Below are 108,715 nucleotides of genomic sequence, written 5' to 3' on the forward strand. Positions count from 1 at the left end.
TGGCGCTCGGTCGCTGCTCGACCACCTCGGCAACCCGCTGGCGCTCGGTCGCTGCTCGACCACCTGAGCAGCCCCCGCGGGCGGTCAGCCGCCGCTCGGCCCCTCGTCGACAGGCTCGGGGCGCCGCCTCAGGTGCTCCGCGAAGCGGGCGCCCATCTCGGCGTGCGTCTCGGGGCCGGGGTGGACGCCGTCGGGCAGCGGGTGGCGCTCGGCGTCCGCCTCGCCGTACAGGGTGAGGCCGTCGACGAGCCGGAGGTGGGGGTCGGTCGCCCGACGCTGCGCGACGACCCGGGCCAGCTCGTCGCGCACCACGCGAAGGGTGAGCGCGCCGCGGGCGACCTCGGCGGGGTCGCCGGTGGCGACCCAGGCGATCCGGCCGGCGGCCATCGCCTCCAGGTCGGGGCCGAGCGGGCCCGGGGTGTCCTCGTGCAGCGGGCACAGCACCGGGGTCACCACGAGCAGCGGCACCGTCGGGTTGCCCTCGCGGACGGTGTCCAGGAAGCCGTGGACGGCGGGCGCGAACGCCCGGCGGCGCAGCAGGTCGGCGTTCACGACGTTGATGCCGAGCGCGACGCTGAGGACGTCGTCCGGTCCGAGGTCGGCGGCGAGGCCGCGCAGGGTCCGGGCGGTCGCCGGGTCGAGCAGCGCCCCGCCGCCGAAGCCGAGGTTCACCAGCTCCACGCCGGCCGCGCGGGCGGCGACCGACGGCCACGTGCCCGTCGGGGTCGCCGCGTTCGAGCCCTGGCTGATCGAGCTGCCGTGGTGCACCCACGTACGCCGTCCCTCGGCCGGGGCGGGCGCCACCGGGGCGTCGGCCCGCAGCCCCACGAGGACCGTCGTCTCGTCGTGCGGGAGCCAGACCTCGACCGTCTTGTCACCCGCGGGCAGCCCGTCGAGCCGCAGGGTGCCCGCGGGCCCGGCGACCGTCTCGTGGGTGCCGCGGGTCATGTCGATGCGGACGACGTCCCCGCCGCCCACGTGACCGCGGGCGGCGGGCTCGCCGTCCACGAGGACGTCGTAGGTGCCGTCCGGCCGGGGCGGGGCGCCGACGTACTCGCGCTTCGTCGGGACGGTGTCGAGCTCGAGCGTCGTCGCCGCTGTCCGCAGCACCAGGCGCACGCCCGAGGGTTGCGACGCGCTGAACGACAGCTGCGGGTCGCCGACCTGCTCGCGTGCCCATCGCGGCAGGCGCCACGGGAGCAGCCCGCGGTCGGTGCGCTCGACCTCGACCGCTCCGCGCAGCAGGTCGTCGGTGAGGAGGACGTCGGTCAGGGCGGTCACGGGGTTCCTCCGGGTCGGGTCAAGGTGCGGTCGAGGGCGTCGAGGACCCACTCCCAGGACGCCGCCGCCCCGGGCTCGCTGTGCGCGAAGCCGCCCGCGGCCTCGAGCGTGACGAAGCCGTGCACCGTCGCGCCGAGCAGCCGGACGGCGTGCGTCGCGTCGGGCTCGGCCAGGCCGTAGCCCCGCAGGACGGCACGCATCAGGGCCGCCATTCGGGGGCCGGCGCTGGCGGCGGCCGTGGCGTCGTCTAGCGGGTGGCGCGCGGCGTCCCAGCGGCCGGGGTGGGCACGGGCGTAGTCGCGGTGCGCGCCCGCGACGGCCGCGAGGGCGTCGCGGCCGGCCAGACCGGCGGCGGCGTCCGTCGCGGCCTCGGTCAGCTCGCCGAGGGCGAGCACGGCGACGCGGGCGCGGAGGTCGTCCGCGCCCGCGAGGTGGGCGTACAGGCTGGGTGGCCGGACGCCGACCCGCCGCGCGAGCGCCGAGGGCGTGAGGTGGGCGAAACCCACCTCGTCCGCCAGCTCGGCGCCGGCGCGGACGAGGGCGTCCGGGGTGAGGCCTGGTCGGGGGGTCACCTCGACAGTGAACTACAGACAGTAGGTAACAGCCTAATAGCCGTAGGTCAGAAGGTCAGGACGAGGGTTCCCTCGACGTCGTCCCAGTCGGAGGCGGTGTTCCACTCGTCGGTCCAGGACTCGACCTCGTAGGTCCGCGACGTCGCGGTGCGGGCGACCTCGACAAGGTCGAGGCTGGTCAGGTTGGAGGCGCCGCGGGTGGTCGTCTCGTCCCACGCGCAACCCTCCCGACCGCCGGAGACGTCGCGGGCTGTCGCGGTGTAACCGGTGCGCATGCCGAGCGACATCTCCGTGGCGTCGACGTGCCCGATGCCGCCCCAGATGTCGTCGTCGTCGACGTCGCCCGTCCAGCCGATCCTGCCGCCGCCGGCCCGGGTCTCGTCGTACGTGTGGACGCACGGAGGGTTCACGTCCCGCTCGTGCACGCTCCCGCTGTAGTCCCACGTGCTGGCGCTGGAGACGATCTCGGCGGAGGTGAAGTCCTCGCCGGCCATCGCGAGGTCGACGTGGACGGCCTGGGTGTGGTTCCACGTGTGGGTGTGGTCGCTGCCCTCGGAGTCGTCGCCGGTGTCGGTGAAGGTGAGGTCGCCGGTCAGCGTCGCGTCGAGGTCCTCGACGGGCGGAGCGAGGCGCAGCGTGCCGCCCGCCTTGCAGGCCTTGGCCGTGCAGACCAGCAGCGTGTACTTCCCGGTGAGCCCGTCGGGGACCGACGCCGTGAGCTTCGAAGTGCCCCGGGCGCCCCGGCGCAGGGCCGGGGCGACGGCCGAGCCCAGGACCGTGTCGTCCGCCGAGGGCTTGGCGTCCCGCGACAGCCGCGCGACGAGGTTCGTCGGGCGGGAGGTGGTCCTGCTCGGGTTCGTCATCGCGACCCTGAGGGTGAAGGAGTCACCCGGCTCGGCGCCCGCGGGCAGGCCCTTCACCGAGGCGATCACGGCCTGGCGCGCTGCCGCCGCGTCGGCGGGGGTCGCCGACGCGCCCAGGGCGAGGGTGCCGGCGACCGTCGCGGCCAGCGCCGCGGTGGCGGCGACGACGGAGCGTGCGGAGGTGGTGCGGTGGTGCGTCATGTCGGTCCTTCGGGCTGAGGGGCGGTGCGCCGCCGGTCGGCGACGTGACGCACTCTGCGAGCCCGGTGTGGCTGATCGCTGGCGACTGCCTTGCAGAGGCTGGCAGGCGTTGCCAGGCCTCCCGCCGGGGGCGGCATGATGGGCGGGTCATGACCACACCGATGCTCGCCACCGCCACGAAGGCCGTGCCCTCGGGCGAGGAGTGGCTGCACGAGGTGAAGTGGGACGGCGTCCGCGTGCTGCTCGACGTCCGCGCCGGCGCCGGCGGCACCGGCCGCCTGACCAGCCGGAACGGCAACGTCACCACGGCGGCCTGGCCGGAGCTGGCGGCCTCGCCGCTCGGGGACCGCGACCTCCTGCTGGACGGCGAGATCATCGCGCTCAACGACCGGGGCGTCCCGGACTTCCGGGTGCTCCAGCACCGGATGCACGTGCGCAAGGCGTCCGAGGTGGCCCGGTTGGTCGACCGGGTCCCGGTCACGCTGATGGTGTTCGACCTGCTGCGGCTCGACGGCGAGGACCTCACCGCCCTGCCGCTCGAGGAACGCCGTGCCCGGCTGGCCGGCCTCTGCCTGGAGCAGACCCGCTGGCAGGTCCCGGACTCCTACGACGACGGCGCGATGCTGCTGGAGGCCACCCGGGCCCAGGGCCTCGAGGGCGTGGTGAGCAAGCGCCGCCGCTCGCCGTACCGGCCCGGGGTGCGGAGCCCGGACTGGCTCAAGCTGGCCCACCGCCACCGCGGGTCGTACGTCGTGGGCGGCTGGCGCCCCCAGGTCGGCACCGACGACCGGCTCGCCGCCGTCCTGGTCGGCGAGCCCACCTCCGACGGCCTGCTCTACCGGGGCCGGGTCGGCAGCGGCATCTCCGGCGCCACCGCCCGCCGGCTCCAGGCCCTCCTCGAGCCGCTCGCCGCGGCCAGGAGCCCCTTCACCGACGACGTCCCCCGCGTCGACGCCGCCGGCACCCGCTGGGTCGACCCGGTGGTCGTGGTCGACGTCGACACCCACGGCGCCGGCTACGACCGGCTGCGCCAGCCCTCCTTCCAGGGCGTCCGCAGCGACGTGTCCGCCGAGGACCTGGCGGCCGGACGGTGAGCGAGGTCCGCGTCGAGGTCGACGGGCGCACCCTGACGATCAGCAACCTCGACAAGGTCCTCTACCCGCGCACGGGCACGACGAAGGGCGAGGTCCTCGACTACTACGCCCGCATCTCGCCCGTGCTCCTGCCGCACCTGGCCGGCCGCGCCGTCACCCGCATCCGCTGGCCCCACGGCGTCGGCGACAGCAGCTTCTTCGAGAAGAACGCGCCGCGCGGCACGCCGTCCTGGGTGCGGACCGTCGAGGTCCCCACCTCCGGGTCGCGCGGCGAGTCACGGCACGGGGACACCCTCGTCTTCCCGGTCTGCGACGACCTCGCGACCCTGACGTGGATGGCCAACCTCGCGGCCCTCGAGCTGCACGTGCACCAGTGGTCGGTCACCCGCGCCGGACGCGTGCGGGGCGCCGACCGGCTCGTCGTCGACCTCGACCCCGGCGAGGGCGCCGGGCTGGGGGAGTGCAGCACCGTCGCGCTCCTGGCGCGTGACGCCCTGGCCGAGCGGGACCTGTCGTGCCGGCCCGTGCTCAGCGGGTCCAAGGGCCTCCACCTGTACGCCGACCTCCCGCGCCGACTCGACCCCGACGACTCCACGGCGCTGGCCAAGGAGGTCGCCGAGGAGCTGACCGCGGCGCACCCGAAGCTCGTCACCGCCACCATGACCAAGGCGCGGCGCACCGGCAAGGTGTTCTTCGACTGGTCGCAGAACGCCGGGTCGAAGACCACCGTCTCGCCGTACTCGCTGCGCGGTCGCGAGACCCCGACGGTCGCGGCCCCGCTGACCTGGGACGAGGTCGCCGAGGGCGCCGACGACCCGCTGGCGCTGGAGCAGCTGCGGTTCGACGAGGTGCTCGACAGGGTGGCCGAGCAGGGGGACCTCTTCGCCGTCTAGCCGGCGGTCTAGACCAGGTGGCGTCAGTGCACGACCGTTGCGCATCATCGCGGGGTCGGCGCCTCATGGGGTGGTGCCGAGACCCGGGAGGCCACATGCGTCGCACGACCGCCGGCGTCCTGACCGCCCTGCTGGCGGGCCCGGCGCTCGCCCTCGGCGCGGTCCCCGCTCACGCGGAGTCGGTGACCGTCGACGACCCCACCGGCGACGTGTCCGACAACCGCTGGGAGGCGTCCTCGGAGCACGACACCGTCGACGTCGTCCACACCACCCTCGACCACCAGGCCGCGCGGATCGTCTTCAGGATCGACGTGGTCGCGCTCGCCGGGCCCCGAGGCGACCCCTTGTCCGCCGAGGGCCGGCTCCGCCTCCCCGACGGCACGGACCGCTGGCTCACCCTCGCCCTCGACGGCCGCGGCGGAAAGACGATGGAGCTGGAGGACGACGCCGACGAGCCCGTGGCCTGCGAGGGCATGAAGGGCGCGTTCCGCCGCGACACCGACCGCGTCGTGATGTCGCTGCCGCGCTCGTGCGTCGGCGATCCCGAGTGGGTCCGGTTCACCGCCGGCATGCGGTTGTCGTGGGGCCTGGTGAGCGCCCGCGACGACGCGCGCCGCCCCACCAGCATGGACCTGCCGCAGCAGTACCTGCGTCGCCTCGGCCCCGAGGAGGTCCGCCCGGGCGAGGTGCGCTGACACCGAGCCACCTGCGGTCTAGACCAGGTGGCGCCGGGCCGGCCCCCGGGCTTCTGATGGTGTCGCCGGGTGGCGCACCGCACCGCCCACGATCGCCAGGAGATCCCCGTGCGCCGCGCCACCGCCACCGCCCTGACCGCCCTCACCGTCCTCGGCACGGTCGCCGCGGGCACGTCCCCCGCCTCGGCGGACAGCGGGGGGCTCGACGACCCGTGGGACGACGTCGCTCAGTTCAGCGACTCCGGTGCCGCAGCCCGCGGCCTCGGCCGCGCCCCGGCCGACATCACCCAGACCTGGGTCGACCACCGCCGGAACTGGGTCGTCTCGTCGATCGACATCCAGGACCTCGAGCGCGTGCCGGAGACCATCCGGATCGAGCTGGCGCTCGTGACCCCCGACGCACGGTACGCCGCCGTCGCGACCTACAGCGACGAGTTCGTCGCCTTCTCGTTCGAGCGGAACGGGGAGCAGGCGGCGTGCGAGGGCATGCGGCGCTCACTCTCGCCCGACGGCGACTACGTGATCTTCCTGGTCCCGCGCTCGTGCCTCGGCGAGCCGCACACCGTGCGCTTCGGCTCCCGCACCACCCGCGAGCTCGAGGGTGGCAGCCAGGTCGACGACGGCCGTCGCAAGGAGCCGGTGAGCCGGGTGGACGAGCCGATCCGGATCGGCAAGCGCAAGCTCACGCGCGGCTGAGCCCGCCCGCACCGACGAGGGCCACCACGTGCGACGTGGTGGCCGTCGTCGTCCGGGCGACATGATGGAGCCATGACCGACCGGCGACCGATCGAGACCTGGCTGACCGACATGGACGGCGTCCTCGTGCACGAGGAGGCCCCGATCCCCGGCGCTCCCGAGTTCGTCGAGGCGCTCAAGGAGTCCGGGCGCCGGTTCATGCTGCTGACGAACAACTCGATCTACACACCGCGGGACCTGCGGGCGCGCTTGCTCAAGAGCGGGATCGACGTCCCCGAGGAGGCCATCTGGACCTCGGCGCTGGCCACCGCGCAGTTCCTGCTCGACCAGCGGCCCCGGGGCACGGCCTACGTCGTGGGGGAGTCGGGGCTCACGACGGCGCTGCACGAGATCGGCTACGTCATGACCGACCGCGACCCCGACTACGTCGTGCTCGGGGAGACCAGGACCTACTCGTTCGAGGCGATCACGCGCGCCATCCGTCTCATCGAGGCCGGTGCGCGGTTCATCGCGACCAACCCCGACGCCAGCGGCCCCAGCCAGCAGGGCACCCTGCCCGCCACGGGCTCCGTCGCCGCGCTCATCACGACGGCGACGGGGCGGTCGCCGTACTACGTCGGCAAGCCGAACCCGTTGATGATGCGCAGCGCGCTCAACCGTCTGGAGGCCCACTCCGAGACGACCGTGATGATCGGCGACCGCATGGACACCGACGTGGTCAGCGGGCTCGAGGCGGGGCTGCGCACCGTGCTCGTGCTGACCGGCTCGACCCGTCCCGACCAGGTCGAGACCTTCCCGTACCGCCCGACCCGGGTCGTCGACTCGATCGCGGAGCTGGTCGACCTCGTCGCCGAGCGCAGCCCGCAGGTGACCACCGAGGGCGACGCCGAGGACTGAGGCGAGCCGCCACACCGGCCTCATCCGCCCCGCAGTGAACAGTGTTCACCCTCGTCTTGGCGAGCACCGTGGGGGGCCGTACCGTTGGGCGGTGGCCACTGCGGGAATCTCGGGGCCCGGGGGGACGCCGACCTTCCTGGGTCACTCCCGCCTCCCCGGACCGCCGACCCGTTCCGGCAGGGTGCGGGGCGACAGCCCGTTGGCCCCCGCGGCCGAGGAGCTGCTGGAGACGCTGGTCCGGCTCGAGCCGGGCGCGCGCGTCGTCCGGTCCGTGGACGCCGTCGCGCCCGGGCCCGGGCGCCACCGCGTGATGGTGCCCGACCGCACCAGCCCGATCGCCCTCTCGGTCGACCACCCGCGGGCGCTCGCGGCGGCCGCGGCGAGCGGCACCGACGCGACGACCACGCCTGCCGAGTCGTTGCGGCGGCTGGGCTCGCGGGCCTGGCTCGGCCTGACCGGGGGCGGTCTGGCCCCCGACCGCGTCGCGGTGGTGGGCGGTCGCGGGACGCTGGTCGACCACCTCGCCGAGGTGCTCGGCCAGGACGTCACCTACACGTTGAAGGTCGAGGAGACCGCGACGTGCCGGCGGCCCGTGCTGCAGCTGTTCGACGAGCAGCGGCGCTTCTTCGCCCTCGCCGTCCTGGGGCTCGGCCCCGCCTCGCGCGCCGGTCTCGAGGCCACGGCGTCGGCCCTCGGCGTCGTCGGCGAGCGGGAGTGGGAGCACCTCGAGGTGCCGTCGATCCTCGCCCGGACGTCCTGGGGCGACATCGACGTCCTGGTGACCGGCGTGCTGCACCCGTCGTGGTGGCAGGGCGGCGAGCGCCGACGGCTCGAGGCGCCCGTCGAGGCGATGGGCGAGCTCAGCCGCGCCTGGGCGGAGGACGCCGTCCGCGTCGACGAGATGGCCTGGATGCGCCGCCAGCAGGAGACGGCGGCGGCGCTCGCGGACCGTGACGCCCGGCGGCGCCTGGGCTCCGTGCTCGAGCGGGTGCTGCGCGACGCGCGGCGCACCACCTGGCCGGTCGGCGCGTGGCACGGCGACTGGACCGCACGACACATGGCCCGTCGCGGCGGGCGCGTCCAGCTGTGGGGCTGGTCCCGGTTCGAGGTCGGCGTGCCGATGGGCCTCGACCCCGTCCACTTCGCGGTCGACGCCGCGACGCGCCGTCACGGCTTCTCCGCGGACTCCGTCCGCTCCGGACTCCGGGAGGCGCTGAAGCGGCAGCCCGGCCCCGGCGCCTCGATGACCGGCGGCCTCTACCTGCTCGCCGTGGCCACCCGGGAGCTCGCGCTCGCCGAGGGCCCCGGCGGCCACCGCGTGACCGAGCGCGCCCAGGTCCTCCTGAGCGCGCTCGAGGGTTGGGTGGACGCCCGGCCCTGACGCCCGAGCGCACCGGGCCGGGCGGTCGGGCCGTCTCAGTGGTCGTCGGTCGCGCGGGAGCCCGTCAGCGACAGCGCGCCGTACGTCGCGATCGCGCCGACGACCACGGCGAGGACGAGGAACGTCGTCCGCTCGCCACCGAAGTACGACGCCACGAGGGCGGTGCTCCAGGTGCCCGCGGGCAGCGTGGTGGTGACCAGGGTGGCGATGGCGGTGCCGACCACCGCGGTGCCGAGGCTGGTGCCGACCTCCTGGGCGGTGTCGTTGAGGGCCGCGCCGATGGAGGTGCGGTCGTGCGGCATGGCGGTGACCAGGGCGACCGCGCAGATCGTCATGACGATCCGCAGGCCCACGGTGAGGACCACCAGCGAGACCGCGATCGCGACGTACCCGTGCTCGACCGAGAGGGCCATGCCGGCCAGGGCCAGGGCGAGCAGGGCGGCGCCGACGAGGCAGGCCACGCGGTGGCCCCACCGGAGGGCGAGCCGCTCGGCGACCGGGGTGGCGGCGAGCATGGTGAGGATGAGGGGCAGGTTGGCGAGGCCGGCGCGGACCGGGCCCCAGCCGTAGGCGTACTGGAAGTGCAGCACGAGGGCGAACAGCACGCTCGCCATGGCGATGGACGACGCCACCTGGGTGATCGCGGCGCCGCGGACGGGTCCGCTGGCGAACAGGCCCAGGTCGAGCATGGGGTGCGCCGTCCGGCGCTCCCGGCGGACGAACCCGACGGCGGCGAGGACCGCACCGAGGGCGCAGGCGACGGTGGGCCACGACGTCCAGCCGTGCTCGACGCCGCTGGTCAGCGTGTAGCAGCCGAGGCCCATGGCGGCGACCGTCCAGGCGGCGCCGGGCAGGTCGAGCGGGTCGCGGGTGAGGCCGTCCGGGTGGTCGGCGGGCACGCCGTACCGGACGCCGAGCCAGGCGATCGCCGCGATGGGCGCGTTGACCAGCAGCAGCCACTGCCAGGACACGTGGGCCAGGGCGGTGCCGCCGAGCAGGGGACCGAGCACGAAGCCCGACATGCCGACGATCATGACGACGGTGATGGCGCGCATGCGCAGCTTCTCGTCGTCGAAGAGCCGGAAGACCAGCGACATCGTCACCGGCGCCATCGCCGCGGCGGCCAGGCCGAGGGCGGCGCGCAGGGCGATGAGCTCGCCCGAGCTCGAGACGAGGACGACGGCCGCGCTGATGGCGCCGAACGCGGCGAGGCCGACGAGCAGGACGCGGCGGCGTCCCAGGCGGTCCGCGGCGGCGCCGGCGGTCAGCAGGAGCCCGCCGAAGGTCAGCGAGTAGGCGCCGGTGACCCACTGCAGCGCGGTGGTGCCGCTGCCGAGGTCGCGGCCGATGGTCGGCAGGGCGATCGAGAGCAGCGTGTTGTCGACCATCTCGACGAAGAACGCCAGGCACAGCGCGAGGAGCGGGAGGGCGGCGGCGCGGAGCGACGGGTAGGTCGGCGCCGCCGCGGTCGGGGTGGTGCCGGCGAAGGAGTCGGTGGAGCTCATGGGTGCCTCCAGGAATATCGAACGCCGTTCGACTACCGAACGACGTTCGAAGACTAGAACGGCGTTCGATAGAGTGCAACCCATGCCGCCCCGTCGTCGTGCCTCGCACTCGCTGGAGTCCGTCCTGGGCGAGGCGGTGGCCCTGCTGGACGAGGCGGGGGAGCAGGCCCTGACGTTCCGCGCGCTCGCCGCCCGGCTGGGCGGGGGCGTGGCCAGCATCTACTGGTACGTCGCCAACCGGGAGGAGCTGCTCGACCGGGCGACGGACGTGGTGATGGCCGAGGTGCTCGAGCGGGTCGAGGCGATCGACGCCGGGCAGGACCCGGTGGCGGTGCTGCGCGCGATGTCGCTGACGCTCTTCGACGAGATGGTGCGCCGGCCCTGGTTCGCGACGTACATGCTGCGCAACACCGGCCTGCAGCCGCACGCGATGCGGATGTTCGACCTGATCGGCCAGCAGGTGATGCGTCTCGGCCTGACGCCGCGCGAGGAGTTCCACGCCGTGTCGTCGCTGCTCAGCTACGTGGTCGGGGTGGCGGTGGACATGGCGCAGCCCCCGCCGCAGGAGTTCCTCGACTCCGACATGGAGCCGGCCGAGTTCCTGGCGATGTACGCCGACCGCTGGCGGGCGCTCGACCCCGCCACGCACCCGTTCGCGCACCGGATCGCCGACGTGTTCGCCGTCCACGACGACGCGGAGGTGTTCCGCGCGGGCCTGGACATGTTCCTGGCCGGCCTCCGCGAGCGCGCGGTGGCCGGCCAGGAGTTGTGACGGTGGGGCCTACTGCTTCGGCTCGAGCAGGAAGAGCGGGATGAGCCGGTCGGTCTTCGACTGGTACTCGGCGTACGTCGACCACGACTCGACCGCGTGCTGCCACCAGTCGTCGCGCTCGGGGCCGTCGGGCAGTTCGCGGACCGTGTAGGTCTTCTTGTCCGCGCCGTCCTGGAGGTCGACCTCGGGGTGGGCGCGGAAGTTGTCCGCCCACGTCGGGTCGTCCGGGGCGCCGCCCTTGGAGGCGACCGCGAGGTACTTCCCGTCGCGCTCCACCTTCATCACGGGGTTCTTGCGCAGGTTGCCGGACTTCTTGCCGAGCGAGGTGATGACGACGATCGGCGTCGGGTCGTCACGGCCCGGGAGCGTGGTGGCGCGCTGACCGTTCGAGGCCTCGTACTCCTCGACCTGGTCGCGGACCCACTTCTGTGCGCTGGGGACGTAGGTGCCGGTGAGTGCCATGTCACGCACAACGGCCCGGCCCGCGGCGGGATTCCCGCCGCGGACCGGGCCGTACGTCGCGTCGCTGGGCCCGTCGGGGTCAGCCGCGCGCGGCCGCCGTACGACGCAGGCGGGTGTTGACGAACTCGCCCATGCCCCAGCGGCCGAGCTCGCGGCCGAAGCCGGAGCGCTTCACGCCACCGAACGGCAGGCCGGGCAGCGTGGTGCCGTGCTCGTTGACGTAGGCCATGCCGACGTCGAGGCGGTCGGCGACCTCCTGCGCGCGGTCGACGTCCTGGCTCCACACCGAGCCCGACAGTCCGAACGCCGAGTCGTTGGCGAGCTCCACGGCCTCGTCGACGGAGTCGACGCCGTACACGACGGCGACGGGGCCGAAGATCTCCTCGTGGTAGGCGTCCATGTCCTTGGTGACGCCGGTGAGCACGGTGGGCTGCATGAAGGCGCCGTCGCCCTCGATCGCCTCGCCACCGGTGTGCAGGGTCGCGCCCTGCTCGACGGCCTTCTTCACCTGCGCCACCACGCCGTCGCGCGCGGTGACCGACGACAGCGGGCCGACGGCGGTGTCGGGGTCGGTCGGGTCGCCGACCTTCGCGCCCTCGAAGACGGCCACGACGGTCCGGGTGAACTCGTCGAGCTTGTCGTTGGGGACGATCATCCGCTTCGGGGAGTTGCACGCCTGGCCGCAGTTGCCGAGGCGGGCCTTCGCCGCACCCTTGGCGATGCCGGCGACGTCGTCGTCCAGGACGATGAATGGGTCCGAGCCGCCCAGCTCGAGCACGGCCTTCTTGAGGTTGCGCCCGGCGACCTCGGCGACGGCCGCGCCGGCCCGCTCGCTGCCGGTCAGGGAGATGCCCTGCACCCGCGGGTCGGCGATCATCGTCGCGACCTGGTCGTTGGTGGCGTAGACGTTGATGTAGGCGTCGGTCGGGACGCCGGCGGCGTGGAAGATCTCCTCCATCAGCGCCGCGGACGCCGCGCAGATCGGGGCGTGCTTGAGCACGATCGTGTTGCCCACCATCAGGTTCGGGGCGACGAAGCGGGCGACCTGGTAGTAGGGGAAGTTCCACGGCATGACGCCGACGATGGAGCCGACGGGCACGGTCTCGACGATCGACTCCTGCGCGCCCTGCGGGTCGAGGACCTCCTCGGCGAGCAGGTCGGGCCCGTGCTGGGCGTACCACTTGTAGATCATCCCGCAGAGCTTGATCTCGCCCACGGCCTGCGCGACGGGCTTGCCCATCTCGCGGGCGATGGTCTCGGCGAGCTCCTGGGAGCGCTCCTTGTAGGCCTCGGCGATCTTGACCAGGATCGCCGCGCGGTCCGCGACGTCGGTGGAGCGCCAGTCGGTGAAGGCGGCGTGCGAGCGGGCGAGGACACCCTCGACCTCGGCGTCGGTGAGCTCCGGGAACTCCTTCTCGACGGTGCCGGTGGAGGGGTTGGCGGTGACGTAGGTGGTCATGTGAGCGACGCTACAGCCGTCCCGGGACGGTGGGCCCTGACGCCGGCTGGAGCGTGGCGGTTGGGACGTCTGCCCACTGCTGTGACGCCTGAGCCGGAGGTTGTCCACAGGCGCGGGATTTCCCCCTAACGCCGGACGGCAAAGCCACGTTGACTGTGCGCAGGACACGTCGATCACGTTCATGGGGGACAGACGATGACCACCGCGCCCACCCACCGCGCGCCCGGCCCGGCCACCGGGGCGGGAGCCGACCGGCCGCCGGTCGACCCGGTGCTGCTGGACCGCCTCGACGGCCGGGTCCGCGACGTCGTCCGCCGCGAGGGGATCGACCCCCAGCGCGACGGCCGCGTGGTCCGCCGCATCGCCGAGGACGTCGTCCGCGCCCACGACGAGCTCTCCCTGACCGGGCAGGTGGTCCCGCTCGCGGACCCCGTCGGCGTGGTGGGCGAGCTGGTGGCCCGCGTCGCGGGCTTCGGCGCGCTGCAGGTCTACCTCGACGACCCGGAGATCGAGGAGGTCTGGATCAACGACCCCTCCCGCGTCTTCGTCGCCCGCAACGGCCGCCACGAGCTGACGAACCTGATGCTCACCCGCGCGCAGGTCACCGAGCTGGTCGAGCGGATGCTGAAGTCGAGCGGACGCCGCATCGACGTCTCGCGGCCGTTCGTCGACGCCATGCTCCCGGAGGGCCACCGCCTCCACGTGGTGCTGGAGGGCATCAGCCGCGGGTTCTCCGCGGTCAACATCCGCAAGTTCGTGCTGCGCGCCGCGAAGCTCGACGACATGGTCGAGCTCGGCTCGCTCTCGGCCCAGGCCGCCCGTTTCCTCGAGGCGTCGATCCGGGCCGGGCTGAACGTGCTGGTCGCCGGCGGCACCCAGGCGGGCAAGACCACGATGCTGAACTGCCTCGCCGCGGCCATCCCCGGCGGCGACCGGGTGATCAGCGCCGAGGAGGTCTTCGAGCTCCGCTTCCCCCATCCCGACTGGGTGCAGCTCCAGACCCGCCAGGCCGGCCTCGAGGGCACCGGTGAGATCCGGCTGCGCGAGCTCGTCAAGGAGGCGCTGCGGATGCGGCCCAGCCGCGTGATCGTCGGGGAGGTCCGCGCCGAGGAGTGCCTCGACCTGTCGAGGCGCACAAGTTTTAACGGATACAATCGAGCTACATGGAGACGACGGCGAAGCGGGCCGCCATCTATACCCGCATCAGTAGCGACCCTGAGGGCAAGCGTGCCGGGGTGCGCCGCCAACGGGAAGACTGCGAACGGTTCGCGGCGGAACACGGGTTCGAGATCGCGGAGCATCACTTCTACGAGGACAACGACAAGTCTGCGTCGACCAAGTCCAAGAAGCCCAGACCGCGCTACTCGGCGATGCTGCGCGGGGCCAGGGACCAGGAGTTCGACGCGATCATCGTCTGGTCCTCGTCGCGGCTGACTCGTCGGCCACGCGAACTGGAAGACGTCATCGACCTCAGCCTGGCGACCGGCATCGCGATCTACTCGTGCAAGACGGGTGACTACAACCTCAACAACGCCCGGGGGCGTAGCCGTGCACGCGACGATGCGCGGCGCGACGCCGAAGAAGCCGAGGAAACCGGTGAGCGCGTTGCCCGAGCCGCCGAGCAGCGGGCCAAGGCAGGGGAGTGGCACGGGGGCCACCTGCCCCACGGCTACCGAGTCGAGGGTGGGCGGCTGGTCGTCGACCCGACGACAGCTCCGCTCATGCAGGAGGCAGCTCAGCGGCTGCTGACGGGGGAGTCGCTGTACGCCGTCGCCAACGACTTCAACGAACGCGGGTTGCTGACGTCGCGGGGCTCGCATTGGCGCAGCCAGACCATCCGTAAGGCGATGCTGTCGCCTTCGATTGTCGGCAAGCGCGAACACGGCGGCGTTCTCTACGACGGCCAGTGGGAGCCGCTGATCAGCGAGACGGCATGGACCAAACTCCGCGAGCTGCTAACCGACACCTCGCGCAAGTTCGGGGCGGCGGACGGTTCCTACTCGGGCAAGCGCCCGTTGGGCGGCGGGCTCACGGTCTGCGCGGACTGCGGCAAGCCGCTGGTGTCGGCCCGCTACCGAGACGCGATCCGGCTCGTCTGCCACAAGCAGGCCACGGGCGGTTGCGGGGGAGTGACCATCACTTACGACCAATACGAGCACTGGCTCGTCGAGTTGGTCATGGCTCGCATTGACGGCGTGCGCTGGCGGGCTGAGAACGCCCGTACGGCGGCGAAAGTCGACACCCGGGCCGATCGATTGCGGACGGACCGAAAGATGCTCCAGGAGGAACGGCGGCGTGTTGTCCGGTCCTTCGAAGTCGGGGTGCGGTCCGAGTCCGAGATGGTTCGGAGGGTGGGCGAGATCGACGCCGAGGTGCGCAGCATTGATGGCCAGCTCTCTGCGCTTGTGACGGACGCGGTGCTCGATGAGGTCGCCACCGCTGACGACGCGCGCCGGCTCTGGCGCGAGGCCGACACCACCAAGCGCCGTCGGTTCCTCGCGGCCATGATCGAGACCGTTCACGTTCACAAGTGGCCAGAGGGCATGCCGACAAAGTTGACCCGCCGAACCAGCGAGCGAATGGCGGCACGACGCGGCGAGAAGATCGAGACAGAGGCGCAGTTCGCGAAGCGTCGAGACCAGCACGCCCGGGAGGCGCTGCGGCAGCGGGTCTGCATCCGCTGGCGTCGCTGAATGCTGTAGTCAACAGGTATCGACCAGGTGACTAGAATCGAACCGTTGATCGCCGCAGGGCACCCGCTCTCCCAGACCTGACGCCACCAGGCGCACTGGTGCAGCCGGACCCCGGCCAACACGAACCCTGAACGACTCGCTAGTCGCTTGCCCCGCCTCTGTCTCGGCGGAAGAAGGTAGCCCGCGAGCGAAGGAGACACCGCCTCCACGGGAGTCGTTGTGTCACGTCGTTATCAGCCAGCGCGTGAAGCCCTCTGGGCCGAGCGCTGGACCATCACGGCAGCTGCCGCCGAGATCGGGGTCAGCCCGGCCCACTTGCGCTGCTGCATCATGGCGAAGGCCTCGCCTTCGCCCGAGGTTCGTGAGCGTCTGCCGAAGTTGCTCGGCGTTCCGCTTGAGGATCTGTTCGATGCGGACCTTCTAGCCCGCACGTACGCCGGTCCCCGCAACCAGCTCGCGGCTCGGGGGTCGCGATGAGCCCCGAGGACCGGGAGTACCTCGAAGAGTCCTGCGCCGCCTCCGGTGTGGACCTGAAGATCAAGGACCGGGAGGCGCTGGCAGACCTCGCGCTGCTGCTGCGAGGGGGTGCAGAGCGTGGCTGACGGCGACAAGGGGAGGGCCCCGCACTCCACCGGGCCGGGGGAGCGCGAGGCCGCTGGGGCTGAATCTAGCTCGGCCCTGCCGGTTCACCACGCGCTGTCGTACGCGTTGCGTGGTCTTCACGTCATGCCTCTTGGCGTCGGCGAGAACCAGCCGCACAGCGATCTGCTCGGGTCGGGCTACGGGTACGCCTTTGACAGCGACGACAGGTGGTTCGTGGGAAGCCGCAATCCAGGGCTCATCAACTCGTGGTGGTCGTCGGCGCCGGCTGCGAACATCGGCGTCGTCACCGGCCGACCCAACCGATTGCTCGTGGTCGACATGGACGCCAGCGACGTGCGATCCGTTCGGCCTGGGGCGCAGTGGCTCACTGCCTGGGAGGCCGATCACGGGCTTCTCCCGGACGGGCCGCTGGCGCGTACGCCCTCGGGCGGGTGGCACCTGTGGTTGCGCTACGAGGGCGACGATTACTTCCCGACGCGGATCAACTGGCTGCCCAACGTCGATGTGAAGGTTGACGGCGGGTTCGTTGCGGTGCCGCCGTCGATGAGGATGCGGCAGTTCTTGAGCCCCGTGGGCGGCGTCGCTGCGGAGTTCACCACCTACGACTGGGTTCGACCCTTGCCGTCGAACCTGAATGCCGTGCCTGCGGCCCCTGAGTGGCTCCTGGCGGACGTATTGAGCCGCCCCCGGTCGATCTACCAGTTGGATGGTTCGTCATCCCCTGGTGGCTCTGGACCCCTCACGGTCGAGTCGTTCCTGTCTCGAGGTGGCTTCGGGTGGCGGACGGGTTCTCGGGACTGCGACTGCATGGCCTTCGCCCGCGTGTTGTTCAACGACTACGCGGGCGACTCCTCAGCGGTCACCGAGGCCGTACGACAGGTCTGGCAGATCACGCCGCAGGGCGACGACCCGTTCGCCTGGCGGCAGGCCGAGAAGTGCATCCGCAGCGCCCACACCTACTGGAAGGGCTCGCGGTCATGAGCGACGACTACAGAACCCCCGAGACTCCCACCCTCACCGAGCTGGAGGGCGAGGAAGAGGCGCACGTTTATCGGCAGGCCGTCGCGCAGCAGGCGCGGACCCTGAGGATCCGGCACGAGGCCAATCGCGTCGTCGCAATCGAGCGGGCAGGCTCGGAGTACCCGCACCCGACCGCCGAAGATGACGGGCTGCTGTCGGACCTGATGATCCGGCCGCGCCGTCACGAGCAGCCACGGATCGACGGTCTGATGGGGATGCCGCACAACGCGGTCATCGCGGCGCAGTTCAAGTCGGGCAAGACCACCCTCGGCAGCAACCTGCTGCGCTGTGCTGCGGACGGGTTGCCGTTCCTGGGTCGTGCCGTCCACATGGGCGGTGGTCGGGTTGCCTGGCTCAACGGTGAGATGGACCGCGACGACTTCAACGACTACCTCGCACCGATGGGCATCGGCCACCCCGAGCGCATCGCCGTTCGCAACATGCGTGGGCGGCGGTTGAACCTCATGAACGACTACATCGCTGACGAGTTCATCGCCTGGCTCAAGACGCACGAGGTCGAGTGGCTGTGGATCGACTCCTGGCGCGTCCTGTGTTCGTGGTGCGGCGTCAACGAGAACCGCAACGACGAAGTCGACCCGCTGACCGAGCGCATCGACTCGATCAAGCGGGAGGCCGGCGTTCAGACCTTCACGGCCCTTGCCCACACCGGCCGAGCCGCGAAGGACGAAGGCACGGAGCACGCCCGTGGCGCGACAGCGCTGGACGACTGGCAGGACTCGCGGTGGGTGCTCACGAAGATCGGTGGTGACCGGTTTCTGTACGTCGAGGGCAGAGGTGTCGAGTTGCCGGAGACGAGGCTCGTGTTCGACCCCGACACCAGGTTGCTGTCTCTGGGGGAGGGCAATCGACAGCAGCATCGGCAAACGGTCGGCGTTGATGTCGTGGTCGAGTTCGTGACGAGCAACCCGGGCTGCACGAACGGCGAGATCCGCCGCGCTCTGGAGCAGAACGGTATGACGCAGCGGACCAGCCAGGGGCAGCCAATCAGCGCGGCGGAGCGCAGCGGCGCAATCCACCACCTCAAGAGGGGCACATCAAAGCACTACTACCCGGGTCCTGATCCCGACGCTGACTGGCAGCAGGAATCGGCCCGAGCGCTCGCATTCGAAGGCGAGCAGGTCCGATGACGGCTCGTTCGTACCATCCGTACCAGCTCCGTACCGGTACACCCGGTACAGATCCGTACCACCCGTATATAGGTACGGATACCAATACAAACAAGCGCTCTCGATCTGGTGGTACGGATCGGGAGGACGTCGACCCCTATACGCGCGGACACGAGCGCGCGCGTGGAACCGAGGTTGGACCGGCGCCCGCCCGTTCCACCGCCCTACAAACTTTCGGGGCAAGACTCGCGACCGAGCAGGAGGACTGGGCGCTGGCTCGCTGCCTGTGGCCGGTGCTGGTCGACGTCGAGCAGGTCAAGCAGTGGGATCAGCGGCTCGACCTGCTGGTCGAGGCCGACCTGCCGGTGGTCATCTTCGACCTGGCCGTCGACGTGCTGCACCCACCGGCACAGGGCGAAGCGGCGATGAGGATGCCGTGGCGGCGCGCAGGTTTCGCCAACCGCGCTGCCGTTCAGGACGAGCTGCGCCGACTCGGCCACCAGGGGTCGCTGTCGTTGACAGCCGCGGACCTCTGGGCCGTGCTGGACGGGCTGAGACGAGGCCAGACGGTCTAGCGGATAGGGGTTGGACGGTTGGCCCGTCCGATTGGCTCGGCCCGTTAGATCGTCATCTAGAGGTTGGTCACCGCTTCTGTAGAAGCAGTGACCATGCAGGGGATTGCACCTGCCCGCTGACCTGGGCAAATGCAGGTCTTGGCATCCCTGCCCGAACCTGTCGACATCAGCATGGCCTCCTGCCGTAATCGACTCAGCAGGTACCCACCGGGGGTATCCGAGACGAACGGACAGACCATGACCGCGACCGCCAAGAAGGCCACCACCCGCAAGACCGCCAAGAAGGTTGAGCCGACCCCGGCCCCCGCGCCGGCCAAGCCCGCGACCCGCTCGGCCCTGCTCGACCGGCTCAAGGAGTTGGGCTACACCGGCCCCACCTCCTTCACGGCGTCCTTCCTGCGGGAGACGCTGGTGCCGTGGCTGGAGGCTGGTGCACCCAAGGGCGACGGGTCGATCCCCGACGGCTGCCGTTTCGACGTCTACCCGGACCTGCGCCCCGCACCCAAGGCGGGCAATGTCGAAGTTCGCACGACGCTGCGCGAACTGCGCCTCGCCGTTGCTGCCGTGCCGAAGGCCGACGACGCCGCTGAGGCGCTGAACGTGGTGGACGGTCTCAGCGCCCGCCTGCGCGAGCTGCTGGTCACCGCGTGACAACGACCCGCGACACCACGCGGCCCGTGCCCACCCAGGGTGCGGGCCGCCGTGCCGTTGTCTATCTCCGCGTCTCGACCGATGCCCAGGTCGAGGCGTGGGGCTTCGATGTGCAGGAGCAGGCTGTGCACGCCTACGCGGCCACTCACGACCTCGAGGTCACCGTGTCGCACCGCGACGAGGGCGTCTCCGGCGCCAAGCCAGCCGCCGACAGGCCGGGGCTGATGCGCGCCCTCTCCACCCTGCGGGATGGAGATGCCGACGTGCTGCTGGTTGCTCGGCTCGACCGGCTGGCACGTGACCTGACGGTGCAGGAGGCCGTGCTCGCTGAGGTCTGGTCCCTCGACGGCGAGGTGCATGCCTGCGACCTGGGCCCCGTGCTGCGTGACGACCCCAGTGACCCGATGCGGACCGCGATCCGGCAAGTGATGGGCACTTTCGCGCAGCTCGATCGCGCCCTGCTGGTCAAGCGGTTGCGCGACGGCCGCGAGGCCAAGCGTGCTGCTGGCGGCAAGCCCTCCGGGTCCTACCCGTTCGGCCAGACCCGCACCGGCGTCGACGACAGGGAGCAGCACGTCATCTCCGTCATCGCGACCCTGCACCGCGACGGCCACACGCTCGACGCGATCGCACGCCACCTCAACTCCCGGCCCGGCCACCAGCCCCGGCACGCGACCCGCTGGACCCGCCAGACGGTGGGCGGGGTGCTTCGCAACCGTGCAACCGCAGGGCGCGGGTAGCCTCGCTCATCCGCAGAGCAACAAGGGGGAGCGGTATGCCGACAGGACCCAAGCACCTCAAACTGACCCAGGACGAGAACGGCGACGAATGGGGCGAAGAGTGCCGCTGCATGATTGGGAGCGATCACGACGAAGACGGTGAAGACCCCGGGCAGTCGCTGAGTGTGTACGACGCCGCCATGATCTGGGGTCAGAGCGGGGACGACACCGACACCTTCGGGTACAGCACCGACGAGCTCAACGCAGCCCTCCACGACGACTAGGCACTAGCGCTTCACTTCACGCGCGGCGCATACTGCCGGGGCAGCAAACCTTCGGGCGCGGCGGGATAGGGGCTTGTGGTCAGCCGATCACGGGTCACCGGCGAGCCCCTGGAGGTCACCATGGTCGAACTCGCGTTCGCCCTGGTCGTCTTGCTCCTCATCCTCTTGGTGATGCGAAGCATGATCGGCTGACTGAAGGCCCGCCACAGCCAACGTGGCGGGCCTTCGTCATGCCTCTCCGTGCCGCTGTCCGGCTAGCGTCAGGCTTCCTGCGGGCAGCACAGGATACGCACGCGCCGACTAACCTGGTCGGTGCCGCGACATGTCCGTCCTGAGAAGCGGGCGGCACCGACCAGGTTAGTCGGCATGTCAAGACTTGACACTGCCCACTACGATCACTGGCATCAGCTGCGCTGACCTCCGGCCTTCGGTGCCAGTGATCGTAGTGGGCAGCACGGCGTGTCGTGGAGCGGTTTCTGGAAACCGAAGATGGATCGGCGCCAGAAGGGGCGCTATCTGGAAGTTTCAGCAACCGACGGCTACTGTAGTTGGCACCGGATCAAGGAGGCTCGTCATGGCACACGCCCTGAAGCAGAAGCAGTCCACCACTGCTGCTCAGCAGGTTGTCGCACGCCTCGACTCCTACAGCCAGGCTGAGCACGTCGCTCATCTGGAGGCCGCCCGGGTTCGCACCGAGGCTCGCAAGCAGGCTCGTCGTGAGCGTGCGCGGGCTGCCGCTGCTCGCCTGCGTAGCGCCTGACGCACGCCTGACTCTTGCCGTCACCGCATCTTCGGGTCACCCTGCGCTGCCTTCAAGACGACTTGGGCCAGTCAGCCCAAAATGCCTCGGCCAGGTCGGAAGAAGATGCGCGCCAGTACGAGCATCTGCACAGGGCGGTGAAGAAGTTCGTTGCCATGCGCGGACAGGCCCCCGACCAAGGTGAGCCAGTCCATGGTGGCTGGGGCTTCGGCGTGGTCTGTTCTCTGCACGTCGGAGAAGAGCGGGCCGTCACAACTTTCGTCGTTGAAGAAGACGTCTGCTGGCTTCTCGCATACAACGACTACCACCGCATTGGCGACCGCAAAGACGCCTACAACTACTTCATAGACCTTTATGCCAGCGGTGACCTCATGCCGTCGGATAAGGACTACGAGACGTTCTTTGAGAACAGCGACGTCGATGAAGAAGACATCGACGCCGTCATGTCTCTTGAATTGCTCGACGAGGTTGCGGTCATTAGCCGGGAACTTCTTGACGAAGCAAGGTCCGCGCCAGGTACAGAGGCGGTACGCACGTTTCGCGTGAACGGGAAACAGCTTATGTGCGTAGACGTGGTCCTTGAGCCGACCGCAAGGGCAGAAGAAGGCTGGCTGAGCCTCGTATTGCCTGAGGACGAGTATCTGTCCGACGACGACCTGTACGAGTTGGTGGCGTCACTATTGCCGCCTGGCGTCACGCCGCTATACAGCAATGATTTCCGAGGTCGCGCTCGGGTGGCAGGGGAGATTGTCTACCAGTGGGATTACTACGAGTAAGTGGGCCTCCCAACCCTTCACGGCGCGGGCTGATCGGGGCTGGCTGTCTTGGCCGCTCGAGCGGCCCTTCTCTTACTGAGCCGGGCCGGTGATTGGTAGACCTCGTCAAGGATCTCCTTCATCAACTCCACGATCTCTTCGGCTTCCTCCTGGGTGACCGGTTTAGTGAAGTCGCCGTGAGCCATGCCGTTGCCGAAGTGACGGACTTCGTGCGCTTGTTCTTTCGTATGCAGCCGTACATGCCCATCGGCGTGCAGCTGCTCTATGCGAGAGTAGAGGTCTTTTCCTTCGGCTCTTTTGTCCTTTGCGGTTGCCTCAATGACGGCACGCGCCAGCGAACCCACCGCGCGGTAGGCGCCCGCCGAGAAGCAGAGGGTTGCCTCGGTCGCCGCCCCCGCGATGTGATCGGGAACGTCTGGGAAGTCTTGCTGGACCGTTGTTGCGGGAAGCCACGTTAGGCGCGCACCGTTCGCCATCAACGCTGAGAGCGGGTCGGGTTGAGTGCTGATTCGCTCGGCGATACTTAGATGCTGACAGTTGTCGCAGTTGAAGACAGCCTGACTTCTGTAAGCCACTCTGCCGCCTATCAGTCCGCCCGTTGACTTTATCTGGGCGCTGCTCTCAACAACGGTCATGTGCGTAAAAACCTTACAAGACCAGCAGACGCGATTAGTCACGCCTCGATTCTACGATCGATCGCCGACAGCGCCCGTCAGCCTCGGCTAGACGGGTCGCAACCCGTCGGACGGGTAGTTGGCCCGCCGACCGGTCGCGACCCGTCAGGAGAGCATCTAGACACCCAGAGTGACGGCCACTCGTGACTGCTCCTCGACTTCGGCGTCACGGATGGTGACCCCGAGGCGCCGGGCAACCCGGTTGAGCATTCCTGGCCGCTCGGGGTCGCCTGCTCGGTAGATGTCGGACGCCGCGTTGCCCTTGGTGGTGTAGTCGATGACCAGCTTCAGCATGTTGCCCTGGTGACCCCAGGTGCGGACCTTCATGCCGGGCTCGGGCTCGTCGTCCAACTTGTAGCGATCGGCCCACAGGTGATCGCCCATGCTTACGGCGTCGGCCTCAGAGTCGAGCCACACTCGCACTCGGTAGATGCAGCGGACCGTGCCCTTGGGTCGGCCGCCGCCGGCCTTCGTGGTCCCGACGATTGCCGCGTGATTGGCGACAGCGCGCTGCCTCTTCTGCTCCTCCCACTCTGCGTGGGAGAGGCAGGCTTGATCGCGCCACCGCTGGGCTGTCTCATGCGCCTGCCGGAGTCGGTCCGCGTACTCGGCCGCAACCTCGGCCCGGATGCTGTCGGTCCGCTCTTCGATCACAGCGCGGAGGGTCAGGTCGAAGTCCTCCGCCATCTCGCGACGAGCTCGCGCCAGTCGCTGGAAGAACAGGGCCTCGATGGGGTCGTACGTCATGGGTCTGCTCCCTAGGCAAGCGTGTAGGAAGCAGCGCCACCGAGGATCGACATCAAAAGATGCGCGGACACTTTCACTGCGTCCGTTCATCATCGCAGAGGGCAGGCAGCAGAACTAGCAGTTACTCCCGGGCCGCTCTCGCATCAGCGCGCCGTAGCCGCTATCCCACGACTCGTCAGCGACACGGCGGGCGCGGTCGCTGTGCCACGGACAACGAGCGGGGTCACCCCGCCAGGGGCAACCCCGCTCGTCACAACGGGTAGTCATCGTCGCCGTGGGTGAAGGTCCAGGCCCTCGGCGATGTGCCGAGGGATCTTGGTGCTGGACGGCGGGGACATGCTGTGCGGCCCGACGGGTCCGTAGTCGTCCGGCTCGTGCCGGAGTGGCGTGACCTCGGCGTCCTCGACCCAGGACTCCGCCTGCCGGTCGAGCGCGTCCTGCGCGGGGTCCGGCTCCGGCGCGACCAACTCGCCGCGCACGACAAGGGGCGCCGCGGCGAGATTGTCGGGGTCAGACAGTAGGTCGCGAAACAGCGACTCGACCGGGTCGTCCTCCGCCACCACGAGGCGGTGCGTTTGGGCTGCGGCGAGGCCGCCGCGATCGAGCACGTCCTGCATGATCTTCACCCGCACGCCCCACGGGACCGAGGGGTTGTTCATCGCCGCCAGCAGGGACTCGGCGGCAGAGGCGGTCGAGTGCATGATTCGCTCTGCAGCGGCGCGCCGAACTTGGGGCGCGCCGCCGCCGTGCTGGTCGCAGATGTTCGTGCCGTCCTCAGCAACCCGCTTGCATCGGTCGCCGCTGCGCAGCGTGCCGACACAACGGACGACGTGTTCGGGCTGTGACGCCCAAGACTGCTCCGAGTGCGACCTGCTCCTGCCGGGCATCACGACCGCCAGGTGACCGGACCGAAGTGCTCGTTCAGGTGGTCGACGCAGACCAGGCAGAGTCCGAACTCGATCGCGGCCGGACCGGCAGGCACCCAGACCTTGCGACCGTTGCGGGTGTTGTGGTGCTGGTCGCAGCGGTCGCACATTGTCCAGACGCCGCATCGCTGCTCGGCGTCTGGCTCGGGCACACGGCGGGCACCGAACGACCGGTGTGCGGGGAGCACGCGTACGTGCCCGACCTCGACGGGACCGCCGCTGGTCTCGATGTCGTGGGCGAAGGTGTGCCGACTGTCGGCTGCCTTCTCCACGATGCGCCCGATGAGCGCGTCACCCAGCAGCAGCTCGTTGCCACCGCACAGTCGGTTGACCTCTGCCTCGGCGATCTCGCGGGCCTCGAAGAGCACCGCGCCGGTCAGCGTCATCAGAACGCCGCCGGAGCCGTGTAGGTCGTGCTGGTCGTGACCTGCATGATCGCGGCAGCCCCTCGGTGCCGGATGCCGGTGCCGAGCCCGTGGACGTAGTACGAGTCGATCAGCGGGTAGTCGGGCACGTTGCCGCGCACGATGATCAGGCCCTGCAGGGTCGCGGACGGGTGCTCGCGCAGGGCGATCGGGTTGCGCGACGAGTTGCTGCCGCTGGTCGCGAGGCACACGACGTAGCCGACGGGGATCAGCCGGTTCTCGACGATCAGGGCGCGGCCGTACTGGCCGAGGACCTTGAGGCCGTTGAACTGCTCGGGCGGCCGGCTGCCGACCAGCGTCTCCGTCGTCAGGTACGGCGGCGCCCCGGCGCTGGCGATGAAGTCGAACTTCGCCGCGTTGACCCCGACCCGGAAGCCGGCGATCCGCTCCGCGTCCAGGGGGTTCGCGAGGATCACGACCGTGCCGCCGTCGACCTCGCCGTAGCCGTGGTGGAGGACCGTGTTCTGCAGGTCCTCGACGTCACCGGGGTCGAGGCTGGTCGACTGGGTCGTGAGGTAGTGGCTGTGGCTCGTGTCGAAGCTCTGGCCGTCGTGGTCGGGCGGCGTCTGGCCGTCCGAGCCGTTCCACAGGCCGTAGACGGGCGTGCCGTCGTCGTTCGCGCCCTGCGCGGGGTTGAACAGTCGGTTCATGACGGTCTTGAACGTCAGCCGGTTGTCCGCCTCGAGGGCCGCGTTGTGCAGCGAGGCGACCTGCCCGGCCGAGGCGTCCGCCAGGAACTTCCAGGTGTAGCGGGTGGCGAGGTCGAACCAGCCGAAGGTGTACCCCATCGGGAGCAGCGCCTGCTCGGCGCGGATCGCCTGGGGGACGCCGTACTCGCTGGACCGCTCGAAGTCGGACGAGCCGGTGGGCGACTGCAGGACGGACTCGCCCTTGCGGGTGGTGCGGAAGGTGAAGAGGTCGACCAGCGCGGACCGGCGCTTGTTGGCGAGGTCGAGGGTCTGGGCGAACTCGGCCCAGATGGTGTTGAGGTCGGTGCCGTCGGCGAGGGCCTTGAGAATGCCGCCGTGGGCGGCGTAGCCCCGCGCCATCATCTCGAAGCCGCCGTACCTCAGGCGGTTGTAGGCCAGCAGGCCCTGGATGTCGCCGCTCTCCAGCAGCTGACGCTTGATCGCGTTCATGGAGTCTCCAGAAGGGTCGCGAAGATCGGTTGACGCTCGGACTCGCGATCTGGCTCACTAGCCCCGCTCGCGTGAGCGGGTGACGCGGATGCCCCTACTGGGGCTCCATCACGATCGAGGCCCCGGCTGGGGCTGAGCAGCGGTCGCCGTCGATATCGACAATAGCCGAGATCGACACCCTGCTATCGAACTCTTACAACTCGACCTGCTCCTCGCGCTCAACGCCGGACTGCCCGGCATGTGCACCCTGCACGCCAACTCGGCCCGCGAGGCCCTGGTCAAGATGTGCACCCTGCCGCTGCTGGCGGGCGAGAACATCTCGTCGCGCTTCGTCGTCCCGACCGTCGCCAGCTCGGTCGACCTCGTCGTCCACCTCGGCATCGACGGCAAGGGGGTGCGACGCACCAACGAGATCGTCGCGGTCCCCGGTCGGGTCGAGAACGACATCATCGAGACCGAGACGATCTTCGCCCGCTCCGGCGGCGACCTCGAGCGGGTGGGCGGGATGCCGCCGCACCTGGACCGCTACGCCCGCGCGGGCGTCGACGTCCACCGCCTGCTGGAGGGCGGCTGATGGGCGCCGTGGTCGGGCTCGGGGTCGGCCTCGGGCTGCTGCTCGTCTACTCCGCCTTCTTCCTGCCCCGGCGGGAGGCGAGACCCCGGTCGGGGCCGGGCGCCGTCCAGCAGCTGCTGGCCCGGGCCGGGCTCAGCTCCGTCACGCCGGGCAGCTTCGTCGCCCTCTGCGCCATCCTCGGCGGGGTCACCGGCGCGGTCATGCTGGCGGTGTCCAGGACGCCGCCGATCGCGCTGGTCTTCGCCCTGCTGGCGGCGTACCTGCCGGTCGCGACGCTGCGAGGACGCGCGGTGCGGCGTCAGCGGGAGTTCGCCGAGGTGTGGCCCGAGGCCGTCGACAACCTCGCCTCGGGCGTCCGAGCCGGGCTGTCGCTGCCGGACGCGCTGGCCGGCCTCGGCGTGCGCGGACCGGAGCCGCTGCGCGACGCCTTCGACGCGTTCGCCCTCGACTACCAGATCTCGGGCCGGTTCTCGGACTCCCTCGACCGGCTGAAGGACCGCCTCGCCGACCCCGTCGGGGACCGGGTGATCGAGGGGTTGCGGGTCGCCCGCGAGGTCGGCGGCGGCGAGCTCGGACGCCTGTTGCGCAACCTGTCCGGCTACCTCCGCGACGACGCCCGCACGCGCGCCGAGATGGAGTCACGTCAGTCCTGGACCGTCAACGGGGCCCGTCTCGCCGTCGCGGCGCCGTGGCTGGTCCTGCTCGTGCTCAGCTTCCAGACCGAGGTCGTGCAGCGGTACTCCTCGCCCGCCGGGGTGGTGGTGCTCGGGGTGGGGGCAGGGGTGTGCGTGGTCGCCTACCGGCTCATGACCCGCCTCGGTCGGCTGCCCGTCGACCGGCGGATCCTCGCCGTCGGGGGGTCGTCGTGAACCTCGGCCTGTGGGGAGCCGGCATCGGCCTGTGCGTCGGCGTGGGACTGCTCGTCGTCCTGGCCCGGGTCCGGGTGATCGGGCGGCCGCAGCTGTCGACGCGGGTGCTGCCGTACGTGCGCGACCTCCCGCAGGTGGGACGGACGCCGACCCTGCGGGTGGCCTCGGCGTCACCGACGTCGGCCGCGGCGGGGGTGTTCGGGCCCGTGCTGCGGGGCGCCGCCGACGCGGTCGAGCGGGTCCTCGGCGGGGCGACCTCGGTACGGCGGCGACTGGAGCGGGCCGGAATCGACAAGACCGTCCACGACTTCCGGGTCGAGCAGGTGGTGTGGGGGCTCGTCGCGTTCAGCGTGTCCGCCCTCCTCGGCGTCCTGGCGACCCTGCGCGACCCGGGGAGCGCCGTCGGCACGCTCATCCTCTGCCTCGCCGCCCTCGCGTCCGGGGTCATCGCGCGCGACAACTGGCTGAGCCAGCAGGTGAAGACCCGCGAGCGCCGCATCCTGGCCGAGTTCCCCACCATCGCCGAGCTGCTCGCCCTGTCGGTCGCCGCGGGGGAGGGGCCGGTGGCGGCCCTGGACCGGGTCTGCCGCCGCAGCGGCGGTGAGCTGTCGCGCGAGCTCGGACGGGTGCTCGCCGCGGTCCGGACCGGGGAGCCCGTGGGCGCGGCGTTCGACCGGATGGCCGCCCAGAGCGGCCTGCCCCTGGTCGCCCGTTTCGCCGAGGGCATCGCCGTGGCGGTCGAGCGGGGCACCCCGCTCGCCGACGTGCTGCACGCCCAGGCGGCCGACGTCCGGGAGGCGGGGCGGCGCGAGCTCATCGAGTCCGCCGCCCGCAAGGAGGTCCTGATGATGGTCCCGGTTGTCAACTGATACCTTTGCTTTATGCGGGCAGCGATCTACCTTCGCCAGTCCCTCGACAAGTCAGGCGAGGGTGCTGCGGTCGATCGTCAAATGGCCGAGTGTCGGCACCTGGCTGACGGCCGCGGCTGGAGCGTCGGGGAGGTCTACCGGGACAACGACGCAAGCGCGACGAAGGGCCCTCGGCCGGGCTGGTTGCGTCTTTTGAGGGACCTCGACGACGGCGCATACGACGTTCTGATCTGCTGGCACACAGACCGGCTATACCGCAGGCTCCGGGATCTCGCCGACCTGCTGGAGGTGGCTGAACGCCGCAAGATCACGATCGCCACGGTCGTGGCCGGCGGCATGGACCTCACGACACCCTCAGGCCGGTTCGTGGCGAGCCAGATGGCCAGCGTCGCTCGCTACGAGGTCGAGCAGAAGGGCGACCGCCAGGTCGCCGCCAACCTCGACCGAGCTCGGCGCGGTCAGGTGTTGTGGACTCGCCGTCCATTCGGCTTCGACCGCGACGGTTCCGACGTCTTCATCGTGGAGGCAGAGGCCGAGGAGATCCGGCGGTCGGCCCGCGATGCGCTCGCGGACAAGTCGCTCGCCCAGATCGCTCGAGAGATGAACGAGCGCGGCGTGACCACTTCTCTTGGCGGACAGTGGAGCACCAAGACGGTCAAGCAGGTGCTGCTCAACCCACGCGTCGCCGGGCGGGCGGTCTACCGCGGCGAGGACATGGGCCGTGGAGGACCGGCCATCCTCGACGACGACACGCACGAGCGGTTGGTCGCCAAGCTGACCGACCCCCGCCGGAAGAACGCACCTTCGACGGCGGTCAAGCATCTCCTGTCAGGCGTCGCCCTGTGTGGCCGTGACGGCTGCAATCGCGAACCCATGCTCTTCACCACCAACGGGGCGGACCGGGTGCCGGTCTACCGGTGTCGGCGCTGCTACGGGGCTCGGCGCCGCGACGCTGTCGATGAGGTGGTGATGGCAGTCGTTGCCGCTCGGTTGAGCGCCCCCGATGCGGCACGACTGTTCTCGACTGAGGTCGATGTGTCAGGACTCAGTGCTCGCGCGAACGAGCTTCGAGACCGAAGGCATAGCCTCGCCGCCATGTTCGCGGAGGGGCTGCTGCCAGCCGAGTCCGTCAAGGCGCAAGCGAAGAAGCTCGGCGGGCAGATCGCCGACCTTGAGCGCGAGATCGCGGTGGCAACCGCAGACAGCCCATTGTCCGAGATCATCGGAGCCGACGACGTTGCGCTGCGACTGAGCGAGTTGCCACTACTGACCGTTCGCGAGGTCATCAAGGTGCTCGCCGACGTCGTAATCCTGCCTGCCGGCAAGGGCGTTCGATTCACCCCTCAACAAGTCAAGATCGAGTGGAAGAACGTCTCGCCCGGGGAGGGGTATTGAGCGACCTGACGCCGGAGGAGAATGAAGAGGTCTACCAGGCGTTCGTGAACCGGAAGCTGCACAGCACTGCCATCAAACGTCAGGCGGGAGAGCGCCGGCCGCAAGTTAAGAACTTGTGGAAGTACGCCGAACGGATCCGAGTGGCCAACGTAATGTGCGACCGCCGCTCGCGGACGCTCGTCGCCGTGGTGTTGGCGGGGCAGCAGGTGACGACCACGGAGGGCGTCATTGAGCGTCTCGGCGACGACTTCATGGCTGATTGTGGTCGGTGCGATGTAGGGCATGCGGTCGACGGCGACCTGCTGTTGCGCGCGGTTCTCGATCTGCCGGAGCGGCGGCGGCGCGACCGTGCGCCCGTGATTTGGATACGACACGTTGAGAGGCGCCCCGCGAATTAGGACCAGCGGGGACCCGGGTGGTCTAGGCTGGACTCACAACACTGACTGCCCGACCGCGTTGGAGCGGGGCCCGTCCCGGGGTTAATCGGAGACGAATGCAGGGGCTGCGTAGAACCCGTGGAGGGGGCTACGAGCCATGTCTGGAACCCAGGCAGTCACTCTTGTCGAACCGCAACAGTACGTATCGGTTGACGACGCGGCAGCGATCCTTTCGTGCAACCCCAAGACCGTTCGTCGAGCCATCGCTCGCAATGAACTCCGCGCTCACCGCGTGGGCTCGTCTCGTCTGATCAGGATCGCCAGGGCGGACGTCGAAGCCCTGCTGCGACCAGCCGTGAAGGCTGCGGGGCTCGACGACTACGTGCGCCAGATCGTCGATCAGGCGCCGCAGCTGACCTCTGAGCAGCGCGACCGGCTTACGAGCCTCCTGCGACCGGCGGGCGGCGGTGATCGCGTTGCGTCCTGAACGAACAGAACGCCCCGGCTGGCGAACCGAGGCGTCCCAAGTGTCACTGACGGGCGACACCTCGACTGTATCCCCCAAGACCGGCTCCGTTCGGTGTTTGCGCTGCGGCGCTCCGCTGTCGGCGGCCAGGTCTGTCGAGCGTGAGCTTGGCCCCGTCTGCCTGCACCTCGTGGCATCGGAGGTGGCCGCATGAGCCGCAACCTCAAGGTGCAGGCGCTCGCCGAGTTCGACGCGCTGGAGTACAGGGACCAGGTCAGCGTGGCGATGCACCAGGCCAAGGGCCTGAAGCCGGAGCGGTGCCGCGAGTCCCTGCAGGCCGGTGCGCTTAACCCGCACGTGGTGCTGCAGAACATCGCACGGGCTCGCAGGCTGGCCGAACTTGAAGCCGAGATCGGCCGCGTCGAGCGCAGCTTCGACTGCGCACGACGCGGCAGGACCCGGCGGACGGTGCTCAAGCTGGTGGACGGCGGTGCGGCATGAGGCGCCGGGTGCTCGAGGTCGAGTTTGACGACGTTGGCTCGCTGGTGCGTGGCCACGGCTCGCGTGAGTTGGTCACTGAGGTGACGGGGCGCCCGCCGATGTGGCGCACGCTGGCCCGCGGCTGGTCGGTGCAGGAGCACACCGCCCGTGACGTCGTAGCGCTGGCCGAGCGCCGCAACTACGACATCGTGGTTCTCGGTCCGCGGGCGACACGTCAGAGGCGCCAGGACGACCGGCAGGTGTTCAGCCCTGAACACCTCACCCCGACCCCCATGCCGGAGTCGGAGGGCCTGTGGTGACCGCGGTGCAGGAGGCGCCAGAGGTCGCCCTAGAGGTCGTCACGCCGGCCGAGGTGGACGCTTACGTCGCTCATTTCCAAGCCCGCGTCATTCAGGACGCGATGAGGGAGGCGACTGCGAGCTACTGGCGTCGTCGCGCTCAGACGTTCCGCGATGCCCGCGCACGGCCCGGAGACTTCGTCGGCAACTCGACGCTCGAGCAGCGCCGAGCACGGTGGCGGCGCCTGACCGAGATCGCCCAGGCGTGTGACGCCCGGGCTCAGGTCGCGCTGATCCAGGACGAGGTGATCTAGTGAGCGCCCCGGACCGCCGGCCCCGGTTCCGCGCGGCGGTCTACGCCGAGCGCGAGGGCATGACTAACGGTTGTCGGGTGCTGCTGCTGCGGCTGGCCGACAGCATGAACGCCCGCGGCATCGTGTCCGTGCCTCGAGCCCAGCTCGCCGACGAGTTCGGGGTTCACACGTCGGGGATCACCGAGCGGATCAAGCTGGCCCGCGACCTCGGCTTTCTCGACATCGTGCGCCGGGGGAGGCCCGGTGTCACGGCCGTCTACCAGGGGCTGATCCCGGCCAGCATGGTGCGCCAGAGCGCACCACCCAGCATGGTGCGGAAACCCGGTGGTGACATGGTGCGCCAGAGCGCACCATCTGAGAGCGCTACATGGTGCGCCACAGACCCCACCCAAGAGGGTGACGGAAAGCGAGAGTCGCCAAGGCCCCGTTCGGTTGGGCATCGCGACGAAAAGCGCAGCAACGAGAAGATCGCCTCGACCAAGGCCGCGGTCGATGTGACGGATTGCGAGTGGCACCCGTGGCAACGCTGCCCCGAGGACTGCCGCAACGCCGAGAGGCGGGCGTCGTGAGCGCCCGCGTCTACGACCTGACGTCGCGCCTGCCGCAGCCGTGCGACTGCCCGCCCCACCGACTGGCTTCTCTTGCTGCCCGTCTCCGTGAGTCCAGCGACGCGCAAGCCGGCGAGCTGCTAATCCCCGCGCAGGCGTTCGCCGACGTCATCGACGACGCGCTCGAGGTGCTGGACCGGATCGTCGCCGACCACGCGCCCACGCACGAGCGGGGGACGCGATGAGAGCGGCCGACTACTCCGGGTTGCTGGTGCGCGTGGGCTGCTGCTGGGGCCCGACGTCGGTCTCGTCGTCGAGCAGGGCGCCGATGCCGAGCAGGATCAGCCCGACGAGGAGGGCGGCGCCGAGCGCGAGGACAGGGATCAGCCACTTCTTATTCGACACGGTGCGAGGTGCCCGTGGGCGGACGAAGTCAGGCGGGGCGTTGAGCGTGCTCCCGACCACAGAAGGTCTGTGCCGGGGCCGTGCTCAGAACTTTTCAGGTCCTTGGACTGCGAGACACCTCAACCGCGGTCTCGGGGCAGGCCCCCGGGGCGGAGGGGCATGGGGGTGGGTCTCGTGACCGACGTCTGGCGCGCACCCTCACCCGGCCCGGTGGCGGTGCACCGGGATCAGGTGACCTACACAGGACAGGGCGCGGTCGACCTCAGCCGCCTGTGCGCGCTGGGTCTAAGGATGCTTGAGCAGCAGGCCGCGAGCGCTGGCGTCGGTGTGCCTGCTCGCTACCGGCAGGTCGCTGCTGCCGCAGCTCAGGCTGCGGCCGAGGTAGGTGCGGACATGCGGACATCGTCGGACGTCCGGGCATCGCCGACTTCGGCAGTGTCGGTCACGAGAGAGGTAGTTGGTGTCCGCGAGGTGGCGCGCCTGTTCGGGGTCGGAGATCGGCAGGCGCGCCGCATCATGGAGCAGGCCGGCGGGACCAAGACCTGCAACGGCTGGCGCATCGACTCCCTCGCTCTGCAAGCCGAGTACGAGCTGAGGAGAGCGGCATGACGACCAAGGCCAAGGAGCCGACGCAGTACCGAGTCGTGGGCGGTCAGTGGCAGACCGTGCAACTGCAGATCCCCGAGGGGGTCGGCATCGTGAACGCCACCTACCGCGGTGGTGACGTGCTGCCGGGGTGGATCACGACGGAGAACGTCGAGCACCTGTTGTCGGTCCGCGCGATCGAGGAAGCCGAGGTCGGGTCGTGAGCGCCACTGAGGACCCCCGTGAGCCTGTGCTGACGCAGCCTCGTGCGGTGCCCGCTGTGAGCTACGAGGTCACCGCCCGACTGGTCGAGCTGGTCGACCCCGATGGCCATCGGCACTGGCTGACCGAGGGCCGCGAGGTCCCGTCGTGGGCTGATCCTGAGCGCGTGGCCGAGCTTGCCAATGCGGGCGCGCTGATGGCGTTCGAGAGGCTGGGCAATGACTGACCCGTACAGCGCGAATCCGCTGGCCGAGATGCTGGCCGAGCGTGACCCGTGGCGATTCGACCGACTGACCAAGGTCTCGACGCCGCCCAAGATGTTCGCCAACGGCACCGCTGATGTCCCTGCGTTCACCGCATCGGGGATCGAGCCGAACGAGTTGCTGAGATTGCCGTTCGGTGTGCGTCACGCAGTGGCCGAGAACCCTGACATCGTTGCGGTGTATCAAATGTTCGAGCAGTACGCGGGGATCCCGGAGATGGAGATCGACAGCCCGGGGTTGCAGGACGCCAAGATCCGGGCCGAGCAGTGGATGCGCGACACCGACACCCGCACGCCCGAGCAGATCCGGGCGGATGAGGCCGAGAACGAGGCCTGGTACCAGCAGCAGATGCGGATCGGGGATCGCTACGGCCTGCTCCACGAGGAACACCAGGCTCTGCTCCATATCCCGACCGAGGAGCGCCACGCGCGGTTCGAGGCGGCGGCCAAGGCCAAGGCCGATGCGCAGCGGGCCGGCCAGCCCATCCCGACACCGGAGTGGGCGCAGGCCGAGGGAGCGCAGGCATGACCCCCAGGGGGCTACTCCACCCCGGCAGGGGGGTCCGACGGACCGCGGCTGAGGTCGCTCCGAGGTACGCAGGGTTCAAACATTCCGGGGGACCCCGTGGGTAGGGGCGGGGCGCGCAACCGTTCGGGCTCTCGGCCGGACCCGCGGTCGGGTCGTTCGGAGCGTCGGGGCTACTCGCTTTCGTCGCTGCCGGCGCACGGCTACGACGGTGAGATCCCGGCGTTCCCGCTGCCTTCGGCGTCGTCGAGGGAGCTTCAGGTGTGGGATCTGGCCTGGCGCACCCCACAGGGCTGGGCGTGGTCTCAGCCGTCGGAGCAGTGGCGCCACCTGACGATCGGGCTGTGGGTCCGCACCTTCGTGCGCTGCGAGGCCGAGAGCGCGCCCGCCTCGATCCTGGCCCAGCTCCACCGCTTCGCCGATCAGGTCGGCATGACCACCGCCGGCCTCGCCGAGATGGGCTGGCAGATCGCCGCCGACGAGACCGCCGCACGACGAGTCGCTTCGCCGACCACCGAGGGAGCCACCTCAGGCACCGGCACCCACTCACGACCCCGCGAGCGCCGCCTGCGCACCGCGCCCGAGGAGGCCTCATGAGCAAGCGACACTCCCTCGACGGCCTGCAGGAACGAGGTCAGCGGCTGCGGTCCGACCTCGTAGCCCGCGACCCGGACCTCGACCGGGCCGGCAACCCGATGGCTGAGGTGATGCTGTCGGCCTGCCGCACCGCTGACCGCGTCGAACGCCTCGAGCGCGAGGCCGCTGATGCGCCCTCGTGGATCACGACCGACAAGGGCGCGCTGATGACTCACCCAGTGCAGGTCGAGGTTCGCCAACAGGCCATCCTCCTCGCCCGCCTGTTGGCTGCTTTGCGTCTGCCTGATGAGGCGGGCAAGCGGCCGCAGGCGCGCTCGCTGCGGGGCGTCCACGGCCCCGGCAAGGTCTCGTCGATCGAGCGTGCGCGTCTGCGCGCCGAGGGTCAGGAGGGCGCATGACCAAGCACCAGTCCAAGGGCCGCCCGCAGGGCAACCCGTCACGCCCGTCTCAGCCTCGGCCCTCGGTGGCCGATGTCGTCAGCCGGATGGTTGCCGCGGAGTCGATCCTCCCGGGCCTGGCTGACCAGTTTCGGACGCTGAACCCGGCGACGCAGGCGCTGTTGTTCCGCATCGTCGACCTCATCGGCGGCATGAGCCACGACGAGAAAGAAGAGACGCGGGTGCAGCTCACGGGCATCCGCCGTTTCGACCACACCAGCGAGGAGATGGTCGAGCTCCTCGGGGCGGTCGAGTCTCTAGTGGCGAACCTCGACCGGATCGCGACCCCGACTGTCGACGGTCAGCCGAAGGGAACGCTCGCTGAGCAGTTCCTGGCCGACTACGCCGCGAGCCAGGAGGGCTGAGCCATCGCTGTCCGCAGAGAAGAAGTCCGCATCCACGTCACCTCGAACCTGGCCCAGCAGGCTGTCAGGGACGCCGCTGCGCTGAAGCTCCTGGTTGCGACGCTGAAGGATCTCGGTGCCTCTGGGGAGCAGGTCGACCGGATCACCCAGCGCGCGTCCCGCGGCGGCCTCAGGTCGCTGTCGCAGGACGCTGTGTCGTCCGAGCGCAACATTCGCCAGCTCGACCAGGGCATCAACAACTTGACCGGCCGGCTCCGATTGGCTTCCGAGGTCGCGCTGACCCTCGGGCCCGCGCTGATCCCGGTGGCCGGCCTGGCGGCGCCCGCGCTGGCGGGCGTGGCCGCACAACTGTCGATCGCAGCCATGGCCGGTTCCTCGGCGCTGCTGGCGTTCCAGGGTGTGGGGGAGGCGCTCACGACCATCGAGGCCGTCCGTCTCGACCCCACCGCCGAGAACCTGGAGAAAATGCGCGACGCCCTCGGGGAGCTGTCGCCCAAGGCGCGCCGCTTCGCCATCGAGCTGGGTGAACTTCGACCCGCAATCGCGGCCGCGACGGTCGACGCCTCCGCCGACGGGTTCTTCCCCGGCGTCATGGACGGGCTCGACAACCTCGAGTCCGCGCTACCCCGCATCGCGTCGTTCTTCAACGAACTCGGCGACGTCACCGGCGACCTAGCCGGCGACAGCATCGCCTCCCTGACAGGGGAGCGGTGGGAGGGCTTCTTCTCCTACATCGAGGACAACGCCCGCCCCATCCTCACCGACCTCGTCGGCACCGTGGGCGACGTCACCCACGGCCTAGCCGAGCTCGTCATGGCCTTCGACCCCACGAACCAGGAGTTCTCGGGTTGGCTGCGCGGTCAGGCAGACGACTTCGACGACTGGGCCGCCGGACTGTCGAAGACCGAAGGCTTCAAAGAGTTCACCCAATACCTGCGGCAGAACGGTCCCGAGGTCGCCGAGACCGCCGCCGCCATCGGCGGTGCGCTCACCGACATCGTCGTGGCTGCCGCACCGCTCGGCGGTCCCGCGCTGAACGCCCTCGAGGGCTTCGCCACCGCCTTGTCCGCCATCGCCGACTCGCCCATCGGCACCCCGCTACTCCAAGCCGCGGGCGCGCTGCTGCTGTTCAACCGGGCCGCGGCGGCGACCAGCCGCATCAACGGCATCCTCGCGACAACCAGGACCAATGCGTCCTCGACCGGCGCCGCCGTCGCGGGCGGGATGGGGCGTGCAGCCACGGCGATCGGTCTGGCCGGCACCGCGGCGACCTTCCTGGGTCAGCAGTGGGGCAAGGCATCCGGTGCAATGGTCGACGTCGGCAAGGTCGGCGACGATCTGCGGTCCCTGGCTGCGGGTGGCACCCCTGATCTGCTGGAGCAGATGGGCAACAGCCTGGAGTACATGGCCGGCTGGCAGAACAAGGCCGCGGAGCCGCTGCGGGAGATCTTCGCCATCGGCGGAGCGACGCCGATGGACAACGCCGCCGACAACATCGCCGCCGTCGACCAGGCCCTCTCCGACCTCATCGAGACCGGCAAGCGGGGCGAGGCCGAGAGGGCGTTCCAGCGCATCCTCGAGGAGGCCACCGGGGCCACCCAGGGCGCCTCGATTGCCCCGTGGGCCCGTGACGACGTCCTGAAGAGCTTCCCCGCCTATCAGGCGGCGCTCGAGGCTGCGAGCAGCGGGAACGGCAAGTACGCCGACTCTGCCGATCAGGCAGGCAATGCCGCCGGTGGAGCTTCGCAGAACATCAACGAGATGTCCCGCGCCATGCGCCGCCAGCACGACGCCGCGCTCGGTGCGTTCGACGCCCAGACCGCCTGGGGACAGGCCCTCGCGGACGCGAAGGACGCCGCCGCGAAGGGGGAGCGGGGGATCAGCTCCTACACCGCCGCCGGCCGGGAGAACCGCAGCCTGCTCTCAGGCATGGCCTCGTCGTGGAACGGCATGTCCCACGCGGTGAAGCAGAACACCGATCGCTACTACAACGCCCGCGACGCGTTCGTCCGCGTGGCCACGGCGATGACCGGCAACGAGGCCCAGGCCAAGCGCCTCGCACGCCGCTACCTCGACATGCCGAAGAAGGTGCTCACCCGCCTCGCGCTCGAGGGTGAACGCGACACCATGCGCGGGCTGAACAACACCACCAGGCGCGTCGAGCGGCTCGACCGCCAGCGCGCCCGACCCCGCGTGGAGCCAGAGACCCGTCGCGGTGACCAGATGCTGTCCCGGTTCGACTCACGCATGCGTGAGATCGGTGGTCGGCGACCCACGCCCGTGGTCGGTGCCAACGACAGGCCGGGCCGCTCGACGCTGCAGGGAATGGACAACCGCCTGCGGGAGATCGACACGCGCAAGACCACACCCCAGGTCGGCGCCGACATCGGCGAAGCCATGGGCAAGTCCAACGTCGTCCGCTCGAGCATGACCTTGCTCGGGAACATGCGACCCACGCCGTCAGTGGGCCTCAACGACAAAGCGAGCGGTCCCATCGCGGGCATCCGCGGCGGGCTCGCGGGCATCCAGTCAAAGACCGTCACCGTCACCGTCGTCACCCGCAACGTGAAGGCCAACGCCGCCGGCGGGATGTACCCGGCGATCAACCGGAGCCTGCCTCGAACTGCTGAATCGATCGTGCGCGACCGCATCGCAGCCGGCGACTTCGCCAACGGCCACCGTGCTCAGATCGCGTCCGGTGGGCCCACTCGCGTCTGGGCCGAGCCCGAGACGGGCGGCGAGTCGTATATCCCTCACGCGAACGACTGGCGGCGCCCTGGTGCTCGTCAGATCGCGGAGCAGACCGTCGGCATCCTCGGCGGCCAGGTCGAGTGGTATCGCCGAGGAGGCATCCGCGGCCTTGAGGCCGAGCGCCGAGGGGTTCAAGCCGCTCTGTCGGACGAGGTGATAGGTCGTCAGCGTGAGTTCTGGGCTCGCGAGCGCGATGCCGTCATGGCCGCAATGCGGTCGGGCGGTGGGGGAGGCGGCTACAGCGGCCCGTCCACTGTCCGTGTGGAGGGCCCACTGCGCGTCCGGGGCACCCTCAACACCCCCTGGGGACCCGCCGAGATCGAAGGCATCGCTGAGGACGTCGCTCAGCGCGTGGTCGACGACAACCGCGGCGCCGACTACGACTTCAACGCCATCCACGGGCGCGGGTGAGCGGGTCTTGCGGCATCGCAGCACGAACCGTGACCACGCCTCCGGTTTGCCTAGCGCCCCGAAGGACAGACTTGGCCTAGGCCGTCCCGCCTGGACCCCATGCTGGGCGGGGCGGCTTAGCAGGCTAAAAACCGGTCTTTAACGGTTTGAAGTTGCGGGGATGTAATTTGGCGAGTTCTATTCCGTCACACGCGCCTCACTGATTCACTGCCTTCACTTCCCTACGGCTCAAGGATCCGTGATGGCAGATCCAATCGAAACTGGCGTTCTCTACCGAGAAGACAACCTGACGGCATTGCGGCGGCTGCCTGCGGAGAGCGTCGACCTGGTCTATCTGGACCCCCCATTTTTCTCCAGCCGGGTCTACGAGGTGATTTGGGGTGACGAAGCTGAGGTTCGTTCCTTCGAGGATCGTTGGGACGGTGGCATCCGTCACTACGTCGGGTGGATGCGAGAGCGCGCGCGGCTGCTACACCGCGTTCTCAAGCCCACTGGGTCTCTCTATCTGCACTGTGATCCGAACGCGAGCCACTACCTCAAGGTCATGCTCGACGACTTGTTCGGTATCGATCGCTTCCGCGGCGAGGTCACGTGGCAGCGGACGACCACGCACAACGACGCGAAGCGTTGGAGCCCCAATTCAGACACGCTGCTCTACTACGGCAAAACCAACCAGGTGACGTGGAACGCCGTGCATGTTCCCCATGACCCCACCTATGTGGCCCAGAAGTACCGATTTCGCGAAGCCGACGGCCGGCGGTTCGCGCTTGGCGACATGACGAGCCCCAACCCGCGGCCGAACCTGACCTACGAATGGAAGGGTCATGCGCCTCCTAAGAACGGTTGGCGCTACTCCGTCGACACGATGACGCGTCTGCATGAAGAGGGGCGAATCTGGTACCCAGACGCGAAGGCCAAGCGACCTCGGTTGAAGCAGTACCTCGACGAGAATCCTGGACCCGTCGCCGGAAATATCTGGACCGACATCGCGCCACTGAACAGTCGCGCTCGCGAACGGCTTGGGTACCCAACCCAGAAGCCCGAGGCGCTCCTTGCTCGCATTCTTGAGGCCAGCTCCAACCGCGGTGACGTGGTCTTGGACCCCTTCTGTGGGTGCGGTACCACGGTCAGCGTGGCCCAAAAGCTCGGCCGGCGGTGGGTCGGTATTGATGTCAGTCCCACTGCTATGGACATCATGAACGAGCGCCTGGGCCGCATCGTCGACAAGACCGGGTTCCGCATTGTCGGTCTGCCTGACACTGTCGAGTCCCTGCGTGACCTCAAACCTTTCGAGTTTCAAAACTGGGTGATTCGCAAGTTCGTCGGCACACACTCACCCCGCAAGAGCAACGACCTTGGCATAGATGGCTACAGCTTCATGGTCGGTAATCCGATCCAGGTCAAGCGCTCCGACAGGGTCGGACGAAATGTTGTCGACAACTTCGAAACCGCCATGCGCCGCGGTGGTCACGACAAGGGTTACATTGTCGCCTTCAGCTTCACCCGGAACGCGCGAGAGGAGGTTGCGCGAGCACGCTGGGAAGACGGCCTGGAGATTGATCTATTGACGGTGGCTGACCTCCTCAAGCCCCAACTTGACGAGCGAATTCCCGAACTCGCGACCGTCACCCAGTTGCCTCTCCCGCCGTCACGCCCAGTAGCGGCGCTTCCGTCCGCAACGGAGCTTGCCGCCAGCGACCAGGGCGCTGCCGCGGTCTAGCCGCGAGCATCCGCCCGCGCTGCGAACGCCCGCGCCGCCACAATCACCTCGGCGTGCTCCCGCCTGACCCAGTACTGCCCGCCGTGGAACGTCGCCGGCATCTTCCCTTCGCGGGCCATCCACTGCGCCCACTGCACGGTCAGCCCAGCCATCGCGGCGACGGTGGCGGTGTCGAGCCAGACGTGGTCGACGTCGGGTGGGTTGCCGTGCTGCTCGCGGCGTTGGCGTTGCTTCTCCCGTTCGGTCTCACGCTGCTCGAGCCAAGTCCGAGCTCGGTCGAGTGAGTCTGGGTTGATCGAGGCGTGTGCCCGCACTCGACGATCGCCGTCGGCCGGCGGGGGAGTCTGCTCGAGCACGCCGTGGCGCAGGAGGGTGCGGACGGTGGCCTCACAAACGCCGAGGCGTCGGGCGGCCTCGCGGTAAGTCAGCAGTCCCACGAGGTTGCCCCCGATCTTGCGGGTATCCAAGGGTCAAGAACGGCACCGCGCAGCATATGTTCGCAGCGATCGTCCGTCTCTCACTCGTGGGGTCTGTGAATGTCGAACTCTCTTTCGCGTCGCCTAGTTTTAGCCCTGCTGCCGCTGACTCTGGTCAGCGCCCTTCTTGTCCTCGCCTCGCCCTCAGCGGAGGCGCACGGACCCAGGACTTGGTGGACCTACTCCTGGCCTTGGGGCGCGAAGGTGGACTGGGCCGTGCCAGTGAGCATCAAGGGCCCTCACAAGCGCATCAAGATCACCAACCAGGACGAGTGGTGGACGATGAAGGAGTTCCGCTGGAAGGGCTGGGGATCACCCCGTGCGGTGGGGCGTGGTCTGGTCAAGTACGGCAACGCGAACGGCAACGGCCGGTTCCACCGCGCGACCCTGGTCCTGTCCAAGCGCACGAGCTTCGACTGCGCGGACGGGGCTAGCGGCAGCGATCCTCACAACACCTACCGGCAGAGCAAGATGATCGGACGCTGGGGTTGGGGGCCGACGGTCCGAGGTGGCATGACGATCCGCATCAAACGAGGCTTCGTGCGCTGCTGAAGGGCGCGTGCCTTGCCGCGTGTGGATCGAGCTCCTAGCCAGGGGGCCGTGAGGTGCGTACTGTCGACAGACGTCGTTCACTCGGCGGTTGGCTGTGCGGGGGGCACGCTGACCATCAGCCGTGCGGCCGGCCAGCCTTGATTCGGACCTGCACTCCGCGGATCGGTGAGCCTCGTCCACCGGTCGCGACACGCTCGTTCCCGCGGGCGAGGTCTTGCCCAATCGAGGGCAACGATTGACGCGAGCCGTCCGACTCATCCACTCAGCATGGCGCCGGCCACGCCTCGAACGGGATCAGCACCTCCGTCCGCTCCCACCAGACGCGCATCCCGCCGCCCGGGTAGGCGACCGCCACGAGACCCCGCCAGTGGGGCTCGGCCGCGCGGGCGTGTGCCGGCCCGTCGTTCTCGATGCGCCGCAGCTCGAGGAGGAGCGCGATCAGGGGCGGCTTGCGGCTGTTGGTGGCCTCGTCGACCAGCCAGACGTGGCGGGGGTAGAACTCAGGCTCATATCTGCCCACCTCGCGAGTCCCCATCGCTCCCAACATAGTGCGGAGCTCTAAGGCCCAACCTCGGACCGATAGACCCGAATCGAGCAACAGTTGAGTGTCGAGCGCTCCAAGCGGTTGACGGCTGTTGTCTACTTCTCCGACACAACGTCTTCATGGGGGAGCACCTGAAGTGGCCGCGGCAGCATCTCGATCTCTGACCCTTGACGTCACCATGGTGCATGACATCCCGCGGGGACGCGGAAGAGCAGCAAGTCAGAGCTCGTCGGCGGTCTTGTCGGAGAATCCGACGGTTCTCGACGCTGAGACTGACCGTTTCATCCGGGAGCAGATGTTGTTGCCGACCCTGGACACGGCTCGCCAGGTGGTGGCCACCCAGCCCGAGAAGGACACTACGACACCACGCCTTGCGCACATGGTGCTGGACGACATTTCGAAGTTGCCTGAAGTGTCGCGCGAGCTCGCCCAGCATCTATTTGACACGCAGAGCGGCTCGGCCTCGTCGGGGATCTTCATCGCGTCGAAGGCGACTCTGAACGGCAAGCCGGTACTCGTGCTGATCAAGGCAGAGCACCAAGAAGGAGTGAGACTCCAACAGTCCGGCACGGCCCAGCACGTCGCCTTTCGCGTGGAGCACATCTCGGAACTGATCGTTGGCGCAAACTCTAAGGTGTACAAGATCGCGGTTCTGTGGTTCGACGAATTCAGCAAGCAGGTCGAGGGCCTGATGGTCGATAAGCAAAACGGTGTTGCTTATGCGGGCTACTTCCTTCACGAGTTCTTAGAAATGTCTCTGCGGCACCGAGCGGAGGTCACGACTAAGGAGTTTCTCGAAGCCGTTAACAAGTTCGTCCAGGGGTCAAACTTCTCGGCCGAGAAGAAGTTGCGTTACACGGGCGCCCTCGCTGCGACACTCGAGAGCCCCAATCCGCAGGTCGATCCAACGAATTTCATACGGACGTTCATAGATAAGGACGACCGGGATGCTCTCGCTCAAAGCCTTCCTCAGCAAGCAAAGGCCCCCTTTACTAAAGACACCAAACTGGTTCAGAGTCGGATCGGTGGTGTGCAACTTCGCTTCGGTCGCGACGGTCAAAACCTTGTCCAGATTCGGGCTTCGCAGGAAGCCCTCGATCAGGACATGCTCGAGGTCGGACCGGATCAAGTGACTGTGAAAGCGCCCCCGGACAGCGTCGAGCCGTCCGGACCTCCGCGCTGATGGCGGTTCTACAGGCGGGAGCCGCGTATCGAGAGAGTCGACCCCTCCTGGACGCTGCGCTGGAGGGGTACAAGGCCGATCTTGAAGCGATCGTGCGGCGAGTGCCTGACACGCTAGTAGTCGGTCGGGTAAAGACGGCACGGAGTCTAGTTCGGAAGTTGCGCGATGGCCGGCGCTCGTGGGAGTCCGTGACGGACAAAGTGGGCCTCCGAGTGATTTGCACCGCTCCTTCTGATGTCCGTGCAATCGATGACCTGATTCAGAGTGGTCCGTGGACGGTAGCTAAGCGTGAGAAGAAGTCCGGCAATGGTCCGCAGGAGTTGTTCTACCCGGGGCTCCATTTCGACGTCCACCGTGACGACATCCGGGACCACCTAGATGGCCCGATCTTTTGCGAGATACAGGTGCGCACACGCGCTCAAGATGCCTGGGCAGTGGCTTCGCACAAACTCACGTACAAGGGGCCGCTTAAACTCTCGAAACGCATGCAACGTGCTGTCGTTCGGTTGACGGCGCTAGTAGAATTGTTTGACGAGGAGATATCCAGGGCCTTCAAGAAGCGAGCCAAATTGCCGAACTACCGTCCAGCCTTGATCTCGGAGTACCTCGACGACAAGTACGAGGCGCTCTGCGAAGAGGTTGCTGACGCGGCGCAAGATCTGGAGATCGTGAAAACGCTTCTAGGTTCCTACGACGAAGACGAGTTGCCTCAACTAGAGTCGATAGTCGACAAGTTCGTGGAGTCCGAGACTGGTCTGGGTCAGCTGATAAGGGATCATCTAGTGCATTCCGTGAACTACAGCGATAGGTCCGATTGGTTGTTCACCCAACCCGAAGTGCTGCTGGTGCTGGAGCGATGCCACTCGAGGCCGTACCTCTTGCTAGAGGCCACGTCGGAGTCTGATCTTGAAGATGTAGTGCGCGCCACCTGCGTTGCCGCTGGCAGGCCGCTGCCAGCCTGACGCTCTACCGTGGACTATGCACTCCATGATCTGCGCCTGTTGCCGAGAGCGCATCGACAACCCCACCTTCGGCGAGACCGGCGATGGCCGCTGCCTTACGTGTCAGGCCGACCACGATCGGGCTCACGCGTCAGGGTGGCGGGGCTGACTACCTAGGCACCGGGAAGTTCTCGTTCGTCAGCCCGCCCCGCGGCATCTGGAGCTTGGTGCGGGTCTCGCCGTCGCGGTGAGCGTTCCAAGCTCGGATGGTGAGCGCGAGGCCCTCGGTCTCGTTGATGCGTCCTCCAGACAGCCGTAGGCGGGTGACGCGGTTGCGCAGCACGGCGATCGGATCGGTGGCTGCGAGGCCGTCACCGTCTGCCACGCGCAGGAAAAAGGTCGTTGCTGCGTCGCCGTCGAGCTCGCTGAACAGCCAGTGGCAGAGCCCGATGACAGATGCGGGTAGCCGCTCGCGGGATGCCAGGCGGTTGGCGAGGTCTGCGCTGTTGCGGATCTCGGGGTGGCGGGTGAGCCAGTCGTCCATCTCGAGGGGTGTGGGTCGGATGGCGCCGGTGTTGGTGCGCATCCCGCGCTCCCACATCACGGCACGTCGGCAGACCGCGGCGAGGGTGGCGGTGTTCTCCTCGCCGGTGAGCTTGAGTGCGTCGGAGTAGGTGCGCTTGGCGCCGGCATCGACGGTGGGCATCACGTCGGGGGTCAGGCCGCGCACGACGACCATCGGGACGGTGGCGCCGGACTGCACGATCGCGTTGAGGCGGTGCTGGCCGTCGTAGAGCTGTCCGTCGGCGGAGAACTTCAGCGTCTCCCCGTTGAGGCGCCAGCGTCCGGCCTCCATGTCTCGGGCGTAGCCGTCGACCACAGGCCGGCGCAGGTTGCGGTTGTTGGGGTTGCGGCTGAGCCAGGTCTCGGCGAGCGCGGGGGAGACGTCGACGATCTCGGCGTCTACGACGCCGTCGTCCTGGGCGCCGACGGATTCCGACATTTGGCGGGATCCGTCGCGCCGCTCGACGGCGGGTTGGTCTGAATCGTCATTCTGCGATTGAGCGTGGGTCATGGTGCCTCTCGGGGTCGGGCAGGTGTTCAGGTCTGAACACCTCGACGGACGTGGAACGAGCCCGCCCCGGCGTGGGGCGGGCTGATGGTGGGGCTCGCAGGGGGAGCAGTGGCGTGGTCATCGCTGGGCGCTCCTGACCTCGGCGGCGGGATAGCGGTCCTGAGCTCCGTCGCGGGCGTTGTCGCGCTCGGCGAGGTCTGCGTAGCGGGTCAGTGCCGCAGCGAGCATGCGAGCGTCCTGGGGGTCGAGCCAGGTGTCGACCTCGATGGCGCTGCCGTCCGGGGACTCCACCTCGGTCTGCCGGATGATGAGCTGGACCCGCGTTGAGCCGTCGTTGCGCCCGGCTCGGTCGTAGTCGTCACTGTGAACGAGCCTGACCGTGTTCTCGCAGTTGTCCGCGTAAGAGGGCCACATGGTGCCGCGGGAGTAGTGGAGTCCGCCGCTGGGGAAGTCGAGCACGCCGTGCCTGGGTTCGCAGGTGGCGAGCTCGCACCAGTCGGGGTGGGTGACGTCCTCGACGGTCGCGGCGGGGCGCTCCGGTGCGGTGGTCATCGCTGGCGCTTCTGTCGTGAGGCGCGCGCTCGTGCGACCAGCTCGAGGAGTGCCAGGGCGTGCAGTTCCATCTGGTCGGGGTGGATCAACTCTCCGCCGCCGGCGATGCACATGACCTCGGCGTGCTGGGTCTCCTCGGGAGTCGGGGTGCCGTCGGGCAGCCCGATCATCGTGAGTGCGTAGTCCTCGCCACGGATGCGGCCGAAGTCGTCGCTGCTGTGGATGACGCAGCCCTCCGAGCTCTTGAGGTCGTCGAGATGGGTCTGCTCGGGGACGGTGCACCAGTCGGGGCACCAGATGCGGACGGCGGTGGTCGTCATCGTGCCCCCTTGTCGTACTGCCGGCGCTGGTGTGCGACGAAGGCTCGGAGGCAGTTCTTGCAGTCCTCGGGCTCGGGCAGGGGCACGAGGCGGCCGACGGTCTGCAGGTGCTCTCGGGCGGTCGGCCTTCCGTCGATGAACTGCCAGTGGCCACACAACGTGCGGCACTGAACGCCCATGTCTGCAGCGGCGTTCATGGCGCTGACCCAGAACAGGTGCTCGACCTGGCGGCGCTTGGGCCTGGCCGGTGTTGGCGTCTCGTTGGTGCCGGCCTCGGATGGGGTGGTGCAGACTGCGGTCATGGTGCTGGCCCTCCTTGGGGGCTAGTTCCTAGGCCCCAGCCGGTCTCTGACCACCGGTCGGGGCTGCTGCGTTTCTGCGGGTGTGCTGCGTTGTCGCGCGGGCACGAGAACAGGGACAGCCTGATACCCGGCGTCCCGGTGGTCTTTCTCGTGATGCCGGTGACCGTCCTGTTCGCGTTCTGGCCCGGCGTGGTCGGACTGAGCCTGACGACGCCCTGAGGCGTCACGGAAGAAGGGGAACCCCATGGGGAAGTGGACCGATGTGCTCGACGCGGCCGGCCTGGTCGTGCTCCGGGCCTGCGCGCTCGTGTGGACGGCGCTCGCCGCGCCGCGGACGCGCGACGAGCGCGGCGACGTGCCCGGATGGGTGCTGATCACCGTCATGACCGCCACGATCGTCGGCGGGATCTGGGCGTTCCTGCGCCCCGAGCTGATGGGCATGCTGCGCTCGGCGCTCAACTCGGTGGGCGGCTGAGCCAGGTGCTCGACCGGTCGCCGCGCACCCCTCGGGGCCGGCGGACCCGCGACGAGCGCGGGTCCGCGGTCGTCGACTTCGTGCTCGTGCTGATGATCCTGGTGCCGCTGTTCCTGGGCATCCTCCAGCTCGCGCTCGTGCTGCACGTGCGGAACACCCTCGCCGCCGCGGCGTCCGAGGGGGCGCGGTACGCCGCCACCCTCGACCGCGGACCCGGCGACGGCGTCGCGAAGACCCGGGACCAGGTGGACGACGCGATCGCCGGTCGCTTCGCCCGTGACGTGTCCGCGCGGCCCGCGACGGTCGACGGGGCACCCGGCGTCCTGGTCACCGTGCGCGCCACGGTGCCGCCTCTCGGGCTGTTCGGGCCCGCGGTGCCGCTCGAGGTCACCGGCAGCGCGGTGGAGGAGAGCCGATGAACGTCGTGCGGCGACTGCGGCGCCGCCTCGCGACGCGGCGCCTCGACGAGGGCGGCACCGCCATGATCGAGCTGGTGTGGCTCGGGCTGCTGCTGCTCGTCCCCGTGGTCTACATCGTCCTGACCGCGTTCGAGGTGCAGCGCGGCGCGTTCGCCACCGCCGCGGCTGCGCGCGCCGCGGGTCGCGCCTACTCGCTGTCCGAGAGCGACGCCGAGGGACGCGCGCAGGCCGAGGCCGTGGCTCGGCGGGCGTTCCTCGACCAGGGCCTGGAGCGGACGCCGGACCTGCGGGTCAGCTGCGCGCCGGCCGACGTCTGCCTGTCGGGCGGGTCGGTGATCACCGTCGTCGTCGACACCCGCATCGACCTGCCGCTGCTGCCCGACGTCCTCGGGGGCAACCGGCCGAGCATCGCGGTCGACGCGACGCACAGCGTCCCCTACGGGCAGTACCAGGAGGTCCGATGAGGACCCGGTGGGGGAGACGGCGGGCGCGCCGCCGTGACGAGCGCGGGCAGACCTCGATCCTCATCGTCGGGTTCGCCGTCGCGCTGCTCATGGGCCTGGCCGTCGTCGTCGACGCGTCCGCCGCCTACCTGCAGCGACAGGGGCTCGACACCCTCGCCGACGGCGCCGCGCTGGCCGGCGCGGACGGGGGCACCCGCACCGAGGACGTGTACGACGAGGGGTTGGGCGCAGAACGCCTCGACCAGGGCGCGGCGAGCGCCCGCGCCGCGGTGGCGGCGTACCTGCGGGCGGTGGGCGCCAGCCGTCGCTTCCCCGGGCTGACCCACACGGTGCGGGTCACCGGGGACACCGTCGAGGTCGACGTGCGCGCCCCGGTCGACCTGCCCTTCGAGATTCCCGGTGCGCCCTACCGGCCCACCGTGTCCGCGGGCGGCTCGGCGGTGATCACCGTGGACCGGGGACGGTGACGTCGGGCGTCTGCACGAGCACCGGCCCGAGGGTGCAGGGCGCGAGCGCGGACAGCGTGTCGTCCGTGACGCACCGGGTGGGTCACGGACGACACGCTGTTCAGAACGGGCTCAGGCGCCGGCGGTGTCGTGGAGCAGCGGCGCGCCTGACGCGACGCCTCAGGCCGGCAGCACGTGCTCACCGGTCTTGTCGGTGCTGAGGCACAGCGAGCAGACGTGGGCGTCGTGGGCGACGCAGGCCGTCATGTCGGGGCGCTCGTAGTCCGTCGCGCAGACGTGGCAGGTCAGGACCGTGCCCGACGGGTTGCCGTGCTCGTCGTACATCGGCAGGTCGATGCCGTCGTCGGTGCGGCGCAGGTAGTAGCGGCCCCGGGTGGCGATCGCGAGCAGCGGCGGCAGCACCAGGGCCAGACCCACCGCGACCAGGGGCGAGTAGGGCCGGATGGTCTCCCCGAGCCCGCCGAAGAACACCAGGATCGAGATGACGGCCGCGGCGGCCATCGACACGAAGCCGACCGGGTTGACGGCGTACAGCATGCCGCGGCGGAACTCCGGTGCCTTCGGGGAGAGGCCCAGCAGGTACTTGTTGAAGACGATGTCGGAGGCCACCGTCACGATCCAGGCCATCGCCACGTTCGCGTAGAAGCCGAGGATCGTGTTGAGGAAGTCGAACATGTTCGCCTCCATCAGCACCAGCGCGATGAGGAGGTTGAACGCGAGGAAGACCAGGCGGCCCGGGTAGTGCTTGGTGACCCGGGTGAAGGAGTTGGTCCAGGCCAGCGAGCCCGAGTAGGCGTTGGTGACGTTGATCTTCACCTGGCTGATGACGACGAGGACGACGGCGAGCGTCAGGGCGAGCCAGCCGGGCAGGAAGCCCTGGTAGACCTCGAGGAACTGCTGCACCGGCTCGTTGGCGAAGCTCGCGCCGTCGGTGACGTTGGCGATGAGGTAGACCGCGAGGAACAGCCCGACGACCTGCTTGGCGGCGCCGAAGAACACCCACCCCGGGCCGGCGAGCACCATGGCGGTCCACCAGCGCCGGGAGTTCTCCGGCGTCCTCGGCGGCATGAAGCGCAGGTAGTCGATCTGCTCGGCGATCTGCGCGATGAGGCTGAGGCAGACGCCGGCGGCGAGCAGGGTCGCGCCGAGGCTCGGGCCGAGGTCGTCCTCGCCGCGGTACGCCGTGAACTGGGCGATCGAGTCGGGGTTGCTGGCCACGAGGTAGACGAACGGCAGCACCATCAGCACGAGCCACAGCGGCGTCGTCCAGACCTGCAGCGTCGACAGCGCCTTCATGCCGTAGATGACCAGCGGGAAGATCATGAACGTCGACACGGCGTACCCGAGCCACAGCGGGATGCCGAGGCCCACCTCGAGGCCCTGCGCCATGATCGCGCCCTCGAGGGCGAAGAAGATGAACGTGAACGACGCGAAGATGACGTTCGTGACGACCGAGCCGTAGTAGCCGAACCCGCTGCCGCGGGTGATGAGGTCGAGGTCCAGGTTGTAGCGCGCCGCGTAGTAGGCGAGCGGGAAGCCGGTCGCGAAGATGACGACGGCGAAGACGAGGATCCCCCACAGCGCGTTCGTGGTGCCGTAGGCGATGCCGATGTTGGCGCCGATCGCGAAGTCGGCGAGGTAGGCGATCCCGCCCAGCGCCGAGACCGCCACGGTGCCCGTGGACCAGGTGCGGAAGTGGCGCGGCGCGAAGCGCAGCGTGTAGTCCTCGAGCGTCTCCCGCGTGGCGGGGTCGACGTCCAGGCCCCGGGTGCGGGCGGGACCCGCGCCGGGCCCTCCGGCGGGCGTGGTGGAGGTGTCGGCGGTCATGGGCGCTCCCGGGCGTGGAGGAGGGGACCTGCCGGAACGTAGGTCGCCGATGTTTCGCCCCGATCACCACCGAGCACCGCGCCGGTTTCGGCGCGCGCGCCCAGCTCCTAGCCTGCTGCGATGAGCGCCCGACTGTGCAACGTCGTCGTCAACGCCACCGACACCCGGCTGCTCGCGGACTTCTGGTGCGCCGCGCTCGGCTGGTCGGTGGTCGACGAGGAGGACGGCGTCCTCTCCCTCGCCGACCCCGACCAGCCCTGGCCGGTCCTCGACCTCGTGCCCGGTGCGGGGGCGAAGACCGGGCACAACCGCCTGCACCTCGACCTGCGCGCGGACGGCGGCAGCACCCAGGCCGACGAGGTCGAGCGGCTGCTCGGCCTCGGCGCCCGGCGGGCCGACGTCGGGCAGGGTGCCGACGTGTCCTGGGTGGTCCTCGCCGACCCGGAGGGCAACGAGTTCTGCGTCTTGGGGCGAACCGTCGGCGAGGTCCTCGCCGACGGGTGACACTCGGCGCATGACCCCCCGCCTGCGCCGCCTCGGCGCCTCCCTGCTGCTCGCCACCTCCCTCGGAATCGCCGCCCCGGCCCAGGCCACGCCGGACACCACGAGTGCCTCCGTCACCCGCGCCCAGGTCGGCGCCACGAACGCCTACTCCCGGTCCGCCTTCACCCACACCAACCGCGCCCGCGCCGAGCACGAGCGCCCGGCCCTGCGCGGCAACGCCTGCCTGCGGAGGGCCGCCCAGCGGCAGGCCGAGCAGATCGCCCGCGCCCAGGCGCTGAGCCACCAGGACCTCGGCCGCATCCAGCGCGACTGCGGCGTCGGCTGGGTCGGCGAGAACGTCGCCGCGGGGTACGCCACCGGCCGCGACGTCGTCGCGGGCTGGATGGGCTCCACCGGCCACCGCGACAACATCCTCAGCACGAACTACAACCGGATGGGCATCGCCGCCGTCAAGGACGACAACGGCACCTGGTGGGCCGCGCAGGTGTTCGGCTCGCGGTAGCCGACGGCGCGTGACCCGACGGCGCGTAACCCGACGGGGGCGTCGACGTTGGGGGGTCCGTGAGCCTGCGACTGCGGACCCTGCTCGTCCCGACCCTCGCCGCCGCCCTCCTCGGCCCGGTGGCCCTCGGCCCGCCGGCCCCCGCGGCCGAGCCGGAGCGGTCGACGACCGCCGCCCCCGCGGAGAAGCCCGCGCTGCGGAACCTCACGAAGCCGCGCTACGACACCTCGACGGTCACCGAGTACCGCGTCCCGACGCCGTACGGGACGATCTACGGCTGGGTCCGCCGACCGGACGTGCCGGAGGGCCGCACGGTCCCCACGATCCTCACCTACTCGCCGTACGCCGCGCTGTCGAGCCCCGCACCCGGGGTCGACCGCGGCACCACGAGCGACTTCTTCGTGCCCCGCGGCTACGCCCGCGCCTACTTCCACCTCGTCGGGACGGCGAACTCGGGCGGCTGCTACGACTACGGCGGCGTCCGCGAGCGCGAGACCGCCCGCCGGGTCGTCGACTTCCTCGGCACCCGCGACTGGTCCAACGGCAAGGTCGGCATGATCGGCGGCTCGTACGACGGCACCACCCAGTGGGCCGCCGCCGTCGAGCAGCCGGAGCACCTCACGACGATCGTCCCGCAGGTCGCGATCAGCCGCTGGTACGACTACGCGTTCGGCCAGGGCGTCCGCTTCGCCTCCGGCACCGGCACGCCGCTGCTGTTCGACGTCGGCTTCAACCAGGTGCCGATCCCGAGCACCGACCTCGACCCGGCCGCCGCCGAGGCGCTCGTCGACAGCGTCCGGCCGTGCGAGACGCTGCGCAACGAGCTGCGCGGCTTCGGCCCCGACCCGGTGTACGACGGGTTCTGGAAGGAGCGCGACTACCGCCGCCGGGCCCAGGACGTCGAGGCCAGCGTGCTGCTCGAGGGCAGCTGGGCCGACTACAACGTCCACCCGATCAACTCCGAGCAGATGTGGCAGCGCGTCGTGGGCCGCGTGCCCGCGCTGCTGCGGATGTCGCAGCAGGGTCACGGCGTCGCCGACTTCGACGACTCCGCCACGCTGCGCCACGCCTGGTTCGACCGCTGGCTGCTCGGACGGCGCACCGGCGTGATGGCCCAGCCGGTCGTCGAGAGCCGCGCGAACACCGGCCTCGACTCGACGTCCGCGGCCTGGCCGCCGGCCACCTCGACCGTCCGCCCCCTGACGCTGGGGGCGACGCCGGGCGCCGGCGACCTCGGCCTGGAGGAGGGCGACAGCACCGAGTGGGCCGATCTCGACCCGCAGCAGAGCGAGCAGCGGGTGCTGGACGGGCAGGCACCGCTCACCTCGAGCCTGTACGTCGGCGACGCCACCACCCGCGACGTCCGGATCGCCGGCACGCCGCGGCTCGACGTCCGGGTGCGCACGAGCGCCGAGTCGACCCACCTGACGCCGGTGCTGTTCGACGAGGCGCCCGACGGCACCCGGATCTTCGTGTCGAAGGGGCTGCTGAACTCCCGCAACCGCGACGGGCTCGGCCGCTCCGAGCCGCTGGCGCCGGGTGAGGCGTGGTCGTCGACCGTGGTGATGCAGCCGACCGACCACGTGCTCGCCGAGGGCCACCGGCTGGGGCTGGCGATGATGTCGATGAACGCCGACGAGGCGTTCTACGGCGACGAGACCGCCGCCACGAACGAGCTGCTGCTCGGCGGCACGCGCCTGCGGCTACCGACCGACTGAGACCGGCACCCAGCCGACCGGGGCGTCCTCGCCGACCCGGCCGTCGACGGCCTCGCGGATGAGGTCCGCGTGGCCGACGTGGCGGCCGTACTCCTCGAGCATGTCCAGCAGCAGCCGCCGCAGCGTCGGGTGGTTGCCCTGCCCGTCGTCCACGTGGACCCGCTGGTCGAGGCCCTCGGGGTGCGTGAGGGCCTCGTCGACCCGCGCCCGGGCGCGCGCCACGGCGCCGTCGTACAGCGCGTAGAGGTGGGCGGGGGAGTCGGACGGTGCGCTCGTCCACTGCCAGTCCCAGCTGCCGTCGTGGCCCAGCGGGCCCCACACCTCGGTCAGGTCGCCGCCGGTGAGCCGGTCGAGGGTGATGTCGTCCTCGACCAGGGCGAGGTGCTTGAGCAGCCTGCCGAGGGTGAGGGTGGAGGCGCCGACGGCGGTGTCGAGGCCGGCGGCGTCGAGGTCGTCGGCCTTCCACCGGAAGGTGGCGCGCATGCGGTCGAGCGAGGCGAGCAGCTGGGTGGCCTCGGTGGCCGCGAGCGGCGGCTCGAGGGGGTAGGGGGTGGGTCCGTCGGGGGTCTGCGAGGTCGTCATGGACCGACCGTAGGAGCGATACCGGTCGGATCGCAGCCGGTATCCGTGGGACCGTGGGGAGATGCCGTCGAGCCCCACCGCCCGTGCCCTGGAGGCCCTGTTCCTCCTGCAGGAGCGCCCCGGGGTCACGGCGGCCGGGCTCGCGGAGCGGCTGGGCGTCTCGGAGCGGGCGGCGCGGCAGTACGTGAGGGTGCTGCGGGAGGCCGGCGTCCCCGTCGCCTCGGTGCGCGGCCGCCACGGCGGCTACCGCCTCGGGCGCGGGCTGCGGCTGCCGCCCGTCGTCTTCTCGGCCGCCGAGGCCCTGGCGCTCGTGATGGCCGTGCTCGACGGGCACCACGCGACGCGCAGCGACCAGGACGACGACCTCGTCGGGCGGGCCCTCGACACCCTGCTGCGGGCGCTGCCGGAGCGGGTCGCCGCGCAGGCCGAGTCGGTACGTCGCACCGCCCGTGCCGCCCCGGACCGCGGCGCCGCGAGGCCCGCCCCCGAGACCGTCGCCGCGCTGGTCGAGGCGTGCGCCGAGCGCCGGCGGGTGCGGTTCACCTACACCAGCGAGGGCGGCCGCACCGCCGACCGTGACGTCGACCCGTGGGGCGTCGTCGTCCGTCACGGGCGGTGGTACCTGCTGTGCGCGGCGCCGTCGGGTCGCCGGGCCTACCGGCTCGACCGCATGGGCGAGGTCCGGTCGGGTGGCCCGGGCGACGGCGCCCCCGAGGGGCTCGACCCGGTCGCGGAGCTCACCGAGCACCTCGCGTCCGGGTGGTCCATGGCCACCGAGGTGCACGTCGAGGCCCCGCCGGACGTCGTCCGGCGCGGGCTGCCGGCAGCGCTGGGGAGGGTCGAGCCGCTCGGCGCGACGGGGGAGGGGTTCTGGATCACCGGCACCACCGACGACCCCTGGTGGTACGCCGAGCAGCTGGTCCGTCTGCCCGCCGCCTTCACGGTCGTCGGAGGCGAGGAGCTGCGGGCGACGACCACCGCGCTGGGACGGCGCCTCCTCGCCTCCGTCGGCGACGCCTGACTGCAACACCGCGCAACCCTGTCGGCCGGCCACCGGTGGTCCCTAGCGTCGCCGGGACCCGCACACCGGCGTGCGGGCGACACCCAGGAGGACACCATGACCACCGCCCACGTCACCGGGGCCGCGCGCGGCATCGGCCGCTCCATCGCCCTGCGCCTCGCCGCCGACGGCCACGACGTCGCCGTCTCCGACCTCGACTCCATGGCCGAGGAGCTCGAGCGCACCCGCGCGGACGTCGAGGCGGCGGGCGTCCGCGGTGTCGCCCTCACCGGCGACGTGTCCGACCCGGGCTCGGTCCGGGCCCTCGTCGCGGACACGGCGTCCTCGCTGGGCTCGCTGGACGTGATGGTCGCCAACGCCGGCATCGCCCAGACGAAGGCGCTGCTCGACGTCACCCCGGAGGAGTACGACCGGGTCCACGCGGTCAACGGCCGCGGCGTCTTCCTCTGCTACACCGAGGCCGCGCGGCAGATGATCGCCCAGGGCGGCGGCGGCAAGATCATCGGCGCCGCGTCGATCGCCGCCCACAAGGGCTTCGCGCTGCTCGGCGTCTACTGCTCCTCCAAGTTCGCCGTCCGCTCGCTGACGCAGAGCGCCGCCCAGGAGTGGGCCGAGCACGGCATCACCGTGAACGCCTACTGCCCGGGCATCGTCGACACCACGATGTGGGAGGAGATCGACCACGACCTGGGCGAGATCAACCGCGTCGGCAAGGGGGAGTCGATGAAGGCCATGGCGGCCGGCATCACCCTCGGCCGCGTCTCGACCGGGGAGGACGTCGCCAAGCTGGTCTCCTTCCTCGCCGGCCCGGGCTCCGACTACATGACCGGCCAGTCGGTCCTCGTCGACGGAGGGATGCTCTTTGTCTGACCCGCATGCGCGCCCCCGGCGCGCTGCGGCAGGCTGACCCCCATGGCAGAACCGGTCGACGACGCCTTCCTCGCCGCGGTCCGCGGCCTCACCTCGGAGCACGGGGCCGACCCCGCGGGCCTGGACGCCCTCGGTGGTCTGCGTCCCGAGCGCCTCTGGGAGCTGTACGACGCGCAGGCCGGCAGCCGCCACCTCGACCTGGCCGCCAAGTGGCTGCGCGAGAAGGAGCGCGGCTACTACACGATCGGCTCCGCCGGGCACGAGGGCGACGTCGCGGTGGCCGCCGCGACCCGGCCCACCGACCCGGCGCTGCTGCACTACCGCTCCGGCGCGTTCTTCCTCGAGCGCTCCCGCCAGGCCGGGGTGACCACCGCGCTGCGCGACGTCCTGCTCGGCATGGTCGCCGGCCGTGAGGACCCCATCTCCGGAGGCCGCCACAAGGTGTGGGGCAGCGAGGCCGCGGCCGTCGTCCCCACCACCTCGACGATCGCCTCCCACCTGCCGCGGGCGCTGGGGCTCGCCGTCTCGATCGGCCGGGCCCGCCGTCTCGGGGTCGAGCAGGGCCGCCCGGCCGACTCGATCGTCGTGTGCTCCTTCGGTGACGCCTCGGCGAACCACTCCACCGCGCTGGGAGCGATCAACGCCGCGCTGAACACGTCGTTCCAGGGCCTGCCCGTGCCGCTGCTGCTGGTCTGCGAGGACAACGGCATCGGCATCAGCGTGCCGACCCCCGACGGCTGGATCCGCCACGCCTACGGCCGACGCCCCGGGTTGGCCTACCTCGAGGCCGACGCCTCCGACCTGCCCACGGCGCTCGAGGTCAGCGCCCGCGCCGCCGAGCACGTGCGCCGCACCCGCACGCCCGCGTTCCTGCACCTGCGGACCGTGCGCCTGATGGGTCACGCCGGCGCCGACGTCGAGACGTCGTACCGCAGCACGACGCAGATGCAGGCCGAGGCCCGCCGCGACCCCCTGCTCGCCACCGCGCGGCTGATGATCACCAGCGGGCTCGCCACCGCGGACGAGGTGCTGGCCCGCTACGAGGCCAAGCGCGAGGAGGTCATGGGCCTCGCCGAGGAGGCCGCCGAGGCGCCCGGCATGACCGACGGCGCCGAGGTCGCCGCGCCGCTCGCGCCCGCCGACGCCGACGCGGTCGCCCGGCGCGCCGCGGGCCGCTCCACCGCGGCCCGGAGCCCGGAGGACGGCCGCATGCTGACGCTGGCCCAGGCGATCAACCGGTCGCTCGCCGACGTCCTGGCCCAGCACCCCGGCTCGCTCGTCTTCGGCGAGGACGTCGCCGCGAAGGGCGGCGTGTACGGCGTGACCCGCGGCCTCATGAAGCGCTTCGGGCGCGGGCGGGTCTTCGACACCCTCCTCGACGAGCAGTCGATCCTCGGCCTCGGGCTGGGTGCGGGGATCTCGGGGCTGCTGCCGATCCCCGAGATCCAGTACCTCGCCTACCTGCACAACGCGGAGGACCAGCTGCGCGGCGAGGCCGCCAGCCAGCGGTTCTTCTCCAACGGCGCGTTCCGCAACCCGATGGTGGTGCGGGTGCCGGGCTACGGCTACCAGAAGGGCTTCGGCGGCCACTTCCACAACGACAACGCGGTGGGCGTGCTGCGCGACGTGCCCGGCCTGGTCATCGCCTCGCCGTCCCTGCCGGACGACGCCGCCGCGATGCTGCGCACCTGCGCCGCCGCGGCCGACGTCGACGGCACCGTGTCGGTGTTCCTCGAGCCCATCGCGCTCTACCACACCCGCGACCTGCACGAGCCGGGCGACGACGGCTGGCTCCGCCCGTACGCCGGGGAGAACCGGTGGGCCGACGCGCACGTGCCGATCGGGGTCGGCCGCACCCACGTCGCTGAGGGGAGCGAGGGCGAGGACCTCACCATCGTGACGTTCGGCAACGGCGTCCGGATGAGCCTGCGCGTCGCGAAGCAGCTCGAGGAGCAGGGGGTCGGCGTCCGCGTGCTCGACCTGCGCTGGCTCGCGCCGCTGCCCGTCGAGGACCTGCTGCGCGAGGCGAACGCCACCGGCCGCGTGCTCGTCGTCGACGAGACCCGCCGCTCCGGCGGCGTCTCGGAGGGCGTCGTCACGGCGCTGGTCGACGAGGGCTTCACCGGGAAGCTCGCCCGGGTGGCCAGCCTCGACTCCTTCGTGCCGCTCGGCGACGCCGCGAACCTGGTCCTCGTCAGCGAGGACCAGATCCTCGCTGCGGCCACCGCACTGCTCGACCGGTAGCCTCGCAGGGTGGCAGGCCCTGACTTCGAGACCCAGATCAAGCAGCTCCGCGCGACGCTGCGCACCATCGAGCAGGTGCTCGACGTCGACGCCATGCGGGCCGAGATCGCCGACCTCGGCGAGCAGGTCGGCGCGCCGGACCTGTGGGACGACCAGGAGAACGCCCAGCGCGTCACCGGCCGCCTGTCGATGCTGCAGAACGAGCTCGAGCGGTTCGAGGGACTGTCGTCCCGCGTCGAGGACGTCGAGGTCCTCGTCCAGATGGGCCGCGAGGAGAACGACGCCGAGACCCTCGCCGAGGCGGAGGCCGAGCTGCGCAAGCTCCACAAGTCCGTCGAGGCGCTGGAGGTGCGGACCCTGCTCTCCGGCGAGTACGACGGCCGCGAGGCGCTCGTGACCATCCGCTCCGGCGCCGGCGGCGTCGACGCGGCCGACTTCGCCGAGATGCTGATGCGGATGTACACCCGCTGGGCCGAGCGCAACTCCTACCCCGTCGAGGTCTTCGACACCTCCTACGCCGAGGAGGCGGGCCTGAAGTCGGCGACCTTCGCCGTCCACGCGCCGTACGCCTACGGGACGCTGTCCGTCGAGGCCGGCACCCACCGCCTCGTGCGGATCAGCCCCTTCGACAACCAGGGCCGCCGCCAGACGAGCTTCGCCGCCGTCGAGGTCGTGCCGGTGCTGGAGCAGACCGACGAGATCGAGGTCGACGAGAACGAGATCAAGGTCGACGTCTACCGCTCCTCGGGCCCCGGCGGGCAGTCGGTCAACACCACCGACTCCGCCGTCCGGCTGACCCACCTGCCGACCGGCACGGTCGTGAGCTGCCAGAACGAGAAGTCGCAGCTGCAGAACAAGGCCGCCGCGATGATCGTGCTGAAGGCCAAGCTGCTCGCGCTGAAGAAGGCCGAGGAGCGGGCCCACCTCGACGAGATGCGCGGCGACGTGGCGGCCAGCTGGGGCGACCAGATGCGCAACTACGTGCTCAACCCGTACCAGATCGTCAAGGACCTGCGGACGACGTACGAGGTGGGCAACCCGCAGTCGGTCTTCGACGGCGAGATCGACGGGTTCCTCGAGGCCGGCATCCGCTGGCGCCGAGGTGCCGAGCGCGCCGCGGCCGACGCCTGAGCCGGTGACCGGCCAGGACCTCGCGGCGTCCCTCACGACGTACGCCGCGTCCCTGCTGACCGCGCTGACGCCGGAGCGCCGCGAGGCGTTCCTGCTCCGCGTCGAGCGCTGGGCGCCCGACCTGCTGGAGGGCCTGGCGGTCTTCGACGACGAGGCCGTGCGACGCGGCACCGCCGAGCGGCTCGTCGGGGTGGCCGCCCGCGCGTACGCCGCACGGCCCGACGACCTCCACACGCTCGACGCGCGCCGGCTGCTGCGGCCCGGCTGGGTGCAGGACCCGGGCATGTTCGGCTACGCCTGCTACACCGACCGCTTCGCCGGCGACCTCGCCGGGCTCGAGCGCCGTGCCGACCACCTGGAGCGGCTCGGCGTCAGCTACCTGCACCTGATGCCGCTGCTCGAGCCCCGCGAGGGCGACAACGACGGCGGGTACGCCGTCAAGGACTACCGCCGCGTCCGGCCCGACCTCGGCGACCGCGACGACCTGCGCGCCGTCACCACGATGCTGCGCGGGCGCGGCATCAGCCTGTGCGTCGACCTCGTGCTCAACCACGTCGCGCGCGAGCACGCCTGGGCGGCCGCGGCGCGCGCCGGGGACCCCGAGTACCGCGACTACTTCCACGTCTTCGACGACCGGACGGTCCCCGACGCCTACGAGGCGACGCTGCCGGAGGTGTTCCCCGACTTCGCGCCGGGCTCGTTCACCTTCGACGACGAGCTCGCCGGGTGGGTCTGGACGACGTTCAACGCCTGGCAGTGGGACCTCGACTGGTCGAACCCCGCCGTCCTCGTGGAGTTCGCCGACGTCGTCTGCGACCTCGCGAACCTCGGGGTCGAGGTGGTGCGACTGGACGCCGTCGCCTTCCTCTGGAAGCGCATGGGGACCAGCTGCCAGAACCAGCCCGAGGTGCACCAGCTCGTGCAGGCCCTGCGGGCCACGACGCGGATGGCCGCGCCCGCCGTCCTGTTCAAGGCCGAGGCGATCGTGGGCCCGCGGGACCTCGTCGCCTACCTGGGCGGCTCGGAGGGCGGCCGGCACGTCGGCCGGGTGAGCGACCTGGCCTACCACAACAGCCTCATGGTGCAGGTGTGGTCGATGCTCGCCACCGGCGAGACGCGCCTGGCGCGCCACGCGCTGCGGGCGCTGCCGCCGACGCCGCCCGGCGGCACGTGGATCACCTACGTCCGCTGCCACGACGACATCGGCTGGGCCGTCGACGACGGTGACGCCGCCGCGGTCGGGGTGACCGGCGAGGGCCACCGGCGCTTCCTGTCGGACTGGTACGCCGGGGAGTTCGCCGGCTCCTGGGCCGACGGGCTCGTCTTCCAGGCCAACCCCGCCACCGGCGACCGCCGGATCTCCGGGACGGCGGCCTCGCTGTGCGGCATCGACGCCGACCCCGGGGCGGCCGTCGCCCGCGTGCTGCTCGCGCACACGATCGTCGCCGGGTACGGCGGCGTCCCCGTCGTGTGGAGCGGCGACGAGCTCGCGCTCCCCAACGACCAGCACTGGGCCGAGGAGCCGGGCCACGAGGCGGACAACCGCTGGGCCCACCGACCCCGCGTCACCGACGACCACCTGCCGCCCGCCCCGGGCTCGGCCGCCGACCGGGTGCTCGGCGGGCTGTCCCACCTCGCGCGGGTCCGGGCCTCGCTGCCCTCGCTGCACGCCTCGCTGGACCCGGAGGTCCTCGACGACGGCCTCGACGACGGCGTCCTCGGCCTCCTGCGCCGCCACTGGTCCGGCACCGTGGTCGGCCTCCACAACGTCACCGCCGCCCCGCGCCCGGTCGCGCTGTCGCTGCTGGCCGACCTCGGCCTCGCGACGCCGTACGACGTGCTGGGCGAGGCGCCCCTCACCGCCGACGCCGACGGCCTCGCCTGGCTGCCGCCGTACGGCGCCTGGTGGGTCGTCGACCGCTAGTCCGCCGAGTCGGCTCGAACGCACGCCTCCAGGACGCCGAGTCGGCTCGAACTCACGCCTCCAGGACGCCGAGTCGGCTCGAACGCACGCCTCCAGGACGCCGAGTCGGCTCGAACTCACGCCTCCAGGACGCCGAGTCGGCTCGAACGCACGCCTCCAGGACGCCGAGTCGGCTCGAGCTGTTGTCCCCAGAGCGTCGAGTCGGTTCGAAGGCGTCTCGTGAGAGCGCCGATCGGGTTCGTTGGGGCCGACTGGGCGTCCGTAGGGCATGTGTTGGGGGCCGACTGGGCGTCCGTAGGGCGTGTGTTGGGGCTGACTGGGCGTCCGTAGGGCGTGTGTTGGGGCTGACTGGGCGTCCGTAGGGCGTGTGTCGGGGCCGACTGGGCGTCCGTACGGCGTGCGTTGGGGCCGACTGGGCGTCCGTACGGCGTGCGTTGGGGCCGACTGGGCGTTCGTACGGCGTGCGTTCGGGCCGACTCGGCGTGCTGGAGGCGTTCGTTGGGGCCGACTCGCGGTCAGGTCGCCGCGGCGGACGCCGCCTCGAGGCACCAGGCGTCGGTGCGGGCGACGAGCTCCTGGCGGCCGGGGGAGTCGGCGACGGGCATCCGCAGGGAGCAGGCCAGCCAGGCGTCGCCGAACAGGCCCCGGTAGGAGACCTCGACGGTGCGGGCGCGGCCCTTGCCCGCGCGACACACCTGGGCGAGGGTCGGCTCGCCGTACGCCGCGGCGTCGCCGAGGGCCTCGCAGCCGTCGGTGCCCCGGGCGGCCTCCGCCAGGGTCTCCGCCTCGTCGGTGGTCACGGGCGGCACGAACACCCAGGTCCGGGCGACGACGTCCCCGGTGTCGCCCTCGCCGACGAAGACGCAGCCGTTCTCGTGCGCCACGTCCGTCACGCCCGGGGCGAGCGTGGCCCGCTCGCCGTTCGCGTAGTGCTCGGTGTCGCTGACGGTGCCGCCCAGCGCGGCCTCGACCTGCTCGGACTCGATCGAGTCGCAGAACGCCGTCCGGACGACGCCCAGGGCTGTGGTGTCGACCTCGGCCAGCGACGTCGGCTCGGGGCTCGGCGGCTCGGACGGCGCCGACTCCGGCTCGGTCGAGCCGCCCGAGCAGGCGCTCACCAGCAGCACGAGCCCGGCCAGGGGCGCGAGGGACCGGGTCAGGGACCGGGCGACGCTCCGGGGGACGACGGGCATGGCGCCAGCCTAGGGAACGGGGGTCGGAACGGGGTGCCCCGAGGACCTCAGGAACCTCGTCTACCCTCGATGCGGTGATTCGCTTCGAGAAGGTCACGAAGACCTACCCCGGCCAGGGCCACGCCGCCCTCGACGCCGTCAGCGTCGAGGTCGAGAAGGGGGAGTTCATCTTCCTCGTCGGCACCTCCGGCTCGGGCAAGTCCACCTTCCTGCGCCTCGTCCTGCGCGAGACCCGCCCCACCGAGGGTCGGGTGTACGTCGCGGGCAAGGAGATCAACCGCCTCGCGAGCTGGAAGGTCCCCGGGCTGCGGCGCCGCATCGGCACCGTGTTCCAGGACTTCCGCCTGCTCCCGAACAAGACGGTGACCGAGAACGTCGCCTTCGCCCTGCAGGTGATCGGCAAGCCCCGCGCCCAGATCGTCGACCTCGTCCCCGAGACGCTCGAGCTGGTCGGCCTCGACGGCAAGGGCGACCGGTTCCCGGACGAGCTCTCCGGCGGCGAGCAGCAGCGCGTGGCGATCGCGCGCGCGTTCGTGAACCGCCCGCAGATCCTCATCGCCGACGAGCCCACCGGCAACCTCGACCCCGGCACGTCCGTGGGCATCATGAAGCTGCTGGACCGCATCAACCGCACCGGGACGACGGTGGTCATGGCCACCCACGACGCGGGCATCGTCGACCAGATGCGCAAGCGCGTCGTCGAGCTCGAGCGCGGCAGGGTCGTCCGCGACCAGGCGCAGGGCGCCTACGGCTTCCAGAGCTGACCCCCAGGGCCCCGTCCCTGGCCCGACCCCGGCCTCCGGGCCGCCCCCGACCCCGACGGCAGGACCTCCTCACCCATGCAGCTGCGCTACGTGTTCTCCGAGCTCGCCCAGGGCCTCCGACGCAACCTCACGATGCACATCGCGGTGGTGCTGACCCTGTTCGTGTCCCTGACGCTCGTGGGGCTCGGCGTCCTGCTGAACCAGCAGGCCGACCGTGCCGCGGGCTACTGGGGCAGCCAGCTCGAGGTCACCGTCTTCCTCTGCCGCGACGGCGACGACAACCCGGCCTGCACCGGCGAGGTCACCGACGCCGAGATCGACGCCGTCGAGGCCGCCGTCGCCGACAGCGAGGGCGTGACCGGCTACCGCTACGAGTCGAAGGAGGAGGCGTTCGAGAAGGTCAAGGAGCTGTACGGCGAGGAGCGGTTCACCGGTGACAACCCGGCCGCCACGGCGGACGCGATGCCGCAGTCGGTCTGGGTCGAGCTGGCCGACCCGGACGAGTTCGAGACGGTCGCCAGCCGCGTCCAGGGGCTCGCCGGCGTCTCGCAGATCCGCGACCAACGAGCCGTCCTCGAACCCATCTTCACCTCCCTCAACGCCCTGCAGTGGGGGGCGATCGGGATCGCCGGCTTCCTCGTCCTGGCGGCCCTGCTCCTCGTCGGCAACACCATCCGCCTCGCCGCCCTGGCCCGACGGCGGGAGATCGGCATCATGCGCCTCGTCGGGGCCTCGAACCTCTACATCACCCTGCCGTTCGTGCTCGAGGCGCTGGTGACGGCGTTCATCGGCGTGACGCTGGCCGCGGGCGCCCTCGCGGCGTTCATGTGGTTCGGCATCGCCGAGCAGCTGAGCGACTCCCTGCGGTTCATGCCCTGGATCGGTCTGCCGGAGTACGGCGTCGCCGTCGCGGCCATCGCCGTCCTGGGCCCGGTGCTGACCGTGCTGCCGACACTCGTGCTCACCCGCAAATACACGAAGGTGTGACGCCTGGGGCCTATGGTGCGGGAGTTGTTTCCCCCGACCGGTGAGGCCCCTCGGTGCGCTCCCTTCCCCGCACGGCCCGGCGACCAGCGATCGCGCTGGCCGCGGCTGCCGCGCTCCTGCTCGGCGCCTCGCTGACGTACACGGCGGCCGCGGAGCCCGACGACCTCCGGCAGCGCGCCGACCGGCTCGAGGACCGCATCGACGACGCCGACTCCGCGCTCAGCGAGTCGAGCGCCCGCGCCCACCGGGCCGTGACCCGGCTCCGAGCGGCCCAGGACGACCTCAAGGACGCCCGCGCGCGCCTCGACGAGGTGCAGGACGAGCTGGCCGAGGCGAAGCGCCAGGACGAGCGCATGGCCGACCGCCTGCAGCAGGCCAGGGACGAGCTCGCCGAGGCCCGTGACGCGCTCGCGGCCGGCCAGGCGGACGTCGAGGACCAGCGGCTGGCCGTCGCCGACACCGTCGTCGACCTCTACACCGGCGCCGACCCGGGGCTCGCCGCCTTCGCGTCGATGCTCAACGCCGAGGACCCCGCCGACCTCACCCGCCGCGACGAGGCCACCGACGTCCTGGTGGGCGACGAGGCCCGGGCGTACGACGACCTGCGCGCCGCCGAGGTGCTGCTGTCGGTCGACGAGGACGCCGTCGAGGCGGCCAAGGAGCTCGTCGCGGAGCGCCGGGAGGCCGCCGCCGACAACCTGGCGCGCAAGAAGGACCTCACCGCCGAGCAGTGGCAGGTGACCACCGAGGTCAACGGGCTGGTCACCGAGCGCAGCCGCGCGCGGCAGGCCGCCGACCGGGCCCGCGCCGCCGACCGGCGGACGCTGCGTGAGCTCGAGGCCGAGAGCGACCGCGTCGAGGAGCTGCTGCGTCGCCGGGCGATGGCGGCGGGCGCCGGCGCCGGGAGAGCCCCGGCGGGCGGGGGAGTGCTCGGCTACCCGGTGGACGGGTACGTGACCTCGCCGTTCGGCATGCGCACGCACCCGATCTACGGCTACCGCGCCCTGCACGACGGGACGGACTTCGGCGCACCCTGCGGCTCGCCGATGTACGCCGGCGCCGCCGGCACCGTGGTCGATTCCTACTTCTCCACCTCGTACGGCAACCGTCTGATCCTCGACCACGGCCTGACCAACGGGGTCGGCCTCGCCTCGATCTTCAACCACGCGACGAGCTACGTCGTCTCCCCGGGCCAGCGGGTCGCGAAGGGTCAGCTGATCGGGTACGTCGGCTCCACGGGCTGGTCCACCGGCTGCCACCTGCACTTCACCGTGACCGTGAACGGCACCCCCGTGAACCCCATGGACTGGCTGTAGGTCGGACGCGCTCCGGCGCGCTTCCGGGCGCCCCGAGGCCGTCCTGTGCTTGGGTGAGCCATGGAACCGTGGATGTGGGTCGTCGTCGCCCTGGTCGTCGTGCTCGTGCTGGTCGCGGTGGGGCTGGCGCTCGCCAAGCGCCGGCGCCTCGGGCGGAGCGCACGGGCCCAGGAGCTCCGGGAGGAGGCCGGCGCCCGCGCCACCGGGGTCGCCCGCAGCGAGGCCCAGGCCCGCGAGACCGGGGCCGCCGCGGAGCGCGCCCGCGCCGAGGCGAGGGCCAAGGCCGCGGAGGCCGAGCGCCTCGAGCGGGAGGCCGCCGAGCGGGCGCGCGTGGCCCGCGAGCAGCGCGAGGAGCACGAGACCGCGCTCGCGGAGGCCGACCGGATCGACCCGGACGTCGACCACCGGTCCGGCGAGTCGGGCAGCCCGCAGATCGACACCGGCCCCGGGACGGCGCCCCGCGAGCCGGAGCGGGCCGCACCCGGAGCCGCCCCGACGACCGGCGACCGCCCGCCGCCGGTCGCCCCGCCGTCCGCGCACCCGTCCGCGCCGCCGTCGGCCGCACCGCAGACCCCCACCACCACGCCGTACCAGGAGCCTCCGGCGCCCCGGACCTGAACGCTGTTGCGCGGCTTGACAGAATGCCTCCTGTGGCACGCGAGCAGGGGCGCAAGCTGATCGCCCAGAACAAGCGCGCGCGGTACGACTACCACGTCGAGGACACCTACGAGGCCGGTCTGGTCCTGACCGGGACCGAGGTGAAGTCGCTGCGAGCGGGTCGTGCCTCGCTCGTCGACGGCTTCGTCGACATCGACCGCGACGAGGCGTGGCTGCACAGCGTCCACATCCCGGAGTACTCCCAGGGCACGTGGACGAACCACGCGGCCCGCCGGCGGCGCAAGCTCCTGCTGCACCGCGAGGAGATCGACAAGATCGCCCGCCGGGTATCGGAGAAGGGACTGACGGTGGTCCCCCTCGCGCTGTACTTCAAGGACGGTCGCGCCAAGGTCGAGATCGGTCTCGCGCGCGGCAAGAAGACGTGGGACAAGAGGCACAGCATCGCGGAGCGCCAGGCCGACCGGGAGACCGAGCAGGCCGTGGGGCGCCGCCTGAAAGGAATGACGGACTGACCATGCTCTCCCTGACGTACCTGAGCAGCGCCACGGAGCCCTTCTCGCGTGAGCAGCTCGAAGAGCTCCTCGCGCAGGCGCGACCGAAGAACGAGCGCCTCGGCGTGACCGGGATGATGCTCTACGCCGGTGGCAACTTCATCCAGACCCTCGAGGGCGAGGAGGACGCGGTCACCGACCTGTACTCCACCATCGAGAAGGACCAGCGGCACCGCGAGATCATGATCATGCTGCGCGAGAAGGTGAAGGAGCGCAGCTTCCCGGACTGGTCGATGGGCTTCGAGATGGTCTCCGACGAGGAGGCCGCGAAGATCCCCGGCTTCAACTCGTGGCTGCAGACCGACAAGAGCTCCCACGGCTCCTTCCAGCACAGCCGGGCCGGGATCTTCTACCGCCTGTTCAGCGACTACCCGCGCTGAGCCGGAGCCGGGCATGAGGTCCCTGACGTACGTGAGCGCCGCGGTGCGGCCCTTCCGCCTCGCCGAGCTGCACGACCTGATGGTGACCGCCCGCGCCCGCAACGCCTCGCTCGACGTCACCGGCATGCTGCTGTACGCCGGGGGCCGGTTCATCCAGACGCTGGAGGGCCCGGGGGACGCCGTCGACGGGCTCTTCGAGCGGATCGCGCTCGACCCGCGCCACGAGCAGGTGCTCCGCACCCTGCGCGAGGACGTCGGGGAGCGCAGGTTCCCGGACTGGTCCATGGGCTTCGACTACCTCGGCGACGAGCAGTCCCTCCACACCCCCGGCTTCACGGACTTCCTCCGTGCCGGGTCGACGCTGCACGAGGCCAGCCTGCGGTTCAGCCGGGGCGCGGTCGGCGCCCGCCTGTTCCGCGACTTGGCGTACTGACCTCCGGCGTGGCCGGGCCCGCCGCGGGCGCACCGCTCAGCGGCGAGGACGCAGCGTCCACCGGACGTCGTCGCCGACGCGGGTGACGTCGACGACCTCGGGACGGACGGCGTCCGCGATGGTCGTGACGCCGAGGTCGGCCACGGCGGAGCGACCGGCCCCGAGCAGCATCGGCGCGGTGTAGCAGACGACCTCGTCGACGACGTCCGCCTCCCACAGGGCCGCGGCGAGGGTGGGTCCGCCCTCGCAGAACACGTGGCGCCGGCCCGCGTCGTACAGCGCGGCGAGCGCCCCGTGGACGTCGCGGGTGCGCAGGTGGAGGGTGTCCGGTGCGCCGGGCACGGGCTGCAGCACCCGGGCGTCGGCGGGCAGGTCCCGCAGGCCCATCACGGCCCGCAGCGGCTGGTGGGGCAGCGGGGCGCCGTGGGCGTCGCGGACGGTCAGCAGGGGGTCGTCCACGAGGATCGTCGAGGTCCCCACCAGCATCGTGTCGGCCTCGGCGCGCAGCCGGTGGGTGTCGAGCCGGGACTCCGGGCCGGAGACCCAGCGGCTCGTGCCGTCGGCGGCGGCGCTGCGACCGTCGAGGGTGGCGGCGAGCTTCCAGGTGACGAACGGGCGGGCGTGGGTGAGCCCGTGCAGCCAGGCCCGGTTGAGCGCCCGCGCCTCGGCCTCGGCGAGCCCGCCGGACACCTCCACGCCGGCGGCGCGCAGCGTGGCGGCCCCGCCCGCGGCGAGCGGGTTCGGGTCGGACATCGCGTGCACGACCCGGCGTACGCCGGCGGCCAGGAGGGCCTGGGTGCAGGGCCCGGTGCGCCCGGTGTGGTCGCACGGCTCCAGCGTCACCACCGCGGTGGCCCCGGACGCCGCGGCGCCGGCCGCAGCGAGGGCGTCGACCTCGGCGTGGGGCGTGCCCGCGCCGCGGTGGTAGCCCTCGCCGACGACCTCGCCGTCCGCCGACAGCAGCACGCAGCCCACGCGGGGGTTGGGGCCCAGGGGGACGCCGGGGGTCGCGGCGAGGGACAGCGCCCGGTCCATGGCCTCGCGCTCGGTCCTCACGGCGTCCGATCCTGCCAGGGAACACCAGGGCGGCTGCGGTGTTGTGACGACATGACCGGAGTGGTGAGCAGCTACGAGCGGTTCCGCATGGCCGAGCGTCGTTTCGACGAGCGCGACTACCGCGGTGCCGCGACCCTGCTGGAGCGCCTGCTCGCCGACGTCGAGCGTGACGGCGGCGCGGGCCACGGCCTGGGTGACGCGCGTCAGCTGCTGGCGCGGTCGTACTACCACTCCGCGCAGCTGCGCCGGGCCGAGGAGACGACGCGGGCGATCCTCGCGGACGACCCGGCCGACGCGTACGCGGCGCTGCTGCTGGTCCGCATCCTCGAGCGCGGGTCGCGCCGCGAGGAGGCGGCGGGCGCCCGCCGGGTGGCCGCCGCGCTGGGAGCGTGAGTCGGCGCTCCGCGCTACGATGGAGGAGCACAACTCAAGAGGGGCTGATCGGTTTCGACTGGGGACGTTGATCCCAGGGGAAGCGGGTCGAGGAGCCAGCGTCATCTCGTGAACGATCGCTGGAAAACAACAACTGCCGATAACAAGCGCAGTCACTTCGCTCTCGCCGCCTGAGCGGTGATCGGAGGGTCGGTCCGGGTGCGCCTCCGCCCCGGGTCCCGGCCTCATCTAGGAGGCTTGCTCGTCAGCGCTCGCCGGGAGTGCTGACGGGGACTTCAACCCGGCTGAGTCCGTCGGTGACCTGCTCGTGGGAGCACCGGGACTGAGAAAACGCCACCACGCGCTACACCCGTAGAAGCCCTGGCACGGCGCCCGAGGACGCGGGTTCGATTCCCGCCAGCTCCACCACGGCACCACCTGCCTGACAGCCCTCTGAGCAGCACGGCACAAGAGCCGCCCCGGCCTCCCGGGGCGGCTCTCGTGCGTCGTGCCGTCCTGCGGGCGGTCAGGCCACGGTGACGGGGTGGCGGACCACCGCGTCGAAGAAGTAGCCCTGCGAGTTGAACGGGGTCACGTCCGGCTGGGTGCGCCCGGAGCGGTCGGTCGCGCGGGCGAGGAGCTCGTAGGTACCTGCCCGCGGCCGCCGCCACCGCACGGTCCACCGGGTCCAGCCCGCGCCGCTGTCGCCGGCGCCGCTGCGGGGTGCGCGGCCCGCGGGGTCGACCACGTCGGCGCGCTGCCACGTCCCGCCCCCGTCCAGGCTGACGTCGACGCGCCTGATCGGACCGGCGCCGCTCCAGGACCGGCCCGTCAGCGTGGTCGTCGTCCCGGCCTCGAGGGTGGCCTCCCACGGCAGCTCCCAGGCGGAGCGCACCGGGTTGAGGGTGAGGGGCGGGGAGTCGGCCGGGTGGTCGCCGCCGGTCATCCGGTAGAAGGTCGTGTTCCACGGCGACGTCTGCTCGCGCTTCGAGACCTCGAGCGACCCGAGCCACTTGATGCTGGCGATGCCGATCCAGCCCGGCAGCACCAGCCGCAGCGGGAAGCCGTGGTCGGGCAGCAGGTCCTGGCCGTTGGCGCCCCAGGCCAGGATCGCGTCGTCCAGGGCCTTCTCGAGGCTGAACGGACGGCGGACGCGGCCGTAGTTGGTCTCGCCGCTGACGAACTCGTCGTCCAGACCGGTGGCCATGACCGACACCGCGCGCGGCGACAGGCCCAGGCGGCGCAGGACGGTCCGCAGCCGGACGCCCTCCCACCGCACGGTGCCGACCGAGCCCAGCTTCCACGGGGTGCCGCTGACCGTCTGGTCCTGCTGGCTGCCGAAGAAGCTGCGCCCGTTGCCGGTGCACTCCAGCACGGTGGTGCGGGTGTGTCGCGGCAGCCTCCTCAGGTCGCGCAGCGTGAGGACGTGCGCGTCGTCCTGGCTCCGTCGCTCCTCGAGGCCGTCGCCGAAGACCCGCAGGGCGTACGTCGCGGGGTCGATCGTCGGCGTCCGCGTGTGGTTGCGGACGAAGAGGTCCCGCTGCGCGGTGTAGTACCGCGCGGGGTCGACGGAGTCCCAGCGCATCTCGGCGTTGGTGCCGTAGTCGTGGAAGCGCTCCGGCGGCAGCGGCTTGAGGATGTTCGGGGCGCCGGCGTACGCCGGGTGGCCGGGTCGCAGCAGGGGTGCGGCGAACGGGGTCACCGCCGCCGCGGACAGGACGGTGCGGCGGGTGGCCTGCGGTCGGGTCGTCATGGCGCCATTGAACACTATCGAGTTACTCGACTTTGGTCGTCGTAGCCTCGGCGTGTGGAGCTCACCTTCGCCGGCGTGGTCTGGGAGTGGCGCGGCCCCGCGCCCTACCACTTCGTCACCGTGCCGCCGGACGAGGCGGCCGAGATCGCCGAGGTCGCCCGGGCCGTCACCTACGGCTGGGGCATGGTCCCGGTCGAGGTCCGGGTGGGACAGACCGTGTCGACCACCTCGTTGTGGCCGAGGGCCGGCGGGTACGTCGTCCCGCTCAAGGACGCGCTGCGCACGCCCGAGGGCATCGCGCTCGACGACGTCGTCACGGTGACGCTCGCCATGGACGTCTGAACGGCCGCTCCGGCCGGGGGCGGTCGGGGTGGTCGGGGTGGTCGGGTGGTCGGTCGGCTCGCGGGAGGACCGTCGCGGACGCGGGTCGTCCGGGACCGGGTCTAGCGTGCGGGGGATGAGCGAGGTCCACGTGCTGAGCGTCGACCGGGCGCGGCAGGTGGCCGTCCGGGCGCAGCTGCTGACCGAGCCCCGCCCCACCGACGCGGCGGACGTCGTGCGGCACCTGACGACCCTCCAGCTCGACCCCACCTCGTACGTCGCCCGCAGCGCCGACCTCGTGCTGTGGGGGCGGCTCGGGTCGGCGTACGCGCCGGGGGACCTGCAGGACCTCCTCGACACCGGTCGGCTCGTCGAGCTCCGCATGCACGCGCTGCCGGCCGAGGACCTGCGGCTGCACACCGCCGAGATGGCGGCCTGGCCCGCGGGCACGGGCACCGAGGAGTCGCAGCGGTACCTCGCCGCGTGGGTCGCCGCGAACGACGGCTGTCGACGCGACGTCCTCGCGGCGCTGCGGGCGGACGGGCCGCTGCCGACGTCCGCCCTGCCCGACACCTGCGTCCGGCCGTGGCGCTCGTCGGGCTGGACGGGCGGCAAGAACCTCCAGCGGCTGCTCGACTTCCTGGTCCAGCGCGGCGAGGTCGCCCTCGCGGGCCGCGAGGGTCGTACGCCGCTGTGGGACCTCGCCTCGCGGGTCTACCCGGACGACGACCCGGTCCCGCTCGAGCAGGCTCTCGCCGAGCGCGGACGCCGACGCCTCGCCGCCCTGGGGATCGCACGCCCCCGGGTCGTCGGCGAGGCGGGGGAGGAGGCCCGGGTCGAGGGTCTCCGCGGACGGTGGCGCGTCGACCCGGCGTACCTCGACGCGCCGTGGCGACCGGGTGAGGGCCGTGTGGTCCTGCTGTCCCCGCTCGACCACCTGCTGCTGGACCGCAAGCGGACCGTCGAGCTGTTCGACTTCGACTACGTGCTGGAGATGTTCAGGCCCGTCGCCCGGCGGCAGTTCGGCTACTGGGCGATGCCGGTCCTGGACGGCGACCGCCTCGTGGGTCGCGTGGACGCCGAGACGGTCCTCGACGCCGGCGAGCTGCAGGTCCGCGGCGTCCACCCGGACGCCGGGTGGACCCCCGCCACGGCGGACGCCGTCGACGCCCGTCTCGAAGAGCTGGCGGCCTGGCTCGGCGTTGCGCGCGAGGATGTGGGCCCCGCGGCACGATGATCGACGGATGATGCCTCGCCTGGCGTCCGCCGTGGTCGCCGCCCTCGTCGCCGGTCTGCTCGCCGCGCCCGGCCCCGCCGCGTCCGCCCGCGGCCTCGCGGAGTCGGTGCGGTCCGAGGGTGGAGGCGGCCGGGTCAAGGACCTCGACCTCTTCGTCCCCCGCGGGTACGCCGACCAGCGCGTCGACGCGACCGTGCGCCTCCTCGGCGCCGACGGCCGCCCCGACGCCGGTCAGCGGGTCCGCCTCCAGCGCTTCGACGGCCGTTCGTGGCAGCTCCTCGCCGCCCGAGAGACCGGCGAGGACGGCCGCGTCAGCCGCCCCGTGACCCTGCGTCGGCGCGCCGAGCTCAACCGCTTCCGGGTCAAGCACACGACACCGACGCGCACCCTCACCACCCGCCGCGACCCGGCGCTGCTCCGACGCACCAGCCGGGTCACGCTCTTCGGCCAGAAGAAGCTGCGCGACGGCCGGTCGATGACCCTGCGCCTCTCCTGGGCCACCGGCCAGGGCGAGCGCCTGCGCGGCAAGGTGCGGCTCGAGCGGGACACGGGCTCCGGCTGGCGCGCCGCCGACACCCTGAAGACCAGCAAGCTGGGCAAGGCGCGCGTGCGGGTCCGTCCGCGCGTCGACACCCGGTTCCGTGCGGTCGGCCTGCCGTCGTCCTGGTTCCTCGGCGACACCAGCAACGAGATCGCCGTCGACAACCTGCCGCCCGGGGACCGCGTCCGGCTGCCCGCCGGGGCGCCGGCTCCGCGCCGCGCGCTGCCGGCGCAGCCGCGGGCGGTCGGCCGGGGCGCCAACGCCGTCGCGACCTACCTGCCCGACGACGTCTGGAACGACATGGTGGGCGTCAGCTGGCGCCGCGGCTGCCCGGTGGGCCGGTCGGGCCTGCGCCTGGTGCGCACCAACTACTGGGGCTTCGACGGCTACCGCTACCGCGGCCAGCTCGTCGTCAACGCGGACGTCGTCGGGCGGGTGCTCGGCGTCGTGCGCGGCCTGTACGCCGCCGAGCTGCCGGTGCGCCGGATGTACCGCGTCGACCGCTTCGGCTACTCCTCCCGCCTGCGCGGCGCCAACGGGTTCGCGTCGATGGCTGCCGACAACACCTCGGCGTTCAACTGCCGCGGCGCCCTCGGACGCCCCCGGGACCGCGCGGTGTCCGCGACCGGCCGGTCCATCGAGATGAACCCCTGGGAGAACCCCTCGCTGACCCCGAACGGCTGGGTGCCGGACGACTGGTGGGTCGGCCGGGCGCACCCCCGTGTCGCCTGGCGCTCCACCGCGCACCCGGTGGTGCGGGTCTTCGCGCGCCACGGCTTCCGCTGGCGCTACGGGACCTTCACCGCGCGCCGCTGACCACCGGGGGCCACGACGCCCCATGATCCGACGTGTGACGACACGTCTCGGGTCCCCGCTGGCCGCCCTGGTGGCCGTCCTGCTCACCGCCGGGCTGCTCGCAGCGCCCGCCTCGACCGCGAGCCCGCGGGACGGCCGGGCCGCCGACGGCGGGACCAGCCTCGCCGTGCCCCGCGGGTACGCCGACACCGTCGTCACCGCCACCGTGCGGGTCGTGGACGGCGACGGTGAACCCGTGGCCGACGAGCCCGTGCGCCTGCAGCGCTACGACGGCCGTGACTGGCAGCCGGTCGCCGACCTCACCACCGGCGCCGACGGCGACGCGCAGCACGACGTCACGCTGCGTCGTACGCCCGAGCGCAACCGGTTCCGGGCCCTCCGCACCACGGCGGACGGCACCGAGAGCGACCGCCGCGACGTGGCCGTGCTGCGGCGGAACACGGTGCTGCGCGGGTTCGCGCAGCAGAAGGTCCGCGACGGCCGGCCGGTCACCCTGCGCGTCAGCTGGGTCACCGGCAACGACGAGCCCGTCGCCGGTGCGGTCCGCGTCGAGCGGGGCACGAGGGACGGCTGGACGACGGCGACCCGCCTGCGGACCGACGCCGACGGCAAGGCCCGCTGGACCACCACGCCCCGCTCCGACGTCCGCTACCGCCTCGTGGGCGCCGCGTCGTCCTGGCACGTCGGCGACACCTCGCCCGTGCTGCGCATCGACAACCTCCCACCGGGCACCCCCGTGAGCCTCCCCGCCGGCGCGCCGCGACCCCGCCGGGGCCTGCCCGACCAGGCACGGGCCGTGGGGAAGGGCGCCAACGCGTCCGCGGTCCGCATCCCCGACCCGGTCTGGCGCAGCATGGTCGGGCGCAGCTGGCGGCGGGGCTGCCCGGTCGGGCGCCCAGGGCTGCGGCTCGTCCGCACCAACTACTGGGACTTCGACGGCTACCGCCGGCGCGGCGAGCTCGTCGTCAACGCCGCCATCGTGGGCAAGACGCTCGGTGTGGTGCGTGCGCTGTACGCCGCGGAGATCCCGGTCCGCCACATGTACCGCGTCGACAGGTTCGGCTACTCCGACCGCCTCAACGGGGCCGACGACTACGCCTCGATGGCCGCCGACAACACCTCGGCGTTCAACTGTCGCGACGTCGTCGGGGCGCCCGGGCGCCGGTCCCCGCACTCCTACGGCCGCTCGATCGACATCAACCCGTGGGAGAACCCGTACCGCTCCAACAACGGCTGGACGCCGAACACCTGGTGGGTGGGGAGGTCCCACCCGCGGGTCGCGTGGCGCTCGGCGGAGCACCAGGTGGTGCGGATCTTCGCCGCCCACGGCTTCCGCTGGACCTACGGGACGTTCGACGCGCACCACTTCGACGGCCGCCCCGTCGCCCGCCTGGGTCGCCGACCGCTCGCCTGCGACGGCGGCGTCTGCCACTGACGCGGGACGCCCGAGGAACGAGGGCGGACCGCGTCGATGCTGGTCGAGCAGCGCGCGCGACCGAGGGACGAGGTCGCGACCGCGCGTGTCGAGACCCGGTGAGGTGGACGACGGCCTCGGGGACAGGCTGGTGCCACCGACGCCGGTCGAGCCCGTGGAGACCTCGACCTGCGCGTGCGGGCGGGCCCGGTCTCGACGGACGCTCGGTCGCTGGCGCTCCCTCGCTGCTCGACCAGCGGTGGTCGCGGCGCCGAGTCGCCAAGGCGGCCGGCGGTGGCCACCGCCGGTCGGGCCTGCCGAGACCTCGGCCACCGGGGGCGCCGACGGTGACACAGTGACCCCATGCACCCCGCCCGCAGCTTCTGGCAGGCCTACGAGCCGCTCCACGCGATCGGCTACTTCCACCCGGCGTTCAGGGAGGACATGGCCTCCCGCGGCCTGACCGGTGGCTGGAACGACTACTTCGCCGCGCGGTCCGCGCCGCTGGGGGAGGTGCCGCCGGCCGTGGTCACGGCGCTCTTCTTCGGGTTCGCGCCGGCCCGCGTCGAGCGGGCGCTGCCGAAGGTGTGGGGCCGCATCACGCCCGACGTCGCGATCACCTCCCGGCTGGAGACCGCCAGCCGCGTCCTCGAGCCGGCCGTCACCGTCGTCGACCGCGGCGACCTCGAGCGGGCGGTGGACGCCCTCGAGAGCGCCGCCGACCACGCGGCGTACGACGGGCGCGCCCTCGGCGCCGCCTGGGCGAGCGTGCCGCGGCCCGACGACCTGCTCTCCCGTCTCTGGCTGGTGACCGCCGTCCTGCGCGAGCACCGCGGCGACGGCCACGTGCTCGCGTGCGTCCACGCGGGGCTCACCGGCCTCGACGCCTCCGTCACCCACGTCGGCACCGGGGTGACCGGGCGGGACATCGTCCAGGGCAGCCGCGGCTGGACCGACGAGGAGTGGGAGGCCTCCCTCGACGGCCTGCGCTCCCGCGGACTGGTGGTGACCGACGGCGAGACGCTCACGGACGACGGCCACGCCCTGCGCGAGCGGGTCGAGGACGACACCGACCGCCTCGCGTCGTCGCCGCTCGCCACCCTCGGCGACGACGCCGAGACGGTCGCCGCGACCCTGCGCACCGTCGCCCGCGACGTCGTCGACCGCGGCTGGGTCGGCATGCCCAACCCGATGGGACTGCCGCGCCCGTGAGCAGGCCCTGCGTGTTCTGCGCCATCGCGACCGGGGACGCCGACGCCGAGGTGGTGCTCGACGAGCCGGCGTACGTCGGGTTCCTCGACACGCGGCCGCTGTTCCCCGGCCACGTGCTCGTCGTGCCGCGCGAGCACGTCGACACGCTGCCCGACCTGCCCGCGGAGCTGCGCGACGGCTTCCTCGAGGCCGTGCAGCGGGTCTGCCGCGCGGTGGTGGCCGGGCTCGGCGCCCAGGGGTCGTTCGTGGCGATGAACAACGTCGTCTCGCAGTCCGTGCCGCACCTGCACTGCCACGTCGCGCCCCGCACCAAGGGCGACGGCCTGCGGGGGTTCTTCTGGCCCCGCACCACGTACGGCGAGGGGGAGGCCGCCGAGGTCGGGGACCGGCTGAGGAGCGTGCTGGAGCCGCCCCCCGGGTGAGCGCGTGACGGCTGCACCTATCGTGACCAGCGTCCGTTACTGATCGGTAGGAGGCAGTCTGATGGGTCGGTTCGACGAGCGGGTCGCCGTCGTCACTGGTGCGGCGCGAGGGATCGGTCTGGCCATCGCCACCCGGTTCGCCGAGGAGGGCGCCGCGGTCGCGGTCCTCGACCTCGACGAGTCCGCGGCGCAGCAGGCCGCGTCCGGGCTCCCCGGCAAGGCCGTGGGCATCGGTGTCGACGTCGCGGACGTCGCCGGCGCCGAGGCCGCGATCGAGCGGGTCGTCGCCGAGCTCGGTGGCGTGCACGTGCTGGTCAACAACGCCGGCATCACGCGCGACAACCTGCTGTTCAAGATGAGCGAGACCGACTGGGACCTCGTGATGAACGTCCACCTCAAGGGCGCCTTCGCGATGACCAAGGCCGCGCAGAAGCACTTCGTCGAGCAGCGCTACGGCAAGATCGTGAACCTCTCCAGCGTCTCCGCGCTGGGCAACCGCGGCCAGGCCAACTACTCCGCGGCGAAGATGGGCGTCCAGGGCTTCACCCGGACGCTCGGCATCGAGCTCGGGCCGTTCGGCGTGAACGCCAACGCCATCGCCCCGGGCTTCATCGCCACCGACATGACCGACGCGACCGCGCAGCGGGTCGGGATGAGCGTGGAGGACTTCCGCGCCGCCGCCGCGGACCGCAACCCCGTGAAGCGCGTCGGCCACCCCGAGGACATCGCCGCCATCGCCGCGTTCCTGTGCAGCGACGAGGCGTCGTACGTGACCGGGCAGACGCTGTACGTCGACGGTGGTGCGACCCTGGTCTAGACCTGGTGCCCCGCCCCGGGCGGCGCGCCTCCCGCGCCCGCCCGGCGGCGGTGCCACACTAAGTCGACCAGATCGGTAGACAACCAGATCGGTAGACAAGGAGGGACGCCATGCGCACGCGCAGCAGGCTCGCCCTGACCGCAGCAGTCCTCAGCACCACGCTCCTCCTCGCCGCGTGCAGCGGCGACGACGGGGAGCAGCAGGCCTCCGGCGGTGACCCGCTCCAGACCGTCTCGGGCCACGAGCTCACCTCGTACTGGCCCCTCACCGGCGAGCCCGTGGCCGCGGACCAGACCTCCGAGCGCACCCACCCGGTGCTGGTGACGAAGATCGACAACTCCTCGTCGTCCAGCCCGCAGGTGGGCCTCGGCTCGGCCGAGCTCGTGGTCGAGCAGCTCGTCGAGGGCGGGACGACGCGCCTCGCGGCCTTCTTCTACCGCGACCTGCCGTCCGAGGTCGGGCCCGTCCGGTCGATGCGGGCCTCCGACGTCGGCATCGTCGAGCCCGCCGGCGGGTCGATGGTGACCAGCGGGGGTGCCGCGCCGACCGTGGCGCGCATCCGCGGCGCGGGCATCCCGATCCTCACCGAGGGCTCGAAGGGCTTCTACCGGGCCTCCGACCGCTCCGCGCCGTACAACCTGATGGCCAACCTGAAGGACGTCGGCGCCGCGAGCGAGCCCACCCGCCCGCCGGACTACCTCCCGTTCGGCGACGCCGCGGACAACCCGCAGGGCAAGCCGGCGACGTCGCTGTCCGCCACCTTCTCGCCCGCACGGACCTCGACCTGGCGGTTCTCCGGGGGTGCCTACGACCTGACGAACGGGTACGCCGCCGCCGGCGACGCCTTCCGGGCCGACAACGTCCTGGTCCTGAAGGCGCGCGTGGGTGACGCCGGCTACCTGGACCCGGCCGGCAACCCGGTGCCCGAGACGATCTTCCAGGGCAGCGGCGACGCGACCCTCTTCAGCGGCGGGCGCGCCGTGTCCGGCACCTGGTCGAAGGACGGCTTCGGTGGCGCGCTGCGCCTCAGCGCCGGCGACGACCAGCCGCTGGTGGTCCCGCCCGGCAGGACGTGGATCGAGCTGATCCCCGCGAACGGCGGGTCGGTCAGCTTCTCGAAGTGAGGCTGCGGCTGGTCGGGAGCGGCACGCCCGCCTCAACCATCGTCCGCAGCCCGGCCACGAGGTAGGCCACGGCGGCCTCGACCCGGGCGCTCGCCGCGTCGGGGTCGTCGGCGGCCGTGACCGTCTCGCCGGCGGTCGACATCGCACCGAAGAAGATGTCGCTGATCGTCTCCAGCATCGGCTGGTCGACGACACCGTCGGCGTCGGCGTCCGCGAGGACGGCGGCGACCAGGTCGACGACGATCCCCTGGCAGGTGCGCTCCTGCTCGCGGAAGCGCTCGTGCCCGAGCACCGCCGGGCCCTCCTGGACCACGACGCGCCGGTACGCCGGCTCCCGGACGACGTCGAGGAAGGCCCGCAGGCCGGCGAGCGCCTGGTCCCAGGGTCCGCCCGCGTCCGCGAGCCGGCTCCGGATGCGCTCGCCGGCGTCGTGCTCGACGGCCGCGAAGACGTCCTCGAAGAGCGCCTGCTTGCCGCCGAAGTGGTGGTAGAGCGCGCCCTTGGTGACGTCGGCCCCGGCGACGATGGAGTCGAGCGAGGTCGCGGCGTACCCCTGCTCGGTGAAGAGCTCGGTGGCCACCTCGACGAGTGCGCGCCGGGTGGCGGCGGAGTACTGCGCGCGTCGCGTGGAGCCCGGGAGGGAGGCCACCGCGGGGCGGAGCATCTTGGCTGCTCGTGCGACAGGCATCACACCAGTCTACGGCGTGGGCGACCTCACCCGCAGATCGTTGGCATACCGCGAGTATGCCCCATACCCTGAGTACGTACCGTCAGTACGTGACGCACCGAGGAGGCTCGAGATGGCTCGATCGACCCGTACGTCCGCCCCCGCCGAGCGGCACCGCCGCGCCGAGGTCCTCCGGCGCGTCATGGCCGCCGCCGACCGACGCCGCGACGCCGTCCTGCCGACCGACGTCCCCGGGGTGCCGGAGACCTTCACCGACGACCTCGACCTGCTCGGTGCCCTCCAGCTGCGCTGGTACACCCGCCTCGCCTCCAGGGTCGAGGCCGAGCAGGGCAGGACGCCGGGCGACCTCGCCGGGGCCGTGAAGCGGGCCTGGGTCGGCGTCGCCGACGAGATGCCCGGTGTGCGCGCGGTGCTCGACCTCGGTCGCCTGCGCAGCGACGACGAGCGTCTCTCGACCGCCCTGCGGCGCGCCACCGCGAAGGAGCACCTCCTGCTCGCGGCCTCGGCCGGCTGGTGCGGCCCCCACGACCTCGCCCGGGGCGCGGCCCTCGGCGAGCGGCTGGAGGAGGCGGCGCGACGACGCTGGAGCGGACCGCAGGCCGCGCCCCGCGCGCCCCACGTCGACGAGGGCCGGACGGCTGCGCTCCTGGGGCGCCTCCGGTCGCTGCTGCCCGCCTGAGCCCCGTGCCCGCCGGGCCGGGCCCGGGTCATGATGGGTCCATGAGCGGTCCGGTCACGAGCATCAGCCCGGGGACCCTGCTCGTGGCGAGCCCCGAGCTGGTCGACCCCAACTTCACCGACACCGTCGTCCTGGTGATCGACGTCGACGACGACGGGGCGGTGGGGCTCGTCCTGAACCGGCCGTCGTCCGTGCTGGTCGCCGACGTGCTCGAGCCCTGGCGCGACGTCGTCAGCCCACCGGAGACCCTGTTCGCCGGAGGGCCCGTGGGCTCCGACGGGGCCCTCGGCCTGGCCCGCCTCGCCGACCCCGACGCCGCCCCGGTCGGCTTCCGCGGCATCGTCGACGACCTCGGCCTGGTCGACCTCGACACCCCCGTGGAGCTCGTCGAGGGCAGCGTCAGCGCGGCGCGGATCTTCGCCGGGTACGCCGGCTGGGGCGCCGAGCAGCTGCGCGGCGAGATCGCCGAGGGCAGCTGGTACGTCGTGCCCGGCCAGGTCGGCGACGTGTTCCGCGTCGAGGTCGACGACCTGCGCCGCGACGTCCTGCGGCGCCAGCCGGGGGAGCGGGCGTGGGCGGCCACGAGACCCGCCGACCCCGGTCTCAACTGACCCACCCGCGCCGTAGGGTGGTCGACGTGAGCACGCGCATCGGATTCGCCGACACCGGCGGCGTCGGGACGCTGGGCGACGTCCGCGAGGACGAGCGCACCGTCCCGACCGACTCCGGCGACCACGAGCGGTTCAGCCACTTCGTCCCGAAGGACAAGCTGACCGAGGCGATGGTCATGGGCACGCCCGTCGTGGCGCTGTGCGGCAAGGTCTGGGTGCCGAGCCGGTCGGGCGAGAAGTTCCCGGTCTGCCCGGAGTGCAAGGAGATCTGGGAGTCGATGAAGGGCGACGACGCGGGGGACGGCGAGTGACGGGGCGGCCCCGGCCGCCCTCCGACCCGCGTCACGACCAGCACGACCTGCTCGACCAGCCCGACCTGCTCGCCGGGGGGACCGACCTCCCCGAGCCGGCGCTGCCACCGGCCTGGCCCGAGCGCGCGGCCTGGGGCACGGCCCCGTCGCTGCGCGCCTGGCAGACCGCGGCCCTGCGGCAGTACACCGAGCGCGCGCCGCGCGACTTCATGGCCGTCGCCACGCCGGGCGCGGGCAAGACGACCTTCGCGCTGACCGTCGCCGCCGACCTGCTCGGGCGCCGCGTGGTCGAGCGGGTGATCGTCGTGACCCCGACCGAGCACCTCAAGACCCAGTGGGCGCAGGCGGGCGAGCGAGCCGGCGTGCCGCTCGACCCGGCGTACGGCGCCGGGCGGGCGAAGACGTCGTCGGACTACGTCGGCATCGCCGTGACGTACGCCGGGGTCGCGGCGAACCCGCTCGCGCTGCGCGTGCGGGTGGAGCGGTCGAAGACGCTGGTGATCCTCGACGAGGTCCACCACGCCGGCGACGCGCTCAGCTGGGGCGAGGGTGTCGAGGAGGCGTTCGGCCCGGCGACGCGACGCCTGCTGCTGACCGGCACGCCGTTCCGCTCCGACACCAACCCGATCCCGTTCGTCACCTACGCGCCGGGCGACGACGGGGTGCCGCGCTCGGTCGCGGACTACACCTACGGCTACGCCCAGGCGCTCGCCGACCACGTCGTCCGGCCCGTGCTGTTCATGGCCTACTCCGGTCAGATGCAGTGGCGCACGCGCGCTGGTGACGAGATCGATGTCCGGCTGGGTGAGCCGCTCACGAAGGACCTGCACGCTCAGGCGCTGCGCACGGCGCTGGACCCGCACGGGTCCTGGATGCCCGCGGTGCTGCAGGCCGCGGACCGGCGCCTGGAGGAGGTCCGCCGCCACGTGCCCGACGCGGGCGGGCTCGTCATCGCCTCGGACCAGGACAAGGCCCGCGCGTACGCCGCGCTGCTGCGGGAGATCACCGGACAGGCGCCGACGGTGGTGCTCTCGGACGAGAAGGCGTCGTCGGAGCGCATCAGCACCTTCTCCGACTCCGACGACCGGTGGATGGTCGCGGTGCGGATGGTGTCCGAGGGCGTCGACGTGCCCCGCCTCGCGGTCGGGGTCTACGCGACGACCACCGCGACCCCCCTGTTCTTCGCCCAGGCGGTCGGCCGCTTCGTGCGGGCGCGGCGGCGCGGGGAGACCGCCTCGGTCTTCGTGCCGTCGGTGCCGTCGCTGCTCGGCCACGCCGCCGCGCTCGAGGTGGAGCGCGACCACGTGCTCGGCCGCACGGTGCGCGACGAGGGCGACATCTTCGCCGCCGAGGACGAGCTGCTCGCCCGCGCCAACGCCTCCGAGGCCGCGTCGGCGGAGCTCGAGGGCTCCTACGAGGCGCTCGGCTCCGAGGCCCGCTTCGACCGGGTGCTCTACGACGGCGGCGAGTTCGGGCACGCCGGCGAGGTCCACGTCGGCTCCGAGGAGGAGATGGACTTCCTCGGCATCCCCGGCCTGCTCGAGCCGGACCAGGTGCGCGAGCTGCTCCACACCCGCCAGAGCGAGCGCGCCGCGCGGTCCCGTCGTACGGCGGCCCCGGTGCCGACCGTCGCCGACGACGCCGAGACCCGTCGTACGGCGCACGAGCAGCTCGCCGTGCTGCGCCGCGAGCTGAACGGGCTGGTCGCCGCCTGGCACCACCGCACCGGCGCGCCCCACGGGGTGACCCACTCGACGCTGCGCAAGGAGTGCGGCGGCCCGGCCGCCGCCGCGGCCACCGCGGAGCAGCTGCAGCGGCGCATCGACCGCCTGCGCGACTGGGCCGCCCGCCCCACGGGCTGAGCGTCACCGCCCCGGCCGCCGATTGTTCCCGATCGTCGGTCACGGTCCGGCAACGATCGACGGCCGGGTCTTTCCGGGGGCGAGGGGGAGACACGAACCTCGGCGGGTTCGACCTCACCCCTCCCTCTCCTCTCGGAAGGATCGACCGTGTCCTCTACACGTCGACGTCGTCTCGGGGCCGCCACCGTGGCCACCGCAGCCGGCATCACCCTCGCCCTCTCGGCCGCCACCCCGACCGCCACCGCGGTCGTCGTCTCCGCGCCCGCGAAGGCCTCCGGCCCGTCCACCACCGCCGCCACCGACTCCGCGTCGATGCGCAAGGCCATCACCCCCCGCGGGCTTCGCAGCCACCTCGAGGCGCTCGAGACCCTCGGCGCCCGGTACGACGGCCGGGCGACCACCACGCGCGGCTACGACGCCGCCGCCCGCTACGTCGAGTTCGAGCTGCGCGAGGCCGGCTACAAGCCCCGCCGCGACTACTTCACCTACGAGGCCAGCGAGATCCTCGCCGAGAGCCTGACCATCAACGGGGAGGGCGAGCCCACCGACGTCCCGATCCTCGCGATGGCCTACACGAACAGCACCCCCGAGGGCGGCGTCACCGGCGACCTCGTCGCCCCGAACGACACCACCGGGTGCTCCGCGGTCTCGTGGGACGGCGTCGAGGTCACCGACCAGGTCGCGCTGATCAGCCGCGGCACCTGCTCGTTCGCGGACAAGGCCCGCTTCGCGGGCGAGGCCGGTGCCGCGGGTGCGGTCGTCTACAACAACACCGAGGGCGACCTGAACGGCACCCTCGGCGACGCGCAGATCGAGGGCGCGGCGCCCGTCGGCGGCGTGACCCAGGAGGCCGGCCAGCAGCTGCTCGCCGCCGCCGAGGCCGGCACGCCCGTGACCCTCGACATCCGCGCGGACTACTTCGAGGCGGAGAGCTACAACATCCTGGCCGCCCGCAACGGCGACCCGGAGAACGAGATCCTGCTGGGCGCCCACCTCGACGGCGTCGAGGGCACCACGGCCGTCAACGACAACGGCACCGGCGTCGCCGCGCTCCTCGAGGTCGCGAAGAACATGCCGAAGAAGTCCCGCAACAAGGTCCAGTTCGCCTTCTGGGGCGCCGAGGAGGTCGGCCTCATCGGCTCGACCGAGTACGTCAACGACCTCGTCGAGCAGGAGGGTCGCCAGCTCGACAACATCGCGACCTACCTGAACTTCGACATGCTCGGCTCGCCGAACCACATCATCGGCGTGTACGACGCGGACGAGTCCAAGTTCCCGGCCAGCGCGCCGGTCACCGCCGGCTCGATCGAGACCGAGCAGATGTTCCGCAGCTACTTCCGGAGCCAGAAGCAGCCGGTCGTCGACACCGAGTTCTCCGGCCGCTCCGACTACCAGGCGTTCCTGCAGAACGGTGTGGCCGCCGGTGGCCTGTTCACCGGTGCCGACGGGGTGAAGACGCCGTACCAGGTCAAGCTCTTCGGCGGCACCGCCGGCGAGCTGTACGACCCGAACTACCACACGCCGACCGACAACCTGGAGAACGTGGCGGTCGGCCCGCTGCACACCATGGCCGACGCCGTGGGCCACATGGCGATCACCCTCGCCAAGTCGACCCGCGAGATCGACTCCCCGAACCGTGCGCCCGAGCGCACGGTCGAGAGCGGCCTCGCTGCGGAGCCGCGTCGCTGACCGGACCGCGGTCGGTGTGAACCGACCAGCCGCACAGGACGGCCCCCGGGTGCTCGCACCCGGGGGCCGTTCTCGTCTGCAGCGGAGTTAGGTTAGCCTTCCCTTCATGACAGCGGGTGACGTCGCCGGCGCGGCCCTGAGCGGGCGCGACCTCGTGCTCGGCTACCGGGCGAGAACGGTGGTCCACGGCGCGAGCATCGACCTGCGACCCGGCCGGGTGACGGCCCTCGTCGGCCCGAACGGCAGCGGCAAGTCCACCCTGCTGCGCGCGCTCGCCCGCCTGCACCGGGTGGACGGCGGCCTGGTCAGCGTCGGCGGCCCCTCGAGCGGCCCCGCGAGCCGCCCCTCGAGCGGCTCGGCGAGCGCTGCGGGTGGGGCCACCGACGCCCAGTCCCTGTCCGCGCGTGACTTCGCGCGGCGGGTCACCCTGCTGTCGCAGTCGCGTCCCAGCCCGTCCGGGCTGTGCGTGCGCGACGTGGTCGGGTTCGGACGTCACCCGCACCGCAGCCGCTTCGGTGGGCTGTCGGCCACCGACCGCGAGCACGTCGACCACGCGCTCGCCGTCACCGGCACCGCGGACATGGCCGACCGCGCCGTCGACCAGCTCTCGGGCGGCGAGCTCCAGCGCGTCTGGCTGGCCTCCTGCCTCGCCCAGGACACCGGCGTCCTGCTGCTCGACGAGCCCACCAACCACCTCGACCTGCGCTACCAGGTCGAGATGCTCGACCTGGTGCGCGAGCTCGCCGACGACCATGACGTCGCGCTCGGCGTCGTTCTCCACGACCTCGGCCAGGCCGCCTCCGTGGCCGACGAGGTGCTCGTCCTGCACGCCGGCGTCGTCCGCGCCGCCGGTGCCCCCGCCGACGTCCTCACCGGCGAGCTCCTGAGCGAGGTCTACGGCCTCGAGGTGCTCACCCACGCAGACCCCGAGACCGGACTCGTCCGGATCGAGCCACGGGGCCGCCACCACCGGCGTCCCCGCTCCGTCCCACCCGGCCCACCCGCCCCCGCACTGCTCGACCAGGAGACCGCATGACCCGCCGTACCACCCTCGCCCTCACCTGCGCCGCCGCCGGCCTCGTCCTGTCCGCCTGCGGCACCACGCAGCCGTCGGCGGAGGAGGAGACCGACGACACCGGTGACAGCACCAGCGAGGCCGCCTCCGGGCCCATCTCTGTCACCGACCAGGCCGGCCGCACCGTCGAGCTGGACGCCGCCCCCGAGCGCGTCGTCGTCCTCGAGTGGGGCCAGACCGAGTCGGTGCTGTCGCTGGGCGTCGAGCCCGTCGGCGTCGCCGACGTCGACGGCTACATCACCTGGGACACCGCCGAGGAGCTCGACCCGGAGACCACCGACGTCGGGGTCCGCGGCGAGCCGAACCTGGACGCCGTGTTCTCCGAGAACCCCGACCTCGTCATCGTCGAGGCCACCCGGGGAGACCCGATCATCCGCCAGCTCGAGGAGTACGACGTCCCGATCCTCGTCACCGAGGCCGCGAACGCGGAGGACCCGGTGGGCACGATGAAGGAGACCCACCTGCTCATCGGGCAGGCGCTGGGTCGCGAGGACGACGCCCGCGCCGACGTCGAGGAGTTCGAGGCCGCCGTCGAGGAGGGCCGCGAGGCCATCGACGCCGCCGACCCCGAGAACCGCTCCTTCACCTACGTCGACGCCTACGCCGACGGCGCGAACGTCGCCATCCGGCCCTTCGGCCAGGGCTCACAGACCGGGGAGATCGGTGAGGAGCTCGGGCTCGAGAACGCCTGGACCGGTGAGGTCGACGACGTCTACGGCCTCGGCAACACCGACGTCGAGGGCATGACCGCCGTCAGCGACTCGACCCTGCTCTACACCGGCACCGAGTCCGACCCCTGGCTCTCCGAGCTGGAGCGGAACCCGGTCTGGGAGGACCTGGCGTTCGTCCGCGAGGACCGCGTCGAGGAGTTCCCGCCCGGGATCTGGACCTTCGGCGGGCCCGGGTCGTCGATGCAGCTGGTCGACGCGTACGTCGCCGCGTTCGGCGGGTGAGCACCGACGTCGACCCCCGGGTCCGTGTCGACCCGGCCCCGGCCGGGACGGACCTCCGGGGGTCGGCGCCGCCCCGCCGGGCCGGGGCGGCAGCCGCCCTCCTCGGCACGACGGCGCTGCTCGTCGTCGTCGCGGCCTGGCACCTGACCCAGGGCACCTCCGGCGTCGGTGCCCTCGACCTGCTGCGGTTCGACGAGGCCGCCGTCGACCTGCTGCTCGGCTCCCGCGTGCCGCGCACGCTCGCCGGGCTCGCCATCGGGCTGGCCCTCGGCGTCTCCGGGGCACTGTTCCAGTCGCTGTCGCGCAACGCCCTGGCCTCGCCCGACACCCTCGCCGTCAACGCCGGCGCCTACCTGGCCGTCGTCCTGGCCGCCGTCACCGGCTTCACCCTGCCCGTGCTGGGGAGCAGCGCCGTCGCCTTCGGCGGCGGGATGCTGGCGGCGGGTCTCGTGCTGGCGATGTCCGGCGCGGGCGGCAGCTCCACCACGCGCCTCGTCCTCGCCGGGTCGGCCGTGTCGCTGGCCCTGTTCGCCCTGACCTCGACGCTGCTCATCCTGTTCGAGGAGGAGACCACCGGGCTGTTCGCCTGGGGCAGCGGCACGCTGTCGCAGCGGGGGCTCGGAGCGGTCGTCGCGGTCACCCCGCTGCTCGTCGCCGCGGTCGCGGTGGCGCTGCTGCTCAGCCGTCGCCTCGACCTCCTCGCCGCCGGCGACGACGCCGCCCGCTCCCTCGGGGTGCCCGTGGGGGCGACCCGCGTGCTCGGTGTGGTCCTCGCGGTCCTGCTCGCCTCCGTCGCGGTCACCCTCGCCGGCCCGGTCGGCTTCGTCGGCCTGTGCGCCCCCGCCCTGGTGCGCCTGGTCGCGAGACGCGTGCCGTCCGTGGCGCGCCACCTGGTGCAGCTGCCCCTCGCCGGCCTCGTGGGCGCGCTCATCGTGCTGGGCGCGGACGCCGTCGTCCGCGCCGCCATCGGGGCCGAGGCCGCGCTCAGCATCCCCACCGGCGTCGCGACGACCCTGCTCGGCGCCGTCGTGCTCGTGCTCCTCGCCCGACGCGCGCCCGACGCCGGCCCGACCCGGACGCCACCCGGCGCCGGGGGACGGGTCGCGAGCGGTCGCCGGACGACGGTGGCACTTGTGGTCGTCTGGGGCCTCGCCGCCGGGGCGGTCCTGGCCGGGGTGCTCTCCGGCTACACGATGCTGCTCACCGGCGACGTCGCGAACTACCTCGCCGGCCACGCCGTGCCGTCCGTCGCCTTCGCGCTCGACGAGCGACTGCCGCGCGTCGCCGCCGCGGTGCTCGCCGGCGGTGCGCTCGCCCTGGCCGGGACCGTGGTGCAGGCCGTCTGCCGCAACCCGCTGGCCGAGCCCGGGATCATCGGCATCACCGGTGGCGCCGGCGTCGGGGCCGTCGTGGTGGTGACCACCGTCGCGACGGCCTCGACGGCGCTGCTCGCCGGCGGGGCGCTCGTGGGCGCGATGCTCGCCTTCGCCGTCGTGTACGCCGCCTCCTGGCGCGGCGGCCTGGACTCCGACCGGCTCGTCCTCGTCGGCGTCGGCGTCTCGGCCGGGGCGGTCGCCGTCACGACCTTCCTGCTCGTGCGCTCGAACCCGTTCGACACCCCGCGCATCTTCACGTGGCTGGCCGGGTCGACGTACGACCGCAGCTGGGAGCAGGTCCTCCCGGCGCTCGTCGCCCTCGCGGTGGGCCTGCCCCTGGTCTGGGCCGCACACCGTCGCCTGGACCTGCTCGCGCTCGACGAGGACACCCCGCGGCTGGTCGGCGTCCCGCTCGAGCGGCTGCGCCTCGGGCTGCTGACCCTGGCGGCGGTGCTCACCGCGGTCGCGGTCAGCGCGGCGGGCGTCGTGGCGTTCGTCGGGCTCGTGGCGCCCCACGCGGCCCGCGCGCTCGTCGGCGCCAGGCACGCCCGCGTCGTCCCCCTCGCGACCGGGCTCGGCGTGGTCCTGCTGAGCGTGGCCGACACGATCGGGCGGACGGCGATCGCCCCCGCGCAGGTGCCCGCGGGCCTCGTCGTCGCCGTGATCGGGGCGCCGTACTTCGTCTGGCTGCTGGCGCGGTCGAGGGCCTGAGAGCGGCTCGATAACCTCTGGCCCGTGCCCGACCAGCCCGCCGCGATCGCCGCCGTCCACGTCGTCCCCCACGTCGCGGAGGCCGTCGCCGACGGCGCTCCCGTCGTCGCCCTCGAGTCCACGATCTTCACCCACGGCCTGCCCCGGCCCCGCAACGTCGAGGTCGCCCTGGAGGCCGAGGAGCACCTGCGGGCCGCCGGCGTCGTCCCGGCCACCATCGGGGTCGTCGACGGCGTCCCGACCGTCGGCATGAGCGCCGAGCAGATCACCGGCCTCGCCGCCACGGACGGCATCGACAAGGCCAGCGTGCGTGACCTGCCGGTCCTCGTGGCGCTGGGTCGCCACGGCGGGACGACGGTCGCGGCGACTGCGTTCCTGGCCCACGCGGCCGGGGTGCGGGTCTTCGCGACGGGCGGGCTGGGCGGCGTGCACCGGGGCGCCTCGGAGTCGTTCGACGAGTCCGCCGACCTGCCGACGCTGGCGACGACGCCGATCGCGCTCGTCAGCGCCGGGGTGAAGTCGATCCTCGACATCCCCGCGACGCTCGAGCGCTTCGAGACCCTCAACCTGCCGGTCGTCGGCTACCGCACCCGCCGCTACCCGGGGTTCTACGTCGCGGACTCGGGCCACGAGATCGGCTTCGCCGTGCAGTCGCCGGCCGAGGTCGCCGGGGTCCTGCGCGCCCGGGACGGCCTGGGGCTCGCGCAGGCCGTCCTGGTCGCCAACCCCGTCGCCGCGGACGCCCAGCTGCCCCCGGACGAGCACGACGCCGTGCTCGCCCGCGCGCTCGCGGCGGCCGAGGCCGACGGGGCGCGGGGCAACGCGGCGACGCCGTACCTGCTCGACTTCATCCAGCGCGAGACGGGCGGGCGGAGCCTGGAGGTCAACGTCGCGGTCTACCGCGGCAACGTGGCCCTCGCAGGCGAGATCGCCCGCGCGCTCACCACCGGCTGAGACAGGCCCGCCGACGTGGTGCTCGCGGTGCTCGGCGACCTCGTGGAGGACGTCGTGGTCTGGCTCGACGGGCCGCTCGTGATCGGCGCGGACTCCCCGTCGCGGGTGTTCCGCTCGCGGGGCGGCAGCGCCGCCAACGTCGCGGCCACCGCCGCGGCCCGGGTGACCACCCGCTTCCTCGGCTGCGTGGGCGAGGACGCCGCGGGGGACGCCCTCGTCGCCGCCCTCGGGCGCTCCGGCGTCGACGTCCGCGTCGCCCGGGCCGGTGCGACCGGGACGGTCGTGGTGATCGTGGACGAGTCGGGCGAGCGCACCATGTTCCCCGAGCGCGGGGCCGCCCGGCTGCTCGAGGCGGCTCCCGCGGAGTGGCTCGACGGGGTCTCCCACCTGCACGTCCCGGCGTACTCGTTCGACGGGGGAGCGATCGCCACCGCCGCGCTCGACGCGCTCGCCCGGGTGCGGGACGCGGGCGGGTCCACGTCGGTCGACGCCTCGTCCCTCGGGGTCGTCACGTCGCTCGGCGCCGACCCGATGCTCGACCTGCTCGCCGACGTGCGGCCTGACCTGCTGTTCGCCAACGCGGACGAGGCCGCGGCGCTCGACCTGCGCGGGGCCGCGCGGTCGCGCCTGTCCGGGACCACCCTGGTGCTGAAGCACGGGGCCCGGGCGACCGTCCTCGCCGTCCCCGGTCGGGACCCGGTCGAGGTGCCGGTGCCTCCGGTCGCCGACGTCCGCGACCTCACCGGGGCCGGCGACGCGTTCGCCGCCGGGTACCTCGCCGCCCACCTCGCCGGCGAGCCGGCCGTCACCGCCGCCGAGCACGGCCACGCCGCGGCCGCCGCCGTGCTGGCGACCCCCGGGGCGTAGCCGGCCCTCAGTCGCCGCCCGCGGCCGCCGCCCGCGCGAGCGGGAGCACGCGCTGGCCGACCTGCTCCGCCAGGGCGATGACGGCCGTGGACCGCAGCACGGACTCGTCGGCGAGGACGGCGTCGATGACCCGCTGGAGGTCGTCGTTCGACCGGGCGACGACGCGGCACCAGAGGTCCCCGGCGCCCGTGATCGTCTGCGCCTCGATGACCTCCGGGATGGCGGCGAGGTGCGCGGCGGCCTGGGCGTGGCCGACCGCCTGACGGATCTCGAGGGTGAGGAACGCGGTCACCGGGTAGCCGAGCGCGGCGGGGGAGAGGCGAGGGCCCCAGCCGGTGATGACGCCGCGCGCGGCCAGCTTGTCGAGACGCGCCTGGACGGTCCCGCGCGCGATCCCCAGACGACGCGAGGCGCCGAGGACGCCGATGTGCGGCTCGGCGGTGAACAGGTCGATCACGTTGCGGTCGATCTCGTCGATCACGGGGGAGGCTCCTGGTCAGGTTGTGCAGTGTGTCGCGGACGCGTTGCACACATTGTCACCCACCCGGCACCGTGCGGGCATGAGCATCGACGCGCGACCCGTGACCCACGCCCTCACCGCCGAGGAGCTGAAGGCCGACCTGACGCTGGAGCAGCTCAAGGAGCTGGTCGGCCTGGTCGAGTACGACGCCTCGCGCGACCCGTTCCCGGTCACCGCCATGGACGCCGTCTGCTTCGTCGTCGGCAACGCCACCCAGACCGCGGCGTTCTACCAGCTCGCCCTCGGCATGACGCTCGAGGCGTACCGCGGCCCCGAGACCGGTCACCGGGAGTCGAAGTCGTTCGTCCTGCGCTCCGGCTCGGCCCGGTTCGTGGTCTCCGGCGGCGTCACCCCCGACAGCCCGCTGCTCGACCACCACCGCGCCCACGGTGACGGCGTCGTCGACCTCGCCCTCGAGGTCCCCGACGTGGACCGCTGCATCGAGCACGCCCGCTCCGTGGGGGCCACGATCCTGGTGGAGCCGCACGACGTCTCCGACGAGCACGGCACCGTCCGCACGGCCGCGATCGCGACGTACGGCGAGACCCGGCACACCCTCGTCGACCGCTCGGCGTACACCGGCCCCTACCTGCCGGGCTTCGAGGCCCGCACCTCGACGATCCAGCGCCCGGAGGGCCACCCGAAGCGCCTCTTCCAGGCCGTCGACCACTGCGTCGGCAACGTCGAGCTCGGCCGCATGGACGAGTGGGTGTCGTTCTACAACCGCGTCATGGGCTTCACCAACATGGCCGAGTTCGTGGGCGACGACATCGCTACCGAGTACTCCGCGCTGATGAGCAAGGTCGTCGCGAGCGGCAACCACCGCGTGAAGTTCCCGCTGAACGAGCCGGCCGTCGCGAAGAAGCGCTCCCAGATCGACGAGTACCTCGAGTTCTACGGCGGGCCCGGCTGCCAGCACATCGCCCTCGCCACCGGCGACCTGCTCACCACGGTCGACCACCTGCGGGCGAACGGCGTCGAGTTCCTCGCCACGCCCGACTCCTACTACGACGACCCGGAGCTGCGCGCCCGGATCGGCGAGGTCCGCGTGCCGATCGAGGAGCTGAAGTCGCGCGGCATCCTCGTCGACCGCGACGAGGACGGCTACCTGCTGCAGATCTTCGCCCGCCCGCTCGGTGACCGTCCGACGGTCTTCTACGAGTTCATCGAGCGGCACGGCTCGCTCGGGTTCGGCAAGGGCAACTTCAAGGCCCTCTTCGAGGCCATCGAGCGCGAGCAGGACGCCCGCGGCAACCTCTGACCCACGCCGGACCCATCGACCGACGGAGGCGATCACTGTCGCTCAGCGACAGCGATCGCCTCCGTCGTTCCTGCCGGACCCCTCAGGCCACGTCGCCGACGAGCTCGGCGTCCGCCTCGGCGGGGGAGTGCGGGGCGGGGGCCGAGCGCAGCGCGCGGACGACGACCCGCGAGCCCAGCAGGGCGACGACGGTGCCGACGGCGACGGCCGCGCCGCCGAACCAGAAGGGCGCGCCCACGGAGACGTCCTCGGCCAGCTTCAGCGCCACGAAGGGGCCCGCGGCGCCGCCGGAGAAGCGGACGAACGAGTACGCCGCCGAGGCGACCGGGCGCGGCACCGGGGCGGCACCCATCACGGCCTCGGTGACCAGCGTGTTGTTGATGCCGATGAAGGCGCCGGCCAGCACGATCCCGGCGACCACGAACGCCTGGCTGCTCGACAGCACGGCGATCGCGAGCAGGTCGAGCGAGAACAGCGCCAGGCAGCCGACCATCGCCGGGACGGTGCCGACGAGGCGCTGCAACCACGGGGCCACGACGACCGAGGTGAAGGCCAGCAGCAGGCCCCAGCCGAAGAAGACCCAGCCGACGGCCATGATCCCGAAGTCGGGGAGCGCGAACGGGCCGGCGGCGAGGAGGCTGAAGAAGCCGAGGTTGTAGAAGACGGCGACCACGGCCAGCAGGAGCAGCGCGGGGTGGCGCAGCGCGCGGAACGGGTCGGCGAGCGACGTCCGCGGACCGTCCGGCGGGGTGGCCGGCAGCAGGAACGCGGTGGCGACCAGGGCGATCGTCATGAGGACGGAGACGCCGAAGAACGGCCCGCGCCAGGACTGCTGGCCCAGGATCCCGCCCAGCAGGGGGCCGGCGGCGATGCCGAGACCCAGGGCGGCCTCGAAGAGGATCACGGCCTGGGCGACGGAGCCGGCCGAGGAGGCGACAATCGTCGAGAGGGCCGTGGCGATGAACAGCGCGTTGCCCAGGCCCCAGCCGGCGCGGAAGCCGATCACGGCGCCGACGGAGTCCGAGGCGCCGGCGAGACCGGCGAAGGCGATGATCAGCACGAGGCCGGTCAGGAGGGTGCGCTTGGCGCCGATCCGGCTGGAGACGACGCCGGTGATGAGCATGGAGACGCCCATGACGGCCATGTAGCCGGTGAAGAGCAGCGAGACCTGGCTCGGCGTGGCCTCGAGCCTGGCGGCGATCTCCTTGAGGATCGGGTCGACGAGGCCGATGCCCATGAACGCGATGACGCAGGCGAAGGCCACGGCCCACACGGCGCGGGGCTGACGGAGGCTCATCGTTCTCCTTCCGTGACGGGGGTGGGGTCGGGGGTGAGGTCCGCGGCGAGGACCCGCCGCAGGAGGTGGGTGGCGTGCTCGACCGCCGCCGTGTCGTCGGCGGTGAGCCGGTCGGCGACGGCGGCCGCGTTGCGGCGTCGTACGTCGGCCAGGAGCGTGCGCCCCGCGTCGGTCATGACGACCAAGCGGGAGCGACCGTCCGTGGGGTCGGGGCGGGTGGTGACCCAGCCGCGCCCGACCAGCGACTTCACCAGGGACGACGCCGCGGGCTGCGACGTCCGGTCGAGCTCGGCGAGGCGGGTGACGCTGATGTCCCCGTGCTCGTCGAGCACCGACAGCGTGCGCAGGGCGGCCGGGGGCAGGTCGCCCTCCAGCCGCCGTACGGCACGGACGAGTCGGGCGGCCTGGACGACCAGGTCTCCGGCGGCGTCCTCGAGCGGTGCGGTCACGAAGGACCAAACTACATAAGGTGCTTATGCATTCCGAATCGGCGAGGCGCCCGCCTCGGGAGAAGCGCTACAGCACCTTCGACAGGAAGGACTTCGTGCGCTCGTGCTGCGGGTCGCCGAGGACCTTCCGCGGGTCGCCCTGCTCGACGACGACGCCGCCGTCCATGAAGACCAGGTCGTCGCCGACCTCGCGGGCGAAGCCCATCTCGTGGGTCACGACCATCATCGTCATGCCCTCCGAGGCGAGGTCCTTCATGACGGCGAGGACGTCGCCGACCAGCTCGGGGTCGAGGGCCGAGGTCGGCTCGTCGAACAGCATCATGTCGGGGTCCATCGACAGTGCCCGCGCGATGGCGATGCGCTGCTGCTGCCCGCCCGACAGGTGCGCCGGGTACGACGTCTCGCGCTCGGCGAGACCGACCTTCTCGAGGTTCTTGCGCGCGACGGTGCGCGCCTCGTCGCTCCCACGGCCCTTCACCTTGCGCTGCGCGAGGGTGAGGTTGTCCATGACGCTGAGGTGCGGGAACAGGTTGAACTGCTGGAAGACCATGCCGATGCGGCTGCGGAGCTTGTCGACGTCCGCGTCGGGGTCGGTGATCTCCGCCCCCTCGACGAAGATCTTGCCGGAGGTCGGCTGCTCCAGCAGGTTCACGCAGCGCAGCAAGGTCGACTTGCCCGAGCCGGACGGCCCGATGACGCAGACCACCTTCCCCTCGGCGACCTCGAGGTCGATGCCCGTGAGGACCTTGTTGTCGCCGAAGTACTTGTGGACGTCCTCGACCTTGATCGCGGGTGTGCTCGTGCTCATCAGCGGGCCCTCCCGGCTCGGGCTTCCATGCGGCGGACGAGGATCGACAACGGCACCGTGATGAGCAGGTAGCAGAGCGCGACGAGGATCAACGGCGACAGGTTGTTCTCGGTGTTGAGCCCCTGCCGGCCGAAGGACGTCAGCTCGACGGTGGCCAGCGACACCCCGAGGACGTAGACGAGGGACGAGTCCTTCGTCAGCAGGATGAGCTCGTTGGTCAGCGGGGGCAGCACGATGCGGAACGCCTGCGGGATGACGACCGAGACCATCGCCCGCGTCTGGCTCATGCCGAGCGAGCGGGCGGCCTCCATCTGACCCTTCGGCACGGCCTGGATGCCCGCCCGGATGGTCTCGGCCATGTACGCCGCCCCCACCAGCCCCAGCGCGATGGTGACGATGCCGAACGTGCCCCCGGGGATGGCGTAACCGGGGAACGCGGTCGGGAACCCGAAGTAGAACGCGATGAACACCACGAGGGCGGGCACGCCCCGGAAGAGCTCGATGAACCCGGTGGCGATCCATCGGTAGGGCCCGACCTGGGACAGACGCATGAGGGCGAGGACCAGACCGAGGACCAGACCGAACACGAACGCGCTGGCGCTGTACAGCACGGTGTTCTTCAGCCCGACCGTGATGACGTCCGGGAACTGCCGCGCGACGATGTCGAGGTCGAAGAAGACGGACTGCAGGCGGGCCCAGTCCGCGGACAGCGCCAGCGCCACGACGACGGCGACCAGGACGGTGTACTGGACGTAGCGGCTGACCTGCGCGCGCTTGCGCGGACTCATGGCCATCGGCGGACCCTCAGCTGCTGGGCTCGGTGGGGGCGTCGCCGAACCACTCGGCGTAGATCTCGTCGTACGTGCCGTCCTCCTGGGCGTCGGCGATCGTGGTGTTGATCAGCTCCAGCAGCTCGGGGTTGCCGTCCTTCTGGACGGCGAAGCCGTACTGCTCGCCGGTGTCGAACTCCGCGACGACCTCGACGGTGTCGTTCGAGTTCGCGAAGTCGTAGAGGACGCCGTTGTCGTTGATGCCGGCGTCGACCTGGCCGGTGTTCACGGCCTGGGTCAGGAGCCCGAGGTCCTCGTAGACCCGCAGCTCCACGTCGTCCGGGGCGTTGTCCTCGGCGTACAGCTCACCCGTCGTCCCCTGCTGCACGCCGAGCGTCTGCCCGGACAGGTCGTCCAGGGAGGTGACGTCGGAGTCGGCCGGGACGAGGAGGGCCTGGGTGGCCTCGAAGTAGGGGTCCGAGAAGTCGATGACGCGGGCGCGCTCGTCGGTGATGGTCATGCCGGCGGCGGCGACGTCGCACTCGCCGGTGTTGAGGGACTGCCCGGACTGGATGCCCTCGAAGCCGGTCGCGACGACGGTGACCTCCAGGTCCTCGGACTGGGCGACCAGGTCCATCAGGTCGATGTCGAAACCGACAACCTCACCGTCCTGGTTGAACTCGAACGGCTTGTACGGCAGGGAGGTGCACACCGTCAGCTCGCCGTCGGTGACCAGCTCGACCCCGGACTCGGTGGTCGTGGTCTCGGTCGCGCAGCCGGCGAGACCGGTGGCGAGGACGGTGGCGGCGAGGGCCGCGCCGGGCAGGCGGAGACGGGAACGCGTCATAGCCGGGCAGACTAGACGGGTGATGTCACTCACGGTGCGGCGGCACGCTCCAGCCGTCGGACGTCGGCGCTGAGGAGCGTGAGCAGCGCCAGCACGAGGTAGGCGACCCCCGCGGCGACGACCACGGCGCCGACGCCGACCCCGGCGCCCAGCGGGCCGAAGGCCAGCTGACCGACTGGGATGGCGGCGAAGGAGCCGAGCATGTCGTAGGAGTAGACGCGCGACAGCTTGTCGGCCGGCACGTGCTCCTGCAGCGACAGGTTCCACCCGAGGTTGAACAGCTCGGTGCCGGCGCCCGCCACGAACGCGGTCACGACGAGCAGCACGAGCGTCGTCCTCCCGCCGTCCCCGAGGCCCAGGACGAGCAGGGGCACGCCGCCGAGCGAGACCCCCAGCATCCCCACGAGCAGCGGACGGCGCAGCTCGAGCCGCAGCATGACGAGCGTGGCGACGAGCAGGCCCGCCGCCGTCGCGGACAGGGCGAGGCCCCAGCCGCGCTCGCCGACGGTCTCGAGCGCCCGGACCGGGCCCAGGGTGCTCCACCCACCGGTGCGCACCGCGTTCATCAGGGAGAACGCGAGGACGACGACCCACAGCCAGGTGGTGCCGCGCACGAAGGTCCACCCGACCCGCAGGTCGGCCATGACCCCGTCGGCCTGCTCCTGCTCCCGGGGCGGCAGGCGGACGGCGAGCAGCAGCACCGCGGCGAGGAGCCACGTGACGGCGTCGACCGCCAACGCCCACCCGGGCCCGACGGTCACCACCAGCGCGGCCGAGAGGGAGGGCCCGACCACGGCGAGGCCGCCGCGCGACATCGACACCAGCACGTTGGCGCGTTGCAGCTCCTCCCGCGGCACGAGCTGCGGCAGGATGCCGGCCATGGCCGGCAGGCTCGCCGCGGCCACCGTCCCGTTGAGCGCTCCGAGCACGGCCATGCTCCACACCTCGGCCGTGCCGGTCAGCACGAGCCCGGCGACGGTCGCCGACGTCGCGAAGGCGGCGAGGTTGCAGCCACGCAGGAGCAGCCCCCGGTCCACGCGGTCGGCCAGCACGCCCCCGAGCAGGAGGAACACGATCATGGGGACGCTGTTGGCGGCGAGGACGACGCCCAGCGCCGTTGGGGAGTCGTCGACCTCGAGGACGGCGAACGCGAGCGCCACCGAGACCATCGTCGTCCCCAGGACGTTGACGGTCTGCGCGGCGAAGAACCAGCGGAACGATCGGTGACGCAGCGGCCCCGCCGAGATCGGGGCCCCGCTCACCGGGTGCTCGCCCGCGGTGGACCGCTGCCGGAGTCGTCGACCTCGAGCACCTCGACCGGGTCGCCCACCCGGACGACGCCGGGACCGTCGGGGAGGAGGTTCATCCCGAACCACGACTGGCCGTCCCACCGTCGGTGCCGCACGAGCGTGGCCAGCGGCTCCCGGCCGCTCTCGCCGGTCGCGGGGTCGGTGGTCGTCATGACGCAGCGGGCGCAGCCCTTCGGCAGACGGAACTCGACGGCGTCCTGCCCGGTCCCGACGCGGATCCGCCGCCAGGTGTCCTCCTCCCACGCCTCGGCGCCGGAGACGACGAGGTTGGGGCGGAACCGCGACATCGGCAGCGGTCCCTCGTCGGCGCGGGGGCCGTCGTCGACGAGGTTGTTCAGCGCCGTCAGCGACCGGTCGGTCGTCAGGTGCAGCGGGTAGCCGTCGGCGAAGCTCACCCGGTCCGCCTCGTGGGCGAAGCGCGGGTCGACCGGACGGCGGGCCGGGTCGTCGAGGTGCAGCAGCAGCAGCTCGCCCACCTCGGCGTCGAGCAGGTCGGCCAGCCAGGCGCTCGCCTCGGCTCCGGCGTCGGTGCCGGACGACGCGGTGCCCCAGAGGTCCACCGGCCGCTGCTCCGCCGCCGGGGCGGGGTCCGGGACGGCGACCGTGAACGGCTCGCGACCCGGGGCACGCAGCGTCAGCGTCCCCGGGTGGGGGGCGCGGGGGTCGTCCGCCACGTCCACGGCGACCCCCAGCAGCGCCGGGCACTCGCGGGCGGTGACCATCAGCCCGGTCGCGGTCGCGACCATCCAGCGGTGGTCCCCGGCGAGGCCCCAGGGCTCGACGCGGGCCTCGTCGAGGTCCTGGCCGCCGCAGGACTTCACGGGGTAGCGGTGCAGCGCGGAGACGGCGAGGGGCATGTGCGGACCCTAGGTCGTCTCAGGCGTCGACGGTGGGCAGCACGGCCTCCCCGCGCGACATCCGTGTCGCGGCGGCGGGCAGCTCGGCCAGGGCGCGCGCGTGGCGCGCCCGCGCCTCGTCGAGGTGCTCGACGCCGACGGGCTCGCCGTCGCGGACCAGCGGCACGAGCAGGTCACGCAGGGAGGCGTCGTCCGGTCGCGCCCCGACGCCGACGACCTCGGCGGTCGCCTGCCCGTCCTCGACACGACGGGCCGCCCACTTGCGCCCGCCGTGGCTGTCCTTGCCGGGGCTGCGCTTCGCGACGGCGACCATGCCCCCGTCGTCGCCCTCGCGGGCGACCAGCTTGTAGACCAGGCCGCTCGTCGGGTGCCCGGACCCGGTGACCAGCTGGGTGCCCACGCCGTACCCGTCGACCGGCGCCACGGCCAGGGCGGCGATGGCGTGCTCGTCGAGGTCGCTCGTGACGACGATGCGGGTGCCCGTGGCGCCCAGGTCGTCCAGCTGCTGCCGCACCTCCGCGGCGAGGGCGCCGAGGTCGCCGGAGTCCAGGCGGACGGCGCCCAGCCCGGGCCCGGCCACCTCGACGGCGGTGCGCACCGCCTCGGCGACGTCGTAGGTGTCGACCAGCAGCGTCGTGCCCGAGCCGAGCGAGGCGACCTGGGCGGTGAACGCGTCGCGCTCGGAGTCGTGGAGCAGCGTGAAGGAGTGCGCGCTGGTGCCGGCGGTGGGGATGCCGTAGCGCCGGCCCGCCTCGAGGTTGGACGTCGTCGCGAAGCCGGTGACGTACGCCGCCCGCGCGGCCGCGACGGCCGCCTCCTCGTGGGTGCGCCGCGAGCCCATCTCGATGCAGGGCCGGCCGCCGGCGGCGACGACCATCCGCGACGCCGCCGAGGCGACGGCGCTGTCGTGGTTGTAGATCGACAGCGCGAGCGTCTCCAGCAGCACGGCCTCGGCGAAGGTGCCCTCCACCACCAGCAGCGGCGAGTGCGGGAACCAGACCTCGCCCTCGGGATAGCCCCAGACGTCGCCACCGAAGCGGTAGTCGGCCAGCCACGTCAGCGTCGCGTCGTCCACGATCGCGTGGTCGGCGAGGAACGCCAGCGTCTGCTGGTCGAACGAGAAGTCGCGCAGCGCCTCGAGCAGACGTCCCGTGCCGACCACGACGCCGTAGCGCCGGCCGGCGGGCAGGCGCCGTCCGAAGAGCTCGAAGACCGAGCGCCGCTGCGCGGTCCCGGAGGCGAGGGCGGCCTGGACCATCGTCAGCTCGTACTGGTCGGTCAGCAGGGCGGTACCGGGGCGGGTCTGGCTCACCTGCCCGAGGGTAGGACCCCGCTGTGCCACGATGGCGCGGTGACCGCACCGACTCCCGTCGAGGTCGAGCCCGACCTCACCGCAGACGAGGTCCCCGCCGAGGTCACGGTCCCGGAGAAGCCGTGGACCACGATCGTGTGGAACGACCCCGTCAACCTCATGTCCTACGTGACCTACGTCTTCCGGACCTACTTCGGCTACTCGGAGAAGAAGGCGACGCGACTGATGATGGAGGTCCACGAGGAGGGCCGCTCCGCCGTCAGCTCCGGCAGCCGCGAGGAGATGGAGCGCGACGTGCAGGCCATGCACGAGTACGGCCTGTGGGCGACCCTGGAGAAGGACGAGTGAAGGACGAGTGAGCGGCCGGTGAGTGGATTCGCCTGGCACCGACGCAGCAAGCGGGTGATCGCGACGTTCAGCGGGTTCGAGGCGGACCTGCTGCGATCGCTGACCTCGCAGCTGGTCGAGCTGCTGCGCAACGAGCAGGCGGCGCCCACGGACGTCGCCGACCCGCTCGAGGCGATGATGGACTTCAGCGGCCCGACCACCGAGCCCGAGGACCCGGTGCTGCGACGCCTGTTCCCCACCGCCTACCCGGACGACGAGGAGGCCGCCGGCGACTTCCGGCGCTTCACGGAGGGCGCGCTGCGGGACACCAAGGCCGCCTCCGCCAGCGCCCTCATCGACACGCTCGAGGAGGCCGGCCTGCCGCCGGAGCTCACCGAGGACGGCCTCGTCATCGACGTCGAGCTCGACCGCGGCGAGGCCGAGTCGTGGATGCGGACCTTCACCGACGTCCGTCTCGCCCTCGCGACCCGGCTCGGGGTCGAGGAGGGCGACGAGGCCCGGTGGGCCGCCCTGCCGGAGGACGACCCCCGTGCCCGCGCCCACGACATCTACGACTGGGTCGGCTACCTGCAGGAGACGCTGGTCCACGCCCTGACGAAGGCCGCCTAGGTGCCGGTCCCGGAGTTCGTCGTCCGGCTGCGCGAGCGCGTCGGTCAGGAGGAGCTCTGGCTCCCGGCGGTCACGGCCGTCGTCGTCCGCGGCGAGGGCGACGCGCGGGAGGTGCTGCTGGTGCAGCGCGCCGACAACGGCCGGTGGACGCCGGTCACCGGGATCCTGGACCCCGGCGAGGAGCCCGCGGTCGGCGCCCGGCGCGAGGTCCTGGAGGAGACCGGCGTCGAGGTGTCGGTGGACCGGCTGGTCGCGACCTCCGCCGGCGCGCCCCAGACCCACGTGAACGGCGACCGTGCCGTCTACCTCGACCTCACCTTCGCCTGCACCTGGCTGGCCGGCGAGGCCCACGTCGCGGACGACGAGTCGGCCGCCGTCCGCTGGTGCCCGGTGTCGGACGTCGACGTCGCCCTGGACGTCGCCGCCCACCGCGAGCGGGTCGCCGCCGCGCTGTCGGGGGAGCAGCGCGCCCGGTTTCGGGCCTGAGCGGGCGGGGGAGGATCCCCGCATGACCCCGAGGCGCCCCCTGGCCTGCGCCGCCCTGGCTGTCCTGGTCCTCCTCGGTGGGTGCTCGGGTGGCGGCGCCGACGCCCCGGCGTCCTCGGACCCGGGTGTGACGGCTCCCGCGGCCGAGGCGCCCCAGGTGCGCTTCACCGACGCCGCCTCGAGCTCGCGGTCGGGTCGGCTGCCCGAGCTGCTCGCCCTCGGCGAGGGCGTCGTCGTCGTCCGCGAGCAACCCCGCGGGACTCAGAGCCGGCTGCGGGTGGTGGACACCCGGACGGGGCGCACGGCGTGGAGACTGCCCGGCGGTGAGGTCGACAGGGGCGCGAGGCGGACCTCCTACCTGGACCTCGGGGCCGAGGTCGGGCCCGACGGGGCAGGCGGCGAGATCGTCGCCGTGCCCTACCAGGACTACACCTGTGAGGACCCCCGGGCGGAGGTCGGCGCCTGCCGCGTCCGGCCGGGGCTGGAGGCCCGTGACGCCCTCACGGGGGAGGTCCTGTGGCGCTGGGACGCGCCGCGACCGGGCAAGGCGACGTCGATCGCCCTCGGGCTGTCGCTCACCGAGGACGCCACCCTGCTGGACGACGACGGACGGCTCGTCGCGCTGGACCCGGAGACGGGCGAGCCGCTTTGGCGCGCCACCGCGAACGTCCCGGTCGCGGTCGGCGACGGCGTCGCCGTGGTCGGCCCGGACCCGGGGGAGGCCGGCCCCTCCCGCGTCGTCGACCTGGCCACCGGCGAGACCGTCAGGTCCCTCGGCCCGGACCGCGGGACCGTCGGGCTCGTCGGGCTCGTCGGGCTCGTCGGCGACGTCCTGGCCGTCGACGAGGGCGACGTGGTGCGCCTCGAGGACGCCCGCACGGGGGAGGAGGTCGGGACCGTCGAGGGTGACCAGCCGCCGGTGGCGGTGCGAGCCGACCACGGCCTCGCCTGGCGGTCCGGCGACACCCTGCTGACCCTCGTCCCGGGGGAGACGGAGCCCGTCGGGGCGACGCTGCCCGACGAGGTGGCGGACGCGAACCTCGCGCTGTCCTTCTTCGCCGGGGGAGCCGGGGACGGTGTCTGGCTCCTGTCGACGGACGGCGTGGTGCGCACGATGGGCCGCGACGGCGCGCTCGACGGCCGTCCCGGTCCGGACGCGGTGCTGGTGCAGGACGTGGCCGGGGCGGACGTGGCGCTGCAGGTCGAGGGCGAGCGCAGCGGCTCCGGCCCTCCGGTCGAGGTGCGCCGGGTGCGCTGACCTCGACCCGGCGCGTCGGTCCTAGGCTGGTCGGCGTGCTGAGGATCGACCGGGCGACGTACGACGCCATCGTGGCGCACGCCAAGCGTGACCACCCCGACGAGGCGTGCGGCATCGTCGCGGGCCCGGAGGGCTCCGACCGCCCCGAGCGGATGGTGGAGATGGTCAACGCGGCGGGCTCGCCGACGTTCTACGAGTTCGACTCCACCGAGCTGCTCGCGCTCTACAAGCAGATGTGGGCGAACGACGAGGAGCCGGTGGTCGTCTACCACTCGCACACCGCCACCGAGGCCTACCCGAGCCGCACCGACATCGGCCTCGCGCAGGAGCCCGGCGCCCACTACGTCCTGGTCAGCACCCGCGAGCACGGGAATAACGACGGCCCCGTGGAGTTCAGGTCGTACAAGATCGTGGACGGCGAGGTGACCGAGGAAGAGGTCGACGTCGTCGAGGCACTACCCCCCGAGGAGCGAGTAACCCCATGAGCGTCGAGGTCCGGATCCCGACCATCCTGCGCACGTACACCGGCGGTGAGAAGGCCGTGACGGGCGAGGGTGCGAACCTGAGCGCCCTGATCGACGACCTCGAGGCCAACCACCCCGGCATCAAGGAGCGCCTCGTCGAGCCGAAGGACGCGGGCCCCGACCTGCGCCGGTTCGTCAACGTCTACGTCAACGACGAGGACGTGCGGTTCCTCGGCGGGCTCGACGCCGAGCTCTCGGACGGCGACCAGGTCGTCGTCCTGCCTGCCGTCGCCGGCGGCTGACCTGTCCTAGGCTCCGGGCATGGAGCCGGAGCCGCGTCGTACCTACGTCCTCGTCGACGGCGAGAACATCGACGCCACCCTCGGGACAGGCGTGCTGCAGCGGCGCCCCGGGCCCGAGGAGCGTCCCCGCTGGGAGCGGGTGACCAAGTACGCCGAGGCCCAGTGGGGACAGCCCGTCACCGGGTTGTTCTTCCTCAACGCCTCGTCGGGCCACATGCCCACCGGGTTCGTCTCGGCCCTGCTGGCCATGGACTACCGGCCGGTGCCGCTGTCCGGCGCCGGTGACGTCAAGGTCGTCGACGTCGGCATCCAGCGGACCCTCGACGCCCTCGTCGGCCGTGACGCCGACGTCTTCCTGGTCAGCCACGACGGCGACTTCATTGACCAGATGTCGGCGCTGCTCGGCGGCGAGCGACGGCTCGGGGTGCTCGGGTTCCGGGAGTACGTCAACGCCCAGTACGCCGCGGCCGGCATCGGGATCCACGACCTGGAGGACGACGTCCGGGCGTTCAACGTCCCGCTGCCGCGCGTGCGCATCATCAGCCTGGACGACTTCGACCCGGACTACTTCCTGCGCTGAGCGGGGCGGGCCGTGGCGCTCGCCTCGGAATGTCGACCCGCGGGCCCCGGTTCACCGGGTGGCGCGGGCGATGCCGTCCGCGCGACCCCTGACAGACTGGAACCCATGCGCTACGACAGCCTCATCGCCTCCGTCGGCGGGACCCCGCTGGTCGGTCTGCCCACGCTGTCGCCGTCGCCCGACGTCCGGCTGTGGGCGAAGCTGGAGGACCGCAACCCGACCGGCTCGATCAAGGACCGCCCCGCGCTGGCCATGATCGAGGAGGCCGAGAAGGACGGCACGCTGCGTCCCGGGTGCACGATCCTCGAGCCGACGTCCGGCAACACGGGCATCTCGCTGGCCATGGCCGCGACGCTCAAGGGCTACCGCATCGTCTGCGTGATGCCGGAGAACACCTCCGAGGAGCGGCGCCAGCTGCTGCGCATGTGGGGCGCCGAGATCATCTCCAGCCCGGCCGCGGGCGGGTCGAACGAGGCCGTGCGCGTCGCCAAGCAGGTCGCCGAGGAGCACCCGGACTGGGTGATGCTCTACCAGTACGGCAACGCCGCGAACGCCCTCGCCCACGAGCGCACCACCGGCCCCGAGCTGCTCGAGGACCTGCCGGGGATCACGCACTTCGTCGCCGGCCTCGGCACCACCGGCACGCTGATGGGCGTCAGCCGCTACTTCCGCACGGCCAAGCCGGACGTGCGGATCGTCGCCGCCGAGCCGCGGTACGGCGAGCTCGTCTACGGCCTGCGCAACCTCGACGAGGGCTTCGTCCCCGAGCTGTACGACGCCGACCTCATCGACTCCCGCTTCTCGGTCGGGCCGCGGGACGCCGTCCGGCGCACCCGCGAGCTCCTCGAGCGGGAGGGCATCTTCGCGGGCATCTCGACCGGCGCCATCCTCCACGCCGCGCTGGCGCAGGCCGCCAAGGCGGTGAAGGCGGGGGAGCCCGCCGACATCGCGTTCGTGGTGTGCGACGGCGGGTGGAAGTACCTGTCGACCGGCGCCTACGAGGGCACCATCGACGAGGCGGAGGACCGCCTCGAGGGTCAGCTCTGGGCGTGAGGCGCTGACCCTCGGGCCCGCCCGAGGCTGACCGGCACCTCGCAGTACCCGGAGCCGCGCACGAACCCCAGGCGCCGGTTCGCGGCCAGGATGGGCTCGTCGCCCTCCATGTCCTGCGTGTATAGCCGCTCGAGCTCGTCGCGATCCGCGGTCGTCAGGTCGAGCAGGCTCTCCGAGTGCCGGGCGGCGACCGCCAGGCCCCAGGCCGCCACGGCCGCCGAGGCGTCCCGGTCGTCGTCGTGGAAGTGCGTGACACCGGGCAGGTGGCCCCGCGCGAGCGCCGCGAAGCCGGCGGGCCGGCCGTCGACGTCCGCGAGGGGGGCCACCGTCACGGCGGTCGGCTGCGTCACGGTCCGCGAGTCCCCTCCGGGGGGCGGATCGTCGGGAAGCCCGGTCCAGACCGCGCTGCTGGCATGCTTGCGCGGGTGACTGCACTCCGGCCTGTCCTCGTGGTGGCGCTGGCGAGCCTCCTGCTCCTGGTCGCTCCGGCGGTCCCCGTCGCGGCCGACGACCGCGTCCGCGGCGGCGCCGACCTGCGGGGTGGCGAACCGATGGCCAGCACCGAGAGGCCGCGCGTGCAGGGGACCCTGCGGTACGGCGAGACGCTCCGCGCCACCCAGGGCCGGTGGACCAGGCCGCCGCAGACCGTCCGCTTCCAGTGGTTCCGCGGACCCGACCCGATCCGTGGTGCCACGGGCCAGCGCCACCGCGTGGAGCCCGAGGACGTCGGCCGCAAGGTCTCGGTGCGCGTGAAGGCGTGGCGCGAGGGCGCCGGGTCGGCGTACGGCCGCTCGCGCTGGGTCGGCCCGGTCGAGCACCGCACCGGCGTCCGCCGCGTCGTGACCTACCACGTCGAGACCCGTGGCCGGATCGTCGTGAGCCGGGCGGAGTTCCGTCGGCAGGCCGCGCAGACGTACGCCGACGCGCGGGGCTGGCGCGGCCGCGGGGTGCGCTTCCGCCAGGTGGCGCGGGGCGGCGACTTCACGCTGGTCCTCGCCGAGGCCGGCGAGGTGCCGCGGTTCTCCTCGGGGTGCAGCGCCCAGTGGTCGTGCCGGGTCGGTCGCTACGTGATCATCAACCAGCTGCGCTGGCGCACGGCGTCCCCCGCGTGGAACCGCGCCGGCGGCTCGCGTCGCGACTACCGCCACATGGTCGTGAACCACGAGACGGGGCACTGGCTGGGTCGCGGGCACGTCGGCTGCCCTGGCCGTGGGCAGCTCGCACCCGTGATGATGCAGCAGTCCAAGGGCCTGGACGGGTGTCGCTTCAACCCGTGGCCCACCCTCGGCGAGCTGCGCTAGGAGCCGGTCATGAGCGAGGTCGTCGTCTTCTCCGGAGCAGCCCACCGGGCGCTCGCCACCGAGATCTGCGCGGGCCTCGGCGTCGACCTCAGCCCCGTCGAGATCACCCGCTTCAGCAACGACTGCCTCCAGGCGCAGCTGCAGGTGAACTGCCGCCAGCGTGACGTCTACATCGTCCAGCCGCTGGTGCCGCCGACGCAGGAGCACCTCATGGAGCTGCTGCTGATGGTGGACGCCGCCCGCGGCGCGTCGGCCGCCCAGATCACCGCGGTCATCCCCTACTACGCCTACGCGCGCTCGGACAAGAAGGACGCCTCACGGCTGTCCATCGGCGGGCGCCTCGTCGCGGACCTGCTCGCCACCGCCGGGGTCTCCCGGGTGCTGACGATGACCCTGCACGCCCCGCAGGTGCACGGGTTCTTCTCGGTGCCCGTCGACCACCTGACGGCTCTCGGCGTCCTCGCCGAGCACTTCGCGGAGCAGGACCTCACCGACGCCGTCGTCGTCAGCCCCGACTTCGGCAACGCCAAGACCGCCTCCCAGTTCGCCCGGCTGCTCGGCCTGCCGGTCGCGGCCGGCAGCAAGAAGCGGCTCGCCGACGACCGGGTCGTGATCGACGCGATCGTCGGCGACGTCGAGGGCAAGCGCGCCATCGTGCTCGACGACGAGATCGCCACCGGCGGCTCGATCGTGGAGCTGCTCGACCGCCTCGCCGAGCAGGGGTGCACGACCGCTGCCGTCGCCTGCACCCACGGCTTGTTCGTCGGCAAGGCCGTCGAGCGTCTGCGCGACCACCCGATGATCAGCGAGGTCGTCGCCACCGACACCGTCCCGCGCCCGGACGCCGACTGGCCGGCGCTGCGCACCCGCTCGGTGGCCGCGCTCTTCGCGAGCGCCATCCAGCGCATCCACGCCGGCGAGTCCGTCAGCAGCCTCTTCGACGGCGTCGACCCCTCGCTCGGCCCCCCGCAGCCCAAGCTCTTCGACTGACGCCTGCCGGGGCGGCCTCACCGGGATCGACCGCCGGGGTGCGGCGCTCAGCGCACCCGGAGGTCCTGCTCGTCGTCGATCCGCGAGCCGGGGATGGCGCGGACGCCGAGGAGGTCGAGCGCGAGGTTGCCGATGGCGGCGTTGCGGATGGGCTGCGGGCCCGCGTAGCCGGGCCGTGACTCGCGGGGGTTCCGGTACGACGGGTTGATGCGGTAGAGGTCGGCGCCCTGCCGCACCTGGGCCCCCCAGGCCATGAAGGCCACGCGGTAGTTGAACCGGGCCCGGTTGTCGTAGTGCCCGAGGCCCGCTCCGCCGTGGTCGGAGGTGAGCAGCACCGTCGTCCGGTCGCGCAGCCGCGGTCGGGACTCGATCGTGTCCATCAGCTCGCCGACCACCTGGTCGACGTAGCGGACGGCGTCGAGGTACTCGTCGCTGCCCCACCCGTGGGCATGGCCCATGACGTCGGGGATCGCCAGGTGCACGAACGAGAACGGCCGGGGTCGCTTCACCAGGTCGCGGCGGGCCTGGTCCATCAGGCGGCCCGTGCTGCCCTCGATGTGGACGTAGCGGGCGATGCCGGCGGGCCAGGAGCGTCGGAAGAGCGCGAACTTCTCCTTGCCCGTGTAGAGGTGCCCGGACCGGTCACGACGGGCCAGGGTGGAGTAGACCGACTCGACCCTGCGTCCCGCGTTGGAGGAGACGGTGCCGCCGGGGTCCTCGTTCACGTCGACGCCGTGGCCCTGCCGGGTCTCGATGCGGCGGCCGGTGAGCATGCCGGTGTGGTTCGGCAGGGTCACGGTCTGCTCGACCGCGGTGCGGGCCTCCAGCGTCGTGGCGCCCTCGTCGATCATCCGGTGCAGGGACGGCGTCCCCGTGCGTCCGAGCTGCCCGATCACCGAGGGGCGCATGCCGTCGACGGAGATGGCGACGACGCGGCGCATGCGGGGCGCGGCGAGCGGTCCGGGGACGTCGACCGGGACGTCGGCGGCGGTCGACTCCGCCGTGCCCGGCCCGCCGGCTGCGTCGGATCCGTCGGTGGACGACGTGCTCCCGGCCTGCGAGGGCGGGCCGCCGCCGTCCGAGCCGGGCAGGGTGGCGACGAGCGCGACGGCGACGACGGCGGCGAGGATCGCGAGGATCCGGACGGGGAGCTGCACGACACCACGGTAGGAGACGAACGTCGCGTGGCGGCGCAACTGGCGCACGCCGTACCGTTCACCCGTGGGCCAGGTGAGTGCGGACGCGCCGATCGGCATCTTCGACTCCGGCTTCGGCGGCCTTACGGTCGCCCGGTCGGTGGTCGACCAGCTGCCGCACGAGTCGATCACGTACGTCGGTGACACGGCCCGGCAGCCGTACGGCCCCAAGCCCATCGCGGAGGTCCGGGAGTACGCCCTGGAGTGCCTCGACCACCTCGTCCACCTCGGCGTGAAGGCGCTCGTCATCGCCTGCAACTCCGCGAGCGCGGCGATGCTGCGCGACGCCCGCGAGCGGTACGACGTCCCGGTGGTGGAGGTGATCCTGCCGGCCACCCGCCGCGCGGCCGCCGCGAGCCGCACCGGCCGGATCGGCGTGATCTGCACGTCCGCGACCGCGCAGTCCCAGGCGTACGACGACGCCTTCGCGGCCGCTCGCCACGTCACCCTCACGACCCAGGCCTGCCCGGCGTTCGTCGACTACGTCGAGCGCGGCGTCACCGCCGGTCCCGAGCTGATCGGGGTGGCCCACTCCTACCTCGACCCCCTCCTCGCCCGGGACATCGACACCCTGGTGCTGGGGTGCACCCACTACCCGCTGCTGACCGGCGTGATCTCGTACGTGATGGGCACCGGCGTCACGCTCGTGAGCAGCGCGGAGGAGTGCGCGAAGGACCTGTTCTCGCTCCTGGTCGATCGTGACCTGCTGCGACCCGACACCGCCGGCCCGGCGACGTACCGCTTCCTCACGACCGGTGACGCCACCGAGTTCGAGCACGTCGGCGGCCGCTTCCTCGGCGCGCACCTGCCCAGCGCCGTCCAGTTCGGTCAGTTCGCGGGGGGTCTGCGGTGAGGTTGACCGTCGTCGGGTGCTCCGGCTCCTACCCCGGGCCCGACTCGCCCGCGAGCTGCTACCTGCTCGAGGCGCCGCACGACGACGGCACGGGGGAGCGGACCTGGCGGGTCCTGCTCGACCTCGGCAACGGCGCCCTCGGCTCGTTGCAGAACTTCGCGGACCCGCTCGCCATCGACGCGGTCCTGCTCAGCCACCTGCACGCCGACCACTGCCTCGACCTGTGCAGCTACCACGTCCTTCGTCGCTACCACCCCGAGGGCAAGCAGCCGCGGATCCCGGTCTG

Annotated in this window: 126 protein-coding genes, 1 other RNA gene and 1 pseudogene (1 of these 128 cut by a window edge); 93 read left to right on the forward strand and 35 right to left on the reverse strand. The window is 71.9% G+C overall.

Features of this window, described 5'->3' with window-relative positions; translation table 11 throughout:
- Window positions 1–84 precede the first annotated feature (84 nt).
- Genes MJ876_RS10930 through MJ876_RS10940 form a run of 3 tightly spaced genes read right to left on the reverse strand, consistent with a single transcriptional unit; the run spans window position 85 to window position 2,917 of the window.
- Window positions 85–1,281 (reverse strand): GDSL-type esterase/lipase family protein, encoded by a 1,197-nt coding sequence (locus MJ876_RS10930; protein WP_240236322.1) that lies wholly within the window; start codon window positions 1,279–1,281, stop codon window positions 85–87.
- Window positions 1,278–1,853 carry a TetR/AcrR family transcriptional regulator gene (locus tag MJ876_RS22225; RefSeq protein ID WP_240236323.1) on the reverse strand — a complete coding sequence of 192 codons (576 nt, stop codon included), beginning with the start codon at window positions 1,851–1,853 and terminating at the stop codon, window positions 1,278–1,280. The genes MJ876_RS10930 and MJ876_RS22225 overlap by 4 nt, the downstream gene beginning before the upstream one ends.
- A 47-nt stretch (window positions 1,854–1,900) precedes the next feature.
- Window positions 1,901–2,917 (reverse strand): hypothetical protein, encoded by a 1,017-nt coding sequence (locus MJ876_RS10940; protein ID WP_240236324.1) that lies wholly within the window; start codon window positions 2,915–2,917, stop codon window positions 1,901–1,903.
- Window positions 2,918–3,066: 149 nt separating this feature from the next.
- On the opposite strand from MJ876_RS10940, the gene ligD (MJ876_RS10945) reads away from it, so the two are divergent.
- From ligD (MJ876_RS10945) to MJ876_RS10970, 6 genes are all read left to right on the forward strand, one after another.
- Entirely contained in the window at window positions 3,067–4,011 is a 945-nt protein-coding gene (ligD, locus tag MJ876_RS10945; protein WP_240236325.1) for a non-homologous end-joining DNA ligase, read from the forward strand.
- Entirely contained in the window at window positions 4,008–4,904 is an 897-nt protein-coding gene (gene ligD, locus MJ876_RS10950) for a non-homologous end-joining DNA ligase (RefSeq protein ID WP_240236326.1), read from the forward strand. The genes ligD (MJ876_RS10945) and ligD (MJ876_RS10950) overlap by 4 nt, the downstream gene beginning before the upstream one ends.
- Before the next feature lie 95 nt (window positions 4,905–4,999).
- On the forward strand, window positions 5,000–5,599 hold the full coding sequence (locus tag MJ876_RS10955; protein WP_240236327.1) for a hypothetical protein: 600 nt from the start codon (window positions 5,000–5,002) through the stop codon (window positions 5,597–5,599).
- Window positions 5,600–5,668: 69 nt separating this feature from the next.
- Window positions 5,669–6,295, forward strand: coding sequence for a hypothetical protein (locus MJ876_RS10960; RefSeq protein ID WP_240236328.1), 627 nt, complete (start codon window positions 5,669–5,671; stop codon window positions 6,293–6,295).
- A 72-nt stretch (window positions 6,296–6,367) separates the two neighbouring features.
- Window positions 6,368–7,192: an HAD-IIA family hydrolase gene (locus MJ876_RS10965; protein WP_240236329.1), complete on the forward strand. Its 825-nt coding sequence runs from the start codon at window positions 6,368–6,370 to the stop codon at window positions 7,190–7,192.
- 91 nt (window positions 7,193–7,283) lie between these two features.
- Window positions 7,284–8,573, forward strand: a complete 1,290-nt coding sequence (locus tag MJ876_RS10970; RefSeq protein ID WP_240236330.1) for a hypothetical protein — start codon at window positions 7,284–7,286, stop codon at window positions 8,571–8,573.
- Between the two features lie 35 nt (window positions 8,574–8,608).
- Here MJ876_RS10970 and MJ876_RS10975 read toward each other — a convergent pair whose 3' ends face one another.
- The gene (locus MJ876_RS10975; RefSeq protein WP_240236331.1) at window positions 8,609–10,078 is read right to left on the reverse strand and encodes an MFS transporter; all 1,470 of its coding nucleotides are present in this window, start codon (window positions 10,076–10,078) and stop codon (window positions 8,609–8,611) included.
- Window positions 10,079–10,160: 82 nt separating this feature from the next.
- Here MJ876_RS10975 and MJ876_RS10980 point away from each other — a divergent pair, with 82 nt between their 5' ends.
- On the forward strand, window positions 10,161–10,850 hold the full coding sequence (locus tag MJ876_RS10980) for a TetR/AcrR family transcriptional regulator (protein WP_240236332.1): 690 nt from the start codon (window positions 10,161–10,163) through the stop codon (window positions 10,848–10,850).
- Window positions 10,851–10,859: 9 nt separating this feature from the next.
- Here MJ876_RS10980 and MJ876_RS10985 read toward each other — a convergent pair whose 3' ends face one another.
- Both MJ876_RS10985 and MJ876_RS10990 read right to left on the reverse strand, forming a co-directional pair.
- Complete coding sequence (locus MJ876_RS10985; RefSeq protein ID WP_240236333.1) at window positions 10,860–11,312, reverse strand: nitroreductase family deazaflavin-dependent oxidoreductase; 453 nt, start codon at window positions 11,310–11,312, stop codon at window positions 10,860–10,862.
- 79 nt (window positions 11,313–11,391) lie between these two features.
- Window positions 11,392–12,771: an NAD-dependent succinate-semialdehyde dehydrogenase gene (locus MJ876_RS10990; RefSeq protein WP_240236334.1), complete on the reverse strand. Its 1,380-nt coding sequence runs from the start codon at window positions 12,769–12,771 to the stop codon at window positions 11,392–11,394.
- Between the two features lie 195 nt (window positions 12,772–12,966).
- Between MJ876_RS10990 and MJ876_RS10995 the strand changes: the two are divergent.
- The 11 genes and pseudogenes from MJ876_RS10995 to MJ876_RS11040 all read left to right on the forward strand — a co-directional run.
- Window positions 12,967–13,893, forward strand: a pseudogene (locus MJ876_RS10995) (CpaF family protein); the annotation flags it as partial.
- Window positions 13,894–13,934: 41 nt separating this feature from the next.
- Window positions 13,935–15,464: a recombinase family protein gene (locus tag MJ876_RS11000; protein WP_240236335.1), complete on the forward strand. Its 1,530-nt coding sequence runs from the start codon at window positions 13,935–13,937 to the stop codon at window positions 15,462–15,464.
- 473 nt (window positions 15,465–15,937) lie between these two features.
- Window positions 15,938–16,066, forward strand: a complete 129-nt coding sequence (locus MJ876_RS21720; protein ID WP_275694847.1) for a hypothetical protein — start codon at window positions 15,938–15,940, stop codon at window positions 16,064–16,066.
- Window positions 16,059–17,048: a bifunctional DNA primase/polymerase gene (locus MJ876_RS11005; RefSeq protein ID WP_308192593.1), complete on the forward strand. Its 990-nt coding sequence runs from the start codon at window positions 16,059–16,061 to the stop codon at window positions 17,046–17,048. Before MJ876_RS21720 ends, MJ876_RS11005 begins: the two co-directional genes overlap by 8 nt.
- Entirely contained in the window at window positions 17,045–18,235 is a 1,191-nt protein-coding gene (locus MJ876_RS11010; RefSeq protein ID WP_240236337.1) for an AAA family ATPase, read from the forward strand. Before MJ876_RS11005 ends, MJ876_RS11010 begins: the two co-directional genes overlap by 4 nt.
- Window positions 18,236–18,507: 272 nt before the next feature.
- The gene (locus tag MJ876_RS11015; protein WP_240236338.1) at window positions 18,508–18,789 is read left to right on the forward strand and encodes a hypothetical protein; all 282 of its coding nucleotides are present in this window, start codon (window positions 18,508–18,510) and stop codon (window positions 18,787–18,789) included.
- Window positions 18,790–19,026: 237 nt separating this feature from the next.
- Complete coding sequence (locus MJ876_RS11020) at window positions 19,027–19,440, forward strand: hypothetical protein (RefSeq protein ID WP_240236339.1); 414 nt, start codon at window positions 19,027–19,029, stop codon at window positions 19,438–19,440.
- 26 nt (window positions 19,441–19,466) lie between these two features.
- A complete protein-coding gene (locus tag MJ876_RS22230; RefSeq protein WP_240236340.1) occupies window positions 19,467–20,180 on the forward strand; it encodes a recombinase family protein in 714 nt (237 codons plus the stop codon).
- A gap of 35 nt (window positions 20,181–20,215) precedes the next feature.
- Window positions 20,216–20,443, forward strand: a complete 228-nt coding sequence (locus MJ876_RS11030; protein ID WP_240236341.1) for a hypothetical protein — start codon at window positions 20,216–20,218, stop codon at window positions 20,441–20,443.
- Window positions 20,444–21,017: 574 nt separating this feature from the next.
- Window positions 21,018–21,203: a hypothetical protein gene (locus MJ876_RS11035; RefSeq protein ID WP_240236342.1), complete on the forward strand. Its 186-nt coding sequence runs from the start codon at window positions 21,018–21,020 to the stop codon at window positions 21,201–21,203.
- A gap of 137 nt (window positions 21,204–21,340) precedes the next feature.
- The gene (locus tag MJ876_RS11040; RefSeq protein WP_240236343.1) at window positions 21,341–21,979 is read left to right on the forward strand and encodes a hypothetical protein; all 639 of its coding nucleotides are present in this window, start codon (window positions 21,341–21,343) and stop codon (window positions 21,977–21,979) included.
- Between the two features lie 17 nt (window positions 21,980–21,996).
- Here MJ876_RS11040 and MJ876_RS11045 read toward each other — a convergent pair whose 3' ends face one another.
- The 5 genes from MJ876_RS11045 to MJ876_RS11065 all read right to left on the reverse strand — a co-directional run bounded on the left by MJ876_RS11045 (window position 21,997) and on the right by MJ876_RS11065 (window position 25,890).
- Window positions 21,997–22,656, reverse strand: a complete 660-nt coding sequence (locus tag MJ876_RS11045) for a DUF4145 domain-containing protein (RefSeq protein ID WP_240236344.1) — start codon at window positions 22,654–22,656, stop codon at window positions 21,997–21,999.
- A gap of 114 nt (window positions 22,657–22,770) precedes the next feature.
- Complete coding sequence (locus MJ876_RS11050; protein WP_240236345.1) at window positions 22,771–23,400, reverse strand: hypothetical protein; 630 nt, start codon at window positions 23,398–23,400, stop codon at window positions 22,771–22,773.
- 263 nt (window positions 23,401–23,663) lie between these two features.
- The gene (locus MJ876_RS11055) at window positions 23,664–24,101 is read right to left on the reverse strand and encodes a hypothetical protein (protein ID WP_240236346.1); all 438 of its coding nucleotides are present in this window, start codon (window positions 24,099–24,101) and stop codon (window positions 23,664–23,666) included.
- A 185-nt stretch (window positions 24,102–24,286) separates the two neighbouring features.
- Window positions 24,287–24,712, reverse strand: coding sequence for a hypothetical protein (locus MJ876_RS11060; protein ID WP_240236347.1), 426 nt, complete (start codon window positions 24,710–24,712; stop codon window positions 24,287–24,289).
- Window positions 24,712–25,890, reverse strand: a complete 1,179-nt coding sequence (locus MJ876_RS11065) for a hypothetical protein (RefSeq protein WP_240236348.1) — start codon at window positions 25,888–25,890, stop codon at window positions 24,712–24,714. Before MJ876_RS11065 ends, MJ876_RS11060 begins: the two co-directional genes overlap by 1 nt.
- Window positions 25,891–26,128: 238 nt before the next feature.
- Between MJ876_RS11065 and MJ876_RS11070 the strand changes: the two genes are divergently transcribed.
- The 11 genes from MJ876_RS11070 to MJ876_RS11120 all read left to right on the forward strand — a co-directional run bounded on the left by MJ876_RS11070 (window position 26,129) and on the right by MJ876_RS11120 (window position 32,326).
- Window positions 26,129–26,464, forward strand: coding sequence for a CpaF/VirB11 family protein (locus MJ876_RS11070; protein ID WP_240236349.1), 336 nt, complete (start codon window positions 26,129–26,131; stop codon window positions 26,462–26,464).
- Window positions 26,464–27,333: a type II secretion system F family protein gene (locus tag MJ876_RS11075; protein WP_240236350.1), complete on the forward strand. Its 870-nt coding sequence runs from the start codon at window positions 26,464–26,466 to the stop codon at window positions 27,331–27,333. Before MJ876_RS11070 ends, MJ876_RS11075 begins: the two co-directional genes overlap by 1 nt.
- A complete protein-coding gene (locus tag MJ876_RS11080; protein WP_240236351.1) occupies window positions 27,330–28,202 on the forward strand; it encodes a type II secretion system F family protein in 873 nt (290 codons plus the stop codon). Before MJ876_RS11075 ends, MJ876_RS11080 begins: the two co-directional genes overlap by 4 nt.
- A 12-nt stretch (window positions 28,203–28,214) precedes the next feature.
- A complete protein-coding gene (locus MJ876_RS11085) occupies window positions 28,215–29,597 on the forward strand; it encodes a recombinase family protein (protein WP_240236352.1) in 1,383 nt (460 codons plus the stop codon).
- Entirely contained in the window at window positions 29,594–29,995 is a 402-nt protein-coding gene (locus MJ876_RS11090) for a hypothetical protein (protein ID WP_240236353.1), read from the forward strand. Before MJ876_RS11085 ends, MJ876_RS11090 begins: the two co-directional genes overlap by 4 nt.
- A 136-nt stretch (window positions 29,996–30,131) precedes the next feature.
- Window positions 30,132–30,461: a helix-turn-helix domain-containing protein gene (locus tag MJ876_RS11095; RefSeq protein WP_240236354.1), complete on the forward strand. Its 330-nt coding sequence runs from the start codon at window positions 30,132–30,134 to the stop codon at window positions 30,459–30,461.
- A 189-nt stretch (window positions 30,462–30,650) separates the two neighbouring features.
- Entirely contained in the window at window positions 30,651–30,941 is a 291-nt protein-coding gene (locus MJ876_RS11100) for a hypothetical protein (RefSeq protein WP_240236355.1), read from the forward strand.
- Window positions 30,942–30,949: 8 nt separating this feature from the next.
- Window positions 30,950–31,240, forward strand: a complete 291-nt coding sequence (locus tag MJ876_RS11105) for a hypothetical protein (RefSeq protein WP_240236356.1) — start codon at window positions 30,950–30,952, stop codon at window positions 31,238–31,240.
- Entirely contained in the window at window positions 31,237–31,533 is a 297-nt protein-coding gene (locus MJ876_RS11110; RefSeq protein ID WP_240236357.1) for a hypothetical protein, read from the forward strand. The genes MJ876_RS11105 and MJ876_RS11110 overlap by 4 nt, the downstream gene beginning before the upstream one ends.
- The gene (locus MJ876_RS11115; protein WP_240236358.1) at window positions 31,533–32,102 is read left to right on the forward strand and encodes a hypothetical protein; all 570 of its coding nucleotides are present in this window, start codon (window positions 31,533–31,535) and stop codon (window positions 32,100–32,102) included. Before MJ876_RS11110 ends, MJ876_RS11115 begins: the two co-directional genes overlap by 1 nt.
- Window positions 32,099–32,326 carry a hypothetical protein gene (locus MJ876_RS11120; RefSeq protein WP_240236359.1) on the forward strand — a complete coding sequence of 76 codons (228 nt, stop codon included), beginning with the start codon at window positions 32,099–32,101 and terminating at the stop codon, window positions 32,324–32,326. Before MJ876_RS11115 ends, MJ876_RS11120 begins: the two co-directional genes overlap by 4 nt.
- Window positions 32,327–32,336: 10 nt before the next feature.
- Here the strand turns inward: MJ876_RS11120 and MJ876_RS11125 are convergent, their stop codons facing one another.
- Window positions 32,337–32,486 carry a hypothetical protein gene (locus MJ876_RS11125; RefSeq protein WP_240236360.1) on the reverse strand — a complete coding sequence of 50 codons (150 nt, stop codon included), beginning with the start codon at window positions 32,484–32,486 and terminating at the stop codon, window positions 32,337–32,339.
- Window positions 32,487–32,660: 174 nt separating this feature from the next.
- On the opposite strand from MJ876_RS11125, the gene MJ876_RS11130 reads away from it, so the two are divergent.
- The 9 genes from MJ876_RS11130 (at window position 32,661) to MJ876_RS11170 (ending at window position 40,362) form a co-directional block, all read left to right on the forward strand.
- Entirely contained in the window at window positions 32,661–33,095 is a 435-nt protein-coding gene (locus tag MJ876_RS11130) for a hypothetical protein (RefSeq protein ID WP_240236361.1), read from the forward strand.
- Window positions 33,092–33,295 carry a hypothetical protein gene (locus tag MJ876_RS11135; RefSeq protein ID WP_240236362.1) on the forward strand — a complete coding sequence of 68 codons (204 nt, stop codon included), beginning with the start codon at window positions 33,092–33,094 and terminating at the stop codon, window positions 33,293–33,295. Before MJ876_RS11130 ends, MJ876_RS11135 begins: the two co-directional genes overlap by 4 nt.
- A gap of 56 nt (window positions 33,296–33,351) precedes the next feature.
- Window positions 33,352–33,519, forward strand: coding sequence for a hypothetical protein (locus MJ876_RS11140; protein ID WP_240236363.1), 168 nt, complete (start codon window positions 33,352–33,354; stop codon window positions 33,517–33,519).
- Window positions 33,512–34,084: a hypothetical protein gene (locus tag MJ876_RS11145; protein ID WP_240236364.1), complete on the forward strand. Its 573-nt coding sequence runs from the start codon at window positions 33,512–33,514 to the stop codon at window positions 34,082–34,084. Before MJ876_RS11140 ends, MJ876_RS11145 begins: the two co-directional genes overlap by 8 nt.
- Before the next feature lie 258 nt (window positions 34,085–34,342).
- Window positions 34,343–34,678 (forward strand): hypothetical protein, encoded by a 336-nt coding sequence (locus MJ876_RS11150; protein WP_240236365.1) that lies wholly within the window; start codon window positions 34,343–34,345, stop codon window positions 34,676–34,678.
- Window positions 34,675–35,076: a hypothetical protein gene (locus MJ876_RS11155; RefSeq protein ID WP_240236366.1), complete on the forward strand. Its 402-nt coding sequence runs from the start codon at window positions 34,675–34,677 to the stop codon at window positions 35,074–35,076. Before MJ876_RS11150 ends, MJ876_RS11155 begins: the two co-directional genes overlap by 4 nt.
- Window positions 35,073–35,480, forward strand: a complete 408-nt coding sequence (locus MJ876_RS11160) for a hypothetical protein (protein WP_240236367.1) — start codon at window positions 35,073–35,075, stop codon at window positions 35,478–35,480. Before MJ876_RS11155 ends, MJ876_RS11160 begins: the two co-directional genes overlap by 4 nt.
- A 192-nt stretch (window positions 35,481–35,672) precedes the next feature.
- The gene (locus MJ876_RS11165; protein WP_240236368.1) at window positions 35,673–38,642 is read left to right on the forward strand and encodes a hypothetical protein; all 2,970 of its coding nucleotides are present in this window, start codon (window positions 35,673–35,675) and stop codon (window positions 38,640–38,642) included.
- A gap of 241 nt (window positions 38,643–38,883) precedes the next feature.
- On the forward strand, window positions 38,884–40,362 hold the full coding sequence (locus tag MJ876_RS11170) for a DNA methyltransferase (protein ID WP_240236369.1): 1,479 nt from the start codon (window positions 38,884–38,886) through the stop codon (window positions 40,360–40,362).
- On the opposite strand, the gene MJ876_RS11175 is transcribed toward MJ876_RS11170, so the two are convergent.
- A complete protein-coding gene (locus MJ876_RS11175; protein ID WP_240236370.1) occupies window positions 40,359–40,829 on the reverse strand; it encodes a helix-turn-helix domain-containing protein in 471 nt (156 codons plus the stop codon). The two genes, MJ876_RS11170 and MJ876_RS11175, sit on opposite strands and share 4 nt — an antisense overlap.
- A 213-nt stretch (window positions 40,830–41,042) precedes the next feature.
- Here MJ876_RS11175 and MJ876_RS11180 point away from each other — a divergent pair, with 213 nt between their 5' ends.
- Complete coding sequence (locus MJ876_RS11180; RefSeq protein WP_240236371.1) at window positions 41,043–41,390, forward strand: hypothetical protein; 348 nt, start codon at window positions 41,043–41,045, stop codon at window positions 41,388–41,390.
- A gap of 262 nt (window positions 41,391–41,652) precedes the next feature.
- Here the strand turns inward: MJ876_RS11180 and MJ876_RS11185 are convergent, their stop codons facing one another.
- A complete protein-coding gene (locus MJ876_RS11185) occupies window positions 41,653–41,925 on the reverse strand; it encodes a hypothetical protein (protein WP_240236372.1) in 273 nt (90 codons plus the stop codon).
- Window positions 41,926–42,112: 187 nt separating this feature from the next.
- On the opposite strand from MJ876_RS11185, the gene MJ876_RS11190 reads away from it, so the two are divergent.
- A complete protein-coding gene (locus tag MJ876_RS11190; protein ID WP_240236373.1) occupies window positions 42,113–43,117 on the forward strand; it encodes a nucleoid-associated protein in 1,005 nt (334 codons plus the stop codon).
- Window positions 43,117–44,079 carry a GTP pyrophosphokinase family protein gene (locus MJ876_RS11195; RefSeq protein WP_240236374.1) on the forward strand — a complete coding sequence of 321 codons (963 nt, stop codon included), beginning with the start codon at window positions 43,117–43,119 and terminating at the stop codon, window positions 44,077–44,079. The genes MJ876_RS11190 and MJ876_RS11195 overlap by 1 nt, the downstream gene beginning before the upstream one ends.
- Before the next feature lie 148 nt (window positions 44,080–44,227).
- Here the strand turns inward: MJ876_RS11195 and MJ876_RS11200 are convergent, their stop codons facing one another.
- The 4 genes from MJ876_RS11200 to MJ876_RS11215 form a co-directional block, all read right to left on the reverse strand.
- Entirely contained in the window at window positions 44,228–45,061 is an 834-nt protein-coding gene (locus MJ876_RS11200) for a hypothetical protein (protein ID WP_240236375.1), read from the reverse strand.
- A gap of 189 nt (window positions 45,062–45,250) precedes the next feature.
- Window positions 45,251–45,685: a hypothetical protein gene (locus MJ876_RS11205; RefSeq protein WP_240236376.1), complete on the reverse strand. Its 435-nt coding sequence runs from the start codon at window positions 45,683–45,685 to the stop codon at window positions 45,251–45,253.
- The gene (locus tag MJ876_RS11210; RefSeq protein ID WP_240236377.1) at window positions 45,682–46,005 is read right to left on the reverse strand and encodes a hypothetical protein; all 324 of its coding nucleotides are present in this window, start codon (window positions 46,003–46,005) and stop codon (window positions 45,682–45,684) included. The genes MJ876_RS11205 and MJ876_RS11210 overlap by 4 nt, the downstream gene beginning before the upstream one ends.
- Window positions 46,002–46,307, reverse strand: coding sequence for a hypothetical protein (locus tag MJ876_RS11215; RefSeq protein ID WP_240236378.1), 306 nt, complete (start codon window positions 46,305–46,307; stop codon window positions 46,002–46,004). The genes MJ876_RS11210 and MJ876_RS11215 overlap by 4 nt, the downstream gene beginning before the upstream one ends.
- Before the next feature lie 244 nt (window positions 46,308–46,551).
- On the opposite strand from MJ876_RS11215, the gene MJ876_RS11220 reads away from it, so the two are divergent.
- From MJ876_RS11220 to MJ876_RS11235, 4 genes are read left to right on the forward strand one after another with little or no spacing between them, the layout of a single operon-like run.
- Window positions 46,552–46,782, forward strand: a complete 231-nt coding sequence (locus tag MJ876_RS11220; RefSeq protein WP_240236379.1) for a hypothetical protein — start codon at window positions 46,552–46,554, stop codon at window positions 46,780–46,782.
- A 5-nt stretch (window positions 46,783–46,787) separates the two neighbouring features.
- Entirely contained in the window at window positions 46,788–47,201 is a 414-nt protein-coding gene (locus tag MJ876_RS11225) for a TadE family protein (RefSeq protein ID WP_240236380.1), read from the forward strand.
- Window positions 47,198–47,665 (forward strand): hypothetical protein, encoded by a 468-nt coding sequence (locus MJ876_RS11230; protein ID WP_240236381.1) that lies wholly within the window; start codon window positions 47,198–47,200, stop codon window positions 47,663–47,665. The genes MJ876_RS11225 and MJ876_RS11230 overlap by 4 nt, the downstream gene beginning before the upstream one ends.
- The gene (locus MJ876_RS11235) at window positions 47,662–48,132 is read left to right on the forward strand and encodes a pilus assembly protein TadG-related protein (protein ID WP_240236382.1); all 471 of its coding nucleotides are present in this window, start codon (window positions 47,662–47,664) and stop codon (window positions 48,130–48,132) included. Before MJ876_RS11230 ends, MJ876_RS11235 begins: the two co-directional genes overlap by 4 nt.
- A gap of 159 nt (window positions 48,133–48,291) precedes the next feature.
- On the opposite strand, the gene MJ876_RS11240 is transcribed toward MJ876_RS11235, so the two are convergent.
- Complete coding sequence (locus MJ876_RS11240; protein ID WP_240236383.1) at window positions 48,292–49,959, reverse strand: cytosine permease; 1,668 nt, start codon at window positions 49,957–49,959, stop codon at window positions 48,292–48,294.
- 120 nt (window positions 49,960–50,079) lie between these two features.
- Between MJ876_RS11240 and MJ876_RS11245 the strand changes: the two genes are divergently transcribed.
- Genes MJ876_RS11245 through MJ876_RS11255 form a run of 3 tightly spaced genes read left to right on the forward strand, consistent with a single transcriptional unit; the run spans window position 50,080 to window position 52,683 of the window.
- The gene (locus tag MJ876_RS11245) at window positions 50,080–50,463 is read left to right on the forward strand and encodes a VOC family protein (RefSeq protein ID WP_240236384.1); all 384 of its coding nucleotides are present in this window, start codon (window positions 50,080–50,082) and stop codon (window positions 50,461–50,463) included.
- A 10-nt stretch (window positions 50,464–50,473) separates the two neighbouring features.
- The gene (locus MJ876_RS11250) at window positions 50,474–50,965 is read left to right on the forward strand and encodes a CAP domain-containing protein (protein WP_240236385.1); all 492 of its coding nucleotides are present in this window, start codon (window positions 50,474–50,476) and stop codon (window positions 50,963–50,965) included.
- A gap of 59 nt (window positions 50,966–51,024) precedes the next feature.
- On the forward strand, window positions 51,025–52,683 hold the full coding sequence (locus MJ876_RS11255) for a CocE/NonD family hydrolase (protein WP_240236386.1): 1,659 nt from the start codon (window positions 51,025–51,027) through the stop codon (window positions 52,681–52,683).
- Here the strand turns inward: MJ876_RS11255 and MJ876_RS11260 are convergent.
- Window positions 52,669–53,265 (reverse strand): DUF664 domain-containing protein, encoded by a 597-nt coding sequence (locus MJ876_RS11260; protein WP_240236387.1) that lies wholly within the window; start codon window positions 53,263–53,265, stop codon window positions 52,669–52,671. The genes MJ876_RS11255 and MJ876_RS11260 overlap by 15 nt on opposite strands.
- 61 nt (window positions 53,266–53,326) lie before the next feature.
- On the opposite strand from MJ876_RS11260, the gene MJ876_RS11265 reads away from it, so the two are divergent.
- The 5 genes from MJ876_RS11265 to MJ876_RS11285 all read left to right on the forward strand — a co-directional run bounded on the left by MJ876_RS11265 (window position 53,327) and on the right by MJ876_RS11285 (window position 60,455).
- Window positions 53,327–54,286 carry a YafY family protein gene (locus MJ876_RS11265; protein WP_240236388.1) on the forward strand — a complete coding sequence of 320 codons (960 nt, stop codon included), beginning with the start codon at window positions 53,327–53,329 and terminating at the stop codon, window positions 54,284–54,286.
- Between the two features lie 96 nt (window positions 54,287–54,382).
- A complete protein-coding gene (locus MJ876_RS11270) occupies window positions 54,383–55,156 on the forward strand; it encodes an SDR family oxidoreductase (RefSeq protein WP_240236389.1) in 774 nt (257 codons plus the stop codon).
- Between the two features lie 42 nt (window positions 55,157–55,198).
- Window positions 55,199–57,400: a thiamine pyrophosphate-dependent enzyme gene (locus MJ876_RS11275; RefSeq protein WP_240236390.1), complete on the forward strand. Its 2,202-nt coding sequence runs from the start codon at window positions 55,199–55,201 to the stop codon at window positions 57,398–57,400.
- Between the two features lie 9 nt (window positions 57,401–57,409).
- Window positions 57,410–58,531: a peptide chain release factor 2 gene (gene prfB / locus MJ876_RS11280; RefSeq protein WP_240236391.1), complete on the forward strand. Its 1,122-nt coding sequence runs from the start codon at window positions 57,410–57,412 to the stop codon at window positions 58,529–58,531.
- A gap of 4 nt (window positions 58,532–58,535) precedes the next feature.
- The gene (locus MJ876_RS11285) at window positions 58,536–60,455 is read left to right on the forward strand and encodes an alpha-amylase family protein (RefSeq protein WP_240236392.1); all 1,920 of its coding nucleotides are present in this window, start codon (window positions 58,536–58,538) and stop codon (window positions 60,453–60,455) included.
- Window positions 60,456–60,970: 515 nt separating this feature from the next.
- Here MJ876_RS11285 and MJ876_RS11290 read toward each other — a convergent pair.
- Window positions 60,971–61,648, reverse strand: coding sequence for a hypothetical protein (locus tag MJ876_RS11290; protein ID WP_240236393.1), 678 nt, complete (start codon window positions 61,646–61,648; stop codon window positions 60,971–60,973).
- 74 nt (window positions 61,649–61,722) lie between these two features.
- Between MJ876_RS11290 and ftsE the strand changes: the two genes are divergently transcribed.
- The 7 genes from ftsE to MJ876_RS11325 all read left to right on the forward strand — a co-directional run bounded on the left by ftsE (window position 61,723) and on the right by MJ876_RS11325 (window position 66,697).
- A complete protein-coding gene (ftsE, locus tag MJ876_RS11295) occupies window positions 61,723–62,412 on the forward strand; it encodes a cell division ATP-binding protein FtsE (RefSeq protein ID WP_240236394.1) in 690 nt (229 codons plus the stop codon).
- A 75-nt stretch (window positions 62,413–62,487) separates the two neighbouring features.
- Window positions 62,488–63,399: a permease-like cell division protein FtsX gene (gene ftsX / locus MJ876_RS11300; RefSeq protein ID WP_240236395.1), complete on the forward strand. Its 912-nt coding sequence runs from the start codon at window positions 62,488–62,490 to the stop codon at window positions 63,397–63,399.
- 53 nt (window positions 63,400–63,452) lie between these two features.
- The gene (locus MJ876_RS22235; RefSeq protein WP_240236396.1) at window positions 63,453–64,715 is read left to right on the forward strand and encodes a M23 family metallopeptidase; all 1,263 of its coding nucleotides are present in this window, start codon (window positions 63,453–63,455) and stop codon (window positions 64,713–64,715) included.
- A 60-nt stretch (window positions 64,716–64,775) separates the two neighbouring features.
- The gene (locus MJ876_RS11310; protein WP_240236397.1) at window positions 64,776–65,333 is read left to right on the forward strand and encodes a hypothetical protein; all 558 of its coding nucleotides are present in this window, start codon (window positions 64,776–64,778) and stop codon (window positions 65,331–65,333) included.
- A 32-nt stretch (window positions 65,334–65,365) separates the two neighbouring features.
- Window positions 65,366–65,845: an SsrA-binding protein SmpB gene (gene smpB, locus MJ876_RS11315; RefSeq protein WP_308192594.1), complete on the forward strand. Its 480-nt coding sequence runs from the start codon at window positions 65,366–65,368 to the stop codon at window positions 65,843–65,845.
- 2 nt (window positions 65,846–65,847) lie between these two features.
- On the forward strand, window positions 65,848–66,264 hold the full coding sequence (locus MJ876_RS11320; protein ID WP_240236399.1) for a BLUF domain-containing protein: 417 nt from the start codon (window positions 65,848–65,850) through the stop codon (window positions 66,262–66,264).
- Between the two features lie 13 nt (window positions 66,265–66,277).
- Window positions 66,278–66,697 (forward strand): BLUF domain-containing protein, encoded by a 420-nt coding sequence (locus MJ876_RS11325; protein WP_240236400.1) that lies wholly within the window; start codon window positions 66,278–66,280, stop codon window positions 66,695–66,697.
- Between the two features lie 36 nt (window positions 66,698–66,733).
- On the opposite strand, the gene ribD is transcribed toward MJ876_RS11325, so the two are convergent.
- Window positions 66,734–67,732 (reverse strand): bifunctional diaminohydroxyphosphoribosylaminopyrimidine deaminase/5-amino-6-(5-phosphoribosylamino)uracil reductase RibD, encoded by a 999-nt coding sequence (gene ribD / locus MJ876_RS11330; RefSeq protein WP_275694869.1) that lies wholly within the window; start codon window positions 67,730–67,732, stop codon window positions 66,734–66,736.
- Window positions 67,733–67,804: 72 nt separating this feature from the next.
- On the opposite strand from ribD, the gene MJ876_RS11335 reads away from it, so the two are divergent.
- Both MJ876_RS11335 and ssrA read left to right on the forward strand, forming a co-directional pair.
- Window positions 67,805–68,146 (forward strand): tetratricopeptide repeat protein, encoded by a 342-nt coding sequence (locus MJ876_RS11335; RefSeq protein WP_240236402.1) that lies wholly within the window; start codon window positions 67,805–67,807, stop codon window positions 68,144–68,146.
- A 40-nt stretch (window positions 68,147–68,186) separates the two neighbouring features.
- Window positions 68,187–68,554: a transfer-messenger RNA gene (gene ssrA / locus MJ876_RS11340) on the forward strand.
- 97 nt (window positions 68,555–68,651) lie between these two features.
- Here the strand turns inward: ssrA and MJ876_RS11345 are convergent.
- Complete coding sequence (locus tag MJ876_RS11345; protein ID WP_240236403.1) at window positions 68,652–69,878, reverse strand: sulfite oxidase; 1,227 nt, start codon at window positions 69,876–69,878, stop codon at window positions 68,652–68,654.
- Between the two features lie 54 nt (window positions 69,879–69,932).
- On the opposite strand from MJ876_RS11345, the gene MJ876_RS11350 reads away from it, so the two are divergent.
- The 8 genes from MJ876_RS11350 (at window position 69,933) to MJ876_RS11385 (ending at window position 77,782) form a co-directional block, all read left to right on the forward strand.
- A complete protein-coding gene (locus tag MJ876_RS11350) occupies window positions 69,933–70,220 on the forward strand; it encodes a DUF1905 domain-containing protein (protein WP_240236404.1) in 288 nt (95 codons plus the stop codon).
- Between the two features lie 115 nt (window positions 70,221–70,335).
- The gene (locus tag MJ876_RS11355; protein WP_240236405.1) at window positions 70,336–71,436 is read left to right on the forward strand and encodes a DNA glycosylase AlkZ-like family protein; all 1,101 of its coding nucleotides are present in this window, start codon (window positions 70,336–70,338) and stop codon (window positions 71,434–71,436) included.
- A 7-nt stretch (window positions 71,437–71,443) separates the two neighbouring features.
- On the forward strand, window positions 71,444–72,793 hold the full coding sequence (locus MJ876_RS11360; RefSeq protein WP_240236406.1) for a hypothetical protein: 1,350 nt from the start codon (window positions 71,444–71,446) through the stop codon (window positions 72,791–72,793).
- 34 nt (window positions 72,794–72,827) lie between these two features.
- Complete coding sequence (locus tag MJ876_RS22240) at window positions 72,828–74,228, forward strand: M15 family metallopeptidase (protein ID WP_240236407.1); 1,401 nt, start codon at window positions 72,828–72,830, stop codon at window positions 74,226–74,228.
- Window positions 74,229–74,570: 342 nt separating this feature from the next.
- A complete protein-coding gene (locus tag MJ876_RS11370) occupies window positions 74,571–75,419 on the forward strand; it encodes a hypothetical protein (protein ID WP_240236408.1) in 849 nt (282 codons plus the stop codon).
- Window positions 75,416–75,841, forward strand: coding sequence for an HIT family protein (locus tag MJ876_RS11375; RefSeq protein ID WP_240236409.1), 426 nt, complete (start codon window positions 75,416–75,418; stop codon window positions 75,839–75,841). Before MJ876_RS11370 ends, MJ876_RS11375 begins: the two co-directional genes overlap by 4 nt.
- Before the next feature lie 61 nt (window positions 75,842–75,902).
- Window positions 75,903–76,658 carry a 3-oxoacyl-ACP reductase FabG gene (fabG, locus tag MJ876_RS11380; RefSeq protein ID WP_240236410.1) on the forward strand — a complete coding sequence of 252 codons (756 nt, stop codon included), beginning with the start codon at window positions 75,903–75,905 and terminating at the stop codon, window positions 76,656–76,658.
- Between the two features lie 110 nt (window positions 76,659–76,768).
- Complete coding sequence (locus MJ876_RS11385) at window positions 76,769–77,782, forward strand: DUF3048 domain-containing protein (RefSeq protein WP_240236411.1); 1,014 nt, start codon at window positions 76,769–76,771, stop codon at window positions 77,780–77,782.
- On the opposite strand, the gene MJ876_RS11390 is transcribed toward MJ876_RS11385, so the two are convergent.
- On the reverse strand, window positions 77,766–78,470 hold the full coding sequence (locus MJ876_RS11390) for a TetR/AcrR family transcriptional regulator (protein ID WP_240236412.1): 705 nt from the start codon (window positions 78,468–78,470) through the stop codon (window positions 77,766–77,768). The genes MJ876_RS11385 and MJ876_RS11390 overlap by 17 nt on opposite strands.
- Window positions 78,471–78,582: 112 nt before the next feature.
- Here MJ876_RS11390 and MJ876_RS11395 point away from each other — a divergent pair, with 112 nt between their 5' ends.
- From MJ876_RS11395 to MJ876_RS11440, 10 genes are all read left to right on the forward strand, one after another.
- Complete coding sequence (locus MJ876_RS11395) at window positions 78,583–79,149, forward strand: hypothetical protein (RefSeq protein WP_240236413.1); 567 nt, start codon at window positions 78,583–78,585, stop codon at window positions 79,147–79,149.
- A 41-nt stretch (window positions 79,150–79,190) separates the two neighbouring features.
- Window positions 79,191–79,760 (forward strand): YqgE/AlgH family protein, encoded by a 570-nt coding sequence (locus MJ876_RS11400; protein WP_240236414.1) that lies wholly within the window; start codon window positions 79,191–79,193, stop codon window positions 79,758–79,760.
- A gap of 71 nt (window positions 79,761–79,831) precedes the next feature.
- The gene (locus tag MJ876_RS11405; RefSeq protein ID WP_240236639.1) at window positions 79,832–80,071 is read left to right on the forward strand and encodes a DUF3039 domain-containing protein; all 240 of its coding nucleotides are present in this window, start codon (window positions 79,832–79,834) and stop codon (window positions 80,069–80,071) included.
- A gap of 101 nt (window positions 80,072–80,172) precedes the next feature.
- A complete protein-coding gene (locus MJ876_RS11410) occupies window positions 80,173–81,933 on the forward strand; it encodes a DEAD/DEAH box helicase (protein ID WP_240236641.1) in 1,761 nt (586 codons plus the stop codon).
- Between the two features lie 147 nt (window positions 81,934–82,080).
- Window positions 82,081–83,622 (forward strand): M20/M25/M40 family metallo-hydrolase, encoded by a 1,542-nt coding sequence (locus MJ876_RS11415; protein ID WP_308192595.1) that lies wholly within the window; start codon window positions 82,081–82,083, stop codon window positions 83,620–83,622.
- Between the two features lie 106 nt (window positions 83,623–83,728).
- A complete protein-coding gene (locus MJ876_RS11420) occupies window positions 83,729–84,658 on the forward strand; it encodes an ABC transporter ATP-binding protein (RefSeq protein ID WP_240236415.1) in 930 nt (309 codons plus the stop codon).
- Window positions 84,655–85,650, forward strand: a complete 996-nt coding sequence (locus tag MJ876_RS11425; RefSeq protein WP_240236416.1) for an iron-siderophore ABC transporter substrate-binding protein — start codon at window positions 84,655–84,657, stop codon at window positions 85,648–85,650. Before MJ876_RS11420 ends, MJ876_RS11425 begins: the two co-directional genes overlap by 4 nt.
- A complete protein-coding gene (locus MJ876_RS11430) occupies window positions 85,647–87,737 on the forward strand; it encodes an iron ABC transporter permease (RefSeq protein WP_240236417.1) in 2,091 nt (696 codons plus the stop codon). Before MJ876_RS11425 ends, MJ876_RS11430 begins: the two co-directional genes overlap by 4 nt.
- A 24-nt stretch (window positions 87,738–87,761) precedes the next feature.
- A complete protein-coding gene (locus MJ876_RS11435; RefSeq protein WP_240236418.1) occupies window positions 87,762–88,691 on the forward strand; it encodes a pseudouridine-5'-phosphate glycosidase in 930 nt (309 codons plus the stop codon).
- Window positions 88,692–88,706: 15 nt separating this feature from the next.
- The gene (locus tag MJ876_RS11440; protein ID WP_240236419.1) at window positions 88,707–89,558 is read left to right on the forward strand and encodes a PfkB family carbohydrate kinase; all 852 of its coding nucleotides are present in this window, start codon (window positions 88,707–88,709) and stop codon (window positions 89,556–89,558) included.
- Window positions 89,559–89,565: 7 nt separating this feature from the next.
- On the opposite strand, the gene MJ876_RS11445 is transcribed toward MJ876_RS11440, so the two are convergent.
- A complete protein-coding gene (locus tag MJ876_RS11445; protein ID WP_240236420.1) occupies window positions 89,566–90,039 on the reverse strand; it encodes an Lrp/AsnC family transcriptional regulator in 474 nt (157 codons plus the stop codon).
- 79 nt (window positions 90,040–90,118) lie between these two features.
- Between MJ876_RS11445 and hppD the strand changes: the two genes are divergently transcribed.
- Window positions 90,119–91,339 carry a 4-hydroxyphenylpyruvate dioxygenase gene (gene hppD, locus MJ876_RS11450; RefSeq protein WP_240236421.1) on the forward strand — a complete coding sequence of 407 codons (1,221 nt, stop codon included), beginning with the start codon at window positions 90,119–90,121 and terminating at the stop codon, window positions 91,337–91,339.
- 82 nt (window positions 91,340–91,421) lie between these two features.
- On the opposite strand, the gene MJ876_RS11455 is transcribed toward hppD, so the two are convergent.
- The 8 genes from MJ876_RS11455 to MJ876_RS11490 form a co-directional block, all read right to left on the reverse strand.
- Window positions 91,422–92,636 (reverse strand): MFS transporter, encoded by a 1,215-nt coding sequence (locus tag MJ876_RS11455; RefSeq protein WP_240236422.1) that lies wholly within the window; start codon window positions 92,634–92,636, stop codon window positions 91,422–91,424.
- Complete coding sequence (locus MJ876_RS11460; RefSeq protein WP_240236423.1) at window positions 92,633–93,085, reverse strand: MarR family transcriptional regulator; 453 nt, start codon at window positions 93,083–93,085, stop codon at window positions 92,633–92,635. The genes MJ876_RS11455 and MJ876_RS11460 overlap by 4 nt, the downstream gene beginning before the upstream one ends.
- Before the next feature lie 67 nt (window positions 93,086–93,152).
- Window positions 93,153–93,893, reverse strand: a complete 741-nt coding sequence (locus tag MJ876_RS11465; RefSeq protein ID WP_240236424.1) for an amino acid ABC transporter ATP-binding protein — start codon at window positions 93,891–93,893, stop codon at window positions 93,153–93,155.
- Window positions 93,893–94,687: an amino acid ABC transporter permease gene (locus MJ876_RS11470; RefSeq protein WP_240236425.1), complete on the reverse strand. Its 795-nt coding sequence runs from the start codon at window positions 94,685–94,687 to the stop codon at window positions 93,893–93,895. The genes MJ876_RS11465 and MJ876_RS11470 overlap by 1 nt, the downstream gene beginning before the upstream one ends.
- Window positions 94,688–94,697: 10 nt before the next feature.
- The gene (locus MJ876_RS11475; protein WP_240236426.1) at window positions 94,698–95,510 is read right to left on the reverse strand and encodes a basic amino acid ABC transporter substrate-binding protein; all 813 of its coding nucleotides are present in this window, start codon (window positions 95,508–95,510) and stop codon (window positions 94,698–94,700) included.
- A gap of 29 nt (window positions 95,511–95,539) precedes the next feature.
- Window positions 95,540–96,772 (reverse strand): MFS transporter, encoded by a 1,233-nt coding sequence (locus tag MJ876_RS11480; RefSeq protein WP_240236427.1) that lies wholly within the window; start codon window positions 96,770–96,772, stop codon window positions 95,540–95,542.
- On the reverse strand, window positions 96,769–97,677 hold the full coding sequence (locus tag MJ876_RS11485) for an MOSC domain-containing protein (RefSeq protein ID WP_240236428.1): 909 nt from the start codon (window positions 97,675–97,677) through the stop codon (window positions 96,769–96,771). The genes MJ876_RS11480 and MJ876_RS11485 overlap by 4 nt, the downstream gene beginning before the upstream one ends.
- Before the next feature lie 19 nt (window positions 97,678–97,696).
- On the reverse strand, window positions 97,697–98,989 hold the full coding sequence (locus MJ876_RS11490) for a nicotinate phosphoribosyltransferase (RefSeq protein WP_308192596.1): 1,293 nt from the start codon (window positions 98,987–98,989) through the stop codon (window positions 97,697–97,699).
- A gap of 39 nt (window positions 98,990–99,028) precedes the next feature.
- Between MJ876_RS11490 and clpS the strand changes: the two genes are divergently transcribed.
- From clpS to MJ876_RS11530, 8 genes are all read left to right on the forward strand, one after another.
- On the forward strand, window positions 99,029–99,337 hold the full coding sequence (gene clpS, locus MJ876_RS11495; RefSeq protein WP_240236429.1) for an ATP-dependent Clp protease adapter ClpS: 309 nt from the start codon (window positions 99,029–99,031) through the stop codon (window positions 99,335–99,337).
- Between the two features lie 18 nt (window positions 99,338–99,355).
- A complete protein-coding gene (locus tag MJ876_RS11500) occupies window positions 99,356–99,946 on the forward strand; it encodes a DUF2017 domain-containing protein (RefSeq protein WP_240236430.1) in 591 nt (196 codons plus the stop codon).
- A complete protein-coding gene (locus MJ876_RS11505; RefSeq protein ID WP_240236431.1) occupies window positions 99,947–100,432 on the forward strand; it encodes an NUDIX domain-containing protein in 486 nt (161 codons plus the stop codon).
- Window positions 100,433–100,454: 22 nt separating this feature from the next.
- Window positions 100,455–101,690, forward strand: coding sequence for a PQQ-binding-like beta-propeller repeat protein (locus tag MJ876_RS11510; protein ID WP_240236432.1), 1,236 nt, complete (start codon window positions 100,455–100,457; stop codon window positions 101,688–101,690).
- Window positions 101,691–101,725: 35 nt separating this feature from the next.
- Complete coding sequence (locus tag MJ876_RS11515; protein WP_240236433.1) at window positions 101,726–102,175, forward strand: Mov34/MPN/PAD-1 family protein; 450 nt, start codon at window positions 101,726–101,728, stop codon at window positions 102,173–102,175.
- Window positions 102,172–102,456, forward strand: coding sequence for a MoaD/ThiS family protein (locus MJ876_RS11520; protein ID WP_240236434.1), 285 nt, complete (start codon window positions 102,172–102,174; stop codon window positions 102,454–102,456). The genes MJ876_RS11515 and MJ876_RS11520 overlap by 4 nt, the downstream gene beginning before the upstream one ends.
- 19 nt (window positions 102,457–102,475) lie before the next feature.
- Window positions 102,476–103,036, forward strand: coding sequence for an NYN domain-containing protein (locus tag MJ876_RS11525; RefSeq protein WP_240236435.1), 561 nt, complete (start codon window positions 102,476–102,478; stop codon window positions 103,034–103,036).
- Between the two features lie 105 nt (window positions 103,037–103,141).
- Window positions 103,142–104,089: a PLP-dependent cysteine synthase family protein gene (locus MJ876_RS11530; RefSeq protein WP_240236436.1), complete on the forward strand. Its 948-nt coding sequence runs from the start codon at window positions 103,142–103,144 to the stop codon at window positions 104,087–104,089.
- Here the strand turns inward: MJ876_RS11530 and MJ876_RS11535 are convergent.
- Entirely contained in the window at window positions 104,074–104,439 is a 366-nt protein-coding gene (locus MJ876_RS11535) for a hypothetical protein (protein WP_240236437.1), read from the reverse strand. The two genes, MJ876_RS11530 and MJ876_RS11535, sit on opposite strands and share 16 nt — an antisense overlap.
- 75 nt (window positions 104,440–104,514) lie before the next feature.
- Here MJ876_RS11535 and MJ876_RS11540 point away from each other — a divergent pair, with 75 nt between their 5' ends.
- The gene (locus tag MJ876_RS11540) at window positions 104,515–105,390 is read left to right on the forward strand and encodes a DUF3152 domain-containing protein (RefSeq protein WP_240236438.1); all 876 of its coding nucleotides are present in this window, start codon (window positions 104,515–104,517) and stop codon (window positions 105,388–105,390) included.
- 9 nt (window positions 105,391–105,399) lie between these two features.
- Entirely contained in the window at window positions 105,400–106,380 is a 981-nt protein-coding gene (locus MJ876_RS11545) for a ribose-phosphate pyrophosphokinase (RefSeq protein WP_240236439.1), read from the forward strand.
- 47 nt (window positions 106,381–106,427) lie between these two features.
- Here the strand turns inward: MJ876_RS11545 and MJ876_RS11550 are convergent, their stop codons facing one another.
- A complete protein-coding gene (locus tag MJ876_RS11550; protein ID WP_240236440.1) occupies window positions 106,428–107,537 on the reverse strand; it encodes an alkaline phosphatase family protein in 1,110 nt (369 codons plus the stop codon).
- A gap of 64 nt (window positions 107,538–107,601) precedes the next feature.
- On the opposite strand from MJ876_RS11550, the gene murI reads away from it, so the two are divergent.
- Together murI and MJ876_RS11560 are read left to right on the forward strand one after the other, a co-directional pair.
- The gene (gene murI, locus MJ876_RS11555) at window positions 107,602–108,429 is read left to right on the forward strand and encodes a glutamate racemase (protein WP_240236441.1); all 828 of its coding nucleotides are present in this window, start codon (window positions 107,602–107,604) and stop codon (window positions 108,427–108,429) included.
- A protein-coding gene (locus MJ876_RS11560; RefSeq protein WP_240236442.1) for an MBL fold metallo-hydrolase crosses the window boundary here: on the forward strand, window positions 108,426–108,715 show its 5' portion. 487 nt of this gene lie beyond the right edge of the window; 290 of the gene's 777 nt are visible here — the first part of the coding sequence; the start codon lies at window positions 108,426–108,428; its stop codon lies beyond the right edge, outside the window. The genes murI and MJ876_RS11560 overlap by 4 nt, the downstream gene beginning before the upstream one ends.

Origin of the sequence: Nocardioides sp. CFH 31398 (assembly GCF_022436705.1) — a bacterium.
Lineage (GTDB): Bacteria > Actinomycetota > Actinomycetes > Propionibacteriales > Nocardioidaceae > Nocardioides.

Excerpts from the sequence above, each read along its gene's own strand:
- MJ876_RS11100 (WP_240236355.1), top strand. The coding sequence starts at position 30,651 with ATGAGCCGCAACCTCAAGGTGCAGGCGCTCGCCGAGTTCGACGCGCTG.
- MJ876_RS11200 (WP_240236375.1), bottom strand. The coding sequence starts at position 45,061 with ATGTCGGAATCCGTCGGCGCCCAGGACGACGGCGTCGTAGACGCCGAG.
- MJ876_RS11260 (WP_240236387.1), bottom strand. The coding sequence starts at position 53,265 with ATGACGACCTCGCAGACCCCCGACGGACCCACCCCCTACCCCCTCGAG.
- MJ876_RS11475 (WP_240236426.1), bottom strand. The coding sequence starts at position 95,510 with ATGACGCGTTCCCGTCTCCGCCTGCCCGGCGCGGCCCTCGCCGCCACC.
- MJ876_RS11215 (WP_240236378.1), bottom strand. The coding sequence starts at position 46,307 with ATGACCGCAGTCTGCACCACCCCATCCGAGGCCGGCACCAACGAGACG.
- MJ876_RS11000 (WP_240236335.1), top strand. The coding sequence starts at position 13,935 with ATGGAGACGACGGCGAAGCGGGCCGCCATCTATACCCGCATCAGTAGC.
- MJ876_RS11205 (WP_240236376.1), bottom strand. The coding sequence starts at position 45,685 with ATGACCACCGCACCGGAGCGCCCCGCCGCGACCGTCGAGGACGTCACC.
- MJ876_RS11385 (WP_240236411.1), top strand. The coding sequence starts at position 76,769 with ATGCGCACGCGCAGCAGGCTCGCCCTGACCGCAGCAGTCCTCAGCACC.
- MJ876_RS11220 (WP_240236379.1), top strand. The coding sequence starts at position 46,552 with ATGGGGAAGTGGACCGATGTGCTCGACGCGGCCGGCCTGGTCGTGCTC.
- MJ876_RS11525 (WP_240236435.1), top strand. The coding sequence starts at position 102,476 with ATGGAGCCGGAGCCGCGTCGTACCTACGTCCTCGTCGACGGCGAGAAC.
- MJ876_RS11510 (WP_240236432.1), top strand. The coding sequence starts at position 100,455 with ATGACCCCGAGGCGCCCCCTGGCCTGCGCCGCCCTGGCTGTCCTGGTC.
- MJ876_RS11520 (WP_240236434.1), top strand. The coding sequence starts at position 102,172 with ATGAGCGTCGAGGTCCGGATCCCGACCATCCTGCGCACGTACACCGGC.
- MJ876_RS11070 (WP_240236349.1), top strand. The coding sequence starts at position 26,129 with ATGTGCACCCTGCACGCCAACTCGGCCCGCGAGGCCCTGGTCAAGATG.
- MJ876_RS11335 (WP_240236402.1), top strand. The coding sequence starts at position 67,805 with ATGACCGGAGTGGTGAGCAGCTACGAGCGGTTCCGCATGGCCGAGCGT.
- MJ876_RS11095 (WP_240236354.1), top strand. The coding sequence starts at position 30,132 with ATGTCTGGAACCCAGGCAGTCACTCTTGTCGAACCGCAACAGTACGTA.
- MJ876_RS11135 (WP_240236362.1), top strand. The coding sequence starts at position 33,092 with ATGACGACCAAGGCCAAGGAGCCGACGCAGTACCGAGTCGTGGGCGGT.
- MJ876_RS10980 (WP_240236332.1), top strand. The coding sequence starts at position 10,161 with ATGCCGCCCCGTCGTCGTGCCTCGCACTCGCTGGAGTCCGTCCTGGGC.
- MJ876_RS11400 (WP_240236414.1), top strand. The coding sequence starts at position 79,191 with ATGAGCGGTCCGGTCACGAGCATCAGCCCGGGGACCCTGCTCGTGGCG.
- MJ876_RS11320 (WP_240236399.1), top strand. The coding sequence starts at position 65,848 with ATGCTCTCCCTGACGTACCTGAGCAGCGCCACGGAGCCCTTCTCGCGT.
- MJ876_RS11240 (WP_240236383.1), bottom strand. The coding sequence starts at position 49,959 with ATGACCGCCGACACCTCCACCACGCCCGCCGGAGGGCCCGGCGCGGGT.
- MJ876_RS11235 (WP_240236382.1), top strand. The coding sequence starts at position 47,662 with ATGAGGACCCGGTGGGGGAGACGGCGGGCGCGCCGCCGTGACGAGCGC.
- MJ876_RS11185 (WP_240236372.1), bottom strand. The coding sequence starts at position 41,925 with ATGGGGACTCGCGAGGTGGGCAGATATGAGCCTGAGTTCTACCCCCGC.
- MJ876_RS11060 (WP_240236347.1), bottom strand. The coding sequence starts at position 24,712 with ATGACGCTGACCGGCGCGGTGCTCTTCGAGGCCCGCGAGATCGCCGAG.
- MJ876_RS11275 (WP_240236390.1), top strand. The coding sequence starts at position 55,199 with ATGGCAGAACCGGTCGACGACGCCTTCCTCGCCGCGGTCCGCGGCCTC.
- MJ876_RS10965 (WP_240236329.1), top strand. The coding sequence starts at position 6,368 with ATGACCGACCGGCGACCGATCGAGACCTGGCTGACCGACATGGACGGC.
- MJ876_RS11370 (WP_240236408.1), top strand. The coding sequence starts at position 74,571 with ATGCACCCCGCCCGCAGCTTCTGGCAGGCCTACGAGCCGCTCCACGCG.
- MJ876_RS11355 (WP_240236405.1), top strand. The coding sequence starts at position 70,336 with ATGAGCGAGGTCCACGTGCTGAGCGTCGACCGGGCGCGGCAGGTGGCC.
- MJ876_RS11145 (WP_240236364.1), top strand. The coding sequence starts at position 33,512 with ATGACTGACCCGTACAGCGCGAATCCGCTGGCCGAGATGCTGGCCGAG.
- MJ876_RS11455 (WP_240236422.1), bottom strand. The coding sequence starts at position 92,636 with ATGAGCCTCCGTCAGCCCCGCGCCGTGTGGGCCGTGGCCTTCGCCTGC.
- MJ876_RS10985 (WP_240236333.1), bottom strand. The coding sequence starts at position 11,312 with ATGGCACTCACCGGCACCTACGTCCCCAGCGCACAGAAGTGGGTCCGC.
- MJ876_RS11530 (WP_240236436.1), top strand. The coding sequence starts at position 103,142 with ATGCGCTACGACAGCCTCATCGCCTCCGTCGGCGGGACCCCGCTGGTC.
- MJ876_RS11345 (WP_240236403.1), bottom strand. The coding sequence starts at position 69,878 with ATGACGACCCGACCGCAGGCCACCCGCCGCACCGTCCTGTCCGCGGCG.
- MJ876_RS11465 (WP_240236424.1), bottom strand. The coding sequence starts at position 93,893 with ATGAGCACGAGCACACCCGCGATCAAGGTCGAGGACGTCCACAAGTAC.
- MJ876_RS11390 (WP_240236412.1), bottom strand. The coding sequence starts at position 78,470 with ATGCCTGTCGCACGAGCAGCCAAGATGCTCCGCCCCGCGGTGGCCTCC.
- MJ876_RS11245 (WP_240236384.1), top strand. The coding sequence starts at position 50,080 with ATGAGCGCCCGACTGTGCAACGTCGTCGTCAACGCCACCGACACCCGG.
- MJ876_RS10955 (WP_240236327.1), top strand. The coding sequence starts at position 5,000 with ATGCGTCGCACGACCGCCGGCGTCCTGACCGCCCTGCTGGCGGGCCCG.
- MJ876_RS11290 (WP_240236393.1), bottom strand. The coding sequence starts at position 61,648 with ATGCCCGTCGTCCCCCGGAGCGTCGCCCGGTCCCTGACCCGGTCCCTC.
- MJ876_RS11010 (WP_240236337.1), top strand. The coding sequence starts at position 17,045 with ATGAGCGACGACTACAGAACCCCCGAGACTCCCACCCTCACCGAGCTG.
- MJ876_RS11470 (WP_240236425.1), bottom strand. The coding sequence starts at position 94,687 with ATGGCCATGAGTCCGCGCAAGCGCGCGCAGGTCAGCCGCTACGTCCAG.
- MJ876_RS11195 (WP_240236374.1), top strand. The coding sequence starts at position 43,117 with ATGGCGGTTCTACAGGCGGGAGCCGCGTATCGAGAGAGTCGACCCCTC.
- MJ876_RS11230 (WP_240236381.1), top strand. The coding sequence starts at position 47,198 with ATGAACGTCGTGCGGCGACTGCGGCGCCGCCTCGCGACGCGGCGCCTC.
- MJ876_RS11050 (WP_240236345.1), bottom strand. The coding sequence starts at position 23,400 with ATGACGTACGACCCCATCGAGGCCCTGTTCTTCCAGCGACTGGCGCGA.
- MJ876_RS11065 (WP_240236348.1), bottom strand. The coding sequence starts at position 25,890 with ATGAACGCGATCAAGCGTCAGCTGCTGGAGAGCGGCGACATCCAGGGC.
- MJ876_RS11035 (WP_240236342.1), top strand. The coding sequence starts at position 21,018 with ATGGCACACGCCCTGAAGCAGAAGCAGTCCACCACTGCTGCTCAGCAG.
- MJ876_RS11160 (WP_240236367.1), top strand. The coding sequence starts at position 35,073 with ATGACCAAGCACCAGTCCAAGGGCCGCCCGCAGGGCAACCCGTCACGC.
- MJ876_RS11055 (WP_240236346.1), bottom strand. The coding sequence starts at position 24,101 with ATGCACTCGACCGCCTCTGCCGCCGAGTCCCTGCTGGCGGCGATGAAC.
- ligD (WP_240236325.1), top strand. The coding sequence starts at position 3,067 with ATGACCACACCGATGCTCGCCACCGCCACGAAGGCCGTGCCCTCGGGC.
- MJ876_RS11210 (WP_240236377.1), bottom strand. The coding sequence starts at position 46,005 with ATGACGACCACCGCCGTCCGCATCTGGTGCCCCGACTGGTGCACCGTC.
- MJ876_RS10990 (WP_240236334.1), bottom strand. The coding sequence starts at position 12,771 with ATGACCACCTACGTCACCGCCAACCCCTCCACCGGCACCGTCGAGAAG.
- MJ876_RS11485 (WP_240236428.1), bottom strand. The coding sequence starts at position 97,677 with ATGCCCCTCGCCGTCTCCGCGCTGCACCGCTACCCCGTGAAGTCCTGC.
- MJ876_RS11545 (WP_240236439.1), top strand. The coding sequence starts at position 105,400 with ATGAGCGAGGTCGTCGTCTTCTCCGGAGCAGCCCACCGGGCGCTCGCC.
- MJ876_RS11155 (WP_240236366.1), top strand. The coding sequence starts at position 34,675 with ATGAGCAAGCGACACTCCCTCGACGGCCTGCAGGAACGAGGTCAGCGG.
- MJ876_RS11360 (WP_240236406.1), top strand. The coding sequence starts at position 71,444 with ATGATGCCTCGCCTGGCGTCCGCCGTGGTCGCCGCCCTCGTCGCCGGT.
- MJ876_RS11170 (WP_240236369.1), top strand. The coding sequence starts at position 38,884 with ATGGCAGATCCAATCGAAACTGGCGTTCTCTACCGAGAAGACAACCTG.
- MJ876_RS11395 (WP_240236413.1), top strand. The coding sequence starts at position 78,583 with ATGGCTCGATCGACCCGTACGTCCGCCCCCGCCGAGCGGCACCGCCGC.
- MJ876_RS11075 (WP_240236350.1), top strand. The coding sequence starts at position 26,464 with ATGGGCGCCGTGGTCGGGCTCGGGGTCGGCCTCGGGCTGCTGCTCGTC.
- MJ876_RS11250 (WP_240236385.1), top strand. The coding sequence starts at position 50,474 with ATGACCCCCCGCCTGCGCCGCCTCGGCGCCTCCCTGCTGCTCGCCACC.
- MJ876_RS11325 (WP_240236400.1), top strand. The coding sequence starts at position 66,278 with ATGAGGTCCCTGACGTACGTGAGCGCCGCGGTGCGGCCCTTCCGCCTC.
- fabG (WP_240236410.1), top strand. The coding sequence starts at position 75,903 with ATGGGTCGGTTCGACGAGCGGGTCGCCGTCGTCACTGGTGCGGCGCGA.
- MJ876_RS11310 (WP_240236397.1), top strand. The coding sequence starts at position 64,776 with ATGGAACCGTGGATGTGGGTCGTCGTCGCCCTGGTCGTCGTGCTCGTG.
- MJ876_RS11030 (WP_240236341.1), top strand. The coding sequence starts at position 20,216 with ATGCCGACAGGACCCAAGCACCTCAAACTGACCCAGGACGAGAACGGC.
- MJ876_RS11270 (WP_240236389.1), top strand. The coding sequence starts at position 54,383 with ATGACCACCGCCCACGTCACCGGGGCCGCGCGCGGCATCGGCCGCTCC.
- MJ876_RS11265 (WP_240236388.1), top strand. The coding sequence starts at position 53,327 with ATGCCGTCGAGCCCCACCGCCCGTGCCCTGGAGGCCCTGTTCCTCCTG.
- MJ876_RS11420 (WP_240236415.1), top strand. The coding sequence starts at position 83,729 with ATGACAGCGGGTGACGTCGCCGGCGCGGCCCTGAGCGGGCGCGACCTC.
- MJ876_RS11190 (WP_240236373.1), top strand. The coding sequence starts at position 42,113 with ATGGTGCATGACATCCCGCGGGGACGCGGAAGAGCAGCAAGTCAGAGC.
- MJ876_RS21720 (WP_275694847.1), top strand. The coding sequence starts at position 15,938 with ATGAGCCCCGAGGACCGGGAGTACCTCGAAGAGTCCTGCGCCGCCTCC.
- ribD (WP_275694869.1), bottom strand. The coding sequence starts at position 67,732 with ATGGACCGGGCGCTGTCCCTCGCCGCGACCCCCGGCGTCCCCCTGGGC.
- MJ876_RS11085 (WP_240236352.1), top strand. The coding sequence starts at position 28,215 with ATGCGGGCAGCGATCTACCTTCGCCAGTCCCTCGACAAGTCAGGCGAG.
- MJ876_RS11020 (WP_240236339.1), top strand. The coding sequence starts at position 19,027 with ATGACCGCGACCGCCAAGAAGGCCACCACCCGCAAGACCGCCAAGAAG.
- MJ876_RS11425 (WP_240236416.1), top strand. The coding sequence starts at position 84,655 with ATGACCCGCCGTACCACCCTCGCCCTCACCTGCGCCGCCGCCGGCCTC.
- ftsX (WP_240236395.1), top strand. The coding sequence starts at position 62,488 with ATGCAGCTGCGCTACGTGTTCTCCGAGCTCGCCCAGGGCCTCCGACGC.
- hppD (WP_240236421.1), top strand. The coding sequence starts at position 90,119 with ATGAGCATCGACGCGCGACCCGTGACCCACGCCCTCACCGCCGAGGAG.
- MJ876_RS10940 (WP_240236324.1), bottom strand. The coding sequence starts at position 2,917 with ATGACGCACCACCGCACCACCTCCGCACGCTCCGTCGTCGCCGCCACC.
- MJ876_RS10975 (WP_240236331.1), bottom strand. The coding sequence starts at position 10,078 with ATGAGCTCCACCGACTCCTTCGCCGGCACCACCCCGACCGCGGCGGCG.